This is a genomic window from Rhizobium sp. NZLR10, assembly GCF_019685125.1.
Taxonomy (GTDB): domain Bacteria; phylum Pseudomonadota; class Alphaproteobacteria; order Rhizobiales; family Rhizobiaceae; genus Rhizobium.
The window spans coordinates 1-113,778 of record NZ_JABDWE010000011.1; the positions used below are offsets into that span (position 1 = coordinate 1).

A 113,778-nucleotide genomic window follows, 5' to 3' on the forward strand; every position below is an offset into this window, starting at 1 on the left:
CCCCTGCCCCGCCCGACGCCCCCAGCCACCTTCACGTTTCCATTGCATATCATCGAACCGCCGGTGGCACAGACCGCGTCGACTTTTCTGCGGACATGGCGGATATCCGGGCCTGCAATGTGTGCGGCGCTGCGCAATGCCGGCATCGAAACCAGCGATTGGGCGGCGGCAAGCTTCGACGCCGATACGTTCGAATGCATTTTCGAGCATAGCGGCAAGCGGGAGAAGGATCAGCTTCCGAGCTCCATCTTCGTCATCGTTCGCGGCGACGCCACCGGCGCGATCAACAACATGCGGGTGAAAATCATCAATCCCGAGACGGATCAAAATGGTCAGCTCGATCCCAACATTCTGCGAATTTTCGAAACCATGTTGCGGCAACCGCAATGGCTCGATTTTCACGAGACGCTGAACGCGATCAAAAATCTGAGGGACATCAAGGAAGACGGCTTTGGAGCCAGCATCAATTTCAGCCGCGAAGTGCTCAATCCTGGGCGGTATAATTTTACGCTAGCCCTGGATGCCACTTCGGGACCCCAGAAAAGAACGAGAAACTATTTTTCCGAGAGAGCATGGCTTCGATCGCCCGAGCCGACGGTCGGGACCGACCTGCGGCCGGCATCCATTCCTGCCGATGCCAAGGCACCGGCACAAAGTCAGGAACATCCGCATTAGGGTCAGCTGAGATTATGCGCCGACTTCTCACGCCATGTAACTTGCATCGTCGTGATGCCTGGCCAAAATCTCGTAAAGCTCTTTCAAACTGTCCGCACTCGGCCGTTCGGTGCTGTCCCCGCCCGCCAAGCGCCAGACACGCTCGACATTGAGGTCCTGCGTGACTTGCTCAAGGTCTTCGTTCAGCGAGCGAATGGCGGCCTCCGATCGACGCAGCCGCCCCGACAGCCTGACAAGCGCTGCGAACGACAGAAAAATGACGCCGGTGACACCGAGAACGAGCGCCGAGAATTGTCGGGCATCGAGAAGAAATAGATCGTTTCGAATGGTCGTCATAAAAAAAACGGCATTTTGCAATGCCATATGAAAACAGCTTATCAGATAGCTAAACCAATCTTCCATCACCAGCGCCCTCCAGAACAGTTTATATCGTGGCGCCGGCTGAAAAGTCTAGCACACACTGACAATATCCCCTACGGCGAAAGTATATTTAGGGTTGAATTACTCCGTTGAATTGAACGCGAATGCCGCGTTGCCGACGAGCCTGGCCCTCTAAATTTGGCCGCGGACATCAAAAAAGCCAACCGTGAGAGATAAAATGAATAGAAGACGTTTCCTCGCCTCGGTTCCGCTCGCCCTGTTGTATGCCAATGCGGGCCACGTCCTGGCACAGGTGCCTTCAGCGGGAGGGCTGCGCGCCCTTGCCGACGGCAAGGCGTTCCGATTCGGATCGGCAATCGACCTGCAAAATATCAGCGATCCAATTGCTTCCGAGATATACATCAATAACGTCAATTCAATAACGCCGCGAAACGAACTGAAGTGGAATGCGACGGAAAAGAGGCCCGGTGTTTTCAGTTTCAGGAATGCGGACCGGATGGTTGCATTTGCGCAAAAAAACAACATGAGGGTTTATGGCCATACGCTGATCTGGTATCGCGTCCCGGAGTGGGTGTCGGACATCACCGACGCGAAGGCGATTCAGGCGACGATGAACCGTCACATAAAACAGGTTGTCACTCGCTATAAGAACTCAATCGACGCTTGGGATGTGGTGAACGAGCCGTTGGAATATGATGCGCCGGATCTGCGAGATTGTGTTTTCCGACGCCTTCTTGGCGACGACTATATCCGTATGAGCTTCGATATGGCACATGAGGCAAATCCCGGCGCAATGCTGGTGCTGAACGAAACGCATCTGGAGAAAAAATCCGACGTGTTCGAACAGAAGCGCGCGCGTATCCTGAGAATCGTTGAGGATCTCGTCGCCCGGAAATCGCCGATCAATGCGGTGGGGCTGCAGGCGCATTTCCGTCCCGGCCTCGACCGGATCGATCCGGAAGGAATGGGGCGCTTCTGCGCGGCGCTGAAGGACATGGGGGTCGGCGTGTTCATCACCGAGCTTGATGCCTCCTGCCAGTTCCTGAACCGCGACAAAGGCTTTTCGCCGACGTCATACGCGGATATTTTCGGTGATGTGATCACTGTGGCGGCCGAGCGTGGCGACTTGAAAGGCGTGACAGTATGGGGCATGTCGGAAAAATACGGCGAGCGCATTGAGAACGAAGCCGCTCCCGACGCAGCCTGCGCAAAGCGCGTTAATCTTTATGACGACAACAATGCGCCGAGAAGTGCGGTTAATGGCATCAGGCGGGCAATAGAGGCGATGTGATGGGCAAGACAACGGAGACGTCGACAGATTCATGAGAAAAGCCGTTATTTACGTGGAAAAATTTTTGCCTGCCAGCCAGGCATTTGTTCTCAATCAGGCGGTAGCATTTCGTTCTTTCGAAGCTGAAATTCTTGCCGGCACGCGAATTCCGTCCGCCCACACCAAAAAATCCACTATCCCGGTTCATGACATCCGTCGGTCTCCCGTTGCGCGGGCCGGCGAACTGCTTCTGAAAATTCCGCAGATCGGCCTTCCCTTTCTCTTTCCGGCGATCGGCCAGGCCGATCTCGTTCACGCCCATTTCGGCAAGAACGGTTATGTCATCGGCCCCCTGGCGCGCGCCGCCGGCAAGCCGCTGGTCACGACATTCCACGGGTTCGACGCCACCTATGGCGGTGACCCGAAAAAGCCGGGCGGCTTCAATCAGGTGCGCTTTTTTGCCAAGGGCCGGAGCGAGATGGCTGGCTGGAACAGCTGGAATATCGCCGTTTCCGATTTCATCCGCGATCGGCTGCTGGCGCTCGGCTTTCGCGCCGACCGCGTCTATCGCCATCATATCGGCATCGATCTCGATCTGTTCAAAATGGAGCCACGTCCACGAAAAAAAGGGCTGGTGGTTTCCATTGCCCGCTTCGTCGACTATAAGGGCCACCGCTTCATGATCGACGCGCTGGCACGCGTGGCGGCCGCCGGCACTCCGGTCGAATTCGTCATGGTCGGCCAGGGTCCTTTGAAGGAGGAAATCGAAGCACTGGCGCGTCGTTCCTTGCCAAGCGTCACGATCCATGAAAATCTGTCGCAGACTGAGATAAGGGATCTGCTCGCCAGTGCGGAGCTTTATCTCCATGGAAGCGTGACCCTCGATAATGGTCACGCTGAAGCTTTCGGCCTGGCCAATCTCGAGGCCGAAGCCGTGGGAACTCCGGTCGTCGCATTTCGCTCGGGAGGCGTGGGCGAAGCGATCGAAGAGGGGAAAACTGGTTGTCTCGTGGAGGAGCGGGATGTCGCAGGAATGGCCGAAGCAGTCGGAAGGCTGCTCAATGACCAGGCCCTGTGGACAGCCTTTAGCGCGCGGGCACCGCTTCTGGTGGCCGAGCGCTTTGACTTACGTCGTCAGACGGGGATGCTCGAGGACTATTACAGTTCCGTGCTAGACGAATTTTCCAGCCGGGGTCGGACTTGATGGTGCAGACAGGAAAAAAGCCGAAGTGGGGACTGAACGTATTTCGGCCGCTGCGGAACGGAATTGTGAAGGCCAAATGGCTCTACTATACGAAGTTCTGGGGAATGGACATCGATCCGACGGCCAGCTTTTCCCTGAGCGTGCGGTTCGACAAGACCAATCCGAAGGGATTGCATATCGGCGCGGAAACCTATGTCGCCTTTGAGGCGGCGATCCTGACCCACGACCTCACGCGCGGGCTCTATCTTCACACGAGAATCGGCAGACGCTGCTTCATCGGCGCCCGCAGCATCATTTTGCCCGGTGTTGAAATCGGCGACGAATGCGTCATCGGCTCGGGCTCGGTGGTGACCAAGAGTGTTCCACCGCGCTCGCTGGTCGCGGGCAATCCGGCAAAGATAATCCGCAGCGATATCGAGATCATTTCGCGTTACGGACGCATGGCACGCGAAGACGAGACGGTCTCGATCGTCAAGCACTTGCCGACTGGAGAAGCACGATGAAGATGTTTGCCTACCGCGGGAAACACGAGAATTTCGGCGACGAACTCAACCATTGGCTCTGGGAGCGTCTTCTGCCCGGCTTCTTCGACGATGACGACGGTCAGCTCTTTCTCGGCATCGGTTCGATCCTCTACGACAATTTCGATCCGAACATGCAGAAGATTGTCTTCGGCTCGGGTTATGGCGGCTACACCAACCCGCCGAAAGTCGATCGCAACTGGACATTCTATTTCGTCCGCGGAAAGAAGACCGCCGAGATCCTCGGCATCGATCCGAGCTACGCCATCGGCGATTCGGGCATCCTCACCCGCAGTTGCTGGGATGCAAAAAGCGTCGAGAAGCGTTATCCCGTCTCGTTCATGCCGCATTATGAAAGCGCCATGCACGGCAGCTGGGATAGGGTCTGCGATCTCGCCGGTATCCACTACATCGATCCGCGCTGGTCGGTGGAAAAAGTCCTGACCGAAATCAGCGCATCACATAAAGTCGTATCGGAAGCGATGCATGGCTGCATTATATCGGATGCGCTTCGCGTTCCTTGGCGAGCGATTCGCCCGATTGCCCTTGAAAATCGAGCCAAGTGGCATGATTGGGCTAGCGCGCTCGATCTGGAGATCGATTTCGACCCGATCGGCCCGTCAAACCTCGTCGAGGCAGGAGCGTCGCGGGTGCGGAAGCATGGCTATCTTTGGAAGAACATAACGTTTCGCCGCCGCCGCATTCTGCAGGTCACCGGCAATTATGTCTTCGGATCGACAGTCAAGACGTTACAGCGGGTTGGAGAGAAGCCGGGCCAGCTCAGCACGGATGAGGCTATTGTAAGAGCACACGAAAGAATGCTGGTCGAACTGAATCGGCTGAAGCAGGATTTTTCCAAGAAAACGGCAAGCGCCCTTTGAGGTCGCAATCGCTTTCGTGACGAGGCATAAGGCATGATGCTTTCTAACTTCATCAATACCCTCTGCGCCAGCAAGGTGCCCAAGTGTTTTCGGCGGGTGCTCAACCCGCTTCGATGCTCGAAGCCCACTACGTACGGAGCCGATCGCTCATGAAGAATGTAGCCGACCGGATGATCCGGGGCAGCATATGGCTGAGTCTGTCCCGCGCTATCGTCAACGCGCTTTCCGCGCTCAGCACCTTTGTGCTGGCGTGGTACCTCGTGCCGTCTGACTTCGGTCTCGTCGCGATTGCAACAACGATCCAGGTCATCTTGAGCTCCGTCACCGAACTTTCGCTTGGTCAAGCGCTTATTCGCCATGAATCTCCCGGCGAAACTCACTTCAGTGCGGTTTGGACATTAAGCGTAACGAGAAGCGCGATATTGGCGCTGGTGTTTGCCGCTAGCTCTTATCCTATCGCCGAGTTTTATAATGAACCTCGTTTGACGAGCGTGATGCTTGCCTTGAGTTTCAGCCTGCTCCTCAGCGGTCTCGCCAATCCCCGCCGCGTCATGCTCCAGCGCGATCTGATCTTCTGGCAGGAGTTCGTGCTGAACGTCTCGCAGAAGCTGGTCGGTTTCGTCGTGACCGTGGCAATTGCCGCCATTTACCAGAGCTATTGGGCTCTCGTCATCGGCACCCTTGCCTATCAGGTGACGAATATCATCGTGTCCTACACCGTTTTGCCGTTCTGGCCGCGCATAACCTTCCGCCATGCCCGCGAATTGTTTTCCTTCTCGGTGTGGCTGACGGCCGGCCAGATCGTCAACACGCTGAACTGGCGGATCGAGTATCTGCTGATCGGTAAGATGCTGGGCGCCACGCAGCTTGGTCATTATACGGTCGGCAATACTCTTTCGACGCTGCCGACGCGCGAGGCTACCGCGCCGTTGAATCAGACGATTTATCCGGGCTTTTCGAAAGTCCGGAACGACCCGGTCCGGCTTGTCGCAGCCTATCAGCGCGCACAGGCCCTGATGGCTGCGGTGGCGCTTCCGGCCGGAATCGGCATGGCTGTTGTGGCTGATCCGATGATGCGGCTTGCGTTGGGAGAGAAGTGGGCTCCTGCGATCTTCATCGTCCAGGCACTTGCATCGGTTTTCGCCCTGCAGACCCTTGGCTCGCTCGTCCAGCCCCTGGGCATGGCGAAGGGCCATACCAAGATGCTGTTTATCCGCGACACGCAAATGCTGGTGGTTCGCATTCCCATCATCATCGCCGGTCTCATGATGGCCGGGCTTCCGGGCGTCGTTTATGCGCGCGTGTTGACGGGTCTGATTTCCACCGTTGTCAACATGCTTCTCGTCAAGCGCTTAATCAATCTGCCGTTCTTCCAGCAGCTCGCGGCAAACTTCCGCGCGCTTGCCAGCGTGGCGCTGATGGCCGCCGGCATCTGGGGATTGTCGCATATCATGAGCGCTCCCGTCGACAAGCTGGCCTTGGCCCTTCACCTGGCCATTCTGGTCATCACGGGCGGTATTCTCTATGTCGGTTCCAGCTTTGTCCTTTGGCTCGCAATGAACAAGCCAAATGGCCCGGAAACCGAAGTTCAGCGTATCTTTGCCAAGTTCCTGTCGAAGGCCAAACGTATGGCCGTTCCCAAGTCGGCTTAAAGCTAAAACGAACATTAACAAGTGAGGCAGAATGACCAGCCTATCCAGATCTGAGCTGATCTCAAAACTCAATGGCATGATCCATGATTGCCTGAAGGACTATGTCTCGCGCGAAGAGCCGCTCGCGATCCTAGACTTCCCCGACATCCGCAATTGCGGCGACTCGGCGATCTGGCTGGGTGAGATGGCCTATCTCAAGGATCGCTTCGGCAAACGCCCTGACTATGTTTCCAGGCTGCACGACTTCTCAGCCGAAGAACTGAAACGGCGAGTTCCCACCGGCCCGATCTTCATTCACGGCGGCGGCAATTTCGGCGATATCTGGGTTGCCCACCAGGATTTCCGAGAAGCGATCATGGAGCGTTTTCCCGATCGGCAGATCATTCAGTTCCCGCAGTCGATCCACTATAGTTCGCCTGAGCGCATCGAGCAGTCCAAACGGGCAATCGGTCGCCACAAGAATTTCGTGCTGCTCGTGCGAGACGAAGAATCGAAGGAATTTTCCGAAAAACACTTCGACTGCACCGTGCGGCTATGCCCGGATATGGCCTTTGCCATCGGCCCACTTCCGGACAGGGCAACCCAGATTCCCGTTCTCGCCATGTTGAGAGAGGACGCAGAACGGGTCGGCGGCATCGATCGCAACATTCCTTCCGACATTCCTGTGGAAGACTGGATCACGGAGTCGAAACGGAAGGTGGATATCGCCAAGAAGCTCGGAGTAGCGTCGGCCTATCTCGCATTGAAGCCAAGCGAAGTTGCATTGCGGCGGCTGGACGCCGCAGCGCATAACCGTTTCGAGCGCGGCATCAGTCAGATCTCGCGTGCTCGCGCAATCGTCACCGATCGTCTGCACGTCCATATTTGCTCGTTGCTGCTCGGCCGCCCACACGCCGTGCTGGACAACAGCTACGGAAAAATTCGCCGCTTCATGAATGCTTTCTCCGGCGGAACGGATCTTTCATACAAGGCAACCTCGCTCGACGACGGGATCGAATGGGCGCGTCACCAGGCGGCGATTGACCATGCCGGTCGAAAAGAAGCTGTGAGCTTGCGGGCGTAGGGAGAATTCGATGCCACTTGTCACCTTCATTATACCGGTCCGCCATCAGGACAATGCCCGCGATTGGGCCAAACTGAAGGCTAATCTCAGCCAGACGGTGGCCTCCATTTCCAATCAGACCAATGGGGACTGGCGCGGGATCATCGTGGCGAACGAAGGCGCCGATCTACCTGATCTGCCAGAAAAATTTTCCGCCGTTCGCGTGACGTTTCCACCGAATGACATGCACGAACTCGGAAAAGGTAGCAAGGAGGACTTCCTCGATGCCTTTCGGACTGACAAAGGCCGGCGTGTTCTGAGCGGCATGTTGAATGCGGCAGACAGCCGCTTTTTCATGATTGTTGATGACGATGATTTCGTCAGCTCCCGGATCGTTCAACACGTATCGGAAAACCGAGATGCCAATGGGTGGATGATCGACCAGGGTTACATCTGGGACGATGGTGGCGGTTTCCTGCTTGGCCACGACGACTTCAGCCATCTTTGTGGTACATCTCTGATCATTCGTGCCGATCTCTATGAAGTACCGCTGCGGTTTGAGGATGCGTCGCTCGATTGGATCAAATCGATGCTGGGCAGCCATGTGCGCATTGCGAATATCCTTGCGCAACGTGGATCGCCGCTGGCCAAACTTCCATTCAGAGGCGCCGTCTATCGGGTTGCCCACGGCGGCTCGCACAGCCGAGCGCCGAGTCTGATGCGGCAATACTTCCTGAATCGCGGCGTACTTCTAAAACCCAGACGCTTGTTGCGCAATTTTCGTAAGCTGAGGATGGTTGGGGGCGGTTACAGGCGCGAATTCTTTGGCAAGGCGTGAACCGAATCTGCACAACAAATCGATCCGTCCGAAAGCGTGACTGCTTATGGAATACAACGGCGTTCGGAGCATGAAATGAGCAAAGTCAAGATTACAATACTTTTCTCTACTTACAATGGCGCGAAGACTCTGCCAACGATGCTTGATGCATTATGCGCTTCAACCTTGCCGAAGGACGAATGGAAGATCGTTGCTGTCGACAACAATAGCCAAGACCAAACGATGGAAGTCTTGAAGTCCTATCAAAATCGGCTTCCGTTAGAAGTTTATTTTGAGCCTAGGCAGGGCAAGCAACACGCATTGACTTTGGGCTTCCGCCATTTGGAGGGCGAACTTGTTATCTTAACTGATGACGACGTCATTCCCGAACCAAGTTGGATCGAGCAATTTCTCACCTTGGCAGATGAGCAGCCGCAGTTCAGCATATTCGGTGGCTTGATCACGCCCGAATGGGAGGAAAGACCTGAGCCGTGGTTGATGAAGTATGGGCATCTGGGGATTCTTTATGCCCTAAATGACGACCTTCCCGAGGGGCCGATTTCCGCGGCATTGATATCAGGGCCGAATTCTGCCTTCCGCCGTTCCATTTTAGGTCCTGGCTATATAGTTCACGACGGCCTCGGTCCGGACGCCACTGTCGCTCAATTTCCGATGGGTGAGGACACCGCTTTCGCTCTGAGGCTAGAGAAGGATGGAGCCAGAGCCTATCATTCGCGGCGCCCCAGGGTTCGCCACATTGTAAGGAAGGGCTATGTGAACGAAGGCTGGGTTTTGCGGCGTGGCGAGCGCTATGGCATGGGCTTGGTTATCATTCGGCCGAACCTGTTCGACGGCAAAACGAAAATAAGCGGTCTTCCGATCGGTAGCGCTTTGCGATGGCTTCTCATGGCGCCGGCAAGCTTCGTTTTGAAGGGATTTCCGCTAAGTGGCGTCCGTTTCAAATTGCTCTGGGCACAGTCCGTGAGACAGGGGATCCTTCGCCAATTTCTCAAGCAGCGATCTGCGTCAAATAGTGCGATCAGCTCTCAGGTTGGTGCTGACCAATGACAGTATTGGACCGAAGCGTCGACAGGAGAGGCTCCAGCGATATAGGCAGGGGTCAGATTTTTCGCACTTCAGCAGGCGGATGGTTTTGATGACGGATCCAAGAATTAGCGTCATATTTTCGTCCTTTAACGGCGCCAGTAGACGGCTTCAACAGATGCTGGATTCCATGATGGGGCAAAACCTCCCGTTCGAACAATGGGAACTGATTGCCGTGAACAACAACAGTAAAGATGAAACCCATAAGCTTCTCGATCAATATGAGAAGAAGCTTCCGATGCTTGTTGTTGATCACCCCCGCCCAGGAAAATCAGGAGCGATGAACGCAGCACTGGCAGTAGCTCGGGGAACGCTGATCGTTTTTACCGACGATGACATCGAGGCAGATGCGAACTGGTTGAGTGCAATAACTGCGTGCGCTGAGGCCAACCCTGATTTCGGCATCTTCGGTGGGCGAATTCTTCCGAACTGGGAGCATTATCCCCAAGGGGATCCGCTGTTGGAGTGGATCCCCATGGGATCAACCTTCGCCATAGCCGACCAAGAATCCTGTGGTCCTTGCGACCCTACGAAAATTTGGGGTCCAAACACTACGGTGCGTCGCGATTTGCTTGGTAGCGACGTTCGTTTCCGTGAAGACATCGGCCCACTCCCAGGCGGTCTTTTTGCGATGGGAGAGGATACGGAAATCGTCAGCCGCCTGTCCCGGAGCGGTGTGAAAACGTATCGTTGCGCTGAAGCCGTTGTTCATCATTGGATTCCGGCCTCTAGCGTTACAGAGGCTTGGGTGCAGAAACGTGGAGAACGTCTTGGTTATGGGATGCCAGCGCTCTTCGCTGAGGACATTCCCAAAGGCGTAAAGATCGGGGGAGTTCCCTTGAGAACCTGGATTGAGAGCGCCAGCTGGGCGGGTCGGGCAGCTCTCCTTTATCCCTTGCCACGATCGAAGAAGCGGTTCTGGGCCATCTGGAAGTACTACTACATGCGTGGGTACCGCGCCGGACTTCGTCGATACGCGTCGGCAGACGTTCGTTCTGCTCAACTGACGCAGGAGGCCGCGCATTGAAGCTATCGGTGCTAATCAACAATTTCAACTACGGTCAGTACCTACGCCCATGCGTAGACAGCGTTCTGTCGCAGGCCTATCCGGACTTCGAAGTGGTGGTGGTCGACGACGGATCGACCGACGATTCCCATGAGATTCTTGCCTCCTACGGGGAACGGATTCTGACGATATTGAAGGAAAACGGTGGTCAGGCGTCGAGCTTCAATGCAGGCTTCGCGGCGGCAAGCGGCGATATCCTGTTTCTCCTGGATGCCGATGATGCGTTCTTGCCCGGCAAACTCGCACGGATCGCCGAGATCTACGATCGCAACGAGATCGACTGGTGTTTCGACCGGGTGACGACCGAGGAAAGTGACCAGCCTCCTGCAGAGCTTCAAGTAACGCTGTTCGACAAGCGGCACACGCTTCGCAATGGCGGATTCCCTTCGCTTCCGGTTCCGACATCGGGTTTGAGTTTCCGCCGCAGCCTGCTCTCCCAGATATTGCCGATGTCCGTCGCGACCGACGTCGTTCTCAGCGACAATTATATCAAATTTGCCGCAGCCTATCTCGGCCGCGGCGCCATCGTCGAAACACCGCTGACGTTTCAGCGCATTCATGCCTCAAACCGCTATACGGGCACAAGCAGGGCAAAGTCGCTGCGCCCGCGGATCATGATCGCCACAGGGCTGGAACTGGCACGCCGCTACGACGGGCTGCAGGCGCTCGGCAAGAGCCTGGTGGCCGGCGGCATTGCCGAAACGACATCGCTGCTGAAGCTCCGGAGCGAAGCGCGCAACACGGTGGCGGGCGGTCCGTTCGGCGATGATGCCGCGACCGAATTAGCCTTGATGGCGGCGCGCAAGCGTTTGGGAAATATGCTGCGGAGGGGACAGTCGTGAACCAGCAGGAAACTTTCCCGCTTTCAGCAGCCGGCACCGACGTCGGCGCAGCGCCGTTGAAGATCGCAGTCGGCGTGCTGACCTATCGGCGTCTGGACGGGATCGCCAAGCTGCTTGACGTCATGACACGCCAGATCAGGCACCCCGCCCGCCCATATCATCTCACCATGGTGATCGTGGATAATGATGCGGCCGGCAGCGCCAAGGCAACGGTGGAGAGCTTCGGCCAGACAGGCGCCTACGATCTGATCTACGTCGTCGAGCAAAACCAGGGCATCCCTTTTGCCCGCAACCGCGCGCTGGATTCGGCACCTCCGGGCACCGACCTCTTCTGCTTTCTCGACGATGACGAATGGCCGGTCGACGGCTGGCTGGACGCTATGCTGGAGACTCGCCAGAAAAACCGCGCCGATTGCGTCTACGGCCCCGTCCAGCCGGTCTATCCGGAAAACCCTCCGGAATATTTCATCAAGGCCAGGGTATTCGAGCGCAAGAAGAATGTGGACGGCCAGCGTATCGGTTATGCGGCTTCCAATAACGTCATGTTCGACTATCCCCTGATCCGCTCGTGGAATCTTCGTTTTGAGGAGAAAATGCGCTTCACCGGCGGCACGGACTATCTTTTCTTCAATCAGGCCATCCGCCGCGGCATGCAGGTTTTCTGGGCTGACAAGGCCCTTGTCTATGACATCATTCCGGCAAACCGAATGACCTGGAAATGGGTGTTGCAAAGACAGTACCGGCTGGGCAATACCTTCGCAGTCAGCGAGGTTCTGCATGGCAACCTCAAGCGCCGGATTTATCGCGCCGCCTATGGCGCCACGAGAGTCGTGCTTGGACTGGTCATGCTGCCGGCGATCTTGATTTCACCCTACTGGGGCATGCGGGCTCTCACGCATATCCTGCGCGGCGCGGGCATGGTTAACGGGATTCTCGGACATGCCTATCAGGAATACAAGCCCAATGCCGCCCTCTGATATTGTTTGCGCAAACGCCCTTGGAGAATTTCTGGCCCTTACTATGTTTCAGCCAAAAGCATCATGCGTAACGGCGTCGATGAACTTCATGGATTCAACCAACCGGGCCAAGAATGGTAGACTTTCACTGAATTACTCTGACACAACTGCTGTTCGAACCGAACGGTTTTTCGCTCTTGTCGTCGGTCAAATATAGGGGATGCCTGTCTATGACTGAGAAAAAATTGAAGGTTCTCGCTGCCTCCTCGGGAGGCGGCCACTGGGAGCAGATGATGGCCATGCGGAGCGCTTTCGAGGGCTGCGATATCGTCTTTGCAACGACCATCCCAGGGCTGCTTGCCAAATACGACATTCGCGACGGCCTGGTCCTTCCCGATTGCAGCCGCGACTCGATTACCATGTCGATCCGGTGCTTTTTCAGCGCCTTCGCCATCGTTATCAAACACAAGCCCGACGTCGTCATCTCCACAGGTGCGGCGCCCGGCCTTTTTTGCCTGCTTGCCGGCAAACTGACGGGCAAGCGGACGATCTGGATCGATAGTGTCGCCAATGTCGAGAAGCTCTCCCTATCGGGAAAATTGGCTGGCCGTATCGCGTCGCTCTGGCTCACGCAATGGCAACATTTGTCGCGGCCGGATGGCCCCCACTACGCAGGAGCTGTCCTTTGATCCTTGTCACCGTCGGAACGCAGCTGCCGTTTGATCGCCTCGTCAAGGCAGTCGACACCTTCGCGAAAGAACTTTCCAAGCCGGTTCTGGCGCAAATCGGCAAGGGCACCTACACGCCACAGAATATGAAATGGATCAAGAATATCGAGCCCGCGGACTTCGATAGGGTCTTTTTCGATGCAAGCGTTATCGTCTCGCATGCGGGAATTGGCACGGTGCTGACCGCAAAACGTTTTGGAAAACCGATCATTCTCGTTCCCCGGCAGGCGTCGCTTGGCGAGCATCGAAACGATCATCAGCTTGCCACGGTAGGCCAGCTCGCCGGCCGACCGGGCATCTATGTCGCGCATACCGACGAGGATCTCAAAAACTATCTTCTCGACGATCTGGACAGCCCGTCTCACGAGGACCCGTCAGAGGTTGGACGGGCTTCGCTGGTCACCTACCTTAAAGGCTATCTGGCGACAGTCTGACCCCAAGCCCCCCGCGGACCCTAGAGCATGTCTCGCAAAAGTGTGCCGCGGTTTTGCGATAAAGACATGCGTAAAAACAAAGACCTAAAGCGTGACAAGCGAATCTGAAAGATCGCGACACGCTTTATCGGCAAGGCAGGAATCTTCAGTCTTTGCAGTTGCCGCCGGCGATATGTTTGACAAGTTCCGGCACGATGATTTTGGAAGCAATGTCGGGCAGCGGATGGGCACCATCAGGAATCGCTGCGGCCAGATCCCCCGATGTCAGACGCTGCCAGTTGGGCCGGTGGTCGACAAACTCCAGACCTCGTTTCTGGGCCTCCGCCTCATGGGCCGAGATGTAGCTGCCGACAAAGGGGCGGATAAGGCCACGCAGTCCCGAAAACGGATTCATCGCCATGACGATGATCCGCGCGTGCGGCAGGCGCAGCCGAATCTGGTCGAGGATATCGCCGATATCCTTTCGGCTTTGCGCAAGCGACACAAACCGCTGCAATGCCGCATCGTTGGCGTAAAGCTCGATCAGCACGATATCCGGCTGCTCGGCAATAACGCGATCGATCTGGGTGAGAGCCCATAGCGACGTCTCGCCACTCTTTGCGACGCTCTCGACCGTCACCGGCCTTTGCAGGCAGGCTGCAAGCGCCGTCTCGAGAGACGATTGCCACCCCCCGCGGGCCGTCAAAGATGTTCCGAAGGCTACTATTTTCATCGGCGGGGAATTTTCGGCATAACCGCTTTCGGGCGCTGAGAGCATAACCAGACACGCCGAAAGCAGAAGCCATCCATAGACCGATCGTCTCTCAGTTGGCACCGTGCTCCAAAGCCGCAAACGTATCATGGAGAAACCATATCTCGGCGGAGCCCAGAGGTCACGCGTCCTTCCTTGAACCAAGCGGCAGCAGGATTACAAGTTTCTGAAGTCGACCACTCATGCCGGGTTTGACGCGGCTATGGCCTCATGCGGCCTCGCTGATCGGAAATGCATATGTCAGGACCCTCGCAACGACGCGGTCCAAGCGCCATCACTCCTCACGAAATACGTGCTGCATCTGATCGGTCAGCGGCTTCGTCAGATAGGAGATGACGTTCCTGTCGGCGATCTTGATAAAGACTTCGGCCGGCATGCCGGGATAGAGCTTTATCGACTTCAGCTTCGCGATGCTTGCAGCCTCCGGCTTGACGCGAAGGGGATAATAGCTGATGCCCGTCCGCTCATCCTTGACGATATCAGGTGCAATCGAGGTGATCTCGCCGCGCACATCAGGCGTCGTGCGCTGATCAAAGGCGCTGAAACGCACATCGACGGACTGGCCGACGTGAACCTGGTCGATATCGCGAGTGGCGACTTTCGCCTGAACCGTCAGATCGTCATTTTCGGGAACGACGAGCATCAGCGTCTCACCAGGATTGACGACGCCATTGACCGTGTGAACAGAGAGTTCGTGAACGCGCCCACTGAGCGGCGCGGTAATGTCGAGACGGCGGAGTTGATCGACAGCGGTTCCGCGGCGCTCTTCATTCTCGGCGATCTTCGCCTCAACGTCGGTCAGTTCTTTCGCGATCTCCGAACGACGATCCTCGTCCAGCTGGATTGACTGGCGATCGATCTCGATTGCCTTGCCTTCGGCCTCCGCCTTTGCGGCGATTTCCTGGCCGCTGTTACCCTTGAGTTCGGCGCGGGCGCGCTTGAGCGCATTCAAACGCTGGAGCGTAACCAGCCCCTTCTTGTAGAGCGTATCGACGCCCTCGAGCTCCTGTTCGATCAGGCCTAGGGAATCATTGGTGGCGTCGATCTGAACGACCAAGCCCTTGATCTGCTCGGCCAGCTGATCCTTGCGCGACGCCAACTGGCTCTTCATGCCGATCAGCGCCGATCTGCGGCTATCGAACAACTTCGTCTCGCCGTCGAGCAGATCCCGCGCGGCGGTGCTGGATGTCAGATCACTGATGTTTTCCTCGACATCGAATGACTCGGCGTCGATCCGTTCGGCTTTCAGACGGGCACGGCGCGCATAAAGCTGAGCGAGCGTGCTCTCGACGATCGAAAGCTGTGCTTTTGTCGTCGTGCCATCGAGCTGTATCAACACCTGTCCAGCCGTCACATGGTCATTTTCGGAAACCAGCAGTTTCGAGACGATACCACCGATCAGGTGCTGGACCTTCTTGACATCACCATTGACGACGACCACGCCTTCGCCGATGACGGCGCTCGAAAGTTCCGTCGTTGCTGCCCAACCGCCAATGCCGCAAACGAGAGCTAGCGACAACACGCCGACAATGGCGACATGACGATTGAGGGAACGTTTGGATTCGCTGATAATCTTGTTCAAAATTTTCCCTCCGGCCTATTCGGCCGCATTCATGCCGTCGACCACGACTTTGAGCTGAGCCACACGCTCGGCAATCGGTGTACGCGCTGCTTCAATCGGTGTGCGCGCTGCTTCCGGTCGGCTGACCCGTGCCAGAACTTCCTCCTTGGGACCGAATGCGATCATCCGGCCGTCCTGCATCATCAACACGAAGTCGCACACGGCCAGAACGCCGGATCGATGTGCGATGACAACGACGATGCCGCCGCGTGCGCGCACGCTCATGATCGCGGCACTCAGTGCCCGTTCGCCTTCTTCATCGAGATTGGAGTTCGGTTCGTCGAGCACGACGAGGAAGGGGTCCGCGTAAAGCGCTCTTGCCAGTGCGATACGCTGTCTCTGGCCGGCCGAAAGCGCTGCCCCCCCTTCACCGATTTCGGTTTCGTAACCATTCGGCAGACGAAGAATGAGATCGTGAACACGCGCCGCCCTCGCCGCGGCAACCACGGTCTCAGGCGACATATCCTTCGCGAAACGGCAGATATTCTGCGCGACGGTCCCCGAGAACAGTTCGACGTCCTGCGGCAGATAACCAATGTGCCGGCCAAGCGCGTCACCATCCCACTGGTCGAGTGCTGCGCCATCGAGGCGGATGGATCCCCTGGCGGTCGGCCAGATGCCCATCATCGCCCGCGCCAAAGATGACTTGCCCGAGGCGCTGAAACCGATAACCCCAAGTGCGCTTCCTGCTCTCAGCCCGAAGCTGACATCGGAAATCACCAAGCGTTGGCCAGCCGGCGGCCCGCTTGCCAGTCCCTCGACCGTAACCTGCTTGGAAGGCGCCGCAAGCGCGAGGGGGGCTGGAATTTCCGGAATGGTTTTCAGCAGGTTCGCAAGCCGCCCCCAGCTTTGCTGGGCGGAAACGAACCCGCGCCAATTTCCGATCGCTGCTTCCACAGGAGCCAGCGCGCGAGATGTCAGAATGGAGCCCGCGATGATGATGCCTGAAGAGGCCTGTCCTTGAATGACCAGGATCGCGCCGGTCGCAAGCGTTCCCGATTGCAAGGCGATACGGAAAATCTTCGAAAGGGTCGCATATCCGTTGCCGACATCCGATGCTTGCCGGTTGATGCCCCGGTATTCCCCGTTCTTGCGTTCCCAGATTTCAGCCATGGTGCCCGCCATGCCCATTGCGTGAATGACCTCGGAATTGCGGATCGAGGTCTGCGCAAACGCATTTCGCATATTGGCGGCGTCGGACTGCCGTTTTGAAACCGTACGCGTTCCCTGGTTGGTCAAGAACGTCAAGATGGCCAGAACCAGAGATCCACCAATCGCGATATATCCGATCGCTGGATGAAACAGGAAGCAGATGACGATATAGAAGGGAAGCCAGGGCAGATCGAACATCGCCGTCGGGCCCATGCCGGACAGGAAGGTTCTGATCTGGTCGAAGTCGCGCAACGGCTGAAGCCCGTCCCCGCCGATTTTGACCTTCAACGGCGCCTTGATGAGCGCCCGGAACACACGTCCATTCATCATCTCGTCGAGCGCACCGGCAACACGCACGAGCATTCTGCTTCTGAGAACTTCGAACGCTCCCTGGAAGGCGTAAAGAGTTAACGCAAGTATTGCCAAGGCAGTCAGCGTCGGTATGCTTTTGCTTGGGATGACTCTGTCATACACCTCAAGCATAAAAAATGAACTTGTAAGATAAAGGATATTGATAAGCGCGCTAGCTATGCCAATGAAGATAAGCCCGCCTTTGCACTTCCGCAAAGCTTGGGATGGCTCGCTGACATCGGTTGCCGAACTCTGAAACACGAAATATTCCTCTCATACCGCATGGCACACAACCCAAAAGGCGAGTGTGCACTGCAGCTACGGGTCCATCAAAACCCGATCAATGACATGACTGCCTTTGGACCCTCGGCACCGGTGCCAAATTCCGCTTGCAAGTCCACAGCCTATTATATGAATCCCACCGAAAAGTGACCAACAAAAAAACCAATTGATAGCGCGTGATTTCAGGGGTTCTACGTTAAAGCTACGCTAAATATACCGGCCTAAGCAAGTGAAAATCGCAAACCGCCCAATTACGGCTCAAGGCGATGACCGTGTCGCGCGCCATAAACACGATGCTTACTGTTGTATTAACTATAAATTTAAACTATAGTTCGCTCTGCTTATGAACGGCTGAAATATTTTTCCAGCGTTCCTTTAGTCCATTCCGATAGCCGGCAGCAATTCATGATCGAACGTTGAAGCCGGAAAACGTCAGTCGGACGATGACAACCGTCCGACGCTCTCTCAGCGTTGGCCTGCCTCAGATCAGCAGGTGCGCGGCTTGGCTGGAATGGAATGCATCGACATTGATGGACACACCGAGCGAGTCCGTGTCGATGTGCGAAGCGCCGTCAGAAATTTTGTACTGGAAGGTTTCGCTGACGTTGCCGCTGAGGCCGGCGAGTTTCGTCACGTCTACTGTATAGGTATAGTCGCCATCGCTCTCGACATGGATGACCCCATATTTCCCGGTCAGCGTCAGGCCATGCTTATCTACTGCGCTGTCACCGAAGCGGCGGAGCAGCACGATTCCGTTAAGAGCATTGTCGTTATCAAGAAGATTGCCGTGATAAGCGCTGCCAGTATCGGTCGAAATCTTCAAGTTGTCATGGACTGCGACAATTTTCGGCGCCGCGACTGCAGGTACGGTCGCGACCGTCGTTTCCGTCGCAGGCGCCGGGGTGCTATGTTGCGGTGGCGCGGCCACTTCCGCAGGGTGATCGACCACCGGTTCAGCAGGCGCCTGCTCGTGGTTCGACGACGCACCACCATCCGTGCTGCCGGCGGCGCTGTCGAGCTCGGCCTGTGCTTGCTCGAACGTCTTGTTCTCACCAACAAAGAACGTGTTTTGCGCGGCGATTGCGGCCGGCATCGTCAGCGTCAATACGTCGCTATCTATAATATTATCATGGAAGGAGCCCGACGCAGGCCGGTCGACCTTAAGTGCCGCGGAGGACAGATCGTCAAAAACGTTGTCATGAACATCGATATTCTCGCGAATATAGACGGGGTTGCCGGCGGCGCTGACCAGAACCCCATAAACCCCGCCATGGATATAATTTCCGCTGATGTCATAGTTTTTCGCATCGCCCTGATCGCCAAGGCCGATGCCATAGGACCAACTGTAGCCGCCATATCCCGAGATGTTGTTATCGTGGATGGCTATATTGGTGCCCGCCTGAGCACTCAAGCCGAAGCCGCCGCCGATGAGCGTGTTGCCCTCGACCAGGGCATCCTGAGCTCGGATCAGCACCAGGACACCTTTGGCGCTGTTGGTTTGCGTCTGCTCCAGATGATTGTCCTTGACGAGAATGTTGCTGCTGTCGTTGAGCTGAATGGCGTCTGCCGCGCTTCCCTGGGCGTTGGTGACGGTGTTGTTGATCAAGGTGACGCCGTTGACCTTCTCCATCCAAATCCCATCGGAATGGACACCGGTCAGCGTGCTGTTCTCGATGGTGATGTTCTGGCTGCTTTGGAAACTGACGGATCCGGGCTTTCCGGCAAGGCCCGTATTCGTCACCTCGACATTCCGCACGACCCAGTTGGACACGTTCCCTGCATATATCGCGTTCGCCCCAGTATCGGCGATCTTGATATTCTCGATAACGATATTCGAGGCCTTGGAACCATGGATGCCATCATTGCTGCTGTGAATGACCGGTGCGTCGCCAAGACCGTAGCTGCCAATCGTGATCGGAGCCGTGACGCTTCCGGAGTATTTCAAATCGAATTGTTCATTGAACACGCTTCCGGCAGCAAGCAGCACGCTGTCGCCGGGGTTCAGCCTCAGTGACTCGACGGCGGACAATGTCGCGAAAGCCGAATTCTCCGTGGTTCCGCTATTGTGGTCGGATCCTGTCGCTGAATTCACGTAGTAGACGGTCATGCTCTGATCTCCCGGAGGTAATGGAAATCTTCTAAGCCCGCCTCTCTCTCCGTCAGCTAAAATGAAACACTAAAATTCTTTCTATCTGTCGATATTCTTGATCGCAGGGGGTACTTTCTTCGTCTTCAATGTATTTTTCATGGCGCCAAAGTTGTAACGCACAAACGATATGTATTTTTACTAGAATGTCAGTTCGCTAGCAGTCCATTTTGCGTACCCGACGGATTGCTGTGATCATGCCGCCACAAGTGCGAAGGTTCTCCCTACAGCGTATCCTACAATGGAAATGACAGTGATGAACTTAATATGATGTGAGATGGGTATCGAGACTACACGGCAAAATCATCAAAAGAGATTGCTAGCCCAATGTGATTATTTGACAATTTCATCGACATGGAAGTGAATATCTGTATTCCCATTGATTGCCTCAGAATAAAATTCCTTACATTCTGAAGAAATATATGCAGCCGTCCGTTACACTGCGTATTCACTTATTATTAATGCACTAAGCTGCCAGTGTTTCATCCTATTACCCCGATTGTAGGTGTGCCATTATTGCATATAAGGCGCTCCAATGTTCATATCATGTTAATCTCAGCCTTGACTCTGTGTATTAACATATCCTTAATCCTACCCGTCGCTAAGGTTAAAATTGACCAGCGAAGATCAATTCAAGGAGAGACAACAATGGCTATTCACGCAACCGACGATACTGCAACATTTCTGGAAACCGACGTCATCTCGGGAAACTTGCTGAGCAACGATTCATCTGACAACGGCCACCTATTCCTTCGCGCATTCGACCAGCAGAGCGTTGGCGCCAAGCAGGGCAACAGCCAGGTTACTGAAATCCAGGGCGACTACGGCACCTTCTTCGTCAAACCGGACGGCAGCTACACCTATGTTCTGAGCGCTGCTGCGAAGGTCAACTTCACCAATGGTGAATTGCTCCAGGAAAAGGTCTCGTACAAGATCTCCGACGGCAGCGGTCATACCGATGTCGGCCTATTCACCCTGAATATTCAGGGCGTCACTCAGGTCAAGCCGATCGCTGTCGACGACCATTACAGCTTCAACGAAGGCAGCCCGATCGGCGGCAATGCGCTCGACAACGACATTCCCGGCGACAATGGACATCTCTTCCTCCGTCAGTTCGCCGGCACGAACGTCAACGGCAACCCGAGCGCAACCACCGACGTCGCCGGCACCTATGGTACGTTCCATGTCAAGGCCGACGGCTCATTCACCTATGATCTGGCAGCAGATATCGCACCGGGCGATCACGTCACAGAAACCATCCAGTATTATAAGATCTCCGACGGCCAAGGTCACACGGATGCCGGTATTTTGACGCTCAATATTACGGGCACGGATTTTGTCTCAGGCGCCACCGTCTGATCAATAGCCAATCAATCGACAACGCCCGCCGCGCGAGCGTCGCGGCGAGCGTTGAACAACGGACGTTGTGACCCCCGGAGCCTTCGGCAGAAAAACGCTGATGATTATTTGCTGCAGCGCTGCCGGAATCGCGCTGTCGCTCGGTCCCCAACGCCTGCCCAGGTTCGGTCGAAGATAGGGCGGAGTTGTGGGCTGATGACTTTAATGGTGACGTTGACCCTGCAACGGTCGCCAAGTTTCAGCATCGTCGTGAGATCGCTATCGAGCGCAGTCTTTGCCGCTGAAAGCGTTGCGTCAGTAAAATCGTTCCAGAAATAAAACCGGGTCAAAATCATCGACTCGTCGTGGGGCGCGAGAGCAACCGAACGCTTCATCATTCCGGCAATCGAAAGCGGCTCTTCCGCAATCACAGACTGGACGGCCGCGAGACGAAGCCAAAAATTGCTGTTCGTCGGCATGCACGAAACCGCATGCTGTAGAAAGTGACGGGCACCCGATGCGGCCGCAGCCCAGGCGTCGTAATCGACATCGATATTCTGCCGATCGAGTTGCGCCAAGACGAGAGTAACGCCAGGAGCCACGATGTCGGATCGGCAATAATGCCCGTCAACCATGGCGACGGTCCGCGCCGCGTATTTGGCGGTGACGTCATTCGCGACCGTGTCGCCACGCTCGATCCTTTCCGCGACGATCGAGATGCTGGCCGTTCTTATCGAAGCGTACAGCTCTCGACCGGCGAACATCGCAAAGGCGACGGCGACGACAACGAAAACAATCCTAGTAACCGAAACGAACTGACCGCGAAGCATCAGCTTTCAGTGTAGTATCGCGAGTACCGCTTATAATAATACTCGCTAGAGCCGAATGTGCGATAAAGCTTCATCTGCGACGGGTCGACCTTGGTCAATATCGCACCGACGCATTTCGCATAGAGCTCCGGCTCGGACAGCAGGGTGGACTGCACGACCTTACGCGATGTTTTCCCCCACTCGATAACGAAAACCACTGCATCGAGCTTGGAGTTGATGGCGCGCGCATCCACAACAGGCGCCAAAGGCGGCAGGTCGACAATAATGTAGTCGAAGCTTTGACGCGCCATTTCGAGAAGTTGATCCATGCCGCGTGAGGCGAGCAGCTCCGAGGAATGCGGGACACGATACCTTGCAACCGTCGGCAGAAATGCAAGCTTCGTTCTGGGATCGAGAAGGATCAGATCCTTGAGAGGACGGCCATCGACGATCGCCTCGAGCAAGCCGGCCTCGGCATGACGGCCGATTGCCCGGGTCGAACCGGGATTGCGCATGTCGCCGTCGATCAGCAGGCAGCGGGCGCCCTGCATTGCCAGAAGCTTGGCAAAATTGATGGATGTCGTCGACTTCCCCTCTCCGGGCAGGCTCGACACCACGCCTATGACCTTGCAGCGCTGATCGGCCGCACTGAGGTCGATCGCGATCTTGGCGCTCCGAAGCGTCTCGGCAAACGCCGAGAGCGGGTGCTCCTCGACATAGGTCGTGGTCTTGCTACCTCTGGCGATGCTTCGCGGATTGCTTGGATCGACGAGAGACGGATCATCGACGTTATCGTCGACCAGCGGCATGACGCCCAGCGATTCGACATCGAGCACTTCCTTGATGTCATCGCCGGTGCGGAAGAACCGATCCCGGAATTCCCGGAAAGCGCCTATGCCGCTTCCGACCGCACATCCGAGGAACATCGCAAAAGCGACGACGAGGGCTCTTTTCGGCGCACTCGGCTTCGTTGGGGTTTCCGCCATCGTGATGATGCGGGCAGCCGTAATCGGGAAGCTCTGCTGCTGAATTGCTTCCTGGTAGCGTGTCAAGAAGCTCTGATAGAGATTCTTGTAGGTATCGCGCGTGCGTTCGAGCTCGCGGACCTGAACCTGCGTTTCGCCGGCCGTCGCGGCAACGCCCGTCGCCTGTGTCACACTGTCACGCAAGGAATTTTCCCGCGACTTCGCGACCTGCAGCTCGCTTTGATAGCTCTCGGCGATGCGGTTCAACTCATCGAACATGAGTCTCTTATATTCTTCCATCTCCGCACGAAGCCGAACCGCCTGGACGTGATCGGGGCCGAGACGCGCCTCAATTTCGGTTTCGAGCTTGGAAGCCTCCAGATATTTCTTGCGCAGCTCGTTCGAAATGGAGCTGTCGAGCACATCCGTGACGATCGCATCGGTCTGCTTGGCGTCGATGATCGACTTCACGCGCGTATATTTTGCCTCGGCCTTTGCCGTCTCCGCCTGGGCATTGATCAATTGCGTGTTTATCTCGGAAAGCTGCTGCTCGCTGATCAGCGTGCCGGCTCCGGCCTCGACAAGCCCATGCTCGCTCCGGAATTTCTGAACCGCAAGGTCGGTGTCCAGCGCCTGCTGCCGGAGTTCTTCGATACGCTCCTGCAGCCATTGGCCGGCGCGGCGTGTCGCCTCATATTTCGAATTGAGTTTATCGACCATATAGACGTCGGCAATGGCCGCTGCGATCTCACGCGCCATATCGGCTGACTGCGAGGTGTAACTGACATCGAGCACGTAGGATTTGCCCACGCGTTCGACATCGATATTGCCGGCCACAGTCTCCGCTGCGTACCGCCGCTGCATTTTCGGATCCGGCGCTACTGCCGCGTCATCGGCAAACCATGACCTGAAATTCACCAGGGATTTCAGCATTGCGACTGAAAACAGCGAATTCCGCTGTGCATTGAACACTGGGTCGTCGACCAGTTTCAGCTTGTCGACGACAGCATAGGCGATCGTGTCGGACTTCAACAACTCGACCTGGCTAAGGACAGTGCCTTCGTCATCATCCATCTGGCCGAAATCGGCCAGCTGCTTGATCACCTGGTTGTCGCTACGGTCGATAAGCACGCTTGTGTCGGCGGTGTAGACCGGCACAGAAGTCAGCACATATACAATGCCGAGAATAGCGAAGGCGAAAGCGCACGCCGCAACCATCCGCCACTGTCGGCGGGCAATCGCGATGAGCTTGTCGAAATCGATGAAGTCAGCTTCGTTTCCCGTATCGCGGGAGGGGTCGATACGTGGCGTAAGTTTATCTGGCGATAGCAATTTCGATCTCCAACTAAGGCGTCAAGCGCCAAGATCTACGGGCAATTCCAGCTATTGTATGACCGGTGTGCTCGGACTGGTCGATCCCGTCGGGTCGGTGGACGACTGCCCTCCCCCATTTACGGTGAGGAATATCCTTGTGGTCGTCGAGGTCGAGGACGAGTTATCTCCGTCACCGGCGTTCGAGACCAGCGAACCGGCAGTCGTCGCGGCGCCGTCGAAGGGCGTGCCATCGTCCGATCCAGGACCTGTCTGCCCAATCGACCCCGTATTGCCGATGCCGGCTGCGGCAGACGCACTTCCACCCGGGCCGAGCGCTGCAGTTCCGCCTTCGGCGAGGACCTTCGCAAAGGCGGCGAGCAACGGCGCAAGGTTGGGATCGGCACTTGCCGCATCGGCAACAGCTTTTTCGATCGCCAGCTTGAACTGCGGGTCCGTCACTTGGCAGCTGTTTGCCGCCCGTCCGAGACCGGAGCCGATCGCCGCCATCTGTGCGGCATTGGCCTTCTTGGCCTGCTCGATCACCGGCGACAGAGCGTCGTTGCTGCTGCCGACCAGTGCGCGAACACGCGATGACAGAACCAACGGATCGGACATGTCCAGCAAAACCGCGGGATTAGCCGTGAAGCCAGTAACATCGACCGAAGTCAGATTTGCCGGCCCCAGGCAAGCAGCCGCAAAGGCGCTCGACGTCATGCCGGCAAACATCGCGACGACAATTCCGCTATACGCAAGCTTACGATAAACACCTGACCTTGCCATAACATAGTCCTTCATCAAATCCGCTATATAGGCCGCCGGCATTGATCACTCGCGATCGATGCCGGCTCGCTTATTTCAATCAATTTCCGAGATCCTCGACCGCGTTGCGGGTATCTTTCGCATCGTCGGCCACGCCGGAAACAGTGGACGATACCGAGTTTACGATGTCAAGGAACTTGACCAGTTCAACAGAGTCCGAATTGGAAATATAGATAATATCCTTGTCTTCCATCTTGAATTGCTGAACGGCAAACAAGGTTGCCGGATCGCGAAGATTCGCGCGGACGATCACCGGAACCGTCTCACCTGCAAATCTCGTCGTGTCCACGTGCATCGCCTGAACCGTCTTCTTTGGAACAAGGCGATAGAGCAGGACCTGAGCCGGATCGGCGCGGTCGTCACGCAGACCGCCCGCCTTGGCGATTGCCTCTCCAAGGGTCAGGTCGGACTCTTCGAAATCGAAGCGGCCGCTGGTGCCTGCGGCGCCGAGCATAAGATAGGTGCGGCGCTCATGGTCGATCGAGATCGTATCATCCGGCGCAACATAGATATTTTCCACCGGATTCTTCAGCAGCGTGCTGTAGGCGACGGTTGCAGTCTTGCCGCGGCGCTGCAGCGTCACATTCGTTTCGATATTGTTGGTCGTCAAACCGCCCGCTGCGGAAATAACGTCGAGAACGCGCTCACCGGCCGGGCTGATCTGGACGCGCTGGGGATTATTGACGTCGCCCAGCACAGCAACCTGGCTGGAGCGACTCGTCGTTGTCGTGATAACCACCTGCGGCTCGATCGCACGGCTCGCCAGACGATCCTCGACGTCCTGTTCCACCGTCTCTTTGAGGCGACCGGCAGCCGGAACCCGACCCGCATAGGGGATTGTGATCGTTCCGTTTCTATCGATGGTCTGCTCAGGCAGAGAGATGTAATTGCCGGGTCGGCTACCAGCATCGGACGGAATGAAGAGACCACCGGACTGAGCTTCGAAGATGGCGACCTGAACGACGTCACCGAAACCGAGTGGAATTTCAGGCGCTCCGCCTCGGCCGCCGCCAAACCCCTTGAACGAAGTCGGCTGAGGAGCGGTAAAATATGTCAGAACGTTCTTGCTGAGATCAATCAGAGCGTAGTCGATGCCGACACGACGCTCCTTCGTTGTCACTTTCACCGCCGCATCTCGATCAACGTCTTTGTGATCGGGACCGGATCTTGGCAACGAGGTGCAGCTTGCCAATATAGTCGTTAGCGCTACAACAATGGCGACGCGTGTACTACCGATACGAGAACAACCCATAGAATAACCTGTGTTGACGCCCCTGAAGCTACTGCCCCGCAATCTGACAAAATACAAGACAATCCCCGATCTATAATCACTGAAAGCCGATTAACATTCTCTAACTGTGGCAAGCTGGCAACGACCAGCACCTCAAGGAAGCGAAAACGGCCCAAGCCCGGCTCTTCTGGCGCCGACAATAATCTAAAGGCTAGACCCGCTATAAAATCTCTTGCGTTTCAGAGTCAACAGCGCGGTACCCGCGCAATTGGCATTTTCGAAAAACCTTCATAAAAAACATCCATTTAAAAGAACAAGCTCATATTGCCGCATCCGCCTCCCCATGGTTGCGCCCAAGGCTTATCGCCACAACCGCACTCAGGAAAGCGGAGAAAAATACGGCGAAACCCGGTATTTGCAGCGAGAAATCGACCGCCGCGTGAAGAGCGACCAAAACCGTCGCCGCCAGGCCGAGAAGAACATAATGCCTGAGGCGCCGCCTTTGAGCGAGCCCTTGCCAGAACACCCTGGCGAGGACAGAGAAGGCAAGGATCGCCGCAATCGGGAACAAGATCCCCAGCCCCAGAAATCCTTCGAGATAGAAATTGTGCGCTCGGTCAAAGATTCCGAAGATTCCGCAGGCCGGATCACGATAGGCAGAAAACACGGTCCGGAAAGTTCCGAGGCCGGTCCCGGTCAACCAATGATCCGAGATGGCGCGCCATATGCCCGGCAGGATGCAGAAACGATCATCATCCTCGAGCCGCCGCTCTTGTGCGCGCAAAATCGCCTGACCCGCAAACACCGTCAGCAGCACGACAACGAAAACGATTGCCGAGAGGAGCTTCAGCATGGAATGCCATCTTGGCGCCGGTCTCAAGTGACGCCTCGAGCCGTTCCAATTGATGACAAGCCACGGAAAATAGATGAGAGCGGCAACAAAGGTCGCAAATATCCCAGCGCGCGAGCGGGTTAACATCAGCGCGGTGAAACACGCGCACAAGAGCAGGACGTAGATCCACGATTTCAAGACAAGAGTGTTTCGGCCTGGCTCGCCGGGCGGGTGGTTTGAATAGGAACGGGCAATGTCTCTGACCAGGGTCAGCATCAGCAGCGTTCCAAGTCCAAGGAAGGTCGCGGCGGTGTTGCGGTTGACGAAGACCGCGGTGAGGCTGTCGAGGTAGGCGTGTTTCTCCACGACAATCAATATGTTGGGAAACAGCGAAAACTGCAGCAGGCCGAAAACAGCAATGCCGCCCGCAGAAAGCCCGAGGAGGGTCAACACTTTCCTCGCGCGCTGATCGGTATCGCATAACAGAAGCCCCGTCAGGAACGTAACGAACGGCAGCGCCACCGAGAGGATCGACGCCAGAGTGTCGGCCGGTTCGACCGAGATTGCCGCGTACTCGACACCTGCCAAGTCACGCGCAGCACTCCAGGCCGGATTTGCCAGCCAGTTGGAAGGCAGTTCGATGGTCTGGATGCACGTCCAGCCTGTCACCACGACGAGCATCAACAGAGCGCTGCTAAAAACCCATCTGCTTTGTCTTGGCTCTTCGACCAGCAGTGCCGAAATGGCACCGAGGGTAAACATGCCGATCGCGGCAAAGGCAAAGGGAAAGGGCGTGACGCTCCCGAACGGAATGAGCGTCAGTATAACGAGACCGATAAAGGCAAAGAGAAGAGCCTCTCGCAAGACCTGCCTGTTGATGAGGTTGGATAACATTCGATCTCTTCGCCAGCGAGCGGCAATGGCAGGATTACAACCAGAGAGGTTAATATACACGTACTAACATAGGTTGCATATCAAGGGCTTGCGTGTTAAAGCGTAACAGAATTTCACATCGTTTAAAATTGTCGCGAAAGACTTAAGCCAATCGAGACAAGCCCCGGCTATGCTCCGTCAAGCAGCAGGAACGGGACAGACGTTCTGCAGTCAATACTTGGCAGATCACTAAATCGCCATGCCATTGACTGAGACAAAAGGCAAGCCTGATCTCAATCGGTTGTCCTGAACGGGGATTTAACAGATGAAGAAAACATTCGTTACACTTCTGGCGCTGGCCTTTACAGCAGGGAATGCCTGTTCGGCATTTGCCGCCGGTCCCGCAGGTTTCGCCCGAGGTTTGAACGGCAATTCGGCGGTCAGCTATATCTCTGAAAAAGGCAAGATCATTCCGCCCTTCGCCCAGGTGTTGTTCTGTGCTCAGAACCCGGCCGAATGCCGAGACAACAACGGTCTTTCGGTCGTCGCGCTCACGGATGAGCAGATGCTGCAGTTGAAGAACGTGAACGGCACCGTCAATCGTACGATGATCGGCCGAAACGATTCCCGCACCGAATTGAACGGCGATGTCTGGAAGGTGAACGTCCGCAGCGGTGACTGCGAAGATTTCGCGCTCACCAAGCGCAGCCGGCTGATCGCGATGGGCTGGTCGTCGCGCGCTTTGCGAATCGCGACCGCATATACACCCTCCGGTGAAGGGCATGCCGTCCTGGTGGTCAGGACCGACAAGGGCGACCTCGTGCTCGACAACAGGCAAAGCAGCATCAAGAACTGGCGGGATACCGATCTGCGCTGGGACAAGATTCAATCGGGAACAGACCCCTATGTCTGGTACCGGCTGTGACAGCGGGCGCAGCAAAATAAACTGAACGCACCTTCTTAGAGATCGAAGTCGAGCCGCTCTGACGAACGGCTCGACTTGTCATATTGCCCACACAAACCTATGTTTTTTGCCATTGACGCGGCCGCCGACAGAAAGCTGCAGCGCCCAGGGTTCGATTTCCGGTGTGGGTATCAAGCGATCTTCGATATTGTCTTTTCGCCCAGATTAAGTATGACGGTCGCCATGCTGCGACGCAGCATGACGTTCTACTCTAATGATTTGAGGGAAATATGCGCATCACGATGATTGGATCAGGCTATGTCGGCCTCGTTTCAGGCGTTTGCTTTGCGGATTTCGGCCACGACGTCATCTGCGTCGACAAGGATCTGAGTAAGATCGAAGCCCTTCGCGACGGCCGCATTCCGATCTTCGAGCCGGGTCTCGAGCAATTGGTCGCCGAAAATACCAGCACTGGCCGCCTGTCGTTTTCGACGGATGTCGGCGAAAGCGTCCGTAGCGCCGATGTCGTGTTTATCGCGGTCGGTACACCATCGCGGCGCGGCGACGGCCACGCGGATCTTTCCTATGTCTACGCCGCTGCGCGCGAGATAGCTGCCTACGTGGAAGGCTTCACCGTTATCGTCACCAAGTCGACGGTGCCGGTCGGCACCGGCGACGAAGTCGAGCGCATCATGCGCGAAACCAACCCTGCGGCGGATGTCGCGGTCGTTTCCAATCCGGAGTTCCTGCGCGAAGGCGCGGCGATCGAAGATTTCAAGCGTCCCGACCGTATCGTCATCGGGCTGAATGACGATCGGGCGCGCGAAACCATGACCGAGGTCTATCGGCCGCTTTACCTCAACCAGGCACCCCTGGTCTTCACCACCCGCCGCACGTCGGAACTGATCAAATATGCGGCCAATGCATTCCTCGCGATGAAGATTACCTTCATCAACGAGATCGCTGATCTGTGCGAGCGGGTCGATGCAAACGTCCAGGACGTTTCGCGCGGCATCGGTCTCGATGGCCGTATCGGCGCCAAGTTCCTGCATGCCGGGCCGGGTTACGGCGGTTCGTGCTTCCCCAAGGATACGCTTGCCCTTGCCAAGACGGCGCAGGATTTCGACGCGCCGGTCCGTCTCATCGAGACGACGATTTCGATCAACGACAACCGCAAACGGGCGATGGGACGCAAGGTCATTTCGGCTGTCGGCGGTGATATTCGCGGCAAGAAGATTGCCATCTTAGGCCTGACCTTCAAGCCGAACACCGACGACATGCGCGACAGCCCGGCGATTGCCGTCATCCAGACCTTGCAGGACGCCGGCGCCCAGGTGGTCGGCTACGATCCTGAGGGCATGGAGAATGCCCGCAAGGTGATCGAGAACATCGAATATGCGAGCGGTCCCTATGAAGCGGCCGCTGGTGCGGATGCGCTCGTCATCGTCACCGAATGGAACCAGTTCCGCGCACTCGATTTCAATCGCCTGAAGCAGTCGATGCGCGCCCCAGTCTTGGTCGACCTGCGCAATATCTACCGCAGCGACGAGGTGCGCAAACACGGCTTTACCTATACGGGCATCGGCACCAATCTCTATCAGGAATCGACAACCGCCTGACAGGCTCTGATGAACCGGTAATTGTCCTGACGCCGCGGAGCAAAATCCCGCGGCGTTTGGTTTTTGGAGTACCGCGCCGAAACCCTGAACGGTCGGGTCACGCCTGCAGATCTAATTGAGGATCCCGACCCGCGTCCCTTTTATCGTCAGCACGGTCAGCCGGCCCGTCGCCGAAACTGCGGTGTCGATACCGATTCGCTGCGGGCCGAATGTCGGGATTCGCGCCGGGGTATGCCCATGGATCACGAGGACGGGAAGCTGCGGTCCTTCATCCAGGAAGGGCTGACGGATCCACATCAGATCGCTGTCCTTCTGCCTCTTGAGGTCGACGCCCGGTTTGATGCCGGCATGGACGAAGACCACCCTTCCCATCCGCAGCATGATCGGCAGCGATTCCAGGAATTCGATATGCCTCTCGGGGATCATGTGGCGAATGACGCGGGCAATCATTTCGCTTCCGGCCGCCGACTGCAGCAGATGCTCGATATCGATACCGTATGAATGCAACGTCTCCGTCCCGGCAAAACCCAGCCATTCAAGAATGCGCGCCGGTTTGCGATAAAGCTTCACCAGCTCCGCGTCGTGATTGCCGCACAGCGCGAAACGCTGAAATCCCGGCGGCGGGGTCTTGCTCAGGAACTCCAGCACCGCACTCGAATCAGGCCCGCGGTCGACATAATCGCCGAGCAAGACGATAAGTTTCGGCCCCGGAATGCGCGCGGCGTCCTCCTCGATGCGGCGATGCGCCTCGACAAGCTCGTTATAACATCCGTGAACATCGCTCATCGCGTAGACCGCAGCGAAGTCGCCTTCGGCAAACGTCAGCCGAGCGCGTCCTTTGCGGTTAGCGGCCAGTATCGGTATCTGTCGTCGCCACGGCCCGAGATAGTTAAACATGTAACCCATTTATGCGATCCGATAGCACACGAGGCTGTCGGATAAGCTCCATTCCTTACCCATCCCTGCACGGGATGAAGCTCAGTGTTCAAAAAGAAGTAGGCCTGATCACCGCCTCTTGGAAAGAGTAACCGGAACCGGTTGCGATATTACGATATAATCCGTCGCTATTTGCTGCGCCGGCTGAGCCGAGCTGGCGCCTCCATCACTGCCGGACCGTCTCCTCCGCACGGGACACCGCACCTTCGCGTCGAATCAATCCTTACATCGCCACCTTTGCAGATCGGCTTTCCGAGGCACTCGTTCCGCCGCTCACGCGACGCGCCTGCTAGAAACGCCAGTTGTAGTCGGTCATTTTAGAAGGCGTCACGGCTATTATTGCGACAGCATTTTGGTATGCGATGGTTAATTCAGCGTTAAATCAAATTACTGGTTCCGTAAGCGGCTGTGTCAATCACCGGCGCTCCAAGCGAGAGAACTTGTGGCAATCGGATTTCCACAGGCAATGCCTCCTGAAAAGCTGCAAAAATCAACTATAACGAGAGCCAACATAAAAAAATGAACGCTTAAGATTATCATGCTTGACGCTGCCGCGGCGCCGCATGATGATGGCGCATTGCAGCGTGAATGACATCCTTCACCAAATCTCAGATCAAAAACTGCGGGGTGCGAAGTGGAAACTGCGGTTGATTCGAAACTTATCGAGGCGATCACCTACGACGAAGACAGCCGGCATCTACGGGTCTATCTGACAAACGGTCAGAGGCGAGAATATGAAGGCGTCCCCAAGGGCGTCGTCGTCGGCTTGACGATGGCGGAATCCCCGGGAAATTTTTATATGACGGCAATCAGAGGCAAATATCCTCCCCGTCCCTAAGGATCTATCATTCCAGCCGAGATGCGGGACCGGCATTTACCGGCCCCGCAAATCAGCACCACCGAGTGGCGGCACATTCCATCAATAGCCACTGAAGAAATCGCGAACTGCATTGATCTCGAGCGGCGCAATCTCATGGCCGCCGGGATGCCATACCGTCCTGACATCAGCCCCGCGATCTTTCAGATGCTCCGACAGCGCCTCGGTCACGGGGACAGGAGCGATCGGATCCCGCTGGCCGGCCGTCACCAGCACCTTTCTCCCCGCAAGCGTTGCCTGGGCTTCAGGCTGAAACGGAATGAGCGGGTGCATCAGAACCACGGCATCGAAGATACCCTTCTCGATCAGCATATTGGCAAGAATGTTTGCGCCGTTCGAAAAACCCAGGCCGAGAATCTGGGAAGCCTGGTGCTCCTCAGCCAATGAACTAACATAGGTGGCCATCTTCTCCGTCGCTCGTGAAAGGTCGGCCATGTCGTAGACCCCCTCCCCGGTGCGCCGGAAGAACCGCGCCGCGCCATGTTCGGAAACGTCGCCGCGCGGCGAGAGAACCGTCGCTTGGGGCAACAGGCGCCGGCCGAGGTCGAAGAACTGGTTCTCGTCGCCACCGGTGCCGTGCAGCACCAGCAGAATGGGTTTATCAGGTGCACCGGCATGCAGCCGGTGCAAATATCCAGCTTCGGTCATATCACCTCTCCTTACGCTTCGAGCGGCTGCAGGTGTTGCTCGAGCAGCGCGCGAAGATGAGCGTGCTGCGGCGGCAGCTTTAGAGCTTCGCCGAGGTGGGCCGTATCCTCATCGCGGTCAAAGCCCGGCTCATTGGTCGCGACCTCGAACAGCACGCCGCCCGGCGTGCGGAAATAGATCGCCCAGAAATAATCGCGGTCGATCACCGGGGTCACCTGATAGCCGGTGTCCATCAGCGCCTTGCGCACTTCGAGCTGCTTCTCGCGATTTTCGACGGCGAAGGCGACGTGGTGGACGGAACCGGCGCCGGGAAGCGCGCGGGCGATGTTCGGCATGGTCTCGAGATCGATGAGATGCGCGCCGTTGCCGTCAGGCTTGATCAGCCGCTTGACACCGTCCCGTTCCTCGACGACCTCGTAGCCCATGAACTTCAGGAGTTCGGCAGTGGCGCCCTCATCCCGCAGGCGCATGGCGACGGAATGGAAGCCGCGAATGGCGTGGTCTTCGCTGATGCCGGCATGTGTCCAGGCTTGACGGGTATCGTCCCTGACCTCGACGAGCGCAAAACCGTCACCGTCGGGGCCGGAAAAATTCAGGCGCTTCTCGCCGAAGCTTTCCTCGGCCTTCAGCCCGCCGATGTTCAACGTGCTGAAACGATCGCTCCAGAAGCCAAGCGAGCCTTGCGGAACGGAAAACACTGTCGTGCCGACCTCCCCTGTGCCCGGACGGCCCTGCGCCATCTTCGGGAATGGGAAATAGGTCATGACAGTGCCCGGCGCACCTGTCTCATCACCATAATAGAGATGATAGACGTCAGGCGCGTCGAAGTTCACTGTCTTCTTGACGCGGCGCAAGCCAAGCGCATTGGTGAAGAACTGGTTGTTGGTATGGGCGTCCTCCGCCATCGCCGTGACGTGGTGCAGACCCCTGATCTGATCGAGCATGTGAGACCCCTTTCTTGCCCGCAGCTCGCGGGCTTTCGATGAGGCTAAGATGCGCGCTCAGGCTCCCTGCGAACAGACCCGTAGAGCAAAACGCATTGTCTTCTTTTAGTGAACGAAGACTACCGCGCGTTCACAGTTCGGTGTCGTGGGGATCGACCGGCAATTGCCAGTCGATCGGCTCGCGTCCCCGCGATTGCAGGAAGCCATTCGCCTTCGAAAAATGCCCGCAGCCGAAAAACCCGCTATGAGCCGAAAGCGGCGAGGGATGCGGCGCCCTGAGCACGAGATGCCGCGTCGTATCCACGAAGGCGGCCTTGCGCTGGGCATAGGAGCCCCAGAGCATGAAGACGACGGATTCGCATTCGTCGTTGATCTTGCGGATGACGGCGTCGGTGAAGCGCTCCCACCCCTTGCCCTGATGGGCCGCCGCCTGCCCTTCCTCGACGGTCAACACGCTATTCAGCAGCAGCACGCCCTGTCTTGCCCAATGTTCGAGGAAGCCGTGACGCGCCGGCGCTATGCCGAGATCCGTCTTCATCTCCTTGTAGATATTGACGAGGGAAGGCGGGATGCGCACGCCCGGCCGCACGCTGAAGCACAGCCCGTGGGCTTGCCCCTGCCCATGATAGGGGTCTTGGCCGAGAATGACGACCTTGACGTTGGAGATCGGCGTCAGGTCGAGGGCGCGGAAATATTCGCTGCCGCGGGGGAAAATCCGTTTACCGACCTGCTTTTGCGTCACAAGAAAGGATTTGAGTTGCTGCATATAGGGGCTCGAGAACTCCGCCGCCAAGGCGGCCTTCCAGCTCTCTTCGAGACTGACTGACGTATCGCTCATCCAGCAAACCCTTCGCATACGACGAAACAACGGACACACGGTTCTAACAAAATCGATCTACGCTGCAATGCCTGTCCGCTCGGCAATGGGTCTACGCCTTTGGGATAGGCGAGAGAAGATTGCGAGAGGCTGTGCGAGGCACGGTCGTCCGTGTTTAACTATATGACGTCTTCGGTATTTACGCCGGCAGGTGGCCTGAGTAGAACCTTGATCATAAACCGGGGACATGTCTTCAAATGAAATTCGGCACGAGCGGCCTTCGCGGACTTTCAGTGGATCTCAAGGGACGCGCCTCTGCGCTTTATGCGACGGCGTTCGGCAAATATCTGCTGCAGACCGGCAAGGCGCAGGTCGGCGATGCCATTCTGATCGGCCGCGATTTTCGCGATTCGAGCCCCGATATTTCGGGAAATTGTGCCGGCGCACTCGCCGCTCTCGGCTTCCGGGTATTCGACTGCGGCAATGTACCGACACCCGCCCTTGCCCTCTATGGTCTCAAGAGCAATGCTGCATGTCTGATGGTCACCGGTTCGCATATTCCGGCGGACCGCAACGGCATTAAGTTCTATCGCCCGGACGGCGAGATCGACAAGTCGGACGAGGCTGATATCACCGCATTGGCGGCCGAGATCGAACGAACAGGCGAGGCCGTTGCAGAGGCACCGGCCATAAACGAAGATCATGAGGCGATCTGCCGGCAGCTCTTTTTCCAACGCAATGCCGCGCTGCTGCCGCAAGGCGCGCTATCCGGTCTGAAGATCGGCGTCTACCAGCACAGCACCGTCGCCCGCGACCTTCTGGTTGACGTTCTCGCCCATTACGGCGCCGAGATCACCGCTCTCGGGCGTTCGGAGAGTTTCATTCCCGTCGACACCGAAGCCGTTTCCGAGGAGACGGTCACACTGATGAAGCACTGGGTGTCAGAGCATAAATGCGATGCGATCGTCTCGACCGATGGCGACGGTGACCGCCCGCTGGTCACCGACGAAACCGGCACGCCGTTGCGCGGCGACCTTCTCGGCCTTGTCGCAGCCAATTTTCTTGGCGCCAGCACGGTGGTGACACCGGTAACCTCCAATTCCGGCATTGAGGCGGCGGGTTCTTTCGCCGTCAGGCGCACCCGCGTCGGCTCGCCCTTCGTCATCGCAGGCATGGAAGAGGCCGTGGCGGCCGGCGGGGATCATGTCATGGGCTTTGAAGCCAATGGCGGGCTGCTGACTGCAACCCCTTTCGATATCAACGGCCAAAATGTGCGCGCCTTGCCGACGCGCGACTGTTTTATCCCGATGCTCGCGATCCTGTCGCTCGCCGCCGTTCGCCGGCAGCCGCTCTCGGCCATTGCCGCCTCCTATCACCTGCCCTTTGCCGCCGCCGATCGCCTGGAGAATTTTCCGGTGCAGACGAGCGCGGCGCTGATGGAGCATCTGCGCGCCTCCAATGAAAACCTTGCTGCCTTCCTGCAGCCGGTCGGCGAGGTGGCGACGAAATCCGACATCGACGGACTTCGCGTGACGCTGAAAGACGGCAGGATCATGCATTTCCGCCCCTCCGGCAATGCGCCGGAAATGCGCTGCTACGTCGAAGCCGGGAGCGAAACTGCAGCCCTGGATCTGCTGAAGACAGGGCTCACCCAAATAACGAACTGGGCAGACGCCCGCTAAACATGCCACGAACAAGATTTTTTCAAGGAACCCGCCTATGACGCAGAAAATCGTTCCCGTGATCATGGCCGGCGGCAAAGGCACGCGGCTCTGGCCGCTTTCCCGTGCCACCGCCCCGAAACAGTTCATCCAGTTCGTCGGCAACAAGACGCTGTTTCAGGAGACGCTCGAACGCGTTTCCAACCCGGAGCTCTATGAGGCTCCGATCGTCGTCACCAACGAGGAATTTCGCTTTCTGGTCGCCGAGCAGGCCCGTGCGCTGGCCGTCCCGCTCGCCGCGGTGCTGCTTGAACCAGTCGCCCGCAACACCGCCGCAGCGGTGGCCGCCGCCGCAACACTTGCCGCTGAGCTTTTCGGCAAGGGCACCATCATCCAGATGCTCGCCTCGGATCACGAAATCCTCGCCGACAACAGCTATTTCGATTGCATCCGCATCGCCCGCGATGCCGCAGCCGACGGCAAGCTCGTAACCTTCGGCATCAGCCCTACCGAGCCGGCGACCGGTTACGGCTATATCGAAATCGGCGATGCGCTCGAAAACGGCGCCCACAAGGTCAGCCGTTTTGTGGAAAAACCGACACTGGAAAAGGCCGAGCAGATGCTCGCCGACGGCGGCTTCTACTGGAACTCCGGCATCTTCATGTTCCCGGTTGCGGAACTTATTGCCGAACTGCAGGAATATGCCCCCGATGTGCTGAAGGCGGCAAGCAAGGCCGTTTCCAAGGCAAGCCGCGACCTCGACTTTACCCGTCTTGAGGCCGACCATTTTGCCAAGAGCCCCGATATCTCCATCGACTACGCGATCATGGAAAAAACCTCCAAGGCCGTGGTCGTCCCCTCGCCGTTCAAATGGTCGGACATGGGAAGCTGGGATGCTGTCTGGAAATCCGGCGTCCGCGACGACAACGGCAATGTCGCCGCCGCAAACACCACCGTCGTCAATACCCGCAACTCACTGGTCATGACCCATGGCGTGCATCTTGCCGTCCAGGGCATGGAGGATGTCGCCGTCATTGCCAGCGAGGACGCCGTCTATGTCGGACCACTCAAAGACAGCCAGAATGTCGGGCAATTGGTCAAGATGCTGGCCTCCTCTTCCGCGACGGCGAAATTCACCGAAACCCACCCGACCTCCTACCGGCCGTGGGGCGGCTACACCTCTATCTTCAATGGCGATCGCTTTCAGGTGAAGCGCATCTTTGTCACGCCGGGCAAGAAACTTTCGCTGCAAAAACACCATCATCGCTCCGAACACTGGGTCGTCGTCAAGGGAACCGCCGAGGTGACGGTCGGAGAGACCGTGCGGATGCTGCGCGAGAACGAGAGCGTCTATATTCCGCTTGGCGAAGTCCATCGCCTCGCCAACCCCGGCAAGATCCTTCTCGAACTGATCGAGGTGCAGACGGGCTCCTATCTCGGCGAGGACGACATTATCCGCATCGTCGACGAGTTCGGAAGAACGTAGCGTCGCAGCCAAACCGGTGGCGGCGTCCAAACAATTGGCCGCTTTTCCGGCACGACCGCCATCGCTGTTGAATTCGCTATCGGAATTCTCGTAGAATGGGCATACCGAAGACATGACTGGAGATATCTCCCTGATGCGCATCTTGCCCGCCCTCGCCGGATTTCTTTCAATCATGGTACCGGGAATGGCGTTTGCCGAAACCGCAAAGATGCGAACCGCAAGCGAGGCTGAAATTCGCGAACACCTGCCGGGCACGTCGGAACTGAAAGAAAGCAGCAACGGTTACGAATATCGCAAGGGCAACGCCAATGGCTATAAAATAACAAATGGCCAAGTCTGCGTCCGGTTTCCCAACAAGTCGACCGACTGCGTCAGCGTGAAGACCGACGGCGAGAAATTTCAGATGATCGACAAGAAAGGCGGCAGAACGAAATTTTGACTTTGCCCGGCAGGCTTATCTTGCCGGTGAGGTTTCGCCGCTTTTGTCGAGGACGAATTCGGCGATCAGGCCTGAATGGTTCGAGCCAAGACTGTCATCAAGACGTTTCAGCGATGTCAGATGAAGCGGCGCGCGCGCAAATATGTGATCGATGGCGATCCCGAGCAAGCCGGCGCCGACCGGCCATGTTGCCGGTTCCGGCACGATTGTTTTCAGCTTCTGGTCGCGCAGGAAACCCTGGATGCTCGGGGCGATCACCGAGGAGTTGAAATCACCCGACAGCACCAGAGGACCGTCGATCAATCCAAGCGTTTTGGCGAGATCTTCCAATTCAGCCATCTGGAAATCGTCGAAATAGGGTTTGGTGAGGTGCGCCGAAACCAGATTGATGGTTTCGCCGCCGAAGTCGACGCTCGATATAACCAGCCTGTTTTTCCGGAGACTGCCCATGCTTGCGACCTGTCGGCTGACGAACGGGCGTTTGGACAGCACCAGCGTATCGCACGTATCCTTCCCGCTTTCGCAACCGATGTGATAGGGATAGGCCTTGAACAATTGCTGCAGATGGAACGTCAGCGGCTTGGCTTCGAGCAAATTGACGACATCGGCATTCGAAGCGATCACCATATCGGTGATTGCAGTCGAGTTTTTCCAGTTGTCGATCGCGATATTGAACGACATCAGCCGAAAAAGTGGCGGCCTGTCCGTGCCTCCGTCGTCCTCAGAAAACTCGCGCAGCGTGATGACGCCGTGAAAGATGAGAAGAAGCGAGGCAAACAGAAGGACGAAGCCGTAGATCTGTCTCCTGACAGCCAGAATGATAAGGCTGGCGGCAACAAAGAGGACGCCGAAATGAACCTGAAAGCTGTAGAGGAAGGACAGCAGCCAGAAGTTCGTGACAAAGCGTAGAGACACGATCGCGATCGCAACGGTCAGAAACGCACAGAGAATCCAATAAATTATCTCTCTCATCGATCCTGACCTGCTTGCAGCCGACCGGCCGGCCATAACACGCAGGCCAACATGTTGCAATGCAGCATAACAGCCGATGGCCGCGGCTGACCTCAGATGATATCGACGACCTCTCCGTCATTCGGCGGGGCAGCCGGCGAATACGCCGACGACCGCAGCGAGGGCGGCCGCCGCCTTCTCTTTCAAAGAACTATCGACTCGGCCTCTTCTTATCCTGTAAGGGGTCACGTGATAGGGAATCGGCTTTTTGCCGTCGGCAGTGAGCCGAGAGAAGGTGGGAATGCGCTACTTCATTACCGGGACCGCCGGCTTTATCGGTTTTCATCTGGCCAGGCGTCTGCTGCAGGAAGGGCATGAAGTCACAGGCTTCGACGGCCTTACTCCCTATTACAATGTCAAGCTCAAGGAGATGCGTCATGCGGCACTCTCCCAATTTCCGACCTTCACACCCGTCATATCAATGCTCGAGGATCGGCCAGCTCTGGAAGCGGCTGTTCTGGCGGCCAAGCCCGACATCCTGATCCACCTCGCCGCACAGGCCGGCGTGCGCTATAGCCTTGAGAATCCTGAGGCCTATCTTCGTTCGAACGTCGAAGGCTCGTGGAACATCATGGAAATCGCGCGGCGCGTCGAAATTCGTCACCTGATGCTGGCCTCGACATCATCGATCTATGGCGCCAATGCGACCGTCCCCTTTCATGAGACCGATCGCGCCGACGAACCGCTGACCATTTATGCCGCGACGAAGAAATCGATGGAGTTGATGGCGCATAGTTATGCGCATCTGCACAAGATTCCGACCACGGCCTTTCGCTTCTTCACCGTTTATGGCCCGTGGGGTCGGCCCGACATGGCGCTGTTCAAATTCACCAAGAACATGCTCGAAGACCAGCCGATCGAGATCTATGGCGAAGGCAACATGAGCCGTGATTTCACCTATATCGACGATCTCATTGAAGCGATCGCCAGGCTGTCGGCAATCGCCCCTGGCGAGGAAAACCGTCTCGACAACGTGGCTGTCGAAACGCTTTCGCGCCAGGCGCCCTTTCGGGTCGTCAATATTGGCGGCGGCCAGCCGGTCAGCCTGATGGATTTCGTCGAAACGGTCGAGAAAGCGCTCGGCCGTCCTGCCATCCGCAAGATGCTGGCGATGCAGAAGGGTGACGTGCCGCGCACCTTCGCAGCCCCCGATCTGCTCGTCGCGCTGACAGGTTACAAGCCGGATACGACGTTGGAAGTCGGCGTCAAGGCCTTCGTCGAGTGGTATCTCGACGTCCGCGGCGAACTCGACGCCTAACCTATTTGCCGGACTGTTTCCGGTCGGTCCAGAATGTCAGCGGAGAAACGTCACCGCGTGCACGGCATTGACCGCCTTCGAGAACACATAGTCGACGACCACGGTCAGGCTCTGCGAATAGGCCTTGAGCTGGTAGTTCTCACCCTCGACTTCAGCCGGGCTGCGCAGGACGAAAGGAACCGCCGGGCGCACGAAACCGGCCCGTGTCGTCAAAGGAATTTCGGGCGAATGGCCGATGGCGGAGGTGTACATCAGGTCGCGGGCAAGGCTGGTGGGACCGATGGCGAGCGCCGGCCCGGCAGCGCCGGTGATGGTCAGAGTCAAAGCCATGGCGGCGAGAATTTTGTGCATGTCGAAGTCCCCGTTTGCGGATCGGCGGGCTTCGCTTCGCCCGTCTCCAAACGATCGACGCGTCTGTCCACGCTTCGGTCGCTTTCATGAGACCACTCTACACATCAGTATTTGCAGGGCTTTTAAGCAGGTCAGTCAAATTTTACGAAATTTGATTTTCTTTGGAAGGCCTCAGCACTCACCAGGAAAATAGGTTCGCCGACCCGCAGGGCTGGGAAAGCGACGTCGGTGCAATATACCAATGATTTGAACGCTGATCGCAATCTAAAGAACGCGATCCAGCCTCTTGTTGATATGCAGGTTCGGCATCAACCCCGCACTTTGCGCAGCATGATAGGATTCACGCGCCGCATCGAACGAGATCGACCACATGATGGCGCTCAAGAGGAGCGCAATAATATAAATTTGGATACGCATCTCATCGGCGATACTGAAAGAGCAAGGCAGATTTGTGTCAGAAAATGATCGTAGAAATAGTAAAAAACGCCGGCCTTTTTTGTCCCCCAATGAGTGGCGCCAGACACATTAGTGTCGCGAAAATTAGCGATAGCGCATCGCTACCTGTTAGCAGCCAACCCCCAGGCTTGGTTTCTCTTTCCCACCCTGAGAACCCTGAGAGGTCCGTTCGCCACGGGCCTCTTTGCCTTTTCCTGCCGATGTTTCCCGCGGGTAACTGAATCACCTGATGCGCAGAGCTGACATCAATCTCGGCTAAACGCCTGTTCATGCCAGCGATAGATCTCGGGTCGAATTCCTTCTTCAGAAATATATCAATCGATTGACTTATTATCCGTTCGGAGTTATAAAACCATCATGAACCAGGAACGCGACGCCCGAACCCCGCCAGCATCCGCCCGCGCCGAGATCGCGCGTCAGAAGATGCTTTCCGCCGCCCTCGACGTCTTTGGCCGCTACGGCTTCGACGGCGCCTCGACACGTCAGCTGACCGAGGCCGCCGGCGTCAACCTGCAGGCGATCCCCTATTATTTCGGCAGCAAGGAAGGTCTTTACATCGCCACGGCCGAGTATCTGATGGCCCGCATCGATACGCATGTCGGTGACATGAGGGCGCGCATCGGCACATATCTCATGACGCTCGATGCCGCTGGCGAACCGCTCGGAGAAACCGAGGCTCGTCGCTTCCTGACAGACATTCTCCAGACCATGGTGACGCTTTTCGTCGGCAAGGAATCCGAATCCTGGGCGCGCTTCCTGATCCGCGAGCAGATGGAGCCGACCGAAGCCTTCGCAAGGGTTTATCAGGGCATCATGCGGCCGATGATCGAGATGGGCCGGCGGCTGATCGGCGTCATCCTGCGTGAAGATCCCGCCTCGGAACATGTGCGCCTGCGCACCTTCACCCTTCTCGGCAGCATCCTCGTCTTTCGCGTCACCCATGCCGCCGTGCTTGCCCAGATGGAATGGGACGCCGTCGGCCCGGAACAGGTGGAAATCTTGCGCGGCCTCGCCGCTGAACTGGTCGATGTGCTCGGCCCGTCCAAGGCAGGTGCAGCATGAAACGCATCCTCGCCCTCCTTCTCCTCGTTGCGGCGGGTGCCGCCGCCTGGTGGTACGGCCTGCCCGAAAAGCTCGGCTGGCTGCCCGAGGCCCACCGCGAATTTGTCCTTTACGGCAATGTCGATATCCGCCAGGTCTCGCTCGGCTTCCGTGTCAGCGGCCGCCTTTCTGAACTTCACGTCGACGAGGGCGATGTCGTCAAGAGCGGAACGGTTCTGGCCGAACTCGATGCCGCACCCTATGAATTCGCTGTCCGCTCCGGCGAAGCCAACGCCGCAGCTCTTCGGGCAACGCTCGACAAGCTGAAGGCCGGCCCGCGCCCGACAGAGATCGCCCAGGCGCGCGCCGCCTATGATGAAAGCCTGGCGGATCTCGAAAATGCCAACCTCGCCTATGACCGCGCCCGCCAGCTTCGCCCGCAGGGCACGATTTCCGAGGCGAGCCTTGACCAGGCGACCGCCGCAAGGGCCATGGCCGCCGCCCGCTCCGATTCCGCCAGCGAGGCGCTGAAGCTGCTGCAGGAAGGCTCGCGCGTCGAGGATATCGCCGCCGCCGACGCGCAGGTGAAGGCTGCCGAGGCGAGCCTTGCCTCGGCCCGCACCTCGCTTGCAGATACCGAGCTTCGCGCCCCGAACGGCGGCGTCATCCTCTCACGTGTGCGGGAAAATGGTGCGATCGTCTCGCCGGCGGATACCGTCTTCGTATTGTCCCTGACCGAGCCCGTCTGGGTGCGCAGCTATGTCGCCGAACCCGATCTCGGCCGCCTCCACCCCGGCATGAAGGTTTCCGTCGCCTCCGATACGGCGCCCGACAAACCCTATGAAGGCACGATCGGCTTTATCTCGCCGGTCGCCGAATTCACCCCGAAATCGGTGGAGACGCCGGAACTCAGGACCGATCTCGTCTATCGCCTGAGGATCGTCATCGACCAGCCCGGCCCGGATCTGCGCCAGGGCATGCCGGTCACCGTGCGGCTTCCGCCGCCTGCGGCGGGTGGACAATGACCGCCGAACCCGGCCGGGACGACAAGCCGCTCGTCCGGATCGACGGCGTCACTAAGCGCTTCGGCGATGCGCCCCCTGCTCTCGACGCCGTCTCCGGCGCGATCGGCGGCGGTGCGATCACCGGCCTCGTCGGTCCCGACGGCGCCGGCAAGACGACACTGATCCGGCTGATGACCGGCCTGATGCTGCCCGATACCGGAACGGTGGAAGTTCTCGGCTTCGACACGAGCAAGAATGCCGCCGGCATCCAGGCGGCCATCGGCTACATGCCCCAGCGTTTCGGCCTCTATGAGGACCTGTCGGTGCAGGAAAACCTCGATCTCTATGCCGATCTGCGCGGCCTGCCGAAGAGCGAACGCGCCGGTGCCTTCGACGAGCTGCTGACCTTCACCGATCTCAAGCGCTTCACCGGCAGGCTTGCCGGCAAACTCTCCGGCGGCATGAAGCAGAAGCTCGGCCTTGCCTGCGCACTTCTCAAAAAACCGCGCCTGCTGTTGCTCGACGAGCCGGGCGTCGGCGTCGACCCGATCTCGCGTCGCGACCTCTGGAAGATGGTCGAGAACCTGACCAAGGAAGGCATCGGCGTGCTCTGGTCGACCGCCTATCTGGATGAGGCTGAGGCCTGCGACCACGTGCTGCTGTTGAACCAGGGAAAGCTGCTGTTTTCGGGAAAACCGGCTGAGATGACCGGCCGCGTCAGCGATCGGGTCTTCCGCGTCTCGGGCATATCGGGGCGCCGCCGGCAAGTGCTTGCCGGGCTTCTGCAGGCAGATGGCGTCATCGACGGCGTGATCCAGGGCGAGGCGATCCGCCTCGTCGCCGCCAAGGATAAGAAACCGGATATCGGATCGGCCGGCGATGGCGCAACGCTCGCCCCTGCCCCGCCCCGCTTCGAGGATGCCTTCGTCGACATGCTTGGCGGCGGTCCCGGCGGCCGCTCCAGGTTGGCGGAAGCGCAGGAGCCGCTGAAGGCTGAAGGCGACCGGCCGGTGATCGAGGCCAGGGGCCTGACCAAGCGTTTCGGCGATTTCACCGCTGCCGACGATATCAGCTTCGATATCCGCCGCGGTGAGATCTTCGGCCTGCTCGGCCCGAACGGCGCCGGCAAGTCCACCACCTTCAAGATGCTCTGCGGCCTGTTGAAGCCGAGCGGCGGCGAAGGCCGGGTCGCCGGTTTCGATCTTCGCCGCGATGCTGCCGAAGCCCGTAACCAGCTTGGTTACATGGCGCAGAAATTCTCGCTCTACGGTGATCTCACCGTCATCCAGAACCTCGAATTCTTCGCGGGCGTCTATGGCCTTCGCGGCCAGCACAAGCGCGAGCGCATCGAACTGATGGTCGGCATCTTCGATTTCGGCCGCCACGCCCGCGAGCCCGCCAAGGACCTGCCGCTCGGGCTGAAGCAGCGCCTGGCGCTTGCCTGCGCCGTCATGCACGAGCCGCGCGCCCTTTTCCTCGACGAGCCGACCTCCGGCGTCGATCCGATCACCCGGCGCGAATTCTGGACGCATATCAACGCGCTTGTGGAAAAAGGCGTCACCGTGCTCGTCACTACTCACTTCATGGACGAGGCGGAATATTGCGACCGCATCTCGCTGATCTATCGCGGCCGCTCGATCGCACTCGGCTCGCCCGATGAGTTGAAGGCCCGCGTCGCAACCAAAGATCTGCCCGACCCGACGATGGAGGACGCCTTCATCGCCTTGGTGCAGCAATCGGAAGCGGAGGATGCCGCATGAGCGCCTCCCCCCGCGAACCCGAACTTGGCCGGCTGCGGCGTCTTTCAGCCCTGGTGCGCAAGGAAAGCTACCAGGCGATCCGCGATCCGAGCAGCATTCTCATTGCCTTCGTGCTGCCGCTGATCCTGCTCTTTCTCTTCGGCTACGGCGTTTCGCTCGATACCACCCGCACCCGCATCGGCCTCGTGACCGAGGAGATGACGCCGCTGACACAGGATCTGTCGGCAAGTTTCCAGGCCTCGCGTTATTTCGAAGTCGCCGTCGGCCGCGACCGGCGCCTGTTCGAGGAAGATCTCGTGCTCGGCAAGGTGCGTGGCATCGTCGTCATCCCAGCCGATTTTACCACGGACTATATCGCCGGCAACCGTCCGGATATTCAGGTGATCGTCGATGGCTCTGATCCGAACACGGCCAATTTCGTGCAGAATTATGCCCAGGGCGCCGTCGCCAATTGGGAACGGCAGAGGCAGGCGGATGTCGCCACTTCCAATCCGGCCATCTCGGTCGAACAGCGCTTCTGGTTCAATCCGGAACTGACCAGCCGCAATTTCCTCGTGCCCGGTTCGATCGCCATCGTCATGACCCTGGTCGGCACGCTTCTGACCTCGCTCGTCGTCGCCCGCGAATGGGAGCGAGGCACCATGGAGGCGATGATGGCGACGCCGGTAACGGCGGTTGAATTGCTCATCGGCAAAATCCTGCCCTATTTCGTGCTCGGCCTCACCTCGATGACGCTCTGCGTGCTGTTTGCGGTCTTTCTCTTCGGCGTGCCGTTCCGCGGATCGGTCGCAGCGCTTTACGCCCTGTCGGCCGCTTTCCTGATCCCGGCGCTTGGCCAGGGTCTGTTGATCTCGACGGCAACGAAGAACCAGTTCCTCGCCTCGCAGCTGGCGCTGATCTCCGCCTTCCTCCCGGCCTTCCTGCTGTCGGGCTTCCTGTTCGAGATCAATTCCATGCCTGCCGTCATTCAGTGGATCACCTTCATCGTGCCGGCGCGCTACCTGATCCCCAACCTGCAGACGGTGTTCCTAGCCGGCGACATCTGGCCGATGTTCCTGCAGGCGATCGGCGTGATGCTGACGATCGGCGCCGTCATGTTCGTGCTTGCGGCGCGCAACACCCGAAAGAGGATCGGCTGATGTGGACAAGGCTCTACGCCCTCATCGTCAAGGAACTGCTTGCCGTCCTGCGCGACCCCAAGGGCCGCGCCATCCTGATCGGCCCGCCGATCGTCCAGCTTCTCGTCTTTTCCTATGCCGCGACGCTCGAAGTGCGCAATGTGGACGTCATGATCCTCAACCGCGACAGCGGCCATTGGGGCCAGGAACTGATCGAACGCATCGATGGCTCGCCAACCTTCCGCCGGATCGAGATGGCGGGAAGCCAGGCGGATATCAGGGTGGCGATCGACAACCAGACGGCCATCGCGGCGATCGAGATCGGCCCGGATTTTTCGCGCAATATCGAGGCGGGAACACCGGCCGACCTGCAGATGGTGCTCGACGGCCGCCGCTCCAACGCCTCGCAGATCGTCGCCGGCTATCTCCAGCAGATCGGCGCGACACTTGCCGCCGAGACGCCAGCCGGCAGACGCGCCGGCACAGGTATCGTCTCGACAGTGCCCCGCAATTGGTTCAACCCGAACCTCACCTACCAATGGTTCATGGTGCCGAACCTGATCGCCAGCATCGCGCTCCTGATCGGCCTGATCGTCACGGCTTTGTCGATCGCCCGCGAGCGCGAGCTCGGCACCTTCGATCAGTTGATGGTCTCGCCGCTGCGCATGCACGAAATCCTGATCGGCAAGCTGATCCCGCCGATGATGATCGGCCTCTTCCACATCACCGTCTATATCCTGGCCGCAGTCTTTCTTTTCGACGTGCCGCTGCGCGGCTCGCTCTTCCTGCTTTACGGCAGCGCGATCTTCTACCTCGGTTCGGTCGCCGGTCTCGGCCTCTTCATCTCGGCGCTGTCGATGACCCAGCAGCAGGCGATCCTTGGCGCCTTCCTGTTCATGGTCCCGGCCATGCTGCTCTCCGGCTTCGCGACGCCGATCGAGAACATGCCGGCATGGCTGCAGCCGGTGACCTTGATCAATCCGCTGCGCTATTTCCTGGTGATCGTCAAAGGTGTTTTCCTGAAGGATATTCCGCTGAGCGAGGTGGTGAACCAGACGATCCCGCTGGCGCTGATCGCCGCCGTCACGCTCAGCGCCGCCGCATGGCTCTTCCGCCGGCGGCTGGAATAATGCATCGCGACAAACGCTTCGGCCGCCTCACAGAATGTGAACCGACCTTCCAAAGCGTGACTCTCTCCTGCCGGAACCTCGGATTGGCGCGGTCGTTACTCAAACGCAACCCCAGCAAAGGAGAAGCAAAATGTACAAGATTCTACTTGTCTCCAGCGCCCTTGCGCTGTCGTCACTTGCAACCAATGCGCTCGCTGATGGCGCCGTGACCGGTGCAGCCGGCGGCGCCATCACCGGCGCGATCGTCGGTGGCCCCGTGGGTGCCGCTATTGGCGGCGTAGCCGGTGGTGTCGCCGGCGCCGTTGTCGATCCGCCGCCGCGCGAGGTAGTCACCTACGTCCAGCAGCAGCCGGCCCCGACCGCCTCCGTGGTCGTCCAGGAACCAATCGTCGTCGGCAAGCCGCTTCCGGCCGATGTCGTCGTCACACCGGTGCCGGACAACCCGAAATACGCCTATACGGTCATCAACAATCAACATGTGATCGTCGAACCCCGCACCCACCGCGTGGTGCAGGTCATAGAATAAACCACCGAAAAATCAGATCGCCGTGCCGCCTGCTGCGGCTTGGCAACTCCGGCCCCGCTTCGGCGGGGTCTTTTTTCGTGTGTTTGCGCCATCTGCCGATCAGCGCGAACAGGGCAACGAGCCGTCGCGGCGGGGCGAACCCTTGCGGCAGCGCCTCTATCCGGATCCGGTCGCCGTAAAGCCTGCCCTGTTTAAGGGATAGAATATGCATGTTGGAAAGCATGGGACGATCCTCCATCGATTGATGGGATCAGCATCGCCGAAGCGACGGGGCCGGGTCCTTAATGCTCCGGATAAAAGCTGCTAAAACTTCCAAATGCCTCTCAGCGCGGCCGCATCCCGGCGCGCGCCAGCCCTTCCAGAACCGGCGCAAAACGCTGGGGATTCTTGGCCGGCTGACCCGCCAGAATGCCTTCCAGTGTCACATCAGGTGCAATCGCCTCCAGCGCGCGCAGCAACTGCCGCGCCTGCTCAATATTGCCGAGATGCGCGTGTGCGGCGATTAGCATCCAGTAGGTCGGGTCGAAATGGGCATTGAGCGCCAGCGATCGTGACGCAAACGAAAGCGCTGCCTCGTAATTGCCGCGGAAGATCTCGGCCATCGCGATGCCTGTCAGCGAAAAACGCGCATCCGGATCGCGCGGCCCCAGCCTCACGGCGCGGTGCAGACGCTCGAGCGCCCATCGATATCGCCGCAGTGCAGGGCCGCAATGCCGGAACAGGCGGCAACGCGAAGATCGTTGGGATTGGCAGCGGCGGCGGCCTCCAGCACGGCCATGCCGCCGTCATAATCCTTGCCCGTCTGCAGCAGCGCCATGCCGCAATGGACCATCACCCGGGGATCGCCGGCGGAATGCTGAAGGCCGCGGCGTGCAAGCCTGAGGCATCCGCCTTGTCGTCCCCTCCGAACGGCGGCCAGCCCATGGTCGTACGATGTTCGAGCGCCCAGGCGGCAAGTGACAGGATCAACGCATTTTCCGGCTCCATGGCAAGGGCCTCGCGCAGCAGCGCATAGGCGACGGCGTTGTTTTCGATCGACTCGTCGGTTATCGCCGCAAGCGCGCGCAGATAGAGATCATAAACCGCCGGACTGTTCGGCCGGTCGCGGCGCGATCTCCGGATTTCGGCAATTTCGATTGCCGGTTCGACAATCGAAGCGACGTGTTCGGTAATATGGTCCTGGAAGGCGAAGATGCCGCTGATGCCGTCCTCGAATTGATCGGCCCAAGATTGGTCGCCGTCACGCCATCGACCAATTGCACGTTGATACGCACCTGCCCGCCTTCCCGCCGGATGCTGCCTTCGAGCACGTAGCGGACCCCAATTCCCTGGCCACCTCTCGCACATCGATGCTGCGCCCCTTGTAGACGAAGGCGGAATATCGCGAGACGACCGAAAAGGAGCGGAAGCGGGCAAGGGCCGTGATGATCTCCGTCACCACGCCATCGGCAAAATAATCCTGGTCGGCATCACCACCGAGATTGGCGAAGGGAAGAACCGCGAGAGAAGGCGGCTGCGGCGCCACCGACGCCACCCCGGCATCGTCCTGGCGCGGCAGGCGATAACCGACCCTCGGAACGGTGACGATCCACTCCGTGCCGTCAGGCTTCGGGCCGAGAAGCTTCCTGAGCGTGGCAATCTGAACGGTGAGGTTGCCTTCCTCCACGGCAGGCCCCGGCCAAGCCCGCTCCATCAGATCCGCTTTGGTGACGACGCGACCCTCGACCTCCAGCAGCATGCCGAGCAGCGCTGTCGGTCGTGGTCCTATCGCCACGGACTTGCCTTCCCGCCACAGGCTTCCTGTCACGGGATCGCAATGGAACGGACCAAAGGAGAGCGTTGAATTGCCCATGAGGAAGCATAACGCGAAAATATCGCAAACTGAAAGCGGCTCGACGCGCGACGAATTTATGATCGTAAGGCTCGATCCGCGGCTTCATGCCCGGTAAGCGACGAGCACGGCTCCTCCAGCAATCATCACGACGCCAAGCCAGTTTGGCAGCGTCAGGCGTTCGCCCAGGAACAGCACGGCAAAGACGGCCACGAAGACGACGGATAGCTTGTCGATCGGCGCGACGCGGGCGGCATCACCGAGCTTCAGAGCGCGGAAATAGCAAATCCAGGATGCGCCGGTGGCAAGACCCGAGAGCCCCAGGAAGAGCCAGCTCCTGCTCGACACCGAAGACGGTTCCTGCCAGTTGCCGGTGACATAGACCATCATCCCCGCCGCCAGCAGGATGACGATGGTGCGAATGAAGGTCGCGAAGTCGGAATTGACGTTCTCGACGCCGACTTTGGCGAAAATCGCCGTGAGCGCTGCGAAGCCGGCGGAAAAAAGCGCCCAAAGCGGCCAGCTTGTGAGGAGGCTTTTCATGCGGCGTTCCTTGTCCCGTTACACCTCGATCTCAAGGACGATCACACCTTCAACTCGCGCCGTTCGCGCTCGGTCACCATCGCAAGGTCGAGCACTTTCTGCAGGTTGGCGGCGTGGCGGAAGTTCGGGTCCGGCTGGACACCAGTTGCCACGGCCTCGGCAAAACGCTCGTAGTTGGTCGCCACCGGTTCAACTTCGATCTGCGTCCAGGTGGCCGTTTCGACCCCTTCGCCGAGGCAGCCATGCAGCTCGGAACCGCCGGGACGGTGGATAACCTCAAGGCTGCCCCTCTCGCCATAAATGCGCAGCTTCAACTCGTTCAGATGCCCCGTCGCCCAGCGGCTGGCATGGACGACGCCGAGCGCGCCGTTGGCGAAATCGACAGACATGGTGAAGCTGTCATTGGCATCGAGCAGATATTCGCCGATCTGGCCGCCCGGCGCCTTGTTGAAGGTCTTCAGCCGCGCAAAGACGTGGTCGATGTCGGTCGCCGCGCCATAGGCGGCAAAATCAAGGATATGGATGCCGACGTCGCCGAGCACGCCGTTCGAGCCGTGGCCAGTGGAAAGCCGCCACAGCCAGGTCGATTCCGTGCGCCAGTCGCCCCAGGCACGCGAGACGAGCCAGCTCTGGAGATAGGAGGCTTCCACGTGCCTGATCGTGCCGAGCTCGCCGGCGAGCACCATCTCGCGGGCGCGCTGCAACGGCGCGACATTGCGGTAGGTCAGGTTCACCATGTTGATGACGCCGGCCTTTTCCGCCGCCTCCGTCATCTCCAGCGCCTTCGCATAGTTCTCCGCCAGCGGCTTTTCGCAGAACACATGCTTGCCCGCGGCGATCAACGCCATCGTCGTCGGGTGATGGATCCGGTCGGGCGTGACGTTCGTCGCCGCATCGAATTCACCCCAGGCGATCGCCTCCTCCAGTGAAAGAAACCGCTTTTCGATGTTGAACTTGTCGGCGAAGGCCGAAAGCCGCTCGGGATCGGTGTCGACGGCACCGACCACCGTCACGCCGTCGATGAGGGGGAAGCGGGCGAGCTGGTTTTTCGCCATCACCCCCGTGCCAAGAACGAGTAGTCGCATGGATGCTCCTCAGCGGTAACCGGCTTCGCCGGCCTGGTGCAGTCTCGGGCCGCGTTCGACGATCGGCTCCAGTGCCTTTTCTACCGGCACATTTGGTGCGTCGGTAATACCAGTCAACGATCCCTCAGGGTTATAGGCCCACTTGACGCCGTTGATCAGCACCTTCTGGATATTGACGTCGTGATAGGTCGGATAGGTCTCGTGGCCGGGGCGGAAATAGAAGATGTTGCCGGCGCCGCGCCGCCAGGTCAGGCCCGAGCGGAACACTTCGCCACCCTGGAACCAGGAAATGAACACCGTTTCGAGCGGCTCCGGAACCGAAAACTGCTCGCCGTACATTTCTTCGTTCTCGAGCTCGAAATGCTCGCCGATGCCCGCTGCGATCGGATGGCGCTGGTTGATCGTCCATAGACGCTCGCGCTCGCCCGCTTCGCGCCACTTCAGCGCGCAGGGCGTGCCCATCAGCCGCTTGAAGATCTTGGAGAAATGGCCGGAATGCAGCACGATGAGGCCCATACCCTCCCAGACACGCCTGGCCACCCGCTCGACGACGACGTCGGAGACCGCGCCGTGATCCTTATGGCCCCACCAGGTCAACACATCGGTTTCGGCAAGGCGGGCCTCGTTGAGGCCGTGTTCCGGCTCCTGCAGCGTTGCCGTAGTTGCCGAGATACCGGGATCCGTATTCAGCGCGTTGGCGATCGTCGTGTGCATGCCTTCGGGATAGATCCCACGAACGATTTCGTTGGTAGTCTCGTGGATATTCTCTCCCCAGACGACGGTGCGAATGGCCATGATGTGCTCCTGTAGAAACTGGAAGTATCGGTAGGCGGGAAAGACAGGATTCAAAGCGCTTTGGAAAACAGCAGCGCTGGCTGCGCCTCGTCTCCTCCACGTCTAAGCAACACATAGACCTTTGTCAGGAATTTGACAAAGGGGAAAATTTACCGGCAGAAGGCGGAAATTCCACTCGGCAATATCGCAGCAATATCAATGCGAAACGGATTTCGAGAACAGGTTGACGACGACGACGCCCGATATGATCAGCCCGAGCCCGAGGATTGCCGGCAGGTCGAGCCGCTGCTTGAAGAAGACCAGACCGACCGAGGAAATCAGCACGATTCCCAAAGCGCTCCAAATTGCATAAGCAATGCCGACAGGGATGCTTTTCAGCGTCAGCGACAGGCAATAGAAGGCGGCCGCATAACAGGCGACGACAAGCGCCGTCGGCCCGATGCGGGTGAACTGCTGCGACAGCTGCAGCGCAGTCGTGCCGATGACCTCGAGCACGATGGCGGCAAACAACAGCCCGTAGACGGCGGCCTGGCTCATGGCGAATTCCTTTTCGGATTACTTCCCGGTCAGTTCGACAAGGCGATTAATGAGATCCCGCCTCAGAACGCCGTCGATATCATGGCTTTCCAACGTATCTGAGAACCACAACCCGTCGGCGGCAAAACGCACGACCTGGGCGTCGAGGGAGGAGTCGGTGCCGATATATTCCTCGGCCCGCGCCTGCACCCATTGGCGCCATCGAAGGCGCAACCGGGGTTCGGCAAGAAGCGCGATCGTCACCTGCGTCCAACCCCTGGAATCGTCTGGACGATCCTTGATACCGGATACCGCTCTGAGATAGGCGCGGGTGAAGCGTCCCTGCGGCAGCGGATCGCCACGCATCAGCTCTTCTATATCCGCGTCGAACTTTTCGAGCAGGCTCTCGAACAGTGCATCAAGAAGCGCATTTTTCGTCGGGAAGTGATGCAGCAGCCCACCCTTGCTGACGCTGGAGGCGGCGGACACCGCATCGAGCGTGACCGCGGCCATGCCTGCGCTGGCAGCAAGGCGCGCCGCAACATCCAGCAACTGCTGGCGCACGAGGATAGGCTGCTTTTTGCGATGATGAGCGTTCGACATGCGAGCAAAAGATACCGTCTGGACGGTTTTGTCAAGATGAATTGGCTGAAACTCCTGCCCGCCTGGCAATATGCGCGAATTGCCGCGTCGCTTTGATGACAGTTGCGATCGTTTTCCGCCCGGTGCATGAAGGACCGGGGCAATGGATGGGCATCGGGGATGGTTTCGTGACGGAGAAGGTCACCACTCTATATGAGGCGATCGGCGGCGATCCTGTCGTGCGGGCGCTGACGCAGCGTTTCTACGAACTGATGGACAGGCTGCCGGAGGCAAGCAACGTGCGCGCCGTGCATCCGCCGAGCCTTGCCGGCAGCGAAGAGAAATTCTACGAATATATGAGCGGTTATCTCGGCGGCCCGCCGCTCTATACCGACAAGCGCGGCCATCCGCGTCTGCGCAGCCGCCATTTCGTCGCCAAGATCGGCCCCGTCGAGCGCGACGAGTGGCTGCTCTGCTTCCGCCGTGCCCTCGACCAGACGATATCAAGCCAAGCGCTGCGCGATCTCATCTGGGCGCCGGTGGAACGGCTCGCCTATCACATGCAGAACAAGGCCCCTGACATACAGGAAAAGGAATGACCATGAGCTTGAATGCGCGCCTGGAGCCGGTGCTCTATCTTTTTGCCGGTCTGTTCGGCGTAGCCGGCGTGGCGCTCGCCGCCCTTGCCGCCCATGGCGGCGGTGAGGCCAATCTCGCGGCATCCGCATCTGCCATGTGCCTCGCGCACGCCCCTACCCTGCTGGCATTGGCTCTCGGCACCGCCAGGCTCAAAACCGCCTGGCTGGCCGGTTTTCTGATGATTATCGGAACCCTGCTCTTTGCAGGCGATCTCGTCACTCTGCGTTTCACCGGCTCTAGCCTCTTCCCCTATGCCGCCCCGACCGGCGGCTGGGCGATGATGCTTGGCTGGCTGGCCGTTGCCGCCGGCGCCGTTTTCCGGGTACGACCTTGAGGGCTTTGCAAACTGGCTTCGATTCATCGGCCTATCGAAAGGGTTGATGGGAGGTCTCACCTCTCGTCCCTCATCTGTCCTTGTCACAGGAATGAGGGTGAGTACGCAGTTAGACGCCGTCGACCACGTTGAAGCCTTCGAAAACAGGCGGCCCCTTGTACATGGCCTTGCGGTCGCCGGCATTGCGGTGCGCCGCTCGAAAATTCTCGGACTTGGTCCAGTTCTGAAAATCCGCTTCGCTGTTCCAGACCGTGTGCGAGGAATAGAGCGTGTAGCCCTCCTCTTCGTTGGCCTTCCCGCGCAGCAGGCGGAATTCGACGAAACCGGGCACTTCGGCCAGGCTGGAATCGCGATTGCGCCAGACCGTCTCGAAATCAACTTCGTTCCCGGTTGCGACCTTGAAGCGGTTCATTGCGATATACATGCGATCTCCTTAGGCCTTCCTCTTGCCGGCCCTTGCTGCATAGCAGGGAAAAGCGAGAACATTATTGCCGTTTGCTGCCGCCGGGCCAAGCGGTCTCGTCGTCGCTTCTCCGGGCATGCGCGCTTCCCAAGTCGGGAACAGCATCACATTCCGGTAGATCTGCTGACGATCGGTATGCTGCCGGAAAAGTGCGTAGAGCTCGGGCACGAGGCCCTCGCCTGTCTGCGCGGCAAGCTTATGCAGGCCGATCATGGTGAAGCCGTCGGGACGCTGGTCGTTCATCGGGAATTGTCTCGTTCGTTCATCGTATGCAGCGCACGTTCCAGGCTAGACTTGCTGCCGTTGCGAAGCGGGATGAAGGCCTTGCCGAATTTCTTGCAGCCGGTCTTCACGCGCAGGCAGGCATCGTGGCTGATACAGTCGATCGGGCAGAACACGCAGTCGACCGAGGGCAGCACGGTATCGATGCGGGAAACAGCTTCGCGCAGGCCGCCGTCATGATGAAGGAGCTCGGCGCCGAAATTGCTGGCGATCTGGCGAAGATGCGCCACCTGGCAGTCACGCCCGCCGACATAGAGAAAACTGCGGCCATCCAGTTTGGATCGTCCGGCGGATAGCTGGCTGGCGTCCTCGGCCGCGCTGGCGCGGGCCTCCCTGTTCGAACCCTTCTTGCCCTTGCGAGCCATATACCACCCGTTCGCTCGTTGATCGTCACACGATTCCTGCGTGTGCGGGTGGACCTTATTAAACTTGATTTTTAGAGTAAAGTATAAAGTTGATAAGTTTTCTCATATTATTCGACCGCGATCGGCACGGAGGTAAAGCTCCTTCCATTTCCACCGGGCGTTGGACCGAATGGAGCCGCGCGCCGGATAGCATCGACGGCGCGCTTATCGATCTCGAGAATGCCAGACCCGCTTACCACGCGAACGGATGTCAAGCCGCCGCTGCCATTCACAGAAAACGAGACGACCACGGTTCCCTCGACACCACGAGGTGTTCTGATCGCGCGGCGAATGCGACTACGGACCTTGCCGTCGTAATTGGCAAAGACTGCAGTTCCGACCCCATTATTGTTGCCGGCGGTGCGCGAGTTACGATCCGACTGAGCCGACCGATCACCTTCAGCAACACCACGAGTAGAATCTTGCTGCGTCTCACCCTGCGAACCAGCGGTCCTTTTCAGTGGACGCTTTTTCTCGACCGGTTTCGGCTTTTCCTGCGTGACCTCTTTCGGCTTCGGCTCTGGGGTTACGATCTCCTGCGGCTCGTCCGGCTCCGACTGCACCTCTGCTGTCTCGACGGGCTTGACCTCTTCAGGCTCAACTGCGGCCACAGGGGGCGTGTTGGATGGCTGAACGTCCGTGGGGATGTCATCGGCCGGCTTCTGCTCTTCCGGAACGACCGTCGACAGCGGTTGTAGGACGGCGGTTTCAGCTGGAACCTCGGAAACGAGAACCTCCGGTGCGACCGCCGCCGCTGTTTCCGGAGAGACGCGCGTCACTTCTGGAACCGGGGCTTGCTGGATCGGATCCTGAGCCTCCACAGGCGAGACATCGGTCGGCTGAACGGTTTCCGGCTGAAGGTTAGCCGCTTCGGTCGGCTGGATTGTATCCGGTTCAACGGCCTCCGGAATGATTTCTTCCTGTACGGTCACATCGGTCTCGCCTGCAGCGGTCTGATCGACGTCCGAATTGCCGTACATCACAACGCTGACAGCTTCGCCCGCTTCCTCGATCGCCTCCTCCGGCGCCTTCGGGAAGGCAATGATCAACATGGCAGCCAACGTCGCATGAAAAATCAACGAGCCAACACAAGTCAGCGCCAGCCGCCGCCGCACCGGTTTCTTCTCGCCTTCCTGCTTTTCCACCGCCGCATCCATCGCCGGCGCTGCGGCACGCGCAGTTGATGCGGCTTCCGGATGATCGGGAAAGGAGGATATCTGCGCGAAACGCGCATAGTGGACCACCGCCTCGCCGGCCGGCTGCCGCGGCGCGTTGCGCAGGTCGGAAAGCTCATGGCCGGGATGCATGTAATTGTCGTTGAGACTGCCGTCAGCGTCCGGCTCCCCGATGAGCACCTGTCTCGATCTGGACTTCGCTGAAATCGCCATTGTTATGCCTCGGACAGCCTGAAACATGTCCGCCGGGGTCAGCCCCCGGCGTATTTAGCCCTCGAAGGGAATGGAAATCTGCGAGCGGGTGATGAGACCCTTCATGCATTCGCCCGCCGCCGGCCCGTCGCAGACCGGCGTGTCGTTGATGAGGATCCGGGTCACGCTTTCGCATTTGACATTCGGCATGTCGAACTGGCGCACGCGTTTCTTGCCCTGCGGCAGATCGCGGAAATCGAGCACGGTGATGCGGTCGACGGCATTCTTGTCGTTGAAGAAGGCAAGCTCGAAAGAGATCTTGTTGATCGGCGCCTGAAGATTGTTCTCGGCAACGAAGGTCATCATGCAGCCCTTTTGCGACGGCGCCAGAGCGTTGAGTTCGACATCGAGCTTGGCGGTTGCCGCATCCTGCGCCTGGCATATGCTTGAGACCGCCATCACCACGCCGGCCGCAACAGCCGCAAACCTAACCGTCATTATCTTCTCCGCTTCTGTCGCGAACCGCCGCCAGGCAGCCTCAAATCAGCAATCTCAAAAACTTGACTGCAATAGTCTCCTATTGCGTCTTTAAAAAACTATGAGTAAGAAAGTCAAGTTAATTGTCATCACAACCGGGGACCCCAATCCCGGCCCCACGGAATTGCCAACCGAAATGATGGTCGAAAAGCCAAATAACTTTAAGCACGTGCCGCTGCCGAGCGCGCCTGCGGCGCAGCACCGGATCGTCGAAAGCGCGGATCTTTTCCGCGGCACGAACGAAATCATGATCAGACACGACGGTTTGACCTATCGCCTGAAGATCACCCGGCAGGGCAAGCTCATTCTCAATAAATAGGGTAAGATATGACCGAGCAGACAAGACCGGCGCCAGCCGAAATCCGTGCGTTTCGCGCCCAAAATCCGAAGATGCGCGAGCGCGAGATCGCTGCCCAGCTGAAGATTTCCGAGGCAGCTCTCGTCGCCGCCGAAACTGGCATCAGCGTGACCCGCATCGATGGCAGCGCGCTGATGCTCCTCGAACGCGTGGCCGGCCTCGGCGAAGTGATGGCGCTGTCGCGCAACGAAAGTGCCGTGCACGAAAAAATCGGCATCTTCGAAAACATCAAAAGCGGCGTGCAGGCCGCAATCGTTCTCGGCGAGAATATCGACCTGCGCATCTTCCCGAGCCGCTGGGAATACGGTTTCGCCGTATCCAAGAAGGATGGCGACCAGGTGCGCCTCAGCCTGCAATATTTCGATAAGGCGGGCTGCGCCGTGCACAAGCTGCACCTGCGTCCGAATTCGAATGTCGAGGCTTATCACGCGATGGTCGCCGAGTTGAAACTCGAAGACCAGTCTCAGGACTTCGTCGAGGCCGAGACCTCGAATACCGTCGATGAAACCGCCTACGTCAGCCGAGACGAATTGCGCGACAGTTGGAACAAGCTCACCGATACCCATGAGTTCTTCGGCATGCTGAAACGCCTGAAGATCGGCCGCCAGGCGGCCATCCGCAGCGTCGGCGACGATTATGCCTGGAAGCTGGACAACACCGCGACTTCGGAGATGATGCATGCCTCGGTGAAATCCGGCCTGCCGATCATGTGCTTCGTCGCCAATAACGGCATCGTCCAGATCCATTCCGGCCCGATCTTCAACGTCCAGGCCATGGGTCCGTGGATCAATATCATGGACCCTACCTTCCATCTGCATCTGCGCCAGGATCACATCGCCGAGACCTGGGCCGTGCGCAAGCCGACCAAGGATGGGCATGTCACCTCGCTGGAGGCTTACAATGCCGATGGCGAGATGATCATCCAGTTCTTCGGCAAGCGGCAGGAAGGCTCCGACGAACGCGCCGAATGGCGCGCAATCATCGAAAATCTGCCGCGGGCAGCAAGTGTTGCCGCATAAGGATCGCTGTGATGACGATGCGTAACAATCTGCGCCGGATTCGCCCCTGGCAACTCGCCCTGACGGCGACCGTCATGGCACTGCCGCTGATCCCGTCGGCACCGGCGGTCAAAGGCTTCGCCTTCGTCCGCGCCGCCCATGCCGAAGAAAACAAGCTCGACACCTCGCGCCTGATTTCGGTCGGCGGTGATATCACCGAGATCGTCTATGCGCTCGGCGAGGAAAACCGGCTGATCGCCCGCGACACGACAAGCATCTACCCCGAGGCGGCGCTGAAGCTGCCCAATGTCGGTTACATGCGGGCGCTCTCGCCGGAAGGTATCCTCGCCATGAACCCGACGGCGATCATCGCCGTCGAGGGTTCCGGCCCGAAGGAGGCGCTGGCTGTGCTGAAGAGTGCCAGCGTGCCCTTCGAAACCGTGCCGAGCCCCTTTACCCGCGATGGCATTATCGCCAAGATCGACCGGGTGGGCTTGCTGCTTGGCGTGCCTGACAAGGCGAAGGCGCTTGAAGAAAAGGTTGCGACCGATCTCGACGCGGCGATCGCCGATGCCGAAAAGCGTCCGGAGGCGGAGCGCAAGCGCGTTCTCTTCATCCTCAGCGCCCAGAACGGCCGGATCATGGCATCGGGCACCGGCACGGCGGCCGATGGCATCGTCAAGCTCGCCGGTGCCATCAACGCCGTCGGCGCATTCCCGGGCTACAAACCGCTGACGGACGAGGCGATCATCGAGGCCAAGCCCGACATCATCCTGATGATGAACCGCGGCGATGGCGCCGGCACCAAGAACGAGGACCTGCTGGCCCAGCCGGCGATCGCGCTGACGCCGGCTGGCGAGAAGAAGGCGATCATCCGCATGGACGGCATCTACCTGCTCGGCTTCGGCCCGCGCACCGCCGCCGCCGCGCGTGAGCTGAACATGGCGATCTACGGGGGCTGATCATGGTCCTGCCGCAAGCCATGATGGAACGAAGGCGACCATTCCCGATGGCGGAGATCAGCGCAAACCGGCGGGCGGGCGACAGAACGCGGCTCGCTTTGCTGGTCATCGCGCTGCTCGTCATCGGCTCGGTCTTCTCGATGCTGTTTTCGGTGACGACGGGCGCCTCGGATGTCTCGATCCTCGACGTTATCAGCAACATGGCCGGTTCCGAGACGGCGCTCAGCACGCGTGGCCGGATCATCATCTTCGATATCCGCCTGCCGAGGGCGATCCTCGGCTTCCTGATCGGCGCCTCGCTGGCCGTTTCCGGCACGGTGATGCAGGGCCTGTTCCGCAATCCGCTGGCCGATCCCGGCCTCGTCGGCGTCTCCTCCGGTGCAAGCCTCGGTGCGGTCACCGTCATCGTGCTCGGCGGTGGCCTTGCCGCTCCACTCCAGGCGCTTCTCGGCATCTATGCCCTGCCGGCGGCCGCCTTTGGCGGCGGTCTCGTCACGACGCTGCAGCTCTACAGGATCGCCACCCGCCACGGTCAGACCTCGGTGGCGACGATGCTGCTTGCCGGCATCGCTCTCGGCGCGCTCACCCTGGCGATGACAGGACTGCTGATCTACATGGCCAACGACCAGCAGCTGCGCGACCTGACATTCTGGAGCATGGGCTCGCTTGCCGGCGCCACATGGATGAAGATCGCCGCCGCCGGCCCGATCATCCTGTTGTCCTTCACGGCCCTGCCCTTCATGGCTCGCGGCCTCAATGCCATGACGCTCGGCGAGGCCGCCGCCTTCCATATGGGTGTGCCGGTCCAGCGGCTGAAGACTATCGCGATCGTCGGCGTCGCCGCGGCGACCGGCGCGTCCGTCGCCGTCAGCGGCGGCATCGGTTTCGTCGGCATCGTCGTGCCGCATATCCTGCGCATGGCAATCGGCCCGGACCATCGTTTCCTGCTGCCGGCTGCAGCCCTTCTCGGCGGCTCACTGCTGATCTTCGCCGACGTCCTGGCGCGCACCCTTGTCGCCCCGGCCGAACTGCCGATCGGCATTATCACCGCGGCCGTCGGCGGGCCTTTCTTCCTGTGGATCCTGCTGAGGCAGCGTTCACGCCTTGCCCTTTGAGTGACTGAGATGATCGAAGTTTCCGGCGTCTCGGTGCGCCTTTCCGGCAAGGCCATCATCAGCGACGTCGCCTTCACGGCAAAGGCCGGCGAGCTGACGGCGATTGCCGGGCCGAACGGCTCCGGCAAGACGACGACGATGAAGGCAATCTCCGGTGAACTTGCCTATGGCGGCTCGGTGCGCATCGGCGGCAACGAGGTCAAAGGACTGTCACCCTGGCAGCTTGCCGCCGTTCGTGGCGTGCTCCCGCAGGCAAGCACGATCTCCTTTCCCTTCACCGTGCGAGAGATCGTCCGCATGGGCCTGACATCAGGCATCAACCTCAATCCCGACAAGGCCGACCAGACGGCCGCCGCCGCACTTTCCTCCGTCGACTTGACCGGCTTCGAAGGCCGTTTCTATCAGGAACTCTCCGGCGGCGAGCAGCAGCGCGTGCAGCTTGCCCGCGTGCTCTGCCAGATCGCCGAGCCTGTCGTCGACGGCAAACCCTGCTGGCTGCTGCTCGACGAGCCGGTCTCAAGCCTCGACATCAGCCACCAGCTGGCGATCATGACGCTTGCCCGCAATTTCTGCGAACGCGGCGGCGGCGTCATCGCCGTCATGCATGATCTCAACCTGACGGCGCTCTTTGCCGACCGCATCGTGCTGATGAAATCCGGCCGCCTCGCCGCCGCCGGCAGCGTCAGTGACGTGTTGACGGACGAAACAATGCTGTCGGTGTTCGGCTGCGCGCTGCGGATCAACCAGGTGCCGGCCGACGGCACGCCCTTCGTGCTTGCCCACAGCGCCGTATCCCGTCCTTAGACCAGCACACGCGGAACTTTTGATCGCCCGGCACGTTTTCGGCAGTGATCTGGGTCAATGCCGGGCAATATCATTCATGCAACGAACGGTGGCGACCCCAGTGCGAAATAGGCGGGCTTGCGCGCGCCCCAGCCAATGGAGACAGCCATGAGCTATTCTATCTTCCAATCCGGCCGCAGCCGCCGCAATGGTACTTTCCACAATCTGGAATCCGGCATCGAGGAGCAGGTCGAGGCGCTGCGCGACGAACTCGCGGAACTGACACGCCTCGTCGGCAAGAGTTCGCGCCACCAGGGCGAAAAAATCCGCAGTCAAGCCGGCGCCGGTTATGAGGACCTGCTCGGCCGCAGCGAGGATCTGCTACGCGAATTGCAGCACGGCTACGAGCGTAGCGCGACCGAAATGCGCGAGACCGTCCGCAAACATCCGCTGACAACGATCGGCGCCGCAGCCGCTTTCGGCCTGGTTATCGCCTTCCTCGCCCGCCGCTGAGGACGCGCGATGCTGTTCTCGATCCTCAGCCTGCTGACCGGCGCAAGCGTGCACCGGACCGTTGCGCGCGCCAAACGCAATAGCATCTTCATCGCGCTTGCCGCGCTCTTTCTCCTCACCGCCTACGCGCTGGCAGTCACCGCCGGCGCCATCTGGCTCGCCGGCATCTACGGCGCATTCGCCGCCGTGCTCTTCCTGGCCGCGGGCGCGTTGCTGATCGCTATCATCGCCTTGGTGGTCATGGCAGTCATGAATGCCCGGGAGAAGCGTCGTGCCCGCGAGCGCCGCGCGGCGCTGGAATCCTTCGCAACGGTTGGCCTCGGTCTCATCCGCGCCCAGCCGCTGCTGACCGCCGGCGTGCTGGCAGCCATCGTCGCGGCCAATCTGATGGGTTCGAAGCGCGAGGATTGAGGAGGGAGGGGACCGGCAGCACCCGATCGCCTTTGGATTCAGAAGCACCATGCCAACTTCCTTCATTCCTGTGCTCGTCACAGGAATGAGGTTGGAGAGGAGGATCCCGCGGAACAACCCGCAACCCCGTCTCCGCCGCGCGGTTGCTCACGCTCCCGACAACGCAAAAAAGCCGGCGCCCCAAGAGGCCGCCGGCTTTTCGCGATCATAATTTTCAGAACGCAAACGCCTTCGACGTCAGCGGCGCCGAGGTGGCGTCGGGGCCGAAATCGGCCTCGCCGGATATCTGCAGCAATTCCTGCAGCCGCTGACGGGCGCGGTTGACGCGGCTCTTGATGGTGCCGACGGCGCAGCCGCAGATTTCGGCCGCCTCCTCGTAGGAAAAACCCGAGGCGCCGACGAGGATGATCGCCTCGCGCTGGTCCGGCGGCAACTGGTCGAGCGCTTTCTTGAAGTCCTGCAGATCGAGCGCGCCGTATTGCGAGGGGTGCATCGCCATCGATTCCGTGAACAGCCCGTCGCTGTCCTGGACCTCGCGGCCGCTCTTACGCATCTGGCTGTAGAGTTCATTGCGCAGGATCGTGAACAGCCAGGCCTTCATATTCGTGCCCATCTCAAAATGATCCTGCTTGGCCCAGGCCTTCATGATGGTGTCCTGGACGAGATCGTCGGCACGATCATGCCGCCCGATGAGCGATATTGCGAAGGCGCGGAGACTTGGGAGGGCCGCCAGCAGTTCCCGCTTGAAGCTGGGTTGCGCTTTATCTTCCATGCGCACGATCCTATTCGGCCATCTTGGCAGAAGCCATCATTTCGGCATGGTCGAGCTTTTCGAGAAGATCGAGAAAACGATCGGGGATCGCCTCCCCTTGCGCAGAGGCATACAGCGACCGCAGCCTGACGCCGATCTGATTGTTCGGGTCCAGTATATCGCTTGCCCGCAGCTCCAGCTTGCGCTGGTCGGCTGCTTCTTTCTTGCGTGTAATCATCAATTCGTCTTCTCGCCGGTTGTCTGTTGGGGCGTGCATGGGATCGATCACGATTTCAACCATCGACACCGACCCTCCGATTGTCGATGTCGCTGGCATCTTTTGTTGCATGGGTCAAAACGCTACGCCCTTTCCTCGTCGGCTGGAATAATGCGGCGCGACAAAAAAAGTTCCTGCCATTCCGGAACTTTTTTATCAAAGTGACGTTTACCGCTCATTGAAGCCAATGACCGGCCTGCATACGGGAGCCCTTAATGACACTTTCCACTCGAATTGCGCCGCACCTTCCTTATCTGCGCCGCTATTCCCGCGCCCTTACCGGCACTCAGACTTCCGGCGACGCGTATGTCGCCGCCGTTCTCGAAGCCATCATCGCCGATCTCACGATTTTCCCGGATACGGCGAATGACCGGGTGGCACTCTACAAACTGTTTACGCAATTGTTTGGTTCCACCGCAGTCCAGATTCCAGAACCCACCTCGCCCTATGCCTGGGAACAGCGCGCCACGCTCAACCTTTCCAAGGTTTCGCCAGGCGCCCGTCAAGCCTTCCTGCTCGCCTCCGTAGAGAATTTCCGCGTCGCCGAGATCGGCGAAATCCTGGAACTCGACGAACAGGATGTCATGCGTCTGCTCGACATGGCCTCGCAGGAGATTTCCCGTCAGGTCGCAACCGACATCATGATCATCGAGGACGAACCGCTGATCGCCATGGATATCGAGCAAATGGTCGAAAGCCTCGGCCATCGCGTCACCGGCATTGCCCGCACGCACGCCGAGGCCGTTGCGCTCTACAACAAAACCAAGCCGAGCATGGTTTTGGCCGACATCCAGCTGGCCGACGGCAGCTCCGGCATCGACGCTGTCAACGACATCCTCAAGACGTCTAGCGTGCCGGTGATCTTCATCACCGCTTTCCCGGAAAGGCTTTTGACCGGCGAGCGGCCCGAACCGACATTCCTCGTCACCAAGCCCTTCAATCCAGACATGGTCAAGGCATTGATCAGCCAAGCTCTTTTCTTCAACGAATCGACCAGAGTGGCTGCCTGAGACGCAATTTTCCGGCCTTCGGAACCAAATCGCCAAAACAGGCGTTCCGGTGTTACCGGGACGCTCCGGTGGCTTTAACGGTTTTTGCAGCGCTTTGTTCTAGAGTTGACCGGCGGCGTCTCTAAGGGCGCGTCCTTCAGCGACGTTCAAGATGTCACAAGGAAAGGCGGCCGAGTGAATACGACTGAACCATTGTCCGGCATGCCTTTTACCTTCGAAAGCAAAGCCGCAATGATGGAACGCGCGCTCGGCAGCGCCGGGATTTCAATCCTCTGTCAGGATGCCCGGCTTTCAATCTTCTACGCCGAAAATCTGCCGCCGCATTTCGCGGCGCTCTTCATGCCGGGCGGCGGCGATGCTGCCCTCTTTGGCGACGCGCACGGCCGGTATCTGACGGCACTAAAACACAAAGTGCTGGAAACCGGTATCCCCAACAATGCCGAGGTCGAGATCGAAGTCGACGGCGAAATGCGCAATTATGAGCTGAAGATCCAGCGCACCGGCGAACGCGGCACACATGGACTTCTGTCGGTAATGGCTGAAGTCACCGAAAGCCGACATCGTGAAAAAGTGCTGAAATCGCTGCTGCGCGAACTCTCGCACCGCTCGAAGAACCTTCTCGCCATCATCCAGGGCATCGCCACCCAGACGGCGCGCAACACGCTCTCTCTCGACAGCTTCCTCCTCAAGTTTCGCGGACGGCTGCAATCGCTTTCCAATTCGCAGGATCTGATTACAGACTCGAGCTGGCGCGGCGCCTATCTCTTCGAACTTGCCGAAAAGCAATTCGCCCCCTACTGGCCGGAAACGGCCGGCTCCATGCCGATCTACGGCATCAACGCCCATCTGACGCCGAATGCCGCCGTGCATCTCGGGCTCGCCCTCCATGAACTCATCGTCAACTCCGCCTCCTACGGCGCGATTTCCGGTGGCGCCGCTTCGATCACGTTGAATTGCCGCGACGCCATGATCGGCGACAGGAAGGCGATCGAAATAACCTGGGTAGAGGTGCTGCAGAACCAGTTGGAAATCCACGAATTCAGCGACAACAGCTTCGGCCGCACCGTGCTGGAGCGTGTCGTGCCCTCGTCGGTCAACGGCAGGGCGGAGCTGAGCCTCGTGCCCGGCCGCATCGAATATCGCCTGACCATTCCGGAAAGCGAATTCGAAATCTTTAAGCGCCTGTGAAAGCAAACCAGAAAACAAACCGTCGCAAACGGAAAAACAGCCGGTGCGAGGGCGGCGCACCAGCTGTCTTCACTCACCGGGAGGGGACCGTGAGTACGTCCGGATGGTGGGTTGGGGGCGCGCATGTTGGGTCGATGCGGTCACCATCCAGATATCGCAATAACGACGACATCCAACATTGGTTCCCTCCACCAACAAAAAAATCCGACTTTTTCGAATCTTTTTTGGAAGTCCTGACGCTGACACACGTCCCACCATTTCACCGATATCGACCAGTGAAAATCAGTGAAAGGAAACAGATAGTTATCTAGGGATAAACAACAGAACGCTCTCAAAATTTTACCGTTTGATAAATTTTTAAACCTGAGTTACGCTTTCCCTCACAGGCCGTTTACCAATAATGAGGGAACTTCAATGGAACGACTGGAAACGGGGATTCATGCCGGCCGGCTTTCGCCCGCCGAGTATGAGGCTAATTTTTCCGATCTTCATCCGCGCCTCGACAATCATGAGGCGCTGGTCGCCGCCGACCGCTGTTATTTCTGTTACGACGCGCCGTGCATGACGGCCTGTCCGACCTCGATCGATATTCCGCTGTTCATCCGGCAGATTTCGACCGGCAATCCGATCGGCTCGGCCAAGACGATCTTCGATCAGAACATCCTCGGCGGCATGTGCGCTCGCGTCTGTCCCACCGAAGAGCTTTGCGAACAGGCCTGTGTGCGCAACACGGCAGAAGAACGCCCCGTCGAGATCGGCCGGCTGCAGCGTTATGCGACCGATGCCGCCATACAGGCCGGCAGGCAGTTCTACGCCAGGGCCGAAGCATCAGGAAAGACGATCGCCGTCGTCGGCGCAGGCCCAGCCGGCCTTGCCGCCGCCCATCGTCTGGCCGTGAAGGGCCACTCCGTCGTCATCTATGACGCCAGGGAAAAATCCGGCGGCCTCAACGAATACGGCATCGCCACCTATAAGACGGTCGATGATTTCGCCCAGCAGGAAGTCGACTACATCATCTCGATCGGCGGCATCGAAGTTCGCCAAGGCGCTCTTCTCGGCCGCGATTTTTCGCTCTCCGATCTGCAGGCGCGGTATGACGCCGTCTTTCTCGGTATCGGCCTTGCCGGCGTCAACGCCCTGCGCATCGACGGCGAGAACCTTGCAGGCGTCGACGACGCTGTCGATTTCATCGCGGCACTCCGCCAAGCCGAAGAAAAGAACGAAATAGCTATCGGCCGCCGGGTCGTCGTCCTCGGCGGCGGCATGACGGCGATCGACGCTGCCGTTCAGGCAAAGTTGCTCGGCGCCGAGGAGGTGACGATCTGTTACCGCCGCGGCAAGGAGCACATGAACGCGTCGGAATTCGAGCAGGATCTGGCAAGCTCCAAGGGCGTCATCATCCGTCACTGGCTGGCGCCGAAATCGATCCTGTCACAGGACGGCAAGGTTGCCGCCATCGAGGTGGAATATACGAGGGTTCTTGACGGCCGCCTCATCGGCACCGGCGAGACCGGCGTGATCGCCGCCGACCAGATTTTCAAGGCGATCGGCCAGAACTTTGACGCCTCGGGCCTCGGTTCGCTGCGCATGGAATCCGGCCGCATCGCCGTCGATGTCGAAGGCCACACCTCGCTCGATGGCGTCTGGGCCGGCGGCGACTGCGTCTTCGGCGGCGACGATCTCACGGTTTCCGCCGTCGCCCATGGTCGCGACGCAGCTGAATCCATCCATCGCACCCTGTCTGCTGCAGCCGCTCCGGCTGTCGCGGTTGCTTGAAGGGGAGAATGAACAATGGCTGATCTCCGCAATAATTTCGTCGGCATCAAGTCTCCGAACCCGTTCTGGCTGGCGTCCGCGCCGCCAACCGACAAGGCCTATAACGTCGAGCGCGCCTTCAAGGCAGGCTGGGGCGGTGTGGTCTGGAAGACGCTGGGCGAGGAAGGCCCGCCCGTCGTCAACGTCAACGGCCCGCGCTACGGCGCGATCTGGGGCGCCGACCGCCGCCTGCTTGGTCTGAACAATATCGAACTCATCACCGACCGCGACCTCTATACCAACCTCAGGGAAATGAAGCAGGTCAAGATGAATTGGCCCGATCGGGCGCTGATTGCTTCGATCATGGTGCCCTGCGAGGAAGAGGCCTGGAAGTCGATCCTGCCCTTGGTCGAGGAAACCGGCGCCGACGGTATCGAGCTCAATTTCGGCTGTCCGCACGGCATGTCGGAGCGCGGCATGGGCTCCGCCGTCGGCCAGGTGCCGGAATACATCGAAATGGTCGTACGCTGGTGCAAGCAGTACACCCGCATGCCGGTCATCACCAAGCTGACGCCGAACATCACCGATGTCCGCCGTCCTGCCCGCGCTGCCAAGGCCGGCGGCACCGATGCCGTCTCGCTGATCAACACGATCAATTCGATCGTCTCCGTCGATCTCGACAACTTCGCCCCGAACCCGACCGTCGGCGGCAAGGGCAGCCACGGCGGTTATTGCGGCCCGGCCGTCAAGCCGATCGCGCTCAACATGGTGGCCGAGATTGCCCGTGATCCCGAAACCTACGGCCTGCCGATCTCAGGCATCGGCGGCATCACCACCTGGCGGGACGCCGCCGAATTCCTCGTCCTCGGCGCCGGCAACGTTCAGGTCTGCACGGCAGCGATGACCTATGGCTTCAAGATCGTGCAGGAGATGATCACGGGCCTCTCCGACTGGATGGACGAAAAGGGCCATCGCAGCCTCGACGACATCACCGGCCGCGCCGTGCCCAACGTCACCGACTGGCAATATCTGAACCTCAACTATATCGCCAAGGCGAGGATCGATCAGGATGCCTGCATCAAATGCGGCCGCTGCTACATCGCCTGTGAGGACACTTCGCATCAGGCGATCACCAACTTCGTCGACGGCGTTCGCCATTTCGAGGTGATGGACGAGGAATGCGTCGGCTGCAATCTCTGCGTCAGCGTCTGCCCGGTGGAGAACTGCATCACCCTGGAACAGCTTCCCGCCGGCACCCTCGACAAGCGCACCGGCCGCATCGTCGACCCGAACTACGCCAACTGGACGACGCACCCGAACAACCCGATGGCGCGTCAGGCGGCGGAGTAACGATCTGCGACGCCGCGGAAACAATGATCCGCGGCGTTGGATCTCGCCGGCAACGTTCGCAGCGTCAGGCCCTCTATCCGCCAAATGACTTCCGATAGGCATGCGGGCTCGTGCCCAGCCGTTTGCGGAAATGGTGGCGCATTGTCGCCAGCGTGCCGAAGCCGCTGGTGGCAGCGATATCATCGAGCGATACCGCAAGCTCCCTTTCGAGAAGGTCGCGCGCATGCCGCATCCGCTCCTTCAGCAGCCATTCGCCGACACTGAGACCCGTTGTCGCTTCGAAGCGCCGTTGAAAAGTACGCATGCTCATGCCTGCTCTTTTGGCAAGCAGGCTGATCGGCTGCTCCTCGGAAAGGCTTTGGCGCATCCATTCAATCAGTGGCCCGAGGCGAATGCCCTCGCGTTCCTGCGGAACCGGCGCGTGGATGAACTGCGCCTGTCCGCCTTCGCGGTGCGGCGGCACGACGAGGCGGCGGGCGACGCTGTTTGCGGCCGCCGCGCCGAAATCGCCGCGCACCACATGCAGGCAAAGATCGATGCCGGCAGCACTGCCCGCCGCCGTCAGCAGGCTGCCTTCATCGATGTAGAGAACGTCGGGATCGAGGGCGATGTCCGGATAACGGGCGGCGATCGAGGCGACATAGCGCCAATGTGTCGTCGCCCTGCGGTTGGCGAGCAGCCCCGATCCGGCAAGAACCGCAACGCCGGAGCAGAGTGACATGATGCGCGCGCCGCGTTGACGCGCCGCCTTGAGCGCTGCGGCGAGCGGCGCCGGCACCGGCGCATCGATCGCCCGCCAGCCGGGCACGACGATCAGATCCGCCTCGTCGAGCACCTCCAGCCCCTTGTCGACCGCGACCGTCAGCCCTCCGGCGGCGTGAAGCGGCCCCGGTTCGATGCCGCAGACCGAGAAGCGATACCAGTCTTCGCCCATCTCCGGGCGCGGCAGGCCGAAGACTTCGTAGGCGATGCCGAACTCGAAGGTGCAGAGCCCGTCATAGGCAAGGGCTGCGACCAATGGTCCTTTCGTCTGCGGCAGTGATGAGTTTGGCATGATCTTTACGCTGTCGGTCGTTATGGCCAGTTTCGCAAAGTTCTAGCATCGGCGATACCAGGCGACAATTGCACCATGAAAGGAAAAACGATGCCAAGCCCCGTTGCCGAAATGCCTGCCGCAGCCCCCGATACTGCCGCCGCCCACTATGCCGCCAAGCTCGCCTTCGAAACCGACTGCTCGGATGTCCACGCCGCCTTTGCCGGCGCCAAGGTCGATTTCATTCTTCTCGACGTCCGCTCGCCGGCACTGTTTGCGCAGGCCCATGTACCGGGCGCGATCAACCTGCCGCACGGCAAGATGACCGCGCACCGCATGTCGGAATGGTCGGGGGATACCCTGTTCGTCGTCTATTGCGCCGGTCCTCACTGCAACGGCGCCGACAAGGCCGCCTTCCGTCTCGCCAATCTCGGCCTCCATGCCAAGCTGATGGTCGGCGGCATGACCGGCTGGGCCGACGAGGGCTTTATCTTCGAAAGCGCAGCCATCGCCGCCGCATAGCAGAACGCTCCCCTCACGGTGCGAGGGGAGCACATGTCTCAGAACTCGATAACGACCTTGCCGAACGGGCCGCGATAGAGATGATCGAGCGCCTGCGGCAGGTCCTCGAAAGCATAACGTCTGTCGATCACAGGCTTCAGCCCCGTCTGGTCGACGGCGCGCACCAGATCCTCCAACCCCCGGCGGTGGCCGACCGAAATTCCCTGCACGACGGGCGCCTTGAGAAGCAAGGGCGCAGCAGGCGCCGAGACTTCAAAGCCCTCGAACACGCCAATCACCGAAATCCGGCCGTTGACCGCCACGGCCTCCAGCGCCCGGCCGAGATGCGGCCCACCGACGATTTCCAGCACGTGGTCAGCGCCATAATCGCCGGTCAGTTGATAGAGCTGCTCCACCCAGTCGCGCTCCTGGCGGTTGATCAGATGATCGGCCCCGAGCGCCGATGCACGTTCGAGCTTTTCGCTGCTGCCTGATGTGATGAAGACTTCGGCGCCATGCGCCTTGGCAATCTGCAGGCCGAAAAGTGCAACCCCGCCGGTTCCCTGCACCAGCACCTTGTCGCCGGCCTTGAGCTTGCCGCATTCGATGAGCGCAAACCACGCCGTCAGCCCGGCGCAGGGCAGCGTACTTGCTTCAGCCGCATCGAGTGTATCAGGCGCAAGCGCGAACCATTCCTCGGAAAGCACCATGTGCTCGGAAAGTACCCCAGAATAAAAGCCGCCGCGCGTCTGATAATGTGGATTGCGGGCAGTTCCAGGCCCGCGTCCATCGATCCAGTCCGGGTTAAAGGTGGAGATCACCCGATCGCCGGGTTTGAAGCGCGTGACATCAGGCCCGACGGCATCGACTACGCCTGCCATGTCCGAGGCCGGCACGAAGGGGAACTGCAATGGCAGGCCCATGCCGCTATCAAGCACCAGCCTGTCGCGGAAATTGAGGGAGACGGCCTGCGTCCGCACCCGGATCATCGTGCCTGACACCTCAGGAATTCTGCCTTCGCCGATCTTCAGATTGGCCTCCGGGCCGATGGCATCGGTCTGCCATTGCCTTGTCGTCTGCATCTTTCTGCTCCTTCTCAATAGGCGGAGCAGCAGATATATCGTTGAATATTCCTCTCTAGTTGAGATATTAAATCGCCAGAATGGTGCCATTGAGGAAACAAAGATGGAGCAGTTGAAGGGAATTTCGATCTTTGTCGAGACGGTCGAGGCCGGTGGTTTCTCGGCCGCGGCCGAGCGACTCCATCTCACTCGCTCGGCGGTCAGCAAGACGATTGCAAGGCTCGAAGAGCGGCTCGGCGTCCGGCTCTTCAACCGCACGACCCGTGCCCAAAACCTGACCGACGAAGGCCGGTTCTTCTACGAGCGTTGCCTGAGAGCCGTCGAGGAAATCCGCATCGGCGAGGCCCAGCTTGAATCGGGCAAGCGCGAAGTCCGCGGCAGACTGCGTGTATCGATGCCGGCGCTTTTCGGGCGCCATTGTGCCGCTCCGATCCTGACCCGCCTGCTCGACGACCATCCGAATCTCGAACTCGACTTCTCCTTCAGCGACCGCGTCGTCGATCTTCTGGAGGACGGCTTCGACCTTGCCGTGCGCAACGGTCCGCTGAAGGACAATCCCGACCTGATGACGCGGGCGATCGCCCGACAGCCCATGACCGTCTGCGCTTCGCCCGCCTATCTGGAAAAATACGGGGTGCCACAAACGCTGGACGATATCGCTCATCACCAGGGCATCGTCTATCGCCGCGGCGACAACGACAAAGCCTGGACCTTTCCGGCAGCGGCAGGGCCCGCACGCGAAGTTCTGCCGAAATCGCGGCTGCGGCTTGACGATCTCGCCTCGATAGCCGACGCGGCGGTAAAAGGGCGCGGGCTAGCCTGGCTCACGTGCTGGCTGGTGCGCGACAGGGTCTTGTCGGGCGAACTCGTGCGGGTTCTGACCGATAGACCGCCGAGCGTCTTCGAAGCCTACGCCGTCTGGCCGAGATCGCCCGTGATGTTGCCAAAGGTGCGCCTTGCCATCGATATGTTGGCAGCAGATCTGCCGCGCCTGATGGGTTGAGGTTGCTCTCTGGCAGTCTCGTCCGGCTGCGCCTTAAAAATCCGACGGAGGCGAACAACGAGCTGCAAAAAGGAGCGGAAGCCCATGTTTTTCTATGGGTTTCCCTGGAAATACCGGGATGCTGCAATATATCGCTAATTTGCCATCACGCATGAACGGCATCCAATGCCATTTACTTAGAACACGGTCCGCATGTCACTTCGCAGCGTGCTGCGCGCACAAACAGCAGATTGCCACGCCGAGGTCGACAAGCTTTTCGGCACGTTCGATCTCTCCAATAGACAGCAATATAGAACATTCTTGCGTGCACATGCCAGGGTCGTACCGGCGGCCGAAGAGGCCCTCGAGGATGCAGGAATTGCCCGCCTGCTGCCCGACTGGCCGGAACGACGGCGCACGCAACTACTGCTCGCCGATATCCGGGAGCTCGGCGATTCGTTGCCCCCGCCTCTTCCGCCGCCGGCATTGTCCTGCGAGGCAGCGCTCTGGGGCGCCCTCTACGTGCTTGAAGGCTCCAAACTCGGCGGCGCCCTGCTTGCCAAGTCCGTGCCCGATCACCTGCCAAGCAGCTACCTGCGCCTTCAAGGCCCGAAGGGCGCCATGAGGAGCTTCATGGATCGTCTCGATGCCAGCGATCTAGACGATCCGGCCGCTGCCATTTCCGCGGCCCGCAGCATCTTCGACCTCTTCCTCAAAGCCGGGCAACTCGAACTGGAAGCCGTCCCATGAGCGGTACGTTTGAACCCGTCGATCTCACCAATTGCGACCGTGAGCCCATCCACCAGCTTGGATCGGTTCAACCCTTCGGCTTTCTGTTGGCGATATCCTCGGACTGGATTGTCACGCGCGCTTCGGAAAATCTGATGGAGTTCCTCGGAATTGCGCAGGCCGACGCGCTCGGCTGCCCTGTCACCTCGCTGATCACGCCTGAGGCACTCCACACGATCCGCAACAAGCTGACCACGCTGCGCGGTTCCGATGTCGTCGAGCGCATTTTCGGGCTCGCTCTGATGCCCGATCAAAACCGGTTCGACGTTGCCGTGCACCTGAACGAAGGTCAGGTGATCATCGAAGGCGAGCGCTGCCAGGAAGACAGACGAGACTCCCCTTCGCTCTCCATGCGCAGCATGATGTCCCGCCTCGATCACACGGAAACGATGGAGGCTTTCTTTCGCGAGGGGGCAAGGCAGGCGCGCGCTTTGACCGGGTTCGATCGGGTCATGGTCTATCGCTTCGACGACGGCGGTTCCGGCGAGGTGGTGACGGAAGCTGCCCGGGCTGGCATCGGTTCGTTCCTCGGGCTGCACTATCCGGCTTCCGACATCCCGGTGCAGGCGCGCGCGCTTTATCTGCGCAACCTGTTCCGCATGATTGCCGATGTCGACGCCGTCCCCGTGCCGGTCCTCCCGCAACTCGACGAGTACGGACAGCCGCTCGATCTCTCCATGTCGGTCCTGCGTTCGGTCTCGCCAATCCACATTGAATATCTGAAAAATATGGGCGTCGGCGCGTCGCTCTCCATATCGATCGTCGTCGACGGTAAGCTCTGGGGCCTGTTTGCCTGCCATCACTACGGCCCACGTCTTCCCTCGGCGCAAAGCCGATCCACCGCCGAACTTTTCGGCCAGATGTTTGCTTCGCGCCTTGAAAGTCGCGAACGGCGCCTCGCTCTTGACTACGAGACCAAGGCGCGTCGCATCGCCGATCGGCTTCTCACCTCCGTCGCAGACAATGCCAGCCTGCTCGATGATCCCGCCTGGTTGATCGAGGCGCTCGCCGACGCCATTCCCGCCGATGGCATCGGCGTCTGGATCAACGGCCGGCTGGCACTGGCTGGCATCGGGCCGGATGAGAAGAGCTTCGCAGCCCTCGTCCGCCACCTCAACCGAAATGCCGCCGGCCGCATCTATGCCGTCGACAGGCTGGCTGAGACCTATCCCGATCTCGAGCTCGACGATGCGGTGGCCGGCATGCTCGCCATCCCGATCTCGCGTTCGCCGCGCGACTATGTCGTGCTTTTCCGCCAGGAGCGGGTGCGCACCGTCCGCTGGGCTGGCGACCCGCACAAGCCGGTGGAATATGGTCCGAACGGTCCGCGGCTGACGCCGCGCAAGAGTTTCGAGGCCTGGTCTGAACTGGTGCGCGGTCGCTCGCTCCCCTTTACCGCGGCCGAGCGCCGCGTCGCCGAAACGATCCGCGTCACGTTGATCGAGGTGGTACTGCGTCTCACCGACGAGGCCAGCATGGCGCGCCAGACTGCAAACGAGCGCCAGGAACTGCTGATCGCCGAGCTGAACCACCGCGTCCGCAACATATTGAGCCTCATCACCGGGATCATCCGGCAATCGCAGGGGACCTCGGTCAGCGTTGACGACTACATTCGCCAGATCGAGGGCCGCGTCCAGTCGCTCGCGCGTGCCCATGACCAGATCACCCGCGATCATTGGGCGCCCGCTTCGCTGCGCCAATTGCTGCTGGCAGAGACCGCTGCCTATCTCGGGAAAAATGCGCAACGCATCCAGATGAGCGGCGAGGACGTGCTCTTGGAACCGCAGGCCTTTTCCACCGCCGCCCTGGTTTTCCACGAGTTGATGACCAACAGCGCCAAATATGGCAGCCTTTCCGGCACCGGCAGCGGTACCGTCCAACTCGGCTGGCACTGCGACGACGACGGCAATCTGCGCATTGCCTGGCGCGAAAAGGATGGTCCGCCCGTTGTCGAACCCAAACGCCATGGCTTCGGTTCAACGATCATCCGTCGTTCGGTTCCCTATGACCTCAGCGGCAAGGCCGAGGTCCGCTACGTCAAAGACGGGGTCGAAGCGGATTTCTGTATTCCGGCACGATATGTCGTCAAAGCGACGAGCGAACGGTTAGATTCGGCTCCGGATGGCGCGGCCGACCGCAAGACAATCCCCGACGATCATCAGCCGCTCTCGGGCCTGAAGGTGCTGCTGGTGGAAAACAATCTGATCATCGCCATGGATGGGGAAGACATCCTACGCCGACTGGGCGCCGACGTAGCAACGGCGCCAAGTGTCGCTGAGGCGATGGAAATCCTCGCCGGCCAGTCGTTTGATCTGGCGCTTCTCGATGTCAATCTCGGGGATGAGACGAGTTTCGGCATTGCCGACCGACTGGCAGCAGACGGCGTGCCCTTCGTTTTTGCCACAGGCTACGGGGAAGGCATCGCCCAGGCGAACAGCCATTCTGGCGCGCCCGTGTTGCAGAAGCCCTATACGATGGAAGGCGTGACGGACACCCTGGTCCGGGTGCCGCTGCGCAAAAGGCAATAAACCTCAGGCTTCGGAGCGACCCGGTCGCAGCCCGCCGATAAAGAGCTGTTCCAGAAACCGCGCCGCATCCTCGAAGCGTCCCTCGCCGGAATGTTCCTGCCCGAGCACGGCACGCACCTGGACGTCGAAATCCGCATAGTGCTGCGTCGTCGACCAGATGGAAAAGATCAGGTGGTAAGGATCGCATTTGGCGATCTTGCCTGATTTCGCCCAGGCGCGGATCACCTCCGCCTTCTCGTCGACCAGTTCCTTCAGCGGCCCCTTCAACTCGTCTTCGATATGCGGCGCCCCCTGTAGCACCTCATTGGCGAAGAGCCGGCTCTCGCGGGGAAAATCGCGCGCCATCTCCAGCTTGCGTCTTATATAGCTGCGGATCTCCTCCTCCGGATTGCCCTCGGCATCGAAGGCGCGTAGCGGCTCCAGCCAGGTGTAGAGCACCCGGTCGATCAGCGCCCGGTGCATCGCTTCCTTGGTGCGGAAATAATAGAGCAGGTTGGGTTTCGACATCCCGGCCACTTCGGCGATCTGGTCGATGGTCGAGCCGCGGAAGCCGCTTGCCGAAAACACGTCGAGCGCTGCCTCCAGGATCTGCTCTTCCTTCTCCTCCTGGATCCGCGTTCGTCTGAGGGTTTTCGCTGCTCTCGGTATGGTCACAGGCTGTCGTTTCCCCTTGAAATTCAACTTCTTCGCTCAAGATTAAGCTGGAGGACGACCCTGCCGCTTTCTTGAGCAACTGCCCGTATTTTTATCGGCAATTTTCGTGATTTTCGTCTTGAGCCCGGCGGTGGAAGTTGTAATGTTTACCAATCGGTCAAATTATCCGCCAGATGAAAAACAAAGGCAACTGGCGATTTTCCGGCGCTCGACAAAACCAATAAGGGGGCGCAGGAAAGGACCACGGGAACAGGCGGGCATGCCACTTCGCATGGCTGCCGCAAACAGGTGAGGGCTTGAAGAATGGTGGCAGCACCAGGCGAAAACATGCGCGTCAATGGCGACCGTCTCTGGGACAGTCTCATGGACATGGCGAAGATCGGCCCCGGCATTGCAGGCGGCAACAATCGTCAGACGCTGACGGACGCCGATGCTGAAGGCCGCAGCCTCTTCAAGACATGGTGCGACGAGGCCGGCCTGACCATGGGCGTCGACCGCATGGGAACGATGTTCGCGACGCGGCCCGGCACCGATCCCGATGCCCTGCCCGTCTATGTCGGTTCGCATCTCGACACCCAGCCGACCGGCGGCAAATATGACGGTGTGCTCGGCGTGCTTGCAGCTCTCGAAGTCGTGCGCACCATGAACGATCTCGGCATCAAGACCAAACATCCTGTTGTCGTGACCAACTGGACCAACGAAGAAGGCGCGCGTTTTGCCCCTGCCATGCTGGCCTCAGGCGTCTTCGCCGGCGTGCACAGCCTGGATTTTGCCTATAATCGCAAGGATCCCGAGGGCAATCTGTTCGGCGACGAGTTGAAGCGCGTCGGCTGGATTGGCGACGAAGAGGTCGGCGCCCGCAAGATGCACGCCTATTTCGAATATCACATCGAGCAGGGACCGATCCTCGAAGCCGAGGAAAAACAGATCGGCGTCGTCACCCATTGCCAGGGCCTGTGGTGGCTGGAATTCACGCTGACCGGCAAGGAGGCCCATACCGGCTCGACGCCGATGAACCTGCGCGTCAATGCCGGTCTCGCCATGGCCCGTATCCTGGAAATGGTTCAGGGCGTGGCAATGGGCGAGCAGCCCGGCGCCGTCGGTGGTGTCGGCCAGGTGTTCTTCTCCCCGAACTCGCGCAACGTGCTGCCCGGCAAGGTGGTCTTCACCGTCGACATCCGCTCGCCCGACAAGGCCAAGCTTGATCGCATGCGCGCAAAGATCGAAGCGGAAGCGCCTGACATTTGCGATGCTCTGGGTGTCGGCTGTTCCATCGAGGCGATCGGCCACTTCGAGCCGATCACCTTCGACGAAAAGCTCGTCGCCTCGGTTCGCGCAGCCGCCGAGCGCCTTGGCTACAGCCATATGAACCTCATCTCCGGCGCCGGCCACGACGCCTGCTGGGCCGCCAAGGTCGCGCCCGCGACGATGGTCATGTGCCCCTGCGTCGGCGGGCTCTCGCACAACGAGGCGGAGGAGATTTCCAAGGAATGGGCGACGGCGGGCGCCGACGTGCTGTTCCATGCGGTGGTGGAGACGGCGGAGATCGTGGTGTGATGGCGCCAGACCAGCCAGCAACTTATCTCGATTATGCTGACGCTTTTAAGTTCTATAACCAGCGAACTGCAGACGACCTTGCATGGGCCAATGCCAATGTGACGCCGGTGAACGAAGGTCCGTGGGGCGACGTCCCTGCCGCGCAAATTTACTATATTGGCATCGACCTAGCAGGCGAGCGAATCAGGCTTCCGCAATTATCGAGCTTCTGGCGATATAAACCTACTGCTGTTCAACTGGCCGATTCAGATGACCGCGACCCACATACGCCCCATCGAACCTATTATGTGTTCGGGCGTGGGTCGAGCGTCGTTCGGATCGAACTCGGCCCTTCCATGCCCGGCATATTGATCGAACGCCCCAAAGGCAGCCAACCCGTACAGTCAACCGGGCTGATCGACGGCAAGGATTTCTACTTTCGCGAAAGCGATGGTTCTTGGTCAATGTCAGTCGGCGGCACTGATGTCGTTGACCAGCCCGACTGGTATTGTGAGGAAGAGCATGACACGCCCGATGAGCTGAGTGAGGAGGCCATCTACGGCCTTATCGCCAAGGGCGCAGCACTCCTGCGAAGTGGTACGCCCACGATGGCAGTTGAGCAGTAACAACAACAGACCGCAGGGAGAAGGAATAGCAGCCATGACCACAGTCATCAAAAACGGCACCATCGTCACGGCCGACCTCACCTACAAGGCGGACGTCAAGATTGACGGCGGCAAGATCGTCGAGATCGGCCCGGGCCTCTCGGGCGACGAGACGCTGGATGCGACGGGCTGTTACATCATGCCCGGCGGCATCGATCCGCACACCCATCTCGAAATGCCCTTCATGGGCACCTATTCCTCCGACGATTTCGAGAGCGGCACGCGTGCGGCCCTTTCCGGCGGCACCACCATGGTTGTCGATTTTGCCCTTCCCGCCCCCGGCCAGTCGCTGCTGGAAGCGCTGACAATGTGGGACAACAAGTCGACGCGGGCCAATTGCGACTATTCCTTCCACATGGCGGTCACCTGGTGGAGCGAGCAGGTGTTCAAGGAGATGGAGACCATCGTCCGCGACAAGGGCATCAACACCTTCAAGCACTTCATGGCTTACAAGGGCGCGCTGATGGTTGACGATGACGAGATGTTCGCCTCCTTCCAGCGCTGCGCCGAACTCGGCGCCCTTCCCTTGGTGCACGCCGAAAACGGCGACGTCGTCGCCTCGATGTCGGCAAAGCTGCTGGCAGAAGGCAATAACGGGCCCGAGGCGCATGCCTATTCCCGCCCGGCCGAAGTCGAGGGCGAGGCCACCAATCGCGCCATCATGATCGCCGACATGGCCGGCTGCCCGGTCTATATCGTCCATACCTCCTGCGAGCAGGCGCACGAAGCGATCCGACGCGCCCGCCAAAAGGGCATGCGCGTCTACGGCGAACCGCTGATCCAGCACCTGACGCTCGACGAGAGCGAATATTCCAATCCTGACTGGGACCACGCCGCCCGCCGTGTCATGTCGCCGCCCTTCCGCAACAAGCAGCATCAGGACTCGCTCTGGGCCGGGCTTGCCTCCGGCTCGCTGCAGGTGGTCGCCACCGACCATTGCGCCTTCACCACTGCGCAGAAGCGTTTCGGTGTCGGGGATTTCACCAAGATCCCCAACGGTACCGGCGGTCTCGAAGACCGCATGCCGATGCTTTGGACACACGGCGTCAACACCGGCCGGCTGACGATGAACGAATTCGTCGCCGTCACCTCGACCAACATCGCCAAAATCCTCAACATCTATCCGAAGAAGGGCGCGATCCTTGTCGGCGCCGACGCCGACATCGTCGTCTGGGATCCAAAACGTTCCAAGACCATCTCGTCTAAGGCCCAGCAGTCGGCGATCGACTACAACGTCTTCGAAGGCAAGGAAGTGACCGGCCTGCCGCGCTACACGCTGACGCGCGGGATCGTCGCGATCGAGGAAAGCACCATCAAAACCCAGGAGGGTCACGGCGAATTCGTCAGGCGCGAGCCGGTGACAGCGGTCAGCAAGGCACTTTCCCAGTGGAAGGATATCACCGCGCCGCGCAAGGTGACGCGCAACGGCATCCCGGCGAGCGGCGTCTGACGATGGTGCGCAACAAGACGCCCATCAACCGGAGACCGCTGCCTCCATGCGCATGACCTCAGGCCGGCACCAATCCATCCAGCTCCGGCAGAAGCACGACGCTTTCCTGCTCGTTGGGGTCGGTGCGGGCGATGATCGCCGTGCACGGCGTGCTGCTGAGGTTTGCCGGCAGGTGCGGCACGCCGGCCGGGATATAGAAGAGTTCACCGGCATGAACGATGACATGATGCTCGAGTTCGTCTCCGTACCAGGTATGCGCCTCGCCGGAGAGCATGTAGATCGCCGTCTCGTGCGCCTCGTGCAGATGCGCCTTGGCGCGCACGCCCGGCGGGATCGTCAGCAGGTGCATGCAGATGCCTTTGGCGCCGACCGTCTCGGCCGCGACCCCTTCGAAGTAGCTGAGCCCCTGCTTGCCGTCATAGGCATGGTTGGGCCGAACGATGTGGCAGGTGGGCTTTGATGTCGCGTCCATTCTCTTCCTCCATGAAATGTGCCGCCGGCAGGGCCTGCGGCGATGGTAACATGCAAACCGCGTCCCCGCGGCGAAAACAAGAACGGTCGCATTGATGCAAGCACCCTCCGTCGTATCCGCCAAGGATCTCTGTCTCACCTACCAGGCAAATGACGGCCCGGTGCGTGCGCTGAGCGATGTCAATCTCGATGTCCGCAAGGGCGATTTCGTCTCTTTCATCGGCCCGTCCGGCTGCGGCAAGACCACCTTCCTGCGTGTCATCGCCGATCTCGAAAAGAGCACCTCGGGCGAGATTTCGATCAATGGCATGACGCCGGAGGAAGCCCGCAAAGCCCGCGCCTACGGCTATGTCTTCCAGGCGCCGGCGCTCTATCCCTGGCGCACTATCGAAAACAATATCGCCCTGCCGCTGGAGATCATGGGCTATTCCGGCGCCGACCGCGCAAGGCGCATCGCCGAAGCGCTTGATCTCGTCAGCCTGTCCGGCTTCGAGAAGAAATTTCCCTGGCAGCTTTCCGGCGGCATGCAGCAGCGCGCCTCGATCGCCCGCGCGCTCGCCTTCGACGCCGACCTCTTGTTGATGGACGAGCCCTTCGGCGCGCTGGACGAGATCGTCCGCGACCATCTAAACGAAGAGCTGCTGAAACTCTGGGCGCGCACCAACAAGACGATCTGCTTCGTCACCCACTCCATCCCCGAAGCGGTCTATCTCTCGACCAAGATCGTGGTCATGTCGCCGCGCCCGGGCCGCGTGACCGATGTGATCGACTCTACCCTGCCGGCCGAACGCCCACTCGACATCCGCGACACCCCTGAATTCCTGGAAATCGCCCATCGTGTCCGCGAGGGGCTGAGGACGGGACATAGCCATGAGGTTTAGGCCGTTGAGTTCGGGGGCCACCCCCCTCTGCCCTGCCGGGCATCTCCCCCACAAGGGGAGAGATCGGCAAGAGGAGAGGACGTCGGTCCTCACTGATTCCACGCTGGATCAGGGGCCTTTCGTTGTTTTGGGAAGCCGTTTCCACATATCGATCTCCCTCCTTGTGGGGGAGATGCCCGGCAGGGCAGAGGGGGGCGGCCGCGCATTCGACGCCAACAAATGGGGGCAGTCGCTGTGAAACCCGATACCTTCAAGGACAAGCTCGTCCCCGTCACCACCATCCTGCTGGCCCTCGTCGCTATCTGGTATGTCGCTGCCGTCCTGATGAACGCGCCGTTTCAGCGCGACATGGACAGCCGCGCCGGCGTCACGCCGACGACCCTGGAATTCATCGGCAAGACGCTGGCGCAGCCGAAGCCGATCCTGCCGGCGCCGCATCAGGTGGCGCAGAACGTCTACGAGAACACCGTCCTGCTCAGCCTTTCCAGCAATCGCAGCCTCGTCTATCACAGCTGGGTGACGCTCTCCTCGACCCTGCTCGGCTTCGGTTTCGGCATGCTGCTTGGCATCCTTCTTGCGGTGCTGATCGTGCACAACCGCGCCATGGACCGCTCGCTAATGCCCTGGCTGGTGGCGAGCCAGACCATACCGATCCTCGCCATCGCCCCGATGATCGTCATTATCTCCTACAATGTGCTGACCGGCGACAATGCGCTTGCGCATCTGTTGAACCTCGATTCCGACGCTTCCCGCCTCGTCTCCAAGGCGCTGATCTCCACCTATCTTTCTTTCTTCCCCGTCGCCGTCGGCATGGTGAAGGGCTTGCGTTCACCTGAAATCATGCATCTCGACCTAATGCGCACCTATTATGCCAGCCCGATGCAAACCTTCTGGAAACTGCGCGTTCCCGCCTCGATCCCGTTCCTGTTCACCTCGATGAAGGTGGCGATCGCCGCCAGCCTCGTCGGCGCCATCGTCGGCGAGCTGCCGACAGGCGCTGTCGCCGGCATCGGCTCCAAACTGCTTGCCGGCTCCTATTACAGCCAGACCATCGATATCTGGGCGGCCCTGGTCGCCGGATCGTTGCTGGCCGGCATCCTGGTCGCGATCGTCGGGGTTGCGGCGAAGATCGTCGATCGCGCGATGGGCGGGAGACCGGCATGAGACATCTGACCTTCTCCTGGCAGGGCACGGTGGCCCTCCTTCTCTGCCTCGTGTCGCTAATCACCTTTCCGCTTTTCGCCGAAGGCGCGGCACACCCCTTAACCGACGGTACGGCAAGCCTCATCTTCATCATTGTCGTCGCGGCTGCCCTGCTATCTTTTGCGCCGCAACCGCCGGCCTACCGCGCCACTGTGCTGTTCATCGGCGCGCATGGTGCCGCCTGGATGCTGCTTTCCGCACTTTCCGGCAACGAGGGTCTGGCGACAAGAGCCTTCTTCCTGCCGCTCTTTTCCTGCTGGCTGCTTGCGTGGCGATGCGTCACGGAGCTGTCGAAACTGCAGCCGGTCACTGCTTTCGGCAAATCTTCGCTCCAACTGCTGATCCCGGCGATCTTCGGCGCCTGGATCCTCATCCTTTGGGAAGCAGCAACGCGTGGCGCCGGCATCCCCTTCATCATCCTGCCGCCGCCGAGTGCCATCGGCATGCGCATCACGGCCTCCCTGCCGATCCTCGGTGCGGATGTCAGGCAGACGATCTTCAAGGCGGTGTTGATCGGTTACATCGTCGGCAACCTCAGCGGCTTTGTCGTCGCGGTGCTCGCCGACCGCATCACCTTCCTGCGCCGCGGCCTCCTGCCGATCGGCAACATGGTATCGGCCCTGCCGATCATCGGCGTCGCCCCTGTCATGGTCATGTGGTTCGGCTTCGACTGGCCGTCGAAGGCAGCGGTCGTCATCATCATGACCTTCTTCCCGATGCTGGTGAATACTGTCGCCGGCCTTGTCGCCTCCGGCAGCATGGAGCGCGATCTGATGCGCACCTATGCCTCGAGCGACTGGCAGACGCTGCTCAAGCTCAAGCTTCCGGCAGCCATGCCGTTCATTTTCAACGCACTGAAGATCAACTCGACGCTGGCGCTGATTGGTGCCATCGTTGCGGAATTCTTCGGAACGCCGATCGTCGGCATGGGCTTCCGCATCTCCACCGAGATCGGCCGTATGAATGTCGACATGGTCTGGGCGGAAATCGCCGTCGCGGCGCTGGCCGGCTCGATCTTTTATGGCATCATCGCCCTGACCGAACGGGCGGTGACGTTCTGGCATCCGTCTATCCGTGGTGGCTAGACGCGCCCGGGCTTTGGAACCGGCCCGGGCATAACTTCAGAGGGTAAGGATAAGAAAATGAGAAAGTTGATAGTTGCAATGATGGCGAGCGCGATGTCGCTGGCAGCAACCCATGCGATGGCCGCCGACAAGGTGGTTTTGCAGCTGAAATGGGTCACGCAGAGCCAGTTCGGCGGCTATTACGTCGCCAAGGACAAGGGCTTTTACAAGGAAGAAGGCCTCGACGTCGATATTAAGCCGGGCGGTCCCGATATCGCCCCGGAGCAGGTGATCGCCGGCGGCGGCGCCGATGTCATCGTCGACTGGATGGGCGGCGCGCTGGTTGCCCGCGAAAAGGGCGTTCCGCTCGTCAACATCGCCCAGCCCTATCAGAAGGCCGGCCTGGAAATGGTCTGCCGCAAGGATGGCCCGATCAAGACCGAAGCCGACTTCAAGGGCCACACGCTCGGCGTCTGGTTCTTCGGCAACGAATATCCCTTCTTCGCGTGGATGAACAAGCTCGGCCTGTCCACAGAAGGCGGCGCCAATGGCGTCACCGTGCTGAAGCAGAGCTTCGACGTGCAGCCGCTGGTCCAGAAGCAGGCCGACTGCATCTCCGTCATGACCTATAATGAATACTGGCAGGCGATCGATGCCGGCTTCAAGCCGGAAGAACTGACGGTCTTCAACTACACCGAGATGGGCAATGACCTTCTCGAAGACGGTCTCTATGCGATGGAAGACAAGCTGAAGGATCCGGCCTTCAAGGAAAAGATGGTCAAGTTCGTTCGCGCCTCGATGAAGGGCTGGAAATATGCGACCGAAAACCCCGACGAAGCCGCCGGGATCGTCATGGACAATGGCGGCCAGGACGACAACCACCAGAAGCGCATGATGGGCGAAGTCGCCAAGCTGGTCGGCGACAGCTCCGGCAAGCTGGACGAGGCACTCTATGCCCGCACCGCAAAGGCGCTACTCGACCAGAAGATCATCAGCAAGGAGCCCGCGGGCGCCTGGACGCACGACATTACCGACGCCGCTTCTAAGTAATCGCGGCAAGCAATGCAAAGCGAAACGCGCGGGATATCTCCGCGCGTTTCTTTTTTTTCGGCACCGATGAAAAAACGCCTTGCAACTGTCGCATTTGTCCGGCGTCAAACGTCATAAGGGAAGCAGGATCAATCATCGTCATGTTCACATAACCCTGCAGTGATTGATTCAGGTTCTGATGGTAACTATCATCGCTCATGGGGAATTGTTTTCTGCCGGGCTTGCATATCGAGCAAATCGATACCAATTAAAAGCCGATTTGCCGGCGAGGGACGAAGACGGCAATGATGTGTGGATACCCCTGAGAATGCAGGAAAGGCAGTGGCCTGGTCGCGAGCTGAGTGGCACACGCGCGAGTTCGGCTAAGCTTGTTACAAGATTGGACGAAGACGCATGGCACGCAAGCCGATTGGAATTCTAGGCACCGCTACCCTTTTTGCTGCGGCTCTCGCCGCATCCACTGCATTCTCGCAGGAAACGCCGGTCGAAAAACCGCAACAGAATCTGCCGGCGATCGTCGTCACCAAGGCGACAAGCCGGACGCTGGTCGACCGTGTCATCGGCACGGGAACGGTCAAGCCCGTCGAGGAAGTCTATATCCAGCCGCAGGTCGAGGGCCTATCGATCCGAACGCTGAAAGCCGATATCGGCGACAAGGTTGAGGTGGAGAGCACGCTGGCGACGCTCAACGATGACGCGCTGGTCCTGGCAAAGAGCCAGATGATGGCGACGAAAGCCAAGGGCGAGGCAAGCCTCGCCCAGCTGCGCGCCCAACTCATCGAGGCGCAGGCCAATGCCGAACAGGCAAGGCAGCAGCAGGCCCGTGCCCAGGAAATGGGCAAAAAGGGCACTGTTTCCACCGCCCAGGTCGAGCAGGCCGATGCGACTGCCGCCGCCGCCAATGCCCGCGTTGTCTCCGCCGAACAGGCGATCGAAGTCGCCGAAGCCGATCTCAAGGTCTTCGACAGCCAGATTGCCGACGCCGATTTGAAGCTGGCGCGGACCGATGTGAAGACACCGGTCGCCGGCACGGTCTCGGCGAAGAACGCCAAGGTCGGCGCCATTGCCGCCGGCAACGGCGATCCGCTATTCACCATCATTCGCGACGGCGATATCGAGCTTGTCGCCGAGGTCGCCGAAAGCGACATCGTCAGGGTGGTGGGCGGCCAGAAAGCGTCAATTTCGCTGTCCGGCAGCCGCGAGAAGCTTTCCGGCGCCGTGCGCCTGGTTTCGCCGACCGTCGATCCGGTCACCCGCCTCGGTCTCGTCCATATCTCCATCGACGACGACAGCAAGGCGCGTTCCGGCATGTATGGCAGCGCCGAGATCATCGTTCGCGAGACGGAGGGCGTATCGCTTCCCCTGACCGCCGTGCTCACCGGCAACGAAGGCTCCTCCGCCCGCAAGGTGGAGGATGGCGTGGTGAAATACGCCAAGGTCGAGACCGGCATCCAGGACGGTGCCTATGTCGAGATCGTCGATGGATTGAAGACCGGCGACGAGGTCGTGGCCAAGGCGGGCGCTTATGTCCGTGACGGCGACCACATCACTCCGGTGCGTGAACAGCCCTCGGCTTCCAACTAAAGAGACCATCCGATGAATTTTTCAGCCTGGTCCATTCGAAATCCCATCGCGCCGCTCCTGGCCTTCTGCCTGCTGGTGCTCATCGGCATGCAGTCCTTCAATGCGTTGCCGATCACGCGCTTTCCAAACATCGACGTGCCGCTCGTTTCGATCAACGTGACGCAGAGCGGCGCTTCGCCGGCCGAACTCGAAATGCAGGTGACGAAGGAGATCGAAGACGCGGTCGCCTCCATCACCGGCATCGACGAAATCCAGTCGACAGTGACCGATGGCAGCTCGCAGACCGTCGTCATGTTCCGGATGGAAGTGCCGACGCAACAGGCGGTACAGGACACCAAGGATGCGATCGACCGCATCCGCAGCGATCTGCCGGCGACGGCCGAAACACCGATCGTCTCCAAGGTCGATGTCGAAGGCCAGGCGATCCAGACCTTCGCCGTTTCCTCGCCTGCCATGTCGCTGGAAGAGCTCTCCTGGTTCGTCGACGATACCGTCAAGCGATCGCTGCAGGGACAGGCCGGCATCGGCCGCGTCGATCGTTACGGCGGCGCAGAGCGCGAAGTACGCATCGAACTCACCCCTGGCAAGCTCGATGCCTATGGCATAACCGCCGCAAGCGTGAACCAGCAACTGCGCGGCACCAATATCGATCTCGGCTCCGGCCGCGGCCAGGTGGCCGGCAGCGAACAGGCAATCCGTGTTCTGGGCGATGCCCGCAACGTCGCCGAGCTCGCCGACACCACGATCGCGCTGCCGAACGGCCGCTTCGTCAAGCTGTCCGATCTCGGTGTCATCAAGGACACCTATGAAGAGCCGAAATCCTTCTCGCGCTTCGACGCCACGCCGGTTGTCACCTTCGGCGTCTTCCGCTCGAAGGGCGCCAGCGAAGTCAGTGTCGCCAAAACCGTAGCGCAGAGCCTCGACAAGGTCCGGACCGAAAACCCGAACGTGAAGATCGAACTGATCGACGATTCGGTTTATTTCACATACGGTAACTACGAAGCCGCCATCGATACGCTGCTCGAAGGCGCGCTGCTCGCCGTCATCGTCGTCTTCCTGTTCCTGAGGAACTGGCGCGCGACGTTGATTTCGGCAATCGCCCTTCCGTTATCTGCGATCCCGACCTTCTGGATCATGGACATGATGGGCTTCTCGCTGAACCTCGTCAGCTTCCTTGCTTTGACGCTTGCGACCGGCATCCTCGTCGACGACGCGATCGTCGAAATCGAAAACATCGCCCGCCACATCAAGATGGGCAAGACCCCTTACCGGGCGGCGATCGAGGCCGCTGATGAAATCGGCCTTGCCGTCATCGCCACCACCTTCACCATCATCGCCGTCTTTGTGCCGGTTTCCTTCATGCCGGGTATTCCGGGCCAGTACTTCATTCAGTTCGGCCTGACCGTCGCCTTCTCCGTCTTCTTCTCGCTGATGGTCGCGCGCCTCATCACCCCGATGATGGCCGCCTATCTGATGCGCGCCGAAGACGGCGTCGACGATCATCACGACAATGACAGCCTGCTGATGCGTGGATACACACGGCTCATACGTGGCACGACCGGGCGCTGGTACACGCGTTATGCGACGCTGCTTGTCGCGTTCGGCTTCCTGGCCGGCTCCGTTTTGCTGCTCATGCAGGTTCCCGGCAGCTTTTTGCCACCGGAAGATGCCTCGCGCATCGTGCTTTCTGTCGAATTGCCGCCCAATGCGCGGCTTGACGATACCGAGAAGACGACGGATGCGATCTATGACAGGGTCAAGGATATCAACGGCGTCGAAAGCGTCTTCGTCCTCGGCGGCGCATCGCCGAAGGGCGATCTCGAATTGCGCCGTGCGACCATCACGCTCGCGCTTGATAAGCTCGACCAATCGCTGGTCAAGAAGATGGTCAATGACGGGCTCGGCCACATCCCCCTCATCGGTCCGATGCTGCCGAAGGTGGAAGTCCACGGCCGTGAACGGCCGCAATGGGATATCGAAAAGGAAGTTTTCGCCAAGCTGCGCGACATTCCCGACGTCCATATCCTGAAACTCAACGATCGCGGCGAACGCGACCTCGCCTTTAACTTCCTCTCCAAGAACGAGAAAGACCTGAACGACGCTGTCGGCGTTCTGGAATCCAAGCTCCGTGCCGATCCGCTGCTTGCCAATGTCAGCGCCGACGGCGCCCTGCCCCGTCCGGAACTGCAGGTTTATCCGCGCAAGGACGAAGCCGCACGCCTCGGGATCACGCCGCAGCAGATCTCCGAAACGATCCGTGTCGCCACAATCGGCGATGTCGATGCGGCTCTTGCCAAGATCTCGCTCGACGATCGCCAGATCCCGATCCGGGTCCAGGCGGCGGTTGACATGCGCCGTGATCTCTCGGCGATCCGTGCATTGAAGATCCAGACCGCCAGCGGCGGCACCGTTCCGCTCTCAAGCGTCGCCGATATCAACTACTCGGAAGGCGTAAGTTCGATCAAGCGCAACAACCGTTACCGCGTCGTTTCGATCGGCTCCGACCTGCCGCAGGGCGTAGCACTCGACACGGCTTCGGCCCGCTTCCGCGAGATCGTCAAATCAGCCAATATCCCGGCCACGGTGCATCTTGCCGAAAGCGGCGACACCAAGGTGCAGAGCGAGATGCAGCAGAGTTTCGTCAACGCCATGTTGATGGGCCTCCTGCTGGTGCTGACAGTGCTGATCCTGCTCTTCAAGGACGTGATCCAGCCCTTCACCATCCTGCTCTCGCTGCCGCTCGCCATCGGCGGCGTAGCGGCGGCTCTGATCATCACCAGCAACCCGCTGTCTATGCCGGTCATGATCGGCATCCTGATGCTGATGGGTGTCGTCACCAAGAACGCCATCCTGCTCGTCGATTTCGCGATCGAGATGCGCCACCAGGGCATGGCCCGCGTCGAGGCGATGGTCGAAGCCGGCCGCAAACGCGCCCGGCCGATCATCATGACTTCAATCGCCATGTCGGCCGGCATGCTGCCTTCCGCGCTCGGCGTCGGCGAAGGCGGCTCGTTCCGCGCGCCGATGGCGATCGCGGTGATCGGCGGCATCATCGTCTCGACGGTGCTCTCGCTCGTCGTCGTGCCCTCCTTCTTCCTGATCATGGACGATCTGTCCCGCCTGCTCGGCTGGATGTTCGGCCGCCTGGTCGGCAGGAAGGACAATGAGGAGCTGCCGCTGTCGCGCGAGGATCTCACTCGCGTCACCCGCGAGAACCGCAGCGAGATCGACTCGCTGGAGGAGCGGCTGACCGCGATCGAAAAGCCGGAAAGCAAGCGCAAGAGCGCCAACGGCAACGACACCAACGTGCTGCGCCTGCCGCCCTTCGCAGCGGAATAAGCAAAGCCCAGAAAATCAACGGGCCGGGAGCACTCTCCCGGCCCGTTTCGTTTTGCCGTTTCGCTGCTATCAGCGACGTCGATCTTTTCCGCCAGATCTGGTCGTCAGAGCCCCCCCTGCTCTCTGAGGAAGCTGACGATCGAGCTGACGCCGTCGCCGCGTTTCATGTCGGAGAAGACGAAGGGGCGCGCCGCGCGCATGCGCGTGGCATCCCGATCCATTACCTCGAGATCGGCGCCGACATAGGGCGCCAGATCCTTCTTGTTGATCACGAGCAGGTCCGAGCGGGTGATGCCGGGGCCGCCCTTACGCGGGATCTCCTCGCCTTGGCAGACGGAGATGACATAGATGGTGATATCGGCAAGATCGGGCGAAAAGGTTGCCGCCAGGTTGTCGCCGCCGGATTCGATGAAGACGACGTCGAGATCGGGAATTCGCTGGTTAAGGCCGGCGATCGCCTGGAGATTGATCGTCGCGTCCTCGCGAATGGCGGTATGCGGGCAGCCCCCGGTCTCGACGCCGACGATGCGGTCCGAAGTCAGTGCCTGCATGCGCACCAGGGCCTCGGCATCCTCGGTCGTGTAGATGTCGTTGGTTACAACCGCGACGGAATAGTCGTCGCGCATCGCCTTGCAGAGCTTTTCTGTCAGCGCCGTCTTGCCCGAGCCGACCGGCCCGCCAATGCCGACCCGCAAAGGTCCGTTTCTTGATTTCATGTGCCTTACTCCAATCGAACCCCGATGATAGCGACGCTGCCATCGCACGCCACCGTCAAATGACGCAGTCGCAGTGATAATTTCGAACCATCACGAGCGGAACAGCCGCGTCGCCTGGGTCTCGTGGCGCAGGCCGGCAATATCGGCCTGCACCGTTGCCGAGCCCAGATCGTCAAGCGAGGAGGCTGCCGCCCGCCGGGCGACTTCCGCAATACGCTCTTCGAGGCCGGCAAGCACGGCAACACCGTCCCTCTGGCCGGCGACGCCGAGGCGGATGCCGGATGAAACCGCTTGTGAGACATAGGCGTGCAGGAAGGCAGCAAGCGCCTTCTCCGGCTCTATGCCGTGTGCACCCGTCACCGCCCCGACCGCAACGGGATAAGCGACCTTGTCGGGCAACCTATCGAACACGCCGTCCGGCCAGGCCCGCGCCGCCGCCAGGAACGCCTCGCCAAGCAGCATGATTTCCTGATGGCGCTCGCGCGATCCGGCAAGTGCGGCGGCGAGTGCGGCGATCTCGACAAGGCGCACGGGTTCTTCCTGACACCTGTGGCTTTCGGCCAGCAGTACCGCATCGTTCCAAACCGAACCATGGCCGATCAGCGTGCCGATCCAGGCCGCAAGCGAGGCCGCATCAGTGACCAGCCCGTCGGCCACCGCCCGCTCCAACCCGCCCGAATAGGCAAAGCTGCCAATCGGAAAAGCCGGCGAAAGCCATGCCGTTAGACGCAGCAATGCGTGCAGCTCACGATCCCTGGTCATTAGGTTTCAGTCGTGCTTGTGGCCGTGATGTCCGTGATCATGGTCATGGTCATGACCATGATCGTGGCGGTGCTCATGCTCATGCTCGTAGCCATGTTCATGATCGTGGTCATGACCCTGGTTAGGAATGTGCCCGTGATCATGATCGCGCTCATGCGAATGGCCGCCATGGGAATGATAGGCTCCCCGTGCAGGCTGGAACGGCTCATCGATATCGAGGACGGTGGCGCCGAGGCCCTGCAGCATGGTGCGGATGACATGATCGCGCAGGATGACGATGCGGTCTTCCTCGATCTGGGCTGCGAGATGACGGTTGCCGAGATGCCAGGCAAGCTCGACCAGGTGCATGCGGTTGCGTCCGCGAATTTCGAAGAGCTTCTCATCAGCCGCGAGAATCTCGATCAGTTCGCCGTCGTCGCGCACCAGCAGGTCGCCGTTGGCGAAAAGCACCGGGTCCTTGAGATCGAGCATGACCATCTCGCCATTTTCCAGATGCAGCAGCTTTCGGCGCAGATGGCGCAGATCGTGCGGCAGTTTGACCTGGACGGTCGGATGGGAGGACGGGGTTCCGGCGGGGAGATAGGAGGTAACGCGCTGCATGATATGTCCGTTTTGCTGAGACGACGACCATGCAAAATAGCCTTTCCCGATGCAAGCACCAATGGTCTTTGTGCGCGTGTCGGGCTTTTATATTCCGTAAGCCTGCATCATGTTGTCGCCCTCGGTTCCCCTGCCCTCGGCATCGGGGCTATTGTCGACGAGCCCGTGCCATGCATGATGCAAGCCTTCCCGCTCGTGTACGACGCGATTGCGCCCGAGCGCCTTGGCGAGATAGAGCGCCCGGTCAGCCGAAGCGTAGACCGCCTGCTTGTTGCGCCCGGCGGCGAGGTCGGCAACACCGCCGGAAACGGTGATGCGGATATCGTGCCCCTCGGCCGCGATGGCGCCGCTTGCGATCCGGGCTCGGACACCTTCGACGCGTTCCATCCGCGCCTCCAGCGGCTCGCCGGAGACGATGACGCCGAACTCCTCCCCACCCAACCGTGCCACGACGGACATCTCATCGAAGGCGGATATGAGCATCGCCGAGACCGCGGTGATGACGGCATCGCCGCAGGCATGGCCGAAGCGGTCATTGATCGCCTTGAAGCGGTCGACATCGAAAACAACAAGCGAGGCGTTGCCCTCGGTGTTTTCAAGCGCCTCTGTGAAAGCGCGCCGGTTCAATAGTCCGGAGAGCGTGTCCGTTCGGCTGAGTTTTTCAAACTCCGCCCGCGACAGCGTCAACTCATGCAGGGCAAAACCGGCGGCCAGCGATAGCATGCCGGAAACCGTCCCACCAACGAGCCAGGAAAAAATGGCTCCGAAGCCGATCGCGTGCGCGAGTGTCATCGGTAGCAGCCCGAAAAAGCCGAGCGGCGGTATCGTCAGCGAAATGATAACGCCGGAGAGAATGACTGCAAGAAAGCTCATCTTCAACGCAAAGAGATAGACATTCCTGCGATGTTGAAAATTGCCGAAATCGGCCTGCAGCGACATCCAGTTTCTCATGAGAATCGACCTTCCTGCCCGGCGTTTCAAGACATTGATAAGAGCCGAATTGCTGCGGGTGTCTTAATCGACTCGTTAAAATTCGAACGGTTTTAGACGATTCGGTGGACAGATTTTTTCTAGCAGGAGATGCAGCCTTCCAATCCCTGAATCGGACAGTACGCAGGCACACTTAGGCGATTGATTTAAAACAGATTTACGGGGTCAGGGAATGGGGCCGTTTCAGAATGATCTATCTGGAGAAAATACCGGTTTCTTCAACGATTTTTACAACCGAATGGAGAGTGCCCTTCACAATTCACTTTAAGAGCGGGACGGCCATCGGCTGCCTCAATTGTAGACAGCAACAGACAATCGCAATGATTGTGGAAACGCGTTCCACAAGCCGGTCCGAAGCCCCGCAGAGCGCAGCGCTGCAGCCGTCCAGGTGTTACAGCCGAAGAGGGCGTTGAAATATCCCTTGGCCTCGAAGAACCGGTCGATTTCGCCGTAACCTGCATCCGGGATCGGCACCACCGAGCCCGCGTCGCGAACGAAGCTGTCTGAGATAAAATTGCGCAGCCGCGCCAATTGATCGTCACTGACATCGAATGGCGCAACACTGGACTGCGGCTCGGTGATATGACCGGCAAGGTCCACATGCAGGACCGAACGGTCGATTGTCAGCGCTCGCAGCACCGGCAGCGGTTTCAGCTCCGCCCAGGTCGGGGTTTCCAGATAGAAGGCGCGGCCGCCCCAGCCGACGATGAGCCATTCCGCATCCGGATGGCCGAGCGGAAAACCGTCATCGACGAGAAAGGAAAAGGCACTCCGCGCCTCCTCGTCGAGCGGAATTGCAATATCGGTGTGGATCGGTCCCGACAGCAGGAGAATCCGATGCGTCGCGGCCACAGACGACGCCTTGACCGGGGCAATCAGCGGCCGGGGAATGAAGCTTCCGCAAGCCACCAAAAGCACAAGCAGGAATACGATCCGTAAAACCCAGCGGATGCCTGTTCTCATCGGAACCGTCCGGGACGCACGGAGCGAGCCGGCCTAAAACAGGAAATAGCGCTGCGCCATCGGCAGCACCGTCGCCGGCTCGCAAGTCAGCAATTCGCCGTTTGCCCTGACCTCATAGGTCTCCGGATCGACCTCGATCTCGGGTGTCAGGTCGTTATGGATCATCGATGCCTTGGAGATGCCGCCGCGCGTATTCTTCACCGCGACCAGTTGCTTGGCGACGCCGAGTCGGCCCTTCAAGCCACCGTCGAGCGAGGCCTGGCTGACGAAGGTGACGGAGGAATTGGTGAGGCTCTTGCCATAGGAAGCAAACATCGGCCGGTAGTGCACCGGCTGCGGCGTCGGGATCGAGGCGTTCGGATCCCCCATCGGCGCGGCGGCGATCGAACCGCCGAGCAGCACCATGTCGGGCTTCACGCCGAAGAAGGCCGGATTCCAGAGCACCAGGTCGGCACGCTTGCCGACCTCGACCGAGCCAATCTCATGGCTGAGGCCATGAGCGATCGCCGGATTGATCGTATATTTGGCGATATAACGGCGGACGCGGAAATTGTCGTTATCGCCCTTTTCCTCCTTCAGCCGGCCGCGCTGCCGCTTCATCTTGTCGGCCGTCTGCCAGGTGCGGATCGCCACCTCGCCGACGCGGCCCATGGCCTGGCTGTCGGACGAGATGATCGAGAAGGCGCCGATATCGTGTAGGATATCCTCGGCGGCGATCGTCTCCTTGCGGATGCGGCTTTCCGCGAAGGCGATATCCTCGGGGATCGACGGCGACAGATGATGGCAGACCATCAGCATGTCGAGATGTTCGGCGATGGTGTTGACCGTATAGGGCCGGGTCGGGTTGGTAGACGACGGAATGACGTTCGGCTGACCGCAGATCTTGATGATGTCAGGCGCGTGCCCACCGCCCGCCCCTTCCGTGTGAAAAGCATGGATGGTGCGGCCCTTGATGGCGCTGATCGTATCTTCGACAAAGCCGCTTTCGTTCAGCGTATCGGTGTGGATCATCACCTGCACGTCATATTCGTCGGCGACCGACAGGCAGCAATCGATAGCGCCTGGCGTCGTGCCCCAATCCTCGTGCAGCTTCAGCGAGGTGGCGCCGCCCAGCACCATCTCGGTCAGCGCCCCCGGCAACGACGCATTGCCCTTGCCGGCAAAGGCGAGGTTCATCGGGAAGGCGTCGGCCGCTTCGATCATGCGCGCGAGATGCCAGGGACCGGGCGTGCAAGTGGTGGCAAGCGTGCCGTGCGCCGGTCCCGTGCCGCCGCCGAGCATGCAGGTCATGCCTGACATCAGCGCTTCCTCGATCTGTTGCGGCGCGATGAAGTGAATATGGCTGTCCATGCCGCCAGCAGTGACGATCTTGCCTTCGGCGGCAATCGCCTCCGTGCCCGGACCGACGATGATATTGACGCCAGGCTGCATATCGGGATTGCCCGCCTTGCCGATCGCAACGATGCGCCCGTCCTTAAGCCCGATATCGGCCTTGTAGATGCCGGCGTGATCGACGATCACGGCATTGGTGATGACGGTATCGACCGCACCATCCGCCCGCGTCACCTGGCTCTGGCCCATGCCGTCACGAATGACCTTGCCACCGCCGAACTTCACCTCCTCGCCATAGGTGGTGAAGTCCTTCTCGATCTCGATGAAGAGTTCCGTATCCGCAAGGCGCACCTTGTCGCCGGTGGTCGGTCCGAACATGCCGGCATAGGCGGCGCGCGAGATCTTGTAGGGCATCCATCAGGCTCCATGGGAGGAAGAGATAAGCGTTTCCCCGCTAAGCCGCTTGAGGCGGCCCGCGGCAATATAGGCATCGACAAGCTGCCTTTCGGCGGCAAACGGGTGCCATTCCCAGCCGACATGACCGAACCCGGCAAGCGTCACCTCGGCATCGGCATAGCTGTTCAGCACCTCGGCAATGACGATCATGCCGCTGCTCGGCACAATGTAAGGCGCCGGCGCGAAGGCCGACAGCGAGGCATCGACAGCCTCGTGGACCGCCTTGCCGATGACGACATGCGTCTTGCCGGTATCAGCGCAGAAGGCAGTGAATTCATCCGTATAGTCGTCGCAGAAATCGTCGAGTTCCGGATGTGAGACGGCAAGCGGCGCCCGCATCGCGGCGAATTTTTCCGGATCGCGCACACTCCAGATTTCGCGCGCCGAAACGACGCCGGGATGGGCACGCCATTGTGGCGAACCGAGCATCGCCTTTGCCGGCCGGCCGGTATTGCAGACCGCGACGGCATCCGTGCGGCTGCCGCCAGCCCCGTAGGAACGGCAATCATTGAAACGGATGACGAAATCAGCGGCATCGATGACGCCTGCCTCTTTCTCTGCGATCTCGCCATTGCCGACGATCATGATCTTCTTGGTCACCTTAGTTGCTCATCGTGTCTTCAAGCTCTTTCAGCTCTTTCGTGCGTTTGTCGGTGATGTCGGCGAGACATCCAACAACCAGCATCGGCTCCAGCGTGCCGCCGCGGGCCTGAAAGCCGAAGGCATCGCATTCGGCGTCGCGATAATCGATCCAGGCGCGCTGAGCCTTGACCAGCGCCTGTTCCGCACCTTTCATGTCGCCATCCAGATCCTTGTCGATCGCCACCATGGCGGCACGCGTCTTCTTATATTGCGCATTCAGCGCCTTGTCGGCGGTCTCGTGACGCGCCGCCTCGCAGGCGGTCATCTCCGATTGCGTCTTCGGATTGTTGCAATCGACATCCTGAGCGGAGGCGGTACCAGCCGCTACCAGCATCGCCGCCCCGATGAGGCAAATGTTCAAGCGCATGCGCCTCTCCCGTTAAAGCTTGCCCATTACCAACTGACGGAAGCCATAGACTTCGCGCTTGCCGGAAAGCGGGATGAGCGTAACCGAACGCGTCTGCCCCGGCTCGAAGCGCACGGCCGTTCCCGCCGGAATATCGAGCCGCGTGCCATGCGCTGCCGCGCGATCGAAGGAGAGCCCGGCATTGGTCTCGGCGAAATGATAGTGGCTGCCGACCTGCACCGGCCGGTCGCCCGTATTGGAAACATCCAGCGTCACCGTCGGCGCGCCGGCATTCAGTTCGATGTCGCCGCTTGCGGCAATGATCTCGCCTGGAATCATCTCGTCCTCCTTAAGCCGCCTTGGGCGCGCAGCCCTCGGCCTTCAGCACACGCTTTGTCGACGCCGGGTTTTTGACGAGCATCGCCGCCGGCCGAATAGGCCTGACAACGAGATTGCCGCCGCAGTTGGGGCAGACACCCTTCAGCACGTCGTCGACGCAATCGGCGCAGAAGGTGCATTCGTAGGTGCAAATCCGTGCCTCGGTGCTCTCCGGCGGCAGATCCTTGTCGCAGCATTCGCAATTGGGCCTGAGTTCGAGCATCCCTGTCTCCTTACCGAATCGGTTCGTGCACGGTGACGAGCTTGGTTCCATCCGGGAACGTCGCTTCCACCTGCACGTCATGGATCATCTCGGCAATGCCCTCCATCACCTGGTCGCGGCCGATCACATGGGCGCCGGCCTCCATCAGCTCGGCGACAGGACGGCCGTCGCGGGCGCCTTCGACAACGAAATCGCTGATCAGCGCGATCGCCTCGGGATAATTCAGCTTGACGCCACGCTCCAGCCGCCGCTGCGCCACCATCGCCGCCATGGATATCAGCAGCTTGTCTTTTTCTCTCGGAGTGAGGTTCATCGTCTACCTGCCTATTGAACTCATAGATTCCAGACTTTCGGCACAGGCGCACCATTGCGCAAGGCGGAAATGACCGGGATCAGGATTTTTCTAAGTGCAAAGCCGTCGGCCGCTGCAAGACGGACGACGAGCTTGCCATCCCAGGCGCTCGCACCGCCCATCGATCCTTCTATGAGCGGCCGCACCCTGCCGAGATAGGCTTCCGAAAGCGGCCCGGCATAAAGCAGCGTCGCAAAGGCCACCTGTCCGCCGAGCACCGCCTGCCGCGCCGCCAGTGCCGAGACACCTTCGGAAAGTCTGAGCTCTTCGGCGTGGATCAGTTGACCCGAGCGTCGGATGCGCCAGCGGTCGCGAAACAGCCCGGTTTCCACCGTCTCGCCCATCGCCTTGCGGCCGAGCAGCACAGCTTCGACGGCCAGAAATTCGGAGCCTTCGTCAAGATCGACATCGAGCCTGCGGAAAAGTGCGGCCCGATCGAAGAGGATCGTTTCCTGCGGCAGCCAGTCGACCCTCGCTTGGGCTCCGACCTTAATGCTGGTCGTCACCTCGGCCGTGCCGGCCGACGCCTTGTAGATCTTCTCGCAGGCCTGGGTGGTGACGTCGATCTTCGTGCCGGGACCGGCCACGACGCTCCAGTCCATCCGGTCGCCGCCGGTCAGCCCGCCTGCTGTGTTGATGATGACCGCTTCCATCGAGGCATCGAACGTATCGGGCAGGCGGATCTTCGCCGCGCCCTCCTGATAGAGTTCACGCAGACGCGTGCGGCCGTCAAACAGCTTGGCCGCCAGATGCCCGCGTCCCTCCGCTCTTTGCGGTCTCGTCCCTGCCGCCGCAATCATCATACCGTCCCTTTCGGTCGCGCCACCGGTTTCATTCCATCGCGCGGATAACGGAAAGCAAGCAAGTCCCATGCCGTCCAGGGATACCCGCAGCGGAGCTGGAAGATTTAAAAGGCGCTCCGCTAGCTGCCGAAAAATGCAGCATTTGCCGGTCAGACGGTCAGGTGACGGCGGGCCTCCGGCGTATCCAGCGTTTCGGCAAGGCCTTCATGCACGATCTCGCCCCGATCCATGATGTAGACGTAATCGGCAAGCTCCCGGCAAAAGTCGAGATATTGCTCGACGAGCAGAATCGCCATGCCGGTGGAATCGCGCAGGTAACGGATGGCCCGGCCGATATCCTTGATGATCGACGGCTGAATGCCCTCGGTCGGCTCGTCGAGCACGAGAATCCGAGGCCGGGTCACCATGGCGCGTCCGATCGCCAGCTGCTGCTGCTGGCCACCGGAAAGATCGCCGCCGCGACGCGATAACATCGACTTCAGCACCGGGAAGAGACTGAAGATGTCGTCGGGAATATTCCGGTCGCGGCGGCCAAGCGGAGCAAAGCCGGTTTCGAGATTTTCCTTGACTGTCAGCAGCGGGAAGATCTCGCGCCCCTGCGGCACATAGCCGATGCCCTGCTTGGCGCGGGCAAAAGGCGGCAGGCCATTGAGTCTGGTATCATTGAAGGTAACGGTGCCGGCCGACAGTGGATGCTGGCCGGTCACGGCGCGCAGAAGCGAACTCTTCCCCACGCCGTTCCGCCCCAGCACGCAGGTGATCTTTCCCATCTCCGCCTTGACGGAGATGCCACGCAACGCCTGGGCGGCGCCATAGTGCAGGTTTACGTTTTCGACTGTCAGCATGATGCCGTCTCCAGAATCTTTGTGGGTCCCAAAAAGACCCCTCCCCAACCCCTCCCCACAAGGGGGAGGGACAAGCTCGGAGCTACCGTCCCACTTCCCAAGAGATCATAAGAAAGCTGGCAATCGTAGCGATGAGCGAGCGCCCAGGTTAAGCCCCTCCCCCTTGTGGGGAGGGGTTGAAGAGGGGTGACACACCCACCAACATTCAATCGACGCATCATCCCTCACCGCCCCAGATAGTTCTCGATCACCTTCGGATCGGAACTCACAAAGTCGATTGATCCCTCAGCCAGGACCGAGCCTTCGGCAAGACACGTCACCTTGACGCCGAGGTCGCGGATGAAGCCCATGTCGTGTTCGACGACGACGACCGAGCGGGTCCTGGCGATGTCCTTGAGCAGGATCGCCGTTTCCGCCGTCTCCGCATCCGTCATCCCGGCCACCGGCTCGTCGACGAGCAGGAGCTTCGGCTCCTGCGCCAGCAGCATGCCGATCTCCAACCACTGCTTCTGCCCATGCGAGAGGTTGGCGGCGAATTCGTCGCGCCGATACGTCAGCCGCACCGTTTCGAGGATTTCTTCGATGCGTGCTTTGTCCCCGCGCGAAAGCCGATAGAACAGCGTCGAGAACACGCCGCGGCGGCGGTTCAGCGCCAGTTCCAGATTGTCCCAGACCGTGTGGCTTTCGAAGACCGTCGGCTTCTGGAATTTGCGGCCGATGCCGAGCTCGGCGATATCGGCCTCGTCCTTTTTGGTAAGGTCGATCATGCCATTGAAGAACACTTCACCCTCATCGGGCCGCGTCTTGCCGGTGATGATATCCATCATCGTGGTCTTGCCGGCCCCGTTCGGGCCGATGATGGCGCGCAGTTCGCCGGGCTCGATCACGATCGACAGCGAATTCAGCGCCTTGAAGCCGTCAAAGGAAACCGAGACGCCGTTAAGATAAAGCACGCTGGTGGGTTTGACGTCGGGGATCATGCTGCTCACTCCGCGGCCTGGATTTTAGGTTCGATGCCGTCTTCCTGCGCCACCGGTGGGGCAGCCTTGGAGACGGCTTTCCGCCTGCCGAGATATTGGGCGATCGTGCCGACGACACCCTTTGGCAGAAACAGCGTGACGGCGACGAAGAGACCACCGAGCGCAAACAGCCAAAACTCCGGGAAGAGGCCGGTGAAGATCGTCTTGCCGCCATTGACGAGGATCGCGCCGATGATCGGTCCGATCAGCGTCGCCCGTCCGCCGACCGCTGTCCAGATGACCACTTCGATCGAGTTTGCAGGAGCGAATTCGCCGGGATTGATGATGCCGACCTGCGGCACATAGAGCGCGCCGGCAATGCCCGCCATCATCGCCGAGACGACGAAGGTGAAGAGCTTGAAATGCTCGACGCGATAACCGAGGAAGCGCGTGCGGCTTTCGGCATCACGCACGCCGACCAGCACCTTGCCGAACTTCGAACGAACGATCGCCGAGGCAAGCAGCAGCGACAGCGCCAGCAAGACCGCGGTTGCCGCAAACAGGGCTGCACGCGTGCCGTCAGCCTGGACGTTGAAGCCGATAATGTCCTTGAAATCGGTCAGGCCGTTATTACCGCCGAAGCCCATGTCGTTACGGAAGAAGGCCAGCAGCAGCGCGTAGGTCATCGCCTGGGTGATGATCGAGAGATAGACGCCGTTGACGCGTGAGCGGAAGGCGAACCAGCCAAAGACAAAGGCGAGCAGGCCGGGCACGACGAGCACCATCAGCGCCGCAAACCACAAGTGGTTGAAGCCGTACCAGAACCAGGGCAGATCCTTCCAGTTCAGGAACACCATGAAATCGGGCAGGATTGGGTCGCCGTAGCTGCCGCGGGTGCCGATCTGGCGCATAAGATACATGCCCATCGCATAACCGCCGAGCGCAAAGAAGGCACCGTGGCCGAGCGAGAGAATGCCGCAGAAGCCCCAGACGAGATCGAGCGCCAGCGCCAGCAGCGCATAGGTCAGATACTTGCCGAACAGTGACATGATATAGGTCGGCACGTGCAGCGGATTGGTCGGCCCGGTCATCAGGTTCAGCACCGGCACGAGAACGGCGACCAGAAGCAGCAGGGCGATGGCAATGACGATCTTACGATCGAGTGATCGGAGAAGGAAGGCCGTTATCATGCTTCCACCGCCCTTCCTTTGAGTGCGAAGAGTCCGCGGGGACGCCTCTGGATGAAGAGAATGATGAGGACGAGCACCAGGATCTTACCGAGCACGGCGCCGGCGAAGGGCTCGAGGAACTTGTTGACGACGCCGAGCGACAGCGCCCCGACCAGCGTGCCCCAGAGATTGCCGACACCGCCGAAGACGACCACCATGAAGCTGTCGATGATGTAGGATTGGCCGAGGTTCGGCGAGACGTTGTCGATCTGGCTGAGCGCCACCCCGGCAATACCGGCAATGCCCGAACCGAGCGCGAAGGTGAAGGCGTCGACCCAGCCTGTGCGGATGCCCATCGACGATGCCATGCGGCGGTTCTGCGTGACGGCACGCATCTGCAGCCCGAAAGCTGACCGCTTGAGCAGCAGGAGCAGCGTTACGAAGACGACCATCGAAAAGACGATGATCCACAGTCTGTTCCAGGTGATGGAGAGCCCGCCGAGATCGAAGACACCGGACATCCAGGTCGGATTGCGGACCTCGCGGTTGGTTGGGCCGAAGATGCTGCGCACGGCCTGTTGCAGGATCAGCGACACGCCCCAGGTGGCGAGCAGCGTTTCGAGCGGGCGGCCGTAGAGATAGCGAATGACGGCGCGCTCGATGACAAGGCCGACGAAGCCGGTAAAGACGAAGGCGGCAGGCACGGCAAAGGCAAGCGAATAGTCCGCCACACCGGGAAAGGTCGAGGTAATGTATTCCTGCACCACGTAGGTGGTGTAGGCGCCGATCATCACCATTTCGCCATGCGCCATGTTGATGACGCCCATGACGCCGAAGGTGATGGCAAGGCCGATCGCGGCAAGCAACAGCACCGAGCCGAGCGACAATCCGTACCAGACGTTCTGGACGACATCCCACAGCGCCAGGCTGCGATTGATCGTGCTGATATCTGCCTGGATCGCCGGCTTCAGATCATCGGGCGCAGTTTCGAGTGTGGTCGTGAGAATGGTCAGTGCATCACGATTACCGCGAGCTGCGATCGTATCGATCGCAGCCTTCTTGTCTTCGACGCTCGCATCCGTCTTGAGCAGCAGCACTGCGCGCGCCGCTTCCATCGTATTCTTGATCTCGGCGTCCTTTTCAGCCGCAAGCGCCGCGTTCAGCAGGTCGAGATTGGCGGGATTGGCGTCTTTCAGCAGGCCCTGCGCCGCCGCGAGCCGCGCCGAGCGGTCCGGGCTCATCAGCGTCAGCTGGCTGGTGGCGGCGCTGATGACGCCGCGAAGTGCATTGTTGATCTTGACCTTGGTCATCAGATCCGGATCGACATCGGCAGCGGCTTCGCCGGTGATCGGATCGGAATAGGTCGGTTCGTCATCGGTGCCGCCCTGGAGGAGCACTGGGCCGCCATCGGAATTGACGTAGAGAAGGCCGGTGCTCAACTGCTGCAGGATCTGGCTGACATGCGGGTCCTTGGAGGCGACCAGCGCCTTGATGGCCGCCTCGCGTTCCGGGAAGTCGCCGGCGCCGAGCGCATCGATGAGCACGTGGATATCGTCCTCTGCCCGAACTTCGCTCGATGTTGCCAGGCCCGGAAATGCGAGGTCGGAAAATGTCAGGCCCGAGAACGTCAGGCAGAGCGTGATGAGGAAAATCTTTATGGCGCGATACATCAGCTTTCTCGCCCTTGAGTGTGTTGGCCTCGCGGCGCAATCGCTGGGACGGAGCTTCCGCCCGGTATCAAACCCGGACGGAAGTCTTCAGGCAATCATCTGACCGGGGTCGTACTCAGGAACCCTTGCCGCCGCACTTGCCGGTAGCGACGTTGAAGTTGCCGCAGGACATCGGCTTGCGCCAATCGGAGATCAGGTCCTTGGAATCAGGCAGGTAATCGGACCATTCGTCGCCGACCACGGCGGGCGTCTGCTGGACGATTTCGAACTGGCCGTCGGCCTGGATTTCACCGATCAGCACTGGCTTGGTGATGTGGTGGTTCGGCATGACGGTCGCATAACCGCCGGAGAGGTTCGGAACGCTGACGCCGATGATGGAGTCGAGAACCTTGTCGGTATCGGTCGTGCCGGCAGCCTGGACGGCCTTAACCCATGCGTTGAAGCCGATATACGCAGCCTCCATCGGGTCGTTCGTCACGCGCTTGTCGTTCTTGGTGTATGCGTGCCAGTCCTTGATGAACTTCTTGTTGGCCGGGCTTTCGACCGACTCGAAATAGTTCCAGGCAGCGAGATGGCCGACAAGCGGCTTGGTGTCGAGACCGGCAAGTTCTTCTTCGCCGACCGAGAAGGCGATGACAGGAATGTCGGTTGCCTTGATGCCCTTGTTGCCCAGTTCCTTGTAAAACGGAACGTTGGCGTCGCCGTTGATCGTCGAGACGACGGCGGTCTTCTTGCCAGCCGAACCGAATTCCTTGATCTTGGAAACTTCGGTCTGCCAGTCGGAGAAGCCGAACGGCGTGTAGTTGGTCATGATGTCTTCTTTCGGAATACCCTTCGAAATCAGGTATGCCTCGAGAATTTTGTTGGTCGTGCGCGGATAGACGTAGTCGGTCCCTTCAAGAACGAAGCGCTTGACGCCTTCTTTTTCCATCAGGTAGTCGACGGCCGGAATGGCCTGCTGGTTCGGAGCAGCACCGGTGTAGAAGATGTTGCGCGAGGATTCTTCGCCTTCATACTGCACGGGATAGAAGAGCAGCGAATTCAGCTCTTCGAATACCGGCAGCACGGATTTGCGCGAGGACGAGGTCCAGCAACCGAAGACGGCGGCAACCTTGTCCTTCTGGATCAGTTCACGGGCCTTTTCGGCAAACAGCGGCCAGTCGGAAGCCGGATCGACGACGACGGCCTCGAGCTTCTTGCCGAGAAGGCCGCCCTTTTTGTTCTGCTCGTCGATGAGCATCAACATGGCGTCTTTCAGCGTGGTTTCGGAAATCGCCATCGTGCCGGAAAGCGAATGCAATACGCCGACTTTAATCGTGTCCTCGGCGGCCACCGCGCCGTGGAATGCGGCCGATGCCGCCATGACGGCACCGAGCGCAGCGCCGGTGATCGTGGATCTGAGATTCATCTGGTTGAGCCCCTCTTCTTGTTCCGCAACAGGCCGGAAACGGAATTTAACTGTTGCCGAGGGGACTATCGGGTGCTGCATCGCAAAAACACATACGCAAAATGACGTAGGCGCGGGGGCAAACGGACAGATCGAAGAAAGCGGCACCCCCCCAGCGGGAGATGCCCTGTCGGTTCTATGCGAAGAATTATTCGTCGATCGTCAAGATGACGGCTGTCGGGCCGTAAGAGAGGCTGGCCTTGTGTTCGGAAACGGTGACCTTACCCAAGGTGCCGACGACACCACCCGCCTTCAGGATCTCGATCTTCGTTCCGGGTATAGGGGTAATGCCATCGGCAAGCGTCACCTCGAGATCGCCGGCGAGCGCAGCCTTGCCCTCGACGGCCAGCGTGCCGGCGCCGTTCGCGCCGAGCGCCAGCTTTACCGTTGCATGGGCGAGCTGCTGATAATCACCGCCTACGATCAAAGGCTTGTCTGCCGCCACGACGAGCGAACCGCCATTGACCGTCAGGGCGCCGGCACCGAAGGCCGAGGGCGATCCAGCCACCAGCGCGCCATCTTCGAGCACGGTGCCACCAGCATAGCTGTTGGCGCCCGAAAGCCCGAGAGTGCCGCTGCCGCGTTTTACCAGCCTGCCTTTGCCGGCGATGTCGTTGCGCCAGGTATCGATCGAATTGAAGCCGCCCTTTGCCGCGTCCATCGTCACGGTGACATCCTGCTCGAAGGCACCGTAACCATCGGCGGCGGCAAACAGGTTGAGACGACCGTAACCTTCCGCATCGTCAATGAGCGGATAACCCGAGGCGATTTCGGTGGTCTTCAGCACGTCGCGGCGCTGTTCGACGTCGAGATAGGGCAGGCGCGTTTCGAGAAGCGCTTCAGCGCCCTGCGGCACGCGAGCCGGCTGATCGGTCGCATGGATCGTCGGCATTCCGTAGCTCAGGCGCTGCAGCACGTAAGCGCGATTGGCGTCATGATCGGCAAAACGGTCTGCGGCGAGCGGCGCCGCGACTGCAAGCGCACCCGCATCGGCAACGCCTGATTTGGCGAGGAGCCATGACTGTGCCCGGGTGTACGCATCGCTCTTCAGCGCGGCATTGTCGGCCTTGTTCAGATTATAGACGACCGTCGCAGTGCCGAGCATCCGGCCACCCATCACGTCGAGAGGGGAATGCATGCCGGCGAGGATGCGATCCTCGCCCAGTTCGCTGGCACGCGTGATCATTTCCTGAAAGCGCTGCGGCACGAGATAGGCCATGGCAAGCGCATCCCGCCAGGCTTCCGCCGTATGCCCGCTCGGGAAACCGCCGTCCTCGACCGGCTTGCCGCTCTTGGCCGGCTCAAGCGTCGGGACGACCAACACGTCCTGGCTCCAGCGATAGGGGCGGCCATATTTGAAATAGCGCTTGGCGGGTTCCGTCGAGCCGTCACCGCTTGCGGCGTTGATGAAATCGATAGCAAGGCCCATGTCCGGGTTTGCATCGGTCTTGTTTTCCGTATCCCGCTTGCTGCCGGCGCCGCGATTGTTGCCCTTGTCGTCATATTTGACCGTCGTTGCATCAGCCGCCACTTCGGTGATCGTGGTGGTCTGCTTCGAGCCGGCTTTCCAGGCATCCGTCAGCGGACCGAGGCCATCGACGATGCTAGCATTCTTGCCGCGCCGGTCGTCGAGATAGGCGGCCACCGCCTGATCGGCCGTCCGCGCCCGCGTCGCATTGACGACATAGGCGATGTTGGCGTCATGGACGGCTTGGTTGACGATATGGCCGTCGGTCTTGCTGGAGGGAATGCCATCCCAATCCGTCTTGGCGACCGCCGGGCAATTGTCCTTGGCCGGGGCTTCGACACCTGCATCGACCAAGGACGTGCGCGGGGTCCAGATTTCAAGGAAGCCGGAGAGGAGGTGAACGGCGGCGTTGGTGTCGACCGTCGAGAAGCAGGCGTCCCCGCGCTTGTTGGTGTTTCCGGCTTCGGCATAGGGCGCTTTCGCCGCCGTGGCCTGATCGGCGCTGGCAAACGAAGGCACGATGGAAACAAGGCAGACGAGGGCGGTGCTCAGGCGGCAAAGGCTTAAAGCAGACATGGAATACCCGAAATAGTTGAACGAACGCGGGGAGAGGCAGAGTTCTTGTGTGACAGGTCAATTTCAAAAATATTGCCATTCTGTGAACCACCCGGCGTCCGCCTCTTGCCTTTCCGCTCCATCCCGCCAAAACTCGCTGGAAGACGATGAGCCCCAACCGGAATGCTGAAAGGAAGACATGGCAGCGCGCCAACGCATCATTCCGGTAAGACGCGAATACAATCGCTGGGTCGCCAACCAGACGCTGGAAGATTATGCGTTGCGCTTCACCGCAAAGAGCGCACGCCATTTCTCTTCGCAACGCATCTCGCAGACGGCGATCGGCGCAATCTCTTTCCTGGCGCTCGAGGCGATCGGCGGCGCAATCACCCTCTCCTACGGCACCACCAACGCCTTTTATGCCATTATCGTCGCAAGCATCGCGATGCTGGCGATCGGCCTGCCGATCAGCCGCTACGCCATCCGCCACGGCGTCGACATCGATCTTCTGACGCGCGGCGCCGGCTTCGGCTATATCGGTTCGACCATCACCTCGCTGATCTATGCGAGCTTCACCTTCATGCTGTTTGCGATCGAGGCTTCGATCATGTCCGGCGCATTGGAGCTCACCCTCGGCATCCCGCTCTGGATCGGATACATCCTCAGCGCCGTCATGGTGATCCCGCTGGTGACGCATGGCGTGCGGCTGATCAGCAAGTTCCAGCTGATGACCCAGCCCTTCTGGATCGTGCTGAATATCCTGCCTTTCATCTTCATCGCCTGTTTGGACTGGGAAAAGTTCGATCTCTGGCGCGCCTTTGCCGGCATCCGCCATGCCTCCGGTCCGCCCGGCACCATCGCCGATTTCGATCTGGTGGAGTTCGGTGCTGCCTCTGCCGTTATCCTGGCGCTGATGTCGCAGATCGGCGAACAGGCCGACTTCCTGCGTTTCCTGCCGCCGGACCCGCAGCGCAAGTGGCGCCATCGCCTGGCTGTTTTTCTCGCCGGACCCGGCTGGGTCATTATCGGCGCGCCGAAACTGCTTGCAGGCTCCTTCCTCGTCGTGCTGACCTTTGCCTCGGGCGTGCCGCTTGATCGTGCCGCGGACCCGGCGCAGATGTATCTGACCGCTTTCGGCTACATGGTCCCCTGGCACAACGCTGCGCTGTTGTTGATGGCCGCCTTCGTCGTCATCTCGCAGTTGAAGATCAACGTGATGAATGCCTATGCCGGCTCGCTCGCCTGGTCGAATTTCTTCTCGCGGCTGACCCACAGCCATCCTGGCCGCGTCATCTGGCTGGTCTTCAACGTCGCGATCGCCCTGCTTTTGATGGAGCTTGGCATCTACCGGCTGCTGGAGGAAACGCTCGGCATCTTCTCGATCATCGCCATGGCCTGGCTCTGCACGATCTCCGCCGATCTTTTCATCAACAAGCCCCTTGGCCTCGCTCCACCCGGCATCGAGTTCAAGCGTGCCCATCTCTACGACATCAACCCGGTCGGCCTTGGCGCCATGACGCTGTCGGCGACGGTGTCGCTGATTGCCCATTTCGGTGCCTTCGGCGAGATCGCCGCCTCGCTCGCTCCCTATATCACCCTCGTCATCGCGCTGATCGCCTCGCCGGTGCTCGCTTGGGCGACGAAAGGCAAGTTTTACCTCGCCCGCAAGCCGCGACACGGTTGGAAGAACCTGACGAACATCACTTGCTCCGTCTGCGAACACCCGTTCGAGCCGGAGGACATGGCCTGGTGTCCGGCCTACGCCGCGCCGATCTGTTCGCTCTGCTGCTCGCTCGACAGCCGCTGCCACGACATGTGCAAGCCGGCCGCCCGTTTCAACGCGCAGGTCGGCACCGTCGCCAAGGTACTGCTGCCCGACGCCATTCTGGGGAAGCTGACGACGCGACTCGGCCGCTACGGCATCGCCGTCGTGCTGGCCTTGACCGCCATCGGCGCAATCCTGGCGATGATCGCCCATCAGGTCGCCGCCGCCTCGCCTGAAACAGCCGAGGTCGTCAACCGCACTATCCTCATCGTCTTCTTCGTCTTCTCGGTGATATCAGGGGTCGTTTGCTGGTTCTATGTGCTCGCCCATGACAGCCGCGTCGTCGCCGAGGAGGAATCCTCGCGCCAGAATACGCTGCTGCTCAAGGAGATCGCCGCCCACAAGAAGACCGACACCGCCTTGCAGAGCGCCAAGGAGACGGCAGAGGCCGCCAATCGCGCCAAGAGCCGCTACGTCGTGGGATTGAGCCACGAACTGCGCACGCCGCTCAACGCCGTGCTCGGCTATGCCCAGATCCTTGAGCGCGACGAAACCATCCCGGCGCCACGTCAATCCTCGATCAAGGTCATCCGCCGCAGCGCCGAACACCTTTCCGGACTAATCGACGGCCTGCTCGATATTTCCAAGATCGAGGCCGGCCGCCTGCAGGTCTACTCCAATGAGATCAACATCCAGGATTTCCTCGACCAGATCGTCGATTTGTTCCGCCCGCAGGCGCAGGCAAAAGGCCTCGTCTTCATCCACGAGCGCTCGCCGGCCTTGCCGCAATTCGTCCGTACCGACGAAAAGCGGCTGCGCCAGATCCTCGTCAACCTGCTCTCCAATGCCATCAAGTTTACCGACGAAGGCAGCGTCACCTTCGATGTCGGCTATCGCAACCAGGTGGCGACCTTCACCGTTGCCGACACCGGCCGCGGCATCACCGAGAAAGATCTTCCCCGCATTTACGAACCCTTCCAGCGCGGCGAGGCCGAAAGCGTGCGGCCGATGCCGGGCCTCGGCCTCGGCCTCACCATCACCCGGCTTCTGACCAACACGCTCGGCGGCGAGATTTCGGTTTCGAGCGTCAAGGACGAGGGCTCGACTTTCCGCGTCCGCCTCATGCTATCGGCCGTCATGCGCGCCGTGGCCGCCGCGCCGCAGGAGAAGCGCATCGCCGGTTATGACGGCCCGCGCCGCACGCTCGTTATCGTCGACGATAACGAAGACCATCGCGAGATGATGCGCGAAATCCTGGCACCCCTCGATTTCATCATGCTGACGGCGGCGGGCGGCGCCGAATGCCTGACGCTGATCGAAGGCATCATGCCGGACCTCTTCCTCGTCGATATCCTGATGCCCGGCATGAACGGCTGGCAGCTCGTCTCGCGTCTGCGCGAGGCCGGCCAGACAGCGCCGGTGCTGATGCTCTCGGCCAATATCGGTGATGCCGCTGTTCTCAGCGACAGTGACGACAGCCACAATGATGCGATCGGCAAGCCGGTCGACATCCGCCAGCTCCGCGACAAGCTCGCTTTGCATCTTGGGTTGAAATGGGTCTATGCCGACGCTGCACCCGCAGTTCCCGTTAAGACCCAAGCGCCGATGCCGAGCCCAGGTGCTGCCCATGTGCAGGAATTGCTGCGGCTCGGTGAGATCGGCTATATCAGAGGCATCGAAGCCAAGCTTTCGGACCTTGCCAGGGTGGAGGCAAATCAGCCATTCACCGAGAAACTTCGCGCCTATGTCGCCGCCTTCGATCTCGCCGGCTTCATGACCTTCCTGCACGACTTCGACGAAAAGGTGGAACCCATTGGCTGAGCCGGCCCTCCCTCGCGACATCGTTCTGCTCGTCGACGACTCGCCCGAAGCGCTCGGCTTCCTGACCGACGCGCTCGAACAATCCGGCTTTTCCGTACTGATCGCCACGTCAGGCACCGCGGCCCTGGGTATCGTCGAGCGCATCACCCCCGATCTCATCCTGCTCGACGCCGTCATGCCCGCCATGGATGGCTTCGAGACTTGCCGCCGGCTGAAGGCGAATGCCGCGGTGGCGCAGGTGCCCGTCATCTTCATGACCGGCCTGACCGAGACCGAACATGTCGTGCACGCGCTGGAATCCGGCGGTGTCGACTATCTCAGCAAGCCGATCAATATCGACGAACTGCGCGCCCGCATTCGTGTCCATCTGCGCAATGCTCGCTCGGCCCAAAGCGCCCGCGTCGCGCTCGACGCAGCCGGCCGCCATTTGCTGGCCGTCAAAGGCGATGGCGCCATCCATTGGTCGACGCCGCAAGCAACACGGCTCGTCAACGCCGCCATGGGCAGCGACGACGGCATGGAAATCGTCGTCCGCCATATCGCGGGCTGGATGCGCGACCGCGCAGCCGCAGTGCGCGATAGCGTTATCTCTATCGCCCATGCCGGCCAGGCGGCGCTGCAACTCGCCTTCCTTGGCGCAATCGGGCCTGACGAATATCTCTTCCGCCTGACCGCCGCCAACCAGCGGCGCGACGACGAGGCACTGCGCCAGCGCTTCTCGCTCACCCAGCGCGAATCCGAAGTTCTGCTCTGGATCGCCAAAGGCAAGGCTAACCGCGACATCGGCGAAATATTGGGACTGTCGGCGCGCACGGTGAACAAGCACCTCGAACAGATCTACGTGAAGCTCGGCGTTGAGAACCGGGCGTCAGCAGCCGTCAAGGCCACGCACGTGCTGCACGAGATGTGAGGACGGGACGACAACCGCATCAAGCCACCCGATCCGGCAGGTCCCTGCCCTCGAAGAATGCCGTCACGTTGTCGACCACCTTCATACCCATGGCAGTCCGCGTCTCTTCCGTAGCGCTGCCGAGATGCGGCAGCACCATGACGTTCTCCATCCGCCGCAGCTCCTTCGGCACGTCAGGTTCCGCCTCATAGACGTCAAGCCCGGCGCCACGAATCGTCCCCGCTTCAAGTGCTGCAATGAGCGCCATCTCATCCACCACGTCACCGCGCGCGGTATTGATGAGAAAAGCATTCGGCTTCATCGTCGAAAGCCGCGCCGCATTCATCAGGTGCCTGTTCTCTGCTCCGCCAGGGCAGTGCAACGAAACGAAATCGGCAGCCGCCAGCACATCCTCGATCGCCGGCAATTGCCGCGCGCCGTACCGCGCCGCCTCCGCGGGATCGACGGTCGAGCGATTGAAGAACACGACGTCCATGCCGAAGCCGAAATGGCAGCGTTGCGCAAACGCCTTGCCGATCCGGCCGAAGCCGATGATGCCGACCGTCTTGCCGGTTACCTTGGTGCCGATCATATGGGTCGGGCACCAGCCCGTCCATTCGCCGCCGCGCAGTTGCCGTTCGCCCTCGCCGCCGCGCCGGGCAACGGAGAGTAGCAGCAGCACGGCGATATCGGCCGTGCAGTCGGTCAGCACGCCGGGCGTATTCGTCACCGCAATGCCCTTCGCCCTGGCGGCTGATATGTCGATATGATTATAGCCGACGCCAAAATTTCCGAGGATCTTAGTGACCACAGGCGCGCCTTCGAAGACGGCGACCGGCAACCGATCGGAAACCGTCGGCAGCACCGCATCATAGGTAGAAAGCGCCAGCCTCAGCTCATATTCGCCGAGCGGACTGTCGTTGCAGTTGAGCGTCACATCGAAACGTTCGGCAAGGACGGCCTCCACCGCGGCTGGCCAGCGCCGGGTGACGAGAATGCGGGGTTTAGACATGGGCGGCTCCACTCGACGCTTCAAAAGGATGACGAGAGTTAAAGCATGTCGCGCAAAAGTGTGCAGCGGTTTTGCGCTAACGACTTGCGTAAAAACAAAGACCTAAAGCGCGAGGAGCGATTCCGAAAGATCGCGACGAACTTTAGACCAGCCCGGCGGAAATTGGAACGTTTCGCAAAAAGAAAGAAGCCCGGTCGGAACCGGGCTTCGATAGTCATCGCTCACAAAGGTAGCGAAAGCTTACTTGCCCTGCGGGACGTAGGTGTACTTGCCGTCCGCGCCCTTCTTCCATTCGTACATGATGTAACCAGGGATCTTCGGGTCGCCCTTTGCGTCGAACGAAATGTCGCCGAGAACCGTCGGGAACGGACCCTTTTCCTTCATTGCCGTGGCAACAGCCTCAGGATCCACCGAACCGGCAGCCTTGGCGGCACCGACGATCGCCTGCATCGCAGCATAGGAATAGAGCGTGTAGGCTTCCGGGTTGAAACCGGCGGCCTTGAACTTTTCGACGAGTTCCTTGTTGGCCGGGTTCAGCGTCGGATCAGGACCGAAAGTGTTCAAGGTACCGGCGACAGCGTCGCCAGCGATCGAGGCCAGTTCGTTCGAAACGATACCGTCGCCCGAAACCAGCGTTGCCTTCAGGCCCTGATCGGCGGCCTGGCGGATGATGAGACCGGCTTCCGTGTGCAGGCCGCCCCAATAGATGATCGAGACGCCGGCTTCCTTCATCTTGGCGATGAGGGCCGAGAAGTCCTTGTCGCCGACGTTGATGCCTTCGTACATGACTTCCGTCAGACCGGCGGCATTCATCGCCTTCTTGGTTTCGTCAGCAAGACCCTGACCGTAAGGTGTCTTGTCGTGAACGACGGCGATCTTGGCGTCCTTGAAGTGATCGGCAAGATACTTGCCGGCGATGGCGCCCTGCTGGTCGTCACGGCCGCAGGTACGGAACGTGTTCCAGAGGCCCCGTTCCGTAAACTTCGGATTCGTAGCGGCCGGGGTGATTTCGAGGATACCGTTTTCGGCATAGACTTCCGAAGCCGGGATCGAAACGCCAGAGTTGAAGTGGCCGATGACGAACTTGACGCCGTCGGCAACGAATTTGTTGGCGACCGAGATGCCCTGCTTCGGGTCGGAGACGTCGTCGCCGAGCTCGAGCTTGATCTGCTCGCCGTTGATGCCGCCAGCAGCATTGATGTCGGCGGCCGCCTGCTCGGCGCCCTTCTGGAGCTGAGCGCCGAACGCGGCGTTCGGGCCAGTCAGCGGACCAGCGACTGCGATGAGGACGTCGGCCCATGCGTTGCCGCTGAAGGCGACCATCGCCGTCAGAGCCACTGCCGACAGAAGAGACTTCTTCATATTGTTACTCCCAATTTTTGGGCGGGTTCCGGTCCAAGGCCCAGCGCACTACCCACCATTGACTGCGCTAGGAAAGCTGTTCCACTCTGAAGGCAATTCATGCCTAGTTTCAACGGACTGTCAATGTTTGTCCTTCCACGAAAACGCGGAAGTTTTTTCATACAGCCAGTAATAGTTGTTGACCATCTGATTGGTGCGGCGAAAGCGGAAGCCGGCCGTCGAGAAGACCAGCAGCATTACGAAATCGATGCAGTAGTAGAGGGTGCTGAGCATCGGCCCATCAAACAGGGCGTGGTGCAGGAACTGCATCGCCCAGGCGAGTAGGAAGGTGTAGACGACAGTCAGCGGATAGTCGTTCCAGCCTTCGGCAACCGCCTTGCCGGCGCGCCAGGCCGTCCAGAAGCCAATCAGCACGACGATCGCGCGGATGATCAAGCGGGCGCCGGTATCGCTTTCGAAGAAAAGTCCCTGCATGTCAAACTCCCCCCTTCGAGCTAGTGTCTTCCGCCTTCGAGATAAGCGGCACGGACTTCAGGATTGGCGAGCAGC

General features: G+C 59.9%; 113 protein-coding genes and 1 pseudogene (1 of these 114 only partly in view). 57 read left to right on the plus strand and 57 right to left on the minus strand.

Translation table 11 applies throughout. The features are described 5' to 3' along the window. Positions 1-675: DUF6030 family protein (locus HJB82_RS17385; protein ID WP_221140778.1), on the plus strand; the 675-nt coding region annotated here is incomplete at its 5' end. Positions 676-702: 27 nt separating this feature from the next. On the opposite strand, the gene HJB82_RS17390 is transcribed toward HJB82_RS17385, so the two are convergent. Beyond that, on the minus strand, positions 703-1,077 hold the full coding sequence (locus HJB82_RS17390) for a hypothetical protein (RefSeq protein ID WP_221117536.1): 375 nt from the start codon (positions 1,075-1,077) through the stop codon (positions 703-705). Positions 1,078-1,273: 196 nt separating this feature from the next. On the opposite strand from HJB82_RS17390, the gene HJB82_RS17395 reads away from it, so the two are divergent. From HJB82_RS17395 to HJB82_RS17455, 13 genes are all read left to right on the plus strand, one after another. Beyond that, positions 1,274-2,347, plus strand: a complete 1,074-nt coding sequence (locus HJB82_RS17395) for an endo-1,4-beta-xylanase (RefSeq protein ID WP_207581445.1) — start codon at positions 1,274-1,276, stop codon at positions 2,345-2,347. A 31-nt stretch (positions 2,348-2,378) separates the two neighbouring features. Then, complete coding sequence (locus tag HJB82_RS17400; protein ID WP_221140780.1) at positions 2,379-3,530, plus strand: glycosyltransferase; 1,152 nt, start codon at positions 2,379-2,381, stop codon at positions 3,528-3,530. Further along, a complete protein-coding gene (locus HJB82_RS17405; RefSeq protein WP_007630830.1) occupies positions 3,530-4,033 on the plus strand; it encodes a DapH/DapD/GlmU-related protein in 504 nt (167 codons plus the stop codon). Before HJB82_RS17400 ends, HJB82_RS17405 begins: the two co-directional genes overlap by 1 nt. After that, a complete protein-coding gene (gene pssM, locus HJB82_RS17410; RefSeq protein ID WP_221140782.1) occupies positions 4,030-4,932 on the plus strand; it encodes an exopolysaccharide glucosyl ketal-pyruvate-transferase in 903 nt (300 codons plus the stop codon). Before HJB82_RS17405 ends, pssM begins: the two co-directional genes overlap by 4 nt. 149 nt (positions 4,933-5,081) lie before the next feature. Then, positions 5,082-6,584 (plus strand): lipopolysaccharide biosynthesis protein, encoded by a 1,503-nt coding sequence (locus HJB82_RS17415; RefSeq protein WP_221140906.1) that lies wholly within the window; start codon positions 5,082-5,084, stop codon positions 6,582-6,584. 31 nt (positions 6,585-6,615) lie between these two features. Then, on the plus strand, positions 6,616-7,647 hold the full coding sequence (locus HJB82_RS17420) for a polysaccharide pyruvyl transferase family protein (RefSeq protein ID WP_221140791.1): 1,032 nt from the start codon (positions 6,616-6,618) through the stop codon (positions 7,645-7,647). A 10-nt stretch (positions 7,648-7,657) separates the two neighbouring features. Next, a complete protein-coding gene (locus HJB82_RS17425) occupies positions 7,658-8,464 on the plus strand; it encodes a glycosyltransferase family 2 protein (protein WP_221140793.1) in 807 nt (268 codons plus the stop codon). Positions 8,465-8,539: 75 nt separating this feature from the next. Continuing rightward, on the plus strand, positions 8,540-9,511 hold the full coding sequence (locus HJB82_RS17430) for a glycosyltransferase (protein ID WP_221140795.1): 972 nt from the start codon (positions 8,540-8,542) through the stop codon (positions 9,509-9,511). Between the two features lie 88 nt (positions 9,512-9,599). Next, positions 9,600-10,574: a glycosyltransferase family 2 protein gene (locus tag HJB82_RS17435; RefSeq protein ID WP_221140797.1), complete on the plus strand. Its 975-nt coding sequence runs from the start codon at positions 9,600-9,602 to the stop codon at positions 10,572-10,574. Further along, entirely contained in the window at positions 10,571-11,455 is an 885-nt protein-coding gene (locus HJB82_RS17440; RefSeq protein ID WP_221140799.1) for a glycosyltransferase family 2 protein, read from the plus strand. Before HJB82_RS17435 ends, HJB82_RS17440 begins: the two co-directional genes overlap by 4 nt. Continuing rightward, on the plus strand, positions 11,452-12,432 hold the full coding sequence (locus HJB82_RS17445; RefSeq protein WP_221140801.1) for a glycosyltransferase family 2 protein: 981 nt from the start codon (positions 11,452-11,454) through the stop codon (positions 12,430-12,432). The genes HJB82_RS17440 and HJB82_RS17445 overlap by 4 nt, the downstream gene beginning before the upstream one ends. A 209-nt stretch (positions 12,433-12,641) precedes the next feature. Beyond that, positions 12,642-13,100, plus strand: coding sequence for a glucuronosyltransferase (locus HJB82_RS17450; RefSeq protein WP_207581453.1), 459 nt, complete (start codon positions 12,642-12,644; stop codon positions 13,098-13,100). Continuing rightward, a complete protein-coding gene (locus HJB82_RS17455; RefSeq protein ID WP_207581454.1) occupies positions 13,097-13,573 on the plus strand; it encodes a glycosyltransferase in 477 nt (158 codons plus the stop codon). The genes HJB82_RS17450 and HJB82_RS17455 overlap by 4 nt, the downstream gene beginning before the upstream one ends. Before the next feature lie 145 nt (positions 13,574-13,718). Here HJB82_RS17455 and HJB82_RS17460 read toward each other — a convergent pair whose 3' ends face one another. The 4 genes from HJB82_RS17460 to HJB82_RS17475 form a co-directional block, all read right to left on the minus strand. Then, positions 13,719-14,414, minus strand: coding sequence for an SGNH/GDSL hydrolase family protein (locus HJB82_RS17460; RefSeq protein WP_207581455.1), 696 nt, complete (start codon positions 14,412-14,414; stop codon positions 13,719-13,721). Between the two features lie 184 nt (positions 14,415-14,598). Beyond that, on the minus strand, positions 14,599-15,906 hold the full coding sequence (locus HJB82_RS17465) for an HlyD family type I secretion periplasmic adaptor subunit (RefSeq protein WP_207581456.1): 1,308 nt from the start codon (positions 15,904-15,906) through the stop codon (positions 14,599-14,601). A 15-nt stretch (positions 15,907-15,921) separates the two neighbouring features. Beyond that, positions 15,922-17,709: a type I secretion system permease/ATPase gene (locus HJB82_RS17470; RefSeq protein WP_221117519.1), complete on the minus strand. Its 1,788-nt coding sequence runs from the start codon at positions 17,707-17,709 to the stop codon at positions 15,922-15,924. A 502-nt stretch (positions 17,710-18,211) separates the two neighbouring features. Then, the gene (locus HJB82_RS17475; RefSeq protein ID WP_221117520.1) at positions 18,212-19,837 is read right to left on the minus strand and encodes a right-handed parallel beta-helix repeat-containing protein; all 1,626 of its coding nucleotides are present in this window, start codon (positions 19,835-19,837) and stop codon (positions 18,212-18,214) included. Positions 19,838-20,524: 687 nt separating this feature from the next. On the opposite strand from HJB82_RS17475, the gene HJB82_RS17480 reads away from it, so the two are divergent. After that, positions 20,525-21,235 carry an Ig-like domain-containing protein gene (locus HJB82_RS17480; protein ID WP_207581458.1) on the plus strand — a complete coding sequence of 237 codons (711 nt, stop codon included), beginning with the start codon at positions 20,525-20,527 and terminating at the stop codon, positions 21,233-21,235. A gap of 104 nt (positions 21,236-21,339) precedes the next feature. On the opposite strand, the gene HJB82_RS17485 is transcribed toward HJB82_RS17480, so the two are convergent. From HJB82_RS17485 to HJB82_RS17505, 5 genes are all read right to left on the minus strand, one after another. Continuing rightward, a complete protein-coding gene (locus tag HJB82_RS17485) occupies positions 21,340-22,044 on the minus strand; it encodes a hypothetical protein (protein ID WP_207581459.1) in 705 nt (234 codons plus the stop codon). Continuing rightward, positions 22,044-24,320 (minus strand): polysaccharide biosynthesis tyrosine autokinase, encoded by a 2,277-nt coding sequence (locus tag HJB82_RS17490; RefSeq protein ID WP_221140811.1) that lies wholly within the window; start codon positions 24,318-24,320, stop codon positions 22,044-22,046. Before HJB82_RS17490 ends, HJB82_RS17485 begins: the two co-directional genes overlap by 1 nt. A 51-nt stretch (positions 24,321-24,371) precedes the next feature. Beyond that, complete coding sequence (locus HJB82_RS17495) at positions 24,372-25,082, minus strand: sugar transporter (RefSeq protein ID WP_221117523.1); 711 nt, start codon at positions 25,080-25,082, stop codon at positions 24,372-24,374. Between the two features lie 79 nt (positions 25,083-25,161). Beyond that, positions 25,162-26,373, minus strand: coding sequence for a polysaccharide biosynthesis/export family protein (locus HJB82_RS17500; protein ID WP_164014128.1), 1,212 nt, complete (start codon positions 26,371-26,373; stop codon positions 25,162-25,164). A 298-nt stretch (positions 26,374-26,671) separates the two neighbouring features. Next, positions 26,672-28,078, minus strand: a complete 1,407-nt coding sequence (locus HJB82_RS17505) for an O-antigen ligase (RefSeq protein ID WP_207584358.1) — start codon at positions 28,076-28,078, stop codon at positions 26,672-26,674. A 304-nt stretch (positions 28,079-28,382) separates the two neighbouring features. On the opposite strand from HJB82_RS17505, the gene HJB82_RS17510 reads away from it, so the two are divergent. Continuing rightward, entirely contained in the window at positions 28,383-28,982 is a 600-nt protein-coding gene (locus HJB82_RS17510) for a transglutaminase-like cysteine peptidase (protein WP_207581462.1), read from the plus strand. Between the two features lie 269 nt (positions 28,983-29,251). Continuing rightward, positions 29,252-30,580, plus strand: a complete 1,329-nt coding sequence (locus tag HJB82_RS17515; protein ID WP_207581463.1) for a UDP-glucose/GDP-mannose dehydrogenase family protein — start codon at positions 29,252-29,254, stop codon at positions 30,578-30,580. A 111-nt stretch (positions 30,581-30,691) separates the two neighbouring features. On the opposite strand, the gene HJB82_RS17520 is transcribed toward HJB82_RS17515, so the two are convergent. Next, a complete protein-coding gene (locus tag HJB82_RS17520; RefSeq protein ID WP_207581464.1) occupies positions 30,692-31,486 on the minus strand; it encodes a metallophosphoesterase in 795 nt (264 codons plus the stop codon). 664 nt (positions 31,487-32,150) lie between these two features. Between HJB82_RS17520 and HJB82_RS17525 the strand changes: the two genes are divergently transcribed. Then, complete coding sequence (locus tag HJB82_RS17525; protein ID WP_007630795.1) at positions 32,151-32,354, plus strand: KTSC domain-containing protein; 204 nt, start codon at positions 32,151-32,153, stop codon at positions 32,352-32,354. Positions 32,355-32,435: 81 nt separating this feature from the next. Here HJB82_RS17525 and HJB82_RS17530 read toward each other — a convergent pair whose 3' ends face one another. From HJB82_RS17530 to ung, 3 genes are all read right to left on the minus strand, one after another. Further along, positions 32,436-33,041 (minus strand): alpha/beta hydrolase, encoded by a 606-nt coding sequence (locus tag HJB82_RS17530; RefSeq protein ID WP_221140813.1) that lies wholly within the window; start codon positions 33,039-33,041, stop codon positions 32,436-32,438. Between the two features lie 11 nt (positions 33,042-33,052). Further along, the gene (locus tag HJB82_RS17535; RefSeq protein WP_207581466.1) at positions 33,053-33,985 is read right to left on the minus strand and encodes a VOC family protein; all 933 of its coding nucleotides are present in this window, start codon (positions 33,983-33,985) and stop codon (positions 33,053-33,055) included. A 130-nt stretch (positions 33,986-34,115) separates the two neighbouring features. Further along, on the minus strand, positions 34,116-34,823 hold the full coding sequence (gene ung, locus HJB82_RS17540) for a uracil-DNA glycosylase (RefSeq protein WP_207581467.1): 708 nt from the start codon (positions 34,821-34,823) through the stop codon (positions 34,116-34,118). 236 nt (positions 34,824-35,059) lie between these two features. Here ung and HJB82_RS17545 point away from each other — a divergent pair, with 236 nt between their 5' ends. From HJB82_RS17545 to HJB82_RS17555, 3 genes are all read left to right on the plus strand, one after another. Next, positions 35,060-36,484 carry a phosphomannomutase gene (locus tag HJB82_RS17545; RefSeq protein ID WP_207581468.1) on the plus strand — a complete coding sequence of 475 codons (1,425 nt, stop codon included), beginning with the start codon at positions 35,060-35,062 and terminating at the stop codon, positions 36,482-36,484. Between the two features lie 37 nt (positions 36,485-36,521). Beyond that, positions 36,522-37,949, plus strand: coding sequence for a mannose-1-phosphate guanylyltransferase/mannose-6-phosphate isomerase (locus HJB82_RS17550; RefSeq protein WP_207581469.1), 1,428 nt, complete (start codon positions 36,522-36,524; stop codon positions 37,947-37,949). Positions 37,950-38,082: 133 nt separating this feature from the next. Then, positions 38,083-38,388, plus strand: a complete 306-nt coding sequence (locus HJB82_RS17555; RefSeq protein WP_164014133.1) for a hypothetical protein — start codon at positions 38,083-38,085, stop codon at positions 38,386-38,388. 15 nt (positions 38,389-38,403) lie between these two features. Here HJB82_RS17555 and HJB82_RS17560 read toward each other — a convergent pair whose 3' ends face one another. Continuing rightward, the gene (locus HJB82_RS17560; RefSeq protein ID WP_221140815.1) at positions 38,404-39,360 is read right to left on the minus strand and encodes an endonuclease/exonuclease/phosphatase family protein; all 957 of its coding nucleotides are present in this window, start codon (positions 39,358-39,360) and stop codon (positions 38,404-38,406) included. 280 nt (positions 39,361-39,640) lie between these two features. On the opposite strand from HJB82_RS17560, the gene HJB82_RS17565 reads away from it, so the two are divergent. Further along, positions 39,641-40,657 carry an NAD-dependent epimerase/dehydratase family protein gene (locus HJB82_RS17565; RefSeq protein WP_221140817.1) on the plus strand — a complete coding sequence of 339 codons (1,017 nt, stop codon included), beginning with the start codon at positions 39,641-39,643 and terminating at the stop codon, positions 40,655-40,657. Positions 40,658-40,693: 36 nt separating this feature from the next. On the opposite strand, the gene HJB82_RS17570 is transcribed toward HJB82_RS17565, so the two are convergent. Then, entirely contained in the window at positions 40,694-41,008 is a 315-nt protein-coding gene (locus HJB82_RS17570; protein ID WP_221140819.1) for a hypothetical protein, read from the minus strand. Between the two features lie 228 nt (positions 41,009-41,236). Here HJB82_RS17570 and HJB82_RS17575 point away from each other — a divergent pair, with 228 nt between their 5' ends. The 7 genes from HJB82_RS17575 to HJB82_RS17605 all read left to right on the plus strand — a co-directional run bounded on the left by HJB82_RS17575 (position 41,237) and on the right by HJB82_RS17605 (position 48,043). Next, positions 41,237-41,473: a hypothetical protein gene (locus tag HJB82_RS17575; protein ID WP_207581473.1), complete on the plus strand. Its 237-nt coding sequence runs from the start codon at positions 41,237-41,239 to the stop codon at positions 41,471-41,473. A gap of 348 nt (positions 41,474-41,821) precedes the next feature. After that, positions 41,822-42,526, plus strand: a complete 705-nt coding sequence (locus tag HJB82_RS17580; RefSeq protein WP_207581474.1) for a CerR family C-terminal domain-containing protein — start codon at positions 41,822-41,824, stop codon at positions 42,524-42,526. Beyond that, positions 42,523-43,530 (plus strand): secretion protein HlyD, encoded by a 1,008-nt coding sequence (gene hlyD / locus HJB82_RS17585; RefSeq protein WP_221140820.1) that lies wholly within the window; start codon positions 42,523-42,525, stop codon positions 43,528-43,530. The genes HJB82_RS17580 and hlyD overlap by 4 nt, the downstream gene beginning before the upstream one ends. Continuing rightward, a complete protein-coding gene (locus tag HJB82_RS17590) occupies positions 43,527-45,269 on the plus strand; it encodes an ATP-binding cassette domain-containing protein (protein ID WP_221132336.1) in 1,743 nt (580 codons plus the stop codon). Before hlyD ends, HJB82_RS17590 begins: the two co-directional genes overlap by 4 nt. Then, positions 45,266-46,408, plus strand: a complete 1,143-nt coding sequence (locus HJB82_RS17595; RefSeq protein ID WP_221140822.1) for an ABC transporter permease — start codon at positions 45,266-45,268, stop codon at positions 46,406-46,408. The genes HJB82_RS17590 and HJB82_RS17595 overlap by 4 nt, the downstream gene beginning before the upstream one ends. Next, on the plus strand, positions 46,408-47,517 hold the full coding sequence (locus HJB82_RS17600) for an ABC transporter permease (RefSeq protein ID WP_221117527.1): 1,110 nt from the start codon (positions 46,408-46,410) through the stop codon (positions 47,515-47,517). Before HJB82_RS17595 ends, HJB82_RS17600 begins: the two co-directional genes overlap by 1 nt. Positions 47,518-47,647: 130 nt before the next feature. After that, a complete protein-coding gene (locus HJB82_RS17605; RefSeq protein ID WP_003542187.1) occupies positions 47,648-48,043 on the plus strand; it encodes a DUF1236 domain-containing protein in 396 nt (131 codons plus the stop codon). Here the strand turns inward: HJB82_RS17605 and HJB82_RS17610 are convergent. The 7 genes and pseudogenes from HJB82_RS17610 to HJB82_RS17640 form a co-directional block, all read right to left on the minus strand. Continuing rightward, a complete protein-coding gene (locus HJB82_RS17610; RefSeq protein WP_259672104.1) occupies positions 48,033-48,266 on the minus strand; it encodes a hypothetical protein in 234 nt (77 codons plus the stop codon). The genes HJB82_RS17605 and HJB82_RS17610 overlap by 11 nt on opposite strands. Positions 48,267-48,366: 100 nt before the next feature. Then, positions 48,367-49,895 (minus strand): annotated as a pseudogene (locus tag HJB82_RS17615) (tetratricopeptide repeat protein). 84 nt (positions 49,896-49,979) lie between these two features. After that, complete coding sequence (locus tag HJB82_RS17620) at positions 49,980-50,417, minus strand: EamA family transporter (RefSeq protein ID WP_207581480.1); 438 nt, start codon at positions 50,415-50,417, stop codon at positions 49,980-49,982. A gap of 41 nt (positions 50,418-50,458) precedes the next feature. Continuing rightward, complete coding sequence (locus HJB82_RS17625) at positions 50,459-51,502, minus strand: Gfo/Idh/MocA family protein (RefSeq protein WP_207581481.1); 1,044 nt, start codon at positions 51,500-51,502, stop codon at positions 50,459-50,461. Positions 51,503-51,511: 9 nt separating this feature from the next. Then, positions 51,512-52,297: a ThuA domain-containing protein gene (locus HJB82_RS17630; RefSeq protein WP_221117529.1), complete on the minus strand. Its 786-nt coding sequence runs from the start codon at positions 52,295-52,297 to the stop codon at positions 51,512-51,514. Between the two features lie 195 nt (positions 52,298-52,492). Then, positions 52,493-52,834, minus strand: coding sequence for a multidrug efflux SMR transporter (locus HJB82_RS17635; protein ID WP_207581483.1), 342 nt, complete (start codon positions 52,832-52,834; stop codon positions 52,493-52,495). An 18-nt stretch (positions 52,835-52,852) separates the two neighbouring features. Then, positions 52,853-53,416 carry a TetR/AcrR family transcriptional regulator gene (locus HJB82_RS17640; RefSeq protein ID WP_221117530.1) on the minus strand — a complete coding sequence of 188 codons (564 nt, stop codon included), beginning with the start codon at positions 53,414-53,416 and terminating at the stop codon, positions 52,853-52,855. Positions 53,417-53,583: 167 nt separating this feature from the next. Between HJB82_RS17640 and HJB82_RS17645 the strand changes: the two genes are divergently transcribed. Together HJB82_RS17645 and HJB82_RS17650 are read left to right on the plus strand one after the other, a co-directional pair. Beyond that, complete coding sequence (locus tag HJB82_RS17645; protein ID WP_221132346.1) at positions 53,584-53,994, plus strand: group II truncated hemoglobin; 411 nt, start codon at positions 53,584-53,586, stop codon at positions 53,992-53,994. Positions 53,995-53,996: 2 nt separating this feature from the next. Further along, complete coding sequence (locus HJB82_RS17650) at positions 53,997-54,368, plus strand: DUF423 domain-containing protein (protein WP_221132345.1); 372 nt, start codon at positions 53,997-53,999, stop codon at positions 54,366-54,368. Between the two features lie 109 nt (positions 54,369-54,477). Here HJB82_RS17650 and HJB82_RS17655 read toward each other — a convergent pair whose 3' ends face one another. The 5 genes from HJB82_RS17655 to HJB82_RS17675 form a co-directional block, all read right to left on the minus strand. Continuing rightward, entirely contained in the window at positions 54,478-54,792 is a 315-nt protein-coding gene (locus HJB82_RS17655) for an antibiotic biosynthesis monooxygenase (RefSeq protein ID WP_221116572.1), read from the minus strand. 9 nt (positions 54,793-54,801) lie between these two features. Next, positions 54,802-55,074, minus strand: coding sequence for a hypothetical protein (locus HJB82_RS17660; RefSeq protein WP_221116571.1), 273 nt, complete (start codon positions 55,072-55,074; stop codon positions 54,802-54,804). Then, positions 55,071-55,478 (minus strand): DUF2325 domain-containing protein, encoded by a 408-nt coding sequence (locus HJB82_RS17665; protein WP_207581487.1) that lies wholly within the window; start codon positions 55,476-55,478, stop codon positions 55,071-55,073. The genes HJB82_RS17660 and HJB82_RS17665 overlap by 4 nt, the downstream gene beginning before the upstream one ends. Positions 55,479-55,585: 107 nt before the next feature. Then, complete coding sequence (locus HJB82_RS17670) at positions 55,586-56,905, minus strand: energy transducer TonB (RefSeq protein WP_221140826.1); 1,320 nt, start codon at positions 56,903-56,905, stop codon at positions 55,586-55,588. Between the two features lie 54 nt (positions 56,906-56,959). Then, positions 56,960-57,382 carry a hypothetical protein gene (locus HJB82_RS17675; protein WP_207581489.1) on the minus strand — a complete coding sequence of 141 codons (423 nt, stop codon included), beginning with the start codon at positions 57,380-57,382 and terminating at the stop codon, positions 56,960-56,962. 175 nt (positions 57,383-57,557) lie between these two features. Between HJB82_RS17675 and hemP the strand changes: the two genes are divergently transcribed. The 7 genes from hemP to HJB82_RS17710 all read left to right on the plus strand — a co-directional run bounded on the left by hemP (position 57,558) and on the right by HJB82_RS17710 (position 62,561). Beyond that, positions 57,558-57,740, plus strand: a complete 183-nt coding sequence (gene hemP / locus HJB82_RS17680; RefSeq protein WP_207584360.1) for a hemin uptake protein HemP — start codon at positions 57,558-57,560, stop codon at positions 57,738-57,740. A gap of 8 nt (positions 57,741-57,748) precedes the next feature. Beyond that, positions 57,749-58,798 (plus strand): hemin-degrading factor, encoded by a 1,050-nt coding sequence (locus tag HJB82_RS17685; RefSeq protein WP_207581490.1) that lies wholly within the window; start codon positions 57,749-57,751, stop codon positions 58,796-58,798. 11 nt (positions 58,799-58,809) lie between these two features. Continuing rightward, complete coding sequence (locus HJB82_RS17690) at positions 58,810-59,739, plus strand: hemin ABC transporter substrate-binding protein (RefSeq protein WP_221140828.1); 930 nt, start codon at positions 58,810-58,812, stop codon at positions 59,737-59,739. Positions 59,740-59,741: 2 nt separating this feature from the next. Beyond that, entirely contained in the window at positions 59,742-60,854 is a 1,113-nt protein-coding gene (locus HJB82_RS17695) for an iron ABC transporter permease (RefSeq protein WP_221140830.1), read from the plus strand. Positions 60,855-60,863: 9 nt separating this feature from the next. Further along, positions 60,864-61,658, plus strand: coding sequence for a heme ABC transporter ATP-binding protein (locus tag HJB82_RS17700; protein ID WP_207581493.1), 795 nt, complete (start codon positions 60,864-60,866; stop codon positions 61,656-61,658). A 147-nt stretch (positions 61,659-61,805) separates the two neighbouring features. Then, positions 61,806-62,150, plus strand: coding sequence for a YqjD family protein (locus tag HJB82_RS17705; protein ID WP_207581494.1), 345 nt, complete (start codon positions 61,806-61,808; stop codon positions 62,148-62,150). A gap of 9 nt (positions 62,151-62,159) precedes the next feature. Continuing rightward, a complete protein-coding gene (locus tag HJB82_RS17710; RefSeq protein ID WP_207581495.1) occupies positions 62,160-62,561 on the plus strand; it encodes a hypothetical protein in 402 nt (133 codons plus the stop codon). A 214-nt stretch (positions 62,562-62,775) separates the two neighbouring features. Here HJB82_RS17710 and HJB82_RS17715 read toward each other — a convergent pair whose 3' ends face one another. Then, on the minus strand, positions 62,776-63,333 hold the full coding sequence (locus HJB82_RS17715) for an RNA polymerase sigma factor (protein WP_007630757.1): 558 nt from the start codon (positions 63,331-63,333) through the stop codon (positions 62,776-62,778). Positions 63,334-63,343: 10 nt separating this feature from the next. Continuing rightward, entirely contained in the window at positions 63,344-63,550 is a 207-nt protein-coding gene (locus HJB82_RS17720) for a NepR family anti-sigma factor (RefSeq protein WP_207584361.1), read from the minus strand. A gap of 254 nt (positions 63,551-63,804) precedes the next feature. Here HJB82_RS17720 and HJB82_RS17725 point away from each other — a divergent pair, with 254 nt between their 5' ends. The 4 genes from HJB82_RS17725 (at position 63,805) to preA (ending at position 68,892) form a co-directional block, all read left to right on the plus strand. Beyond that, complete coding sequence (locus HJB82_RS17725) at positions 63,805-64,599, plus strand: response regulator (protein WP_003581798.1); 795 nt, start codon at positions 63,805-63,807, stop codon at positions 64,597-64,599. 192 nt (positions 64,600-64,791) lie between these two features. Beyond that, positions 64,792-65,787: a sensor histidine kinase gene (locus tag HJB82_RS17730; RefSeq protein WP_221140908.1), complete on the plus strand. Its 996-nt coding sequence runs from the start codon at positions 64,792-64,794 to the stop codon at positions 65,785-65,787. A 414-nt stretch (positions 65,788-66,201) separates the two neighbouring features. Further along, entirely contained in the window at positions 66,202-67,563 is a 1,362-nt protein-coding gene (locus HJB82_RS17735) for an NAD(P)-dependent oxidoreductase (protein WP_221140832.1), read from the plus strand. A 15-nt stretch (positions 67,564-67,578) separates the two neighbouring features. Further along, a complete protein-coding gene (preA, locus tag HJB82_RS17740) occupies positions 67,579-68,892 on the plus strand; it encodes an NAD-dependent dihydropyrimidine dehydrogenase subunit PreA (protein WP_207581497.1) in 1,314 nt (437 codons plus the stop codon). A 73-nt stretch (positions 68,893-68,965) separates the two neighbouring features. Here the strand turns inward: preA and ftrA are convergent, their stop codons facing one another. Further along, positions 68,966-69,946, minus strand: a complete 981-nt coding sequence (gene ftrA, locus HJB82_RS17745) for a transcriptional regulator FtrA (RefSeq protein WP_221116565.1) — start codon at positions 69,944-69,946, stop codon at positions 68,966-68,968. Positions 69,947-70,036: 90 nt separating this feature from the next. On the opposite strand from ftrA, the gene HJB82_RS17750 reads away from it, so the two are divergent. Then, positions 70,037-70,447: a rhodanese-like domain-containing protein gene (locus tag HJB82_RS17750; RefSeq protein WP_207581499.1), complete on the plus strand. Its 411-nt coding sequence runs from the start codon at positions 70,037-70,039 to the stop codon at positions 70,445-70,447. Between the two features lie 38 nt (positions 70,448-70,485). On the opposite strand, the gene HJB82_RS17755 is transcribed toward HJB82_RS17750, so the two are convergent. Then, a complete protein-coding gene (locus HJB82_RS17755) occupies positions 70,486-71,508 on the minus strand; it encodes an NAD(P)-dependent alcohol dehydrogenase (RefSeq protein WP_207581500.1) in 1,023 nt (340 codons plus the stop codon). Positions 71,509-71,611: 103 nt separating this feature from the next. Here HJB82_RS17755 and HJB82_RS17760 point away from each other — a divergent pair, with 103 nt between their 5' ends. The 3 genes from HJB82_RS17760 to HJB82_RS17770 all read left to right on the plus strand — a co-directional run bounded on the left by HJB82_RS17760 (position 71,612) and on the right by HJB82_RS17770 (position 75,807). Continuing rightward, complete coding sequence (locus tag HJB82_RS17760) at positions 71,612-72,511, plus strand: LysR family transcriptional regulator (protein WP_207581501.1); 900 nt, start codon at positions 71,612-71,614, stop codon at positions 72,509-72,511. 192 nt (positions 72,512-72,703) lie between these two features. Then, positions 72,704-73,240, plus strand: coding sequence for a biliverdin-producing heme oxygenase (locus tag HJB82_RS17765; protein ID WP_207581502.1), 537 nt, complete (start codon positions 72,704-72,706; stop codon positions 73,238-73,240). After that, positions 73,237-75,807: an HWE histidine kinase domain-containing protein gene (locus tag HJB82_RS17770; protein ID WP_221116563.1), complete on the plus strand. Its 2,571-nt coding sequence runs from the start codon at positions 73,237-73,239 to the stop codon at positions 75,805-75,807. Before HJB82_RS17765 ends, HJB82_RS17770 begins: the two co-directional genes overlap by 4 nt. 3 nt (positions 75,808-75,810) lie before the next feature. Here HJB82_RS17770 and HJB82_RS17775 read toward each other — a convergent pair whose 3' ends face one another. Further along, positions 75,811-76,488, minus strand: coding sequence for a TetR family transcriptional regulator C-terminal domain-containing protein (locus HJB82_RS17775; RefSeq protein WP_207581504.1), 678 nt, complete (start codon positions 76,486-76,488; stop codon positions 75,811-75,813). Between the two features lie 276 nt (positions 76,489-76,764). On the opposite strand from HJB82_RS17775, the gene HJB82_RS17780 reads away from it, so the two are divergent. Genes HJB82_RS17780 through hydA form a run of 3 tightly spaced genes read left to right on the plus strand, consistent with a single transcriptional unit; the run spans position 76,765 to position 80,112 of the window. Beyond that, positions 76,765-78,018 carry a Zn-dependent hydrolase gene (locus HJB82_RS17780; protein WP_221116562.1) on the plus strand — a complete coding sequence of 418 codons (1,254 nt, stop codon included), beginning with the start codon at positions 76,765-76,767 and terminating at the stop codon, positions 78,016-78,018. Then, a complete protein-coding gene (locus HJB82_RS17785; protein WP_207581506.1) occupies positions 78,018-78,623 on the plus strand; it encodes a hypothetical protein in 606 nt (201 codons plus the stop codon). Before HJB82_RS17780 ends, HJB82_RS17785 begins: the two co-directional genes overlap by 1 nt. Before the next feature lie 34 nt (positions 78,624-78,657). Further along, the gene (gene hydA / locus HJB82_RS17790) at positions 78,658-80,112 is read left to right on the plus strand and encodes a dihydropyrimidinase (protein ID WP_207581507.1); all 1,455 of its coding nucleotides are present in this window, start codon (positions 78,658-78,660) and stop codon (positions 80,110-80,112) included. 58 nt (positions 80,113-80,170) lie between these two features. Here the strand turns inward: hydA and HJB82_RS17795 are convergent, their stop codons facing one another. Beyond that, positions 80,171-80,584 carry a cupin domain-containing protein gene (locus tag HJB82_RS17795; protein WP_207581508.1) on the minus strand — a complete coding sequence of 138 codons (414 nt, stop codon included), beginning with the start codon at positions 80,582-80,584 and terminating at the stop codon, positions 80,171-80,173. 94 nt (positions 80,585-80,678) lie between these two features. Here HJB82_RS17795 and HJB82_RS17800 point away from each other — a divergent pair, with 94 nt between their 5' ends. The 4 genes from HJB82_RS17800 (at position 80,679) to HJB82_RS17815 (ending at position 84,781) form a co-directional block, all read left to right on the plus strand. Next, positions 80,679-81,464, plus strand: coding sequence for an ABC transporter ATP-binding protein (locus HJB82_RS17800; RefSeq protein ID WP_164014014.1), 786 nt, complete (start codon positions 80,679-80,681; stop codon positions 81,462-81,464). A gap of 234 nt (positions 81,465-81,698) precedes the next feature. Then, positions 81,699-82,628: an ABC transporter permease gene (locus HJB82_RS17805; RefSeq protein ID WP_221140835.1), complete on the plus strand. Its 930-nt coding sequence runs from the start codon at positions 81,699-81,701 to the stop codon at positions 82,626-82,628. Then, a complete protein-coding gene (locus tag HJB82_RS17810) occupies positions 82,625-83,752 on the plus strand; it encodes an ABC transporter permease (RefSeq protein WP_207581510.1) in 1,128 nt (375 codons plus the stop codon). The genes HJB82_RS17805 and HJB82_RS17810 overlap by 4 nt, the downstream gene beginning before the upstream one ends. Before the next feature lie 57 nt (positions 83,753-83,809). Next, complete coding sequence (locus HJB82_RS17815) at positions 83,810-84,781, plus strand: ABC transporter substrate-binding protein (RefSeq protein ID WP_207581511.1); 972 nt, start codon at positions 83,810-83,812, stop codon at positions 84,779-84,781. Here the strand turns inward: HJB82_RS17815 and HJB82_RS17820 are convergent. Continuing rightward, positions 84,774-84,980 carry a hypothetical protein gene (locus HJB82_RS17820; protein ID WP_207581512.1) on the minus strand — a complete coding sequence of 69 codons (207 nt, stop codon included), beginning with the start codon at positions 84,978-84,980 and terminating at the stop codon, positions 84,774-84,776. The two genes, HJB82_RS17815 and HJB82_RS17820, sit on opposite strands and share 8 nt — an antisense overlap. 194 nt (positions 84,981-85,174) lie before the next feature. Between HJB82_RS17820 and HJB82_RS17825 the strand changes: the two genes are divergently transcribed. After that, the gene (locus HJB82_RS17825; protein WP_207581513.1) at positions 85,175-86,365 is read left to right on the plus strand and encodes an efflux RND transporter periplasmic adaptor subunit; all 1,191 of its coding nucleotides are present in this window, start codon (positions 85,175-85,177) and stop codon (positions 86,363-86,365) included. Positions 86,366-86,377: 12 nt separating this feature from the next. After that, on the plus strand, positions 86,378-89,704 hold the full coding sequence (locus tag HJB82_RS17830) for an efflux RND transporter permease subunit (protein WP_221140837.1): 3,327 nt from the start codon (positions 86,378-86,380) through the stop codon (positions 89,702-89,704). A 104-nt stretch (positions 89,705-89,808) separates the two neighbouring features. Here the strand turns inward: HJB82_RS17830 and ureG are convergent, their stop codons facing one another. The 18 genes from ureG to HJB82_RS17920 form a co-directional block, all read right to left on the minus strand. Next, the gene (gene ureG, locus HJB82_RS17835; RefSeq protein ID WP_207581515.1) at positions 89,809-90,420 is read right to left on the minus strand and encodes an urease accessory protein UreG; all 612 of its coding nucleotides are present in this window, start codon (positions 90,418-90,420) and stop codon (positions 89,809-89,811) included. Positions 90,421-90,510: 90 nt separating this feature from the next. Further along, a complete protein-coding gene (locus tag HJB82_RS17840) occupies positions 90,511-91,182 on the minus strand; it encodes an urease accessory protein UreF (protein ID WP_207581516.1) in 672 nt (223 codons plus the stop codon). Between the two features lie 6 nt (positions 91,183-91,188). Further along, the gene (ureE, locus tag HJB82_RS17845) at positions 91,189-91,782 is read right to left on the minus strand and encodes an urease accessory protein UreE (RefSeq protein WP_221140846.1); all 594 of its coding nucleotides are present in this window, start codon (positions 91,780-91,782) and stop codon (positions 91,189-91,191) included. Between the two features lie 87 nt (positions 91,783-91,869). Further along, positions 91,870-92,733 carry a GGDEF domain-containing protein gene (locus HJB82_RS17850; RefSeq protein WP_207581518.1) on the minus strand — a complete coding sequence of 288 codons (864 nt, stop codon included), beginning with the start codon at positions 92,731-92,733 and terminating at the stop codon, positions 91,870-91,872. A 330-nt stretch (positions 92,734-93,063) separates the two neighbouring features. Further along, positions 93,064-93,735: a TIGR02117 family protein gene (locus HJB82_RS17855; RefSeq protein ID WP_207581519.1), complete on the minus strand. Its 672-nt coding sequence runs from the start codon at positions 93,733-93,735 to the stop codon at positions 93,064-93,066. Positions 93,736-93,768: 33 nt separating this feature from the next. Continuing rightward, positions 93,769-95,481 carry an urease subunit alpha gene (gene ureC / locus HJB82_RS17860; RefSeq protein ID WP_221140848.1) on the minus strand — a complete coding sequence of 571 codons (1,713 nt, stop codon included), beginning with the start codon at positions 95,479-95,481 and terminating at the stop codon, positions 93,769-93,771. A 3-nt stretch (positions 95,482-95,484) separates the two neighbouring features. Further along, positions 95,485-96,108 carry a Urease operon accessory protein gene (locus HJB82_RS17865; protein WP_207584363.1) on the minus strand — a complete coding sequence of 208 codons (624 nt, stop codon included), beginning with the start codon at positions 96,106-96,108 and terminating at the stop codon, positions 95,485-95,487. Positions 96,109-96,124: 16 nt separating this feature from the next. Then, positions 96,125-96,532, minus strand: a complete 408-nt coding sequence (locus HJB82_RS17870) for a lysozyme inhibitor LprI family protein (RefSeq protein ID WP_207581521.1) — start codon at positions 96,530-96,532, stop codon at positions 96,125-96,127. A 12-nt stretch (positions 96,533-96,544) separates the two neighbouring features. Next, entirely contained in the window at positions 96,545-96,850 is a 306-nt protein-coding gene (locus tag HJB82_RS17875; protein WP_207581522.1) for an urease subunit beta, read from the minus strand. A 10-nt stretch (positions 96,851-96,860) separates the two neighbouring features. Continuing rightward, entirely contained in the window at positions 96,861-97,112 is a 252-nt protein-coding gene (locus tag HJB82_RS17880) for a DUF1272 domain-containing protein (RefSeq protein WP_207581523.1), read from the minus strand. A 10-nt stretch (positions 97,113-97,122) separates the two neighbouring features. After that, a complete protein-coding gene (locus HJB82_RS17885) occupies positions 97,123-97,425 on the minus strand; it encodes an urease subunit gamma (RefSeq protein WP_028743291.1) in 303 nt (100 codons plus the stop codon). A gap of 20 nt (positions 97,426-97,445) precedes the next feature. After that, complete coding sequence (locus tag HJB82_RS17890; protein ID WP_221140858.1) at positions 97,446-98,267, minus strand: urease accessory protein UreD; 822 nt, start codon at positions 98,265-98,267, stop codon at positions 97,446-97,448. 149 nt (positions 98,268-98,416) lie between these two features. Further along, positions 98,417-99,112, minus strand: a complete 696-nt coding sequence (urtE, locus tag HJB82_RS17895; protein ID WP_221140860.1) for an urea ABC transporter ATP-binding subunit UrtE — start codon at positions 99,110-99,112, stop codon at positions 98,417-98,419. 224 nt (positions 99,113-99,336) lie between these two features. Next, the gene (gene urtD, locus HJB82_RS17900; protein WP_207581526.1) at positions 99,337-100,092 is read right to left on the minus strand and encodes an urea ABC transporter ATP-binding protein UrtD; all 756 of its coding nucleotides are present in this window, start codon (positions 100,090-100,092) and stop codon (positions 99,337-99,339) included. 5 nt (positions 100,093-100,097) lie between these two features. Next, positions 100,098-101,261 (minus strand): urea ABC transporter permease subunit UrtC, encoded by a 1,164-nt coding sequence (urtC, locus tag HJB82_RS17905; protein ID WP_207581527.1) that lies wholly within the window; start codon positions 101,259-101,261, stop codon positions 100,098-100,100. Then, the gene (gene urtB / locus HJB82_RS17910) at positions 101,258-102,910 is read right to left on the minus strand and encodes an urea ABC transporter permease subunit UrtB (protein ID WP_221140862.1); all 1,653 of its coding nucleotides are present in this window, start codon (positions 102,908-102,910) and stop codon (positions 101,258-101,260) included. The genes urtC and urtB overlap by 4 nt, the downstream gene beginning before the upstream one ends. A gap of 115 nt (positions 102,911-103,025) precedes the next feature. Further along, positions 103,026-104,318: an urea ABC transporter substrate-binding protein gene (urtA, locus tag HJB82_RS17915; protein WP_164014049.1), complete on the minus strand. Its 1,293-nt coding sequence runs from the start codon at positions 104,316-104,318 to the stop codon at positions 103,026-103,028. A 187-nt stretch (positions 104,319-104,505) separates the two neighbouring features. Further along, positions 104,506-106,401, minus strand: coding sequence for a phosphatase PAP2 family protein (locus HJB82_RS17920; RefSeq protein ID WP_221140863.1), 1,896 nt, complete (start codon positions 106,399-106,401; stop codon positions 104,506-104,508). 178 nt (positions 106,402-106,579) lie between these two features. On the opposite strand from HJB82_RS17920, the gene HJB82_RS17925 reads away from it, so the two are divergent. Next, on the plus strand, positions 106,580-109,966 hold the full coding sequence (locus HJB82_RS17925; RefSeq protein ID WP_207581530.1) for an ATP-binding protein: 3,387 nt from the start codon (positions 106,580-106,582) through the stop codon (positions 109,964-109,966). Continuing rightward, positions 109,959-110,876 carry a response regulator transcription factor gene (locus HJB82_RS17930; RefSeq protein ID WP_207581531.1) on the plus strand — a complete coding sequence of 306 codons (918 nt, stop codon included), beginning with the start codon at positions 109,959-109,961 and terminating at the stop codon, positions 110,874-110,876. Before HJB82_RS17925 ends, HJB82_RS17930 begins: the two co-directional genes overlap by 8 nt. Positions 110,877-110,895: 19 nt before the next feature. Here HJB82_RS17930 and HJB82_RS17935 read toward each other — a convergent pair whose 3' ends face one another. From HJB82_RS17935 to HJB82_RS17950, 4 genes are all read right to left on the minus strand, one after another. Beyond that, positions 110,896-111,867, minus strand: coding sequence for a D-glycerate dehydrogenase (locus tag HJB82_RS17935; RefSeq protein ID WP_221140865.1), 972 nt, complete (start codon positions 111,865-111,867; stop codon positions 110,896-110,898). 240 nt (positions 111,868-112,107) lie between these two features. Next, positions 112,108-113,229: a branched-chain amino acid ABC transporter substrate-binding protein gene (locus tag HJB82_RS17940; RefSeq protein WP_207581533.1), complete on the minus strand. Its 1,122-nt coding sequence runs from the start codon at positions 113,227-113,229 to the stop codon at positions 112,108-112,110. Between the two features lie 120 nt (positions 113,230-113,349). Continuing rightward, positions 113,350-113,703 (minus strand): DUF6867 family protein, encoded by a 354-nt coding sequence (locus HJB82_RS17945; RefSeq protein ID WP_207581534.1) that lies wholly within the window; start codon positions 113,701-113,703, stop codon positions 113,350-113,352. 20 nt (positions 113,704-113,723) lie between these two features. Further along, positions 113,724-113,778, minus strand: partial view of an ABC transporter ATP-binding protein gene (locus tag HJB82_RS17950; protein ID WP_221132318.1) — the final stretch only. The gene runs 689 nt beyond the window's last position; the window shows 55 of its 744 coding nt (coding positions 690-744); its start codon lies beyond the right edge, outside the window; its stop codon occupies positions 113,724-113,726.

Coding starts and splice junctions, on each gene's coding strand:
- HJB82_RS17390 (WP_221117536.1), bottom strand. CDS start 1,077: ATGGAAGATTGGTTTAGCTATCTGATAAGCTGTTTTCATATGGCATTG.
- HJB82_RS17395 (WP_207581445.1), top strand. CDS start 1,274: ATGAATAGAAGACGTTTCCTCGCCTCGGTTCCGCTCGCCCTGTTGTAT.
- HJB82_RS17400 (WP_221140780.1), top strand. CDS start 2,379: ATGAGAAAAGCCGTTATTTACGTGGAAAAATTTTTGCCTGCCAGCCAG.
- HJB82_RS17405 (WP_007630830.1), top strand. CDS start 3,530: ATGGTGCAGACAGGAAAAAAGCCGAAGTGGGGACTGAACGTATTTCGG.
- pssM (WP_221140782.1), top strand. CDS start 4,030: ATGAAGATGTTTGCCTACCGCGGGAAACACGAGAATTTCGGCGACGAA.
- HJB82_RS17415 (WP_221140906.1), top strand. CDS start 5,082: ATGAAGAATGTAGCCGACCGGATGATCCGGGGCAGCATATGGCTGAGT.
- HJB82_RS17420 (WP_221140791.1), top strand. CDS start 6,616: ATGACCAGCCTATCCAGATCTGAGCTGATCTCAAAACTCAATGGCATG.
- HJB82_RS17425 (WP_221140793.1), top strand. CDS start 7,658: ATGCCACTTGTCACCTTCATTATACCGGTCCGCCATCAGGACAATGCC.
- HJB82_RS17430 (WP_221140795.1), top strand. CDS start 8,540: ATGAGCAAAGTCAAGATTACAATACTTTTCTCTACTTACAATGGCGCG.
- HJB82_RS17435 (WP_221140797.1), top strand. CDS start 9,600: ATGACGGATCCAAGAATTAGCGTCATATTTTCGTCCTTTAACGGCGCC.
- HJB82_RS17450 (WP_207581453.1), top strand. CDS start 12,642: ATGACTGAGAAAAAATTGAAGGTTCTCGCTGCCTCCTCGGGAGGCGGC.
- HJB82_RS17460 (WP_207581455.1), bottom strand. CDS start 14,414: ATGATACGTTTGCGGCTTTGGAGCACGGTGCCAACTGAGAGACGATCG.
- HJB82_RS17475 (WP_221117520.1), bottom strand. CDS start 19,837: ATGACCGTCTACTACGTGAATTCAGCGACAGGATCCGACCACAATAGC.
- HJB82_RS17480 (WP_207581458.1), top strand. CDS start 20,525: ATGGCTATTCACGCAACCGACGATACTGCAACATTTCTGGAAACCGAC.
- HJB82_RS17485 (WP_207581459.1), bottom strand. CDS start 22,044: ATGCTTCGCGGTCAGTTCGTTTCGGTTACTAGGATTGTTTTCGTTGTC.
- HJB82_RS17495 (WP_221117523.1), bottom strand. CDS start 25,082: ATGGCAAGGTCAGGTGTTTATCGTAAGCTTGCGTATAGCGGAATTGTC.
- HJB82_RS17500 (WP_164014128.1), bottom strand. CDS start 26,373: ATGGGTTGTTCTCGTATCGGTAGTACACGCGTCGCCATTGTTGTAGCG.
- HJB82_RS17505 (WP_207584358.1), bottom strand. CDS start 28,078: ATGTTATCCAACCTCATCAACAGGCAGGTCTTGCGAGAGGCTCTTCTC.
- HJB82_RS17510 (WP_207581462.1), top strand. CDS start 28,383: ATGAAGAAAACATTCGTTACACTTCTGGCGCTGGCCTTTACAGCAGGG.
- HJB82_RS17515 (WP_207581463.1), top strand. CDS start 29,252: ATGCGCATCACGATGATTGGATCAGGCTATGTCGGCCTCGTTTCAGGC.
- HJB82_RS17520 (WP_207581464.1), bottom strand. CDS start 31,486: ATGGGTTACATGTTTAACTATCTCGGGCCGTGGCGACGACAGATACCG.
- HJB82_RS17530 (WP_221140813.1), bottom strand. CDS start 33,041: ATGACCGAAGCTGGATATTTGCACCGGCTGCATGCCGGTGCACCTGAT.
- HJB82_RS17535 (WP_207581466.1), bottom strand. CDS start 33,985: ATGCTCGATCAGATCAGGGGTCTGCACCACGTCACGGCGATGGCGGAG.
- ung (WP_207581467.1), bottom strand. CDS start 34,823: ATGAGCGATACGTCAGTCAGTCTCGAAGAGAGCTGGAAGGCCGCCTTG.
- HJB82_RS17545 (WP_207581468.1), top strand. CDS start 35,060: ATGAAATTCGGCACGAGCGGCCTTCGCGGACTTTCAGTGGATCTCAAG.
- HJB82_RS17550 (WP_207581469.1), top strand. CDS start 36,522: ATGACGCAGAAAATCGTTCCCGTGATCATGGCCGGCGGCAAAGGCACG.
- HJB82_RS17555 (WP_164014133.1), top strand. CDS start 38,083: ATGCGCATCTTGCCCGCCCTCGCCGGATTTCTTTCAATCATGGTACCG.
- HJB82_RS17560 (WP_221140815.1), bottom strand. CDS start 39,360: ATGAGAGAGATAATTTATTGGATTCTCTGTGCGTTTCTGACCGTTGCG.
- HJB82_RS17565 (WP_221140817.1), top strand. CDS start 39,641: ATGCGCTACTTCATTACCGGGACCGCCGGCTTTATCGGTTTTCATCTG.
- HJB82_RS17570 (WP_221140819.1), bottom strand. CDS start 41,008: ATGCACAAAATTCTCGCCGCCATGGCTTTGACTCTGACCATCACCGGC.
- HJB82_RS17580 (WP_207581474.1), top strand. CDS start 41,822: ATGAACCAGGAACGCGACGCCCGAACCCCGCCAGCATCCGCCCGCGCC.
- hlyD (WP_221140820.1), top strand. CDS start 42,523: ATGAAACGCATCCTCGCCCTCCTTCTCCTCGTTGCGGCGGGTGCCGCC.
- HJB82_RS17590 (WP_221132336.1), top strand. CDS start 43,527: ATGACCGCCGAACCCGGCCGGGACGACAAGCCGCTCGTCCGGATCGAC.
- HJB82_RS17595 (WP_221140822.1), top strand. CDS start 45,266: ATGAGCGCCTCCCCCCGCGAACCCGAACTTGGCCGGCTGCGGCGTCTT.
- HJB82_RS17600 (WP_221117527.1), top strand. CDS start 46,408: ATGTGGACAAGGCTCTACGCCCTCATCGTCAAGGAACTGCTTGCCGTC.
- HJB82_RS17605 (WP_003542187.1), top strand. CDS start 47,648: ATGTACAAGATTCTACTTGTCTCCAGCGCCCTTGCGCTGTCGTCACTT.
- HJB82_RS17610 (WP_259672104.1), bottom strand. CDS start 48,266: ATGCTTTCCAACATGCATATTCTATCCCTTAAACAGGGCAGGCTTTAC.
- HJB82_RS17620 (WP_207581480.1), bottom strand. CDS start 50,417: ATGAAAAGCCTCCTCACAAGCTGGCCGCTTTGGGCGCTTTTTTCCGCC.
- HJB82_RS17625 (WP_207581481.1), bottom strand. CDS start 51,502: ATGCGACTACTCGTTCTTGGCACGGGGGTGATGGCGAAAAACCAGCTC.
- HJB82_RS17630 (WP_221117529.1), bottom strand. CDS start 52,297: ATGGCCATTCGCACCGTCGTCTGGGGAGAGAATATCCACGAGACTACC.
- HJB82_RS17635 (WP_207581483.1), bottom strand. CDS start 52,834: ATGAGCCAGGCCGCCGTCTACGGGCTGTTGTTTGCCGCCATCGTGCTC.
- HJB82_RS17640 (WP_221117530.1), bottom strand. CDS start 53,416: ATGTCGAACGCTCATCATCGCAAAAAGCAGCCTATCCTCGTGCGCCAG.
- HJB82_RS17650 (WP_221132345.1), top strand. CDS start 53,997: ATGAGCTTGAATGCGCGCCTGGAGCCGGTGCTCTATCTTTTTGCCGGT.
- HJB82_RS17655 (WP_221116572.1), bottom strand. CDS start 54,792: ATGTATATCGCAATGAACCGCTTCAAGGTCGCAACCGGGAACGAAGTT.
- HJB82_RS17660 (WP_221116571.1), bottom strand. CDS start 55,074: ATGAACGACCAGCGTCCCGACGGCTTCACCATGATCGGCCTGCATAAG.
- HJB82_RS17665 (WP_207581487.1), bottom strand. CDS start 55,478: ATGGCTCGCAAGGGCAAGAAGGGTTCGAACAGGGAGGCCCGCGCCAGC.
- HJB82_RS17670 (WP_221140826.1), bottom strand. CDS start 56,905: ATGGCGATTTCAGCGAAGTCCAGATCGAGACAGGTGCTCATCGGGGAG.
- HJB82_RS17675 (WP_207581489.1), bottom strand. CDS start 57,382: ATGACGGTTAGGTTTGCGGCTGTTGCGGCCGGCGTGGTGATGGCGGTC.
- hemP (WP_207584360.1), top strand. CDS start 57,558: ATGATGGTCGAAAAGCCAAATAACTTTAAGCACGTGCCGCTGCCGAGC.
- HJB82_RS17685 (WP_207581490.1), top strand. CDS start 57,749: ATGACCGAGCAGACAAGACCGGCGCCAGCCGAAATCCGTGCGTTTCGC.
- HJB82_RS17690 (WP_221140828.1), top strand. CDS start 58,810: ATGACGATGCGTAACAATCTGCGCCGGATTCGCCCCTGGCAACTCGCC.
- HJB82_RS17695 (WP_221140830.1), top strand. CDS start 59,742: ATGGTCCTGCCGCAAGCCATGATGGAACGAAGGCGACCATTCCCGATG.
- HJB82_RS17700 (WP_207581493.1), top strand. CDS start 60,864: ATGATCGAAGTTTCCGGCGTCTCGGTGCGCCTTTCCGGCAAGGCCATC.
- HJB82_RS17705 (WP_207581494.1), top strand. CDS start 61,806: ATGAGCTATTCTATCTTCCAATCCGGCCGCAGCCGCCGCAATGGTACT.
- HJB82_RS17710 (WP_207581495.1), top strand. CDS start 62,160: ATGCTGTTCTCGATCCTCAGCCTGCTGACCGGCGCAAGCGTGCACCGG.
- HJB82_RS17715 (WP_007630757.1), bottom strand. CDS start 63,333: ATGGAAGATAAAGCGCAACCCAGCTTCAAGCGGGAACTGCTGGCGGCC.
- HJB82_RS17720 (WP_207584361.1), bottom strand. CDS start 63,550: ATGATTACACGCAAGAAAGAAGCAGCCGACCAGCGCAAGCTGGAGCTG.
- HJB82_RS17725 (WP_003581798.1), top strand. CDS start 63,805: ATGACACTTTCCACTCGAATTGCGCCGCACCTTCCTTATCTGCGCCGC.
- HJB82_RS17735 (WP_221140832.1), top strand. CDS start 66,202: ATGGAACGACTGGAAACGGGGATTCATGCCGGCCGGCTTTCGCCCGCC.
- preA (WP_207581497.1), top strand. CDS start 67,579: ATGGCTGATCTCCGCAATAATTTCGTCGGCATCAAGTCTCCGAACCCG.
- ftrA (WP_221116565.1), bottom strand. CDS start 69,946: ATGCCAAACTCATCACTGCCGCAGACGAAAGGACCATTGGTCGCAGCC.
- HJB82_RS17750 (WP_207581499.1), top strand. CDS start 70,037: ATGCCAAGCCCCGTTGCCGAAATGCCTGCCGCAGCCCCCGATACTGCC.
- HJB82_RS17755 (WP_207581500.1), bottom strand. CDS start 71,508: ATGCAGACGACAAGGCAATGGCAGACCGATGCCATCGGCCCGGAGGCC.
- HJB82_RS17760 (WP_207581501.1), top strand. CDS start 71,612: ATGGAGCAGTTGAAGGGAATTTCGATCTTTGTCGAGACGGTCGAGGCC.
- HJB82_RS17765 (WP_207581502.1), top strand. CDS start 72,704: ATGTCACTTCGCAGCGTGCTGCGCGCACAAACAGCAGATTGCCACGCC.
- HJB82_RS17770 (WP_221116563.1), top strand. CDS start 73,237: ATGAGCGGTACGTTTGAACCCGTCGATCTCACCAATTGCGACCGTGAG.
- HJB82_RS17780 (WP_221116562.1), top strand. CDS start 76,765: ATGGTGGCAGCACCAGGCGAAAACATGCGCGTCAATGGCGACCGTCTC.
- HJB82_RS17785 (WP_207581506.1), top strand. CDS start 78,018: ATGGCGCCAGACCAGCCAGCAACTTATCTCGATTATGCTGACGCTTTT.
- hydA (WP_207581507.1), top strand. CDS start 78,658: ATGACCACAGTCATCAAAAACGGCACCATCGTCACGGCCGACCTCACC.
- HJB82_RS17795 (WP_207581508.1), bottom strand. CDS start 80,584: ATGGACGCGACATCAAAGCCCACCTGCCACATCGTTCGGCCCAACCAT.
- HJB82_RS17800 (WP_164014014.1), top strand. CDS start 80,679: ATGCAAGCACCCTCCGTCGTATCCGCCAAGGATCTCTGTCTCACCTAC.
- HJB82_RS17810 (WP_207581510.1), top strand. CDS start 82,625: ATGAGACATCTGACCTTCTCCTGGCAGGGCACGGTGGCCCTCCTTCTC.
- HJB82_RS17815 (WP_207581511.1), top strand. CDS start 83,810: ATGAGAAAGTTGATAGTTGCAATGATGGCGAGCGCGATGTCGCTGGCA.
- HJB82_RS17820 (WP_207581512.1), bottom strand. CDS start 84,980: ATGAGCGATGATAGTTACCATCAGAACCTGAATCAATCACTGCAGGGT.
- HJB82_RS17825 (WP_207581513.1), top strand. CDS start 85,175: ATGGCACGCAAGCCGATTGGAATTCTAGGCACCGCTACCCTTTTTGCT.
- HJB82_RS17830 (WP_221140837.1), top strand. CDS start 86,378: ATGAATTTTTCAGCCTGGTCCATTCGAAATCCCATCGCGCCGCTCCTG.
- ureG (WP_207581515.1), bottom strand. CDS start 90,420: ATGAAATCAAGAAACGGACCTTTGCGGGTCGGCATTGGCGGGCCGGTC.
- HJB82_RS17840 (WP_207581516.1), bottom strand. CDS start 91,182: ATGACCAGGGATCGTGAGCTGCACGCATTGCTGCGTCTAACGGCATGG.
- ureE (WP_221140846.1), bottom strand. CDS start 91,782: ATGCAGCGCGTTACCTCCTATCTCCCCGCCGGAACCCCGTCCTCCCAT.
- HJB82_RS17850 (WP_207581518.1), bottom strand. CDS start 92,733: ATGAGAAACTGGATGTCGCTGCAGGCCGATTTCGGCAATTTTCAACAT.
- HJB82_RS17855 (WP_207581519.1), bottom strand. CDS start 93,735: ATGAGAACAGGCATCCGCTGGGTTTTACGGATCGTATTCCTGCTTGTG.
- ureC (WP_221140848.1), bottom strand. CDS start 95,481: ATGCCCTACAAGATCTCGCGCGCCGCCTATGCCGGCATGTTCGGACCG.
- HJB82_RS17865 (WP_207584363.1), bottom strand. CDS start 96,108: ATGATCGTCGGCAATGGCGAGATCGCAGAGAAAGAGGCAGGCGTCATC.
- HJB82_RS17870 (WP_207581521.1), bottom strand. CDS start 96,532: ATGCGCTTGAACATTTGCCTCATCGGGGCGGCGATGCTGGTAGCGGCT.
- HJB82_RS17875 (WP_207581522.1), bottom strand. CDS start 96,850: ATGATTCCAGGCGAGATCATTGCCGCAAGCGGCGACATCGAACTGAAT.
- HJB82_RS17880 (WP_207581523.1), bottom strand. CDS start 97,112: ATGCTCGAACTCAGGCCCAATTGCGAATGCTGCGACAAGGATCTGCCG.
- HJB82_RS17885 (WP_028743291.1), bottom strand. CDS start 97,425: ATGAACCTCACTCCGAGAGAAAAAGACAAGCTGCTGATATCCATGGCG.
- HJB82_RS17890 (WP_221140858.1), bottom strand. CDS start 98,267: ATGATGATTGCGGCGGCAGGGACGAGACCGCAAAGAGCGGAGGGACGC.
- urtE (WP_221140860.1), bottom strand. CDS start 99,112: ATGCTGACAGTCGAAAACGTAAACCTGCACTATGGCGCCGCCCAGGCG.
- urtD (WP_207581526.1), bottom strand. CDS start 100,092: ATGATCCCCGACGTCAAACCCACCAGCGTGCTTTATCTTAACGGCGTC.
- urtC (WP_207581527.1), bottom strand. CDS start 101,261: ATGATAACGGCCTTCCTTCTCCGATCACTCGATCGTAAGATCGTCATT.
- urtB (WP_221140862.1), bottom strand. CDS start 102,910: ATGTATCGCGCCATAAAGATTTTCCTCATCACGCTCTGCCTGACGTTC.
- urtA (WP_164014049.1), bottom strand. CDS start 104,318: ATGAATCTCAGATCCACGATCACCGGCGCTGCGCTCGGTGCCGTCATG.
- HJB82_RS17920 (WP_221140863.1), bottom strand. CDS start 106,401: ATGTCTGCTTTAAGCCTTTGCCGCCTGAGCACCGCCCTCGTCTGCCTT.
- HJB82_RS17925 (WP_207581530.1), top strand. CDS start 106,580: ATGGCAGCGCGCCAACGCATCATTCCGGTAAGACGCGAATACAATCGC.
- HJB82_RS17935 (WP_221140865.1), bottom strand. CDS start 111,867: ATGTCTAAACCCCGCATTCTCGTCACCCGGCGCTGGCCAGCCGCGGTG.
- HJB82_RS17940 (WP_207581533.1), bottom strand. CDS start 113,229: ATGAAGAAGTCTCTTCTGTCGGCAGTGGCTCTGACGGCGATGGTCGCC.
- HJB82_RS17945 (WP_207581534.1), bottom strand. CDS start 113,703: ATGCAGGGACTTTTCTTCGAAAGCGATACCGGCGCCCGCTTGATCATC.